Genomic DNA, 111,148 nt, shown 5'->3' with positions numbered 1-111,148 from the left:
GACCGCGAGCGTGACGATCGTGGCGGCGGCTTCCGCGGCGAGCGTGAAGGCGGCTTCCGCGGTGACCGCGAGGGTGGTTTCCGTGGTGGCGATCGTGAAGGCGGTGGCTTCCGTGGCGACCGCGGCCCGCGCCGTCCACGCGAAGAAGCTGAAACCACCACGACGGATGGGGAGTAAGAACAATGGCTGAAGCTGGTGCACGCCGCCCGTTTTTCCGTCGTCGCAAGAGCTGCCCGTTCACGGGCGCCAATGCTCCCAAGATCGACTACAAGGACTCCAAGCTCTTGATGCGTTACGTCTCCGAGCGCGGCAAGATCGTGCCGAGCCGCATCACCGCGGTGTCTGCGAAGAAGCAGCGTGAGCTCGCCCGCGCCATCAAGCGCGCGCGGTTCCTGGGCCTGTTGCCCTACGTCATTCGCTGATACGACCAATTCGACCGGCGGCGCCAAGCCGCCGGTCGCGACTTTTCTGAACTCATAAGGCTTCCGGATCGTCCGGTCGCCGATGGTTGGGGCGAGATGCCTCTAACCGCTCGTTTGAGCGACAAGAATTTTCCTCAATAAAATCAACGCACATGTTGCCACCGGTTCACGCTCCGTACCGGGTTTTTCGGACCGTTTCTGCTACGAAACTGCTACAGCTGGCCTCCGGCTCTGCCAGCACTGCCCATCCCCTCCGACGCCTGACCGTGAAGAGAAGCCTCGGCCCTACAGCGCTCCCGCTGCGCCTCCTGCAACTCATTCCGGCACAGCGTCGGGTCGCCACCAACTAAAAGGGGCTCCGCCATGGAGCCCCTTTGCGCATTTGACAAGCTCAGGCGACTGCCAGCCTCAGGCGATGCCGGTTGCCTCGCGAAGCGATTTCAAAGCGAGCCCATCGATAAACACCTTGCAATCATCCCAGGCGCCAGCGCGTCCACCGTCGGGCCAGTCATCATCATTCCAGCAAACCAGGCGCGCCGATTTGTCGCCGGTGAGGTTGCGCAACGCTCGCGTGATGCCCTTGCCATAGCTGGAAGAGAACTCGGTCCAGCCTCCGGCGGCGGCATCGCTTATGCCGAAGATCCGGCGCATCTCACCCCAACTAATCTCACCGCCGTTGACAGCGATCTGCTTCAGAAACTGAACGCTCTTTGCGTCGATCCTGGAGAGAAGATCCTGAGTCTGAACCACGGTGATGGGCGTGCTACGGGGAACACCCTCGACGGCGCGTGCGCCACCAAGGAGCTTTGCAAGAACGGCTTCGTTAAGCTGCATATTGACGAACGAGAGCCCGTCGATCTTAATTTCAATCTGCATGGCGACTCCAAGCGCTTTGTGGAACTGGCGGGCGGTGTCTTTGAGCAAAAAGGGTCACCGCCGTCAGGACTGCCAACTGAAGCAGGTAAAGCCATAAGATGCACACTTAACAGTTTTAAGCAAGAAAAACGACCGATGTAGCTGACCTGACCTGACTGAGGTGCCATAATACCATAGGCAACCAGGTGCGAGCCATTCTTGACGCATTGGATCGCCGAGCCCGGATGGTGATTTGGTCGGGGAATGCCCAGATGGAAGCCGGGTGGTTCGGTCGCGTGGGGCTTGGGCACTCCTATTTCCCGACTCGCCTTAACCGATCATAATAACTGCGGGGCTGTGGGAAACTTCGAATGAAACGGATGGGGAGGATCGGTCACTGTCTGTCGGTGACTTTTGGTGCGTTACTTGGGACCTTTGCATTCCTGACTTTAGGCGTGATCGTCTCAGCGAAGCCAGTTCGAGAAGCCATACTCTCCGCTCATGGCGTCCTGGTTTCCTCGAAACCGCTGGAGCTTACCGCCGAGCAGAGCGCGATGATTGCCGATCTGCTCCAGAAAGGCGCGCTGATTTCCTCGAATGATTTGCTTACAAATGTCAGCGCGTTCTACTCGACGATGATTCAGGTCCTCATTGCAACGTTCTTTGTCTTCGGCGCCCTAAGCTATTTTGCAGTTCAAGCAAATGCCCGGCGACAGATCGAGGACGTCTCCGACTCCCTAATAACGAAGACCGTGACCACGCATTTCAACTCCGTGCCGTTCGACAAACACATCGGCTCAAAGATTGACCTTTCGGTTCAACTTGAAATGGAATCGATTGAGGATCGATTGGTGGACCTGGAGCAGGCATCGGTCCGAATACGCGAACTGGAAAATCGAGTGCAGGAGCTAATTGAAAAACGGGCTCCTGCAGAGAAAGAAGAGTGATGGCGATACTTAGACGCAACATTGTTGCACCACGACCTCCTGCCGAATACTCGGCCGACATCGCAGCCCGGGATGCACATCGTATTGCCCAAAGTCGCGGCTTGAGAGGAATTCCATTCGATGTCGAGGGGCTCGCAACATCGGTCGGCATACAAGTCGAGTACTTGCCGCTCGCGGATGACATTTCAGGGTTTCTACGGCGCAGGAATGGCGAATGGCTGATCGGTGTTAACTCACTGCATCACCGAAACCGCCAGCGATTCACGTTGGCACATGAGTTGGGTCACTATTTTCTACACCGGGATATCGGAAACTTCGAAGATCGAGCTTTGTTTCGGAGGGAACTGCAATACGATCGCCGTGAAAGCGAGGCGAATGCTTTTGCGTCGAAATTGCTTATGCCGGAAACCGAATTTCGGACGGTGGTCTTAGCTCAGCGCGCAAGTTTGGAAACACTTGCGCGGCACTTTGGAGTGTCTCCAGCAGCCGCAAAGTTCAGAGCAGAAGCGCTCGGCGAAGAGCGAATTGTTGGATGAGCTTGGATCCAATCTATATCCCAAATCTGAAGACCTCTGACTCAGAGCTGAGAGCATTGCGATACCTGAGCCAGGAGGTTCGGGATCGGATTTTACCTGCGTTTGAAATCACCCGCTCAAGGGTGACCAAGAAAGCTCCGCATGGCTCCGTTCATCGGCGAGCTGAACAATTAGTTGAAGCCTCTGGATTGTCTCGTTTCGTCCTTGACGTGACAACCGAGGCGGACCTGATGAATGAGGAAATGGAGGCGTTCTTCGACGAAACGAATGGTTACGCAAAATGGCGCAGCTTCGTAGCTTCGGCATTTTCCAGCAATGTGGTGCCGTGTCTTTTATATGTCGAGGGCGGCGATGAGGCCGAATTCAAGCGTCAGGTAGCAAAGTTCGCTGATGCTCACACCCAAATTGCCTTGAGGACCTCAGCCACCGATCGCGACGATGCCGCTCGCCTCTATCGATGGGCACTCGAAATAGTCGACAGGGATCGGATCATCATTATCGGCAGCCTCTATTTCCTGGAACAAGGTCTGCTTCCCGTATACGCGGATCGCTGTCGACAGTACCTAACAACCGTCATCGGAAACCAACCGTCCCATCTTGTGGCCTTCCCAGGCTCCTCCTTTCCCAAGGCGGTTGGCTCCGGAGAATATGGCGAAGACGATGGTGGTGAGTTCGAGGCGTTGGAGATTCCACTATTCCAGCAGCTGAAGTCCACCTATCGGAATATGCCACTCGTTTACTCGGACTATGCGGCTGTGCATCCAATCCGGTACCCCACCCGTGGCGGCACCTGGGTGCCGCGGATCGACGTCTTCGATGGCCAACGGTTTGCCTTTAGCCGATTGAGATCTGATGACGGCGGATATGCAGCGGCAGCGAGGAACATCGTTGGTTCGTATGGGAAGGCTTTACCCGACTGCTGGGGCAGCGAACAGATCAGAATGGCCGCGACGGGCGTGCTGCCGGGACGAAGCCCCTCCTATTGGATATCCGCCCGGATCAACATGTGGATCACGCAACGCGCATTCGACCTCAGCCTGGAGTAGCGCCCGCGCTCGGACTGACCGCTATCGAGATGAACGGAAGGCTCAGCCGACGCGCGCTTATTGAATTGCCGCCGCGCCCGCGAAAGCAGCTCGGTCATATCAAACTGGAATGGAATGCCCCCGCTCCTCATCGAGCGCAGGATACACTGATTCCGCGATCGCCATCCGCGGCGGCCTGCTTGCCCGCTGTCAGACCGTTTGCATGCCGCCAGCCCTGACGAAGCCGTCCACAACTACAACGCGCTTCTCCATCTTGTCGAGCGTCGATTATCACTATAGGCAGTGATGAACCACAGGGCTACGCGAGTCTATTGATGCACCCAGGAACGGCCGTCCGGCAGGATTGCATTGAAAAGCATGGATTGAGCGTAACCGATGCCGCTCGAATCCTGGGAGTCGATCGACAGACCCTCAGCAACTTGCTGAACTCCCGATCCGGCATCTCACCCGAGATGGCCGTCCGGTTAGAAAAGGCGTTTGGCACACCAGCCCGCGAATGGCTGATCCGGCAGCTTGATTACGAGCTGACCGAGGTGATGCGTCGGGCCAACAAGATCAAGGTCCAGCCTTTTCGCGCGTCGATGCATCGTGTCAACGAAGCGTCGCGGGGGGAAGTATGAACGCCGTCGAGATTGAGGAGGCAATATCCGCCCTCGCTGAGCAGCCGTTCGACGCAAAGGAGTTCCCTTTCGCGTTCCTTCAAGCCTTCGGCAACAAGGACACCACTCTCAAGCGCCTGCGGAAGGGCGAATCGAACAAATCCGACCTCGGAGGTGTCCTTCAGACCAACAACATTCACGTCGCTGTTGCTACGTCCGGCGAAGTCACCAAAACTCTCGCCGCGCTGAAGGCAAGCCCGGCGACAGCTAAGGCTAAGGCCAAGTTCATTTTGGCCACGGACGGAGACTCTTTCGAGGCGGAGGACCTGAACAGCGGCGAAACGCTTGCCTGCGCCTACCCCGACTTTCCCGACCATTTTGGTTTCTTCCTACCACTGGCCGGTATCACGACCGTCGAACAGGTTCGTGAAAGCTCCTTCGATATTCGCGCGACCAGTCGCCTGAATCGGCTTTACATTGAACTCCTGAAGGATAATCCCGATTGGGGAACGGCGGCGCGCGGCCACGACATGAACCACTTCATGGCGCGGCTGATCTTTTGCTTCTTTGCCGAAGACACAGACATTTTCCGCAAGGTCGATCTGTTCACCGACACGGTTGAGCAGATGAGCAAGAAGGATTCGTCTAACACCCATGAGGTGATCGGAACAATCTTCCGCGCCATGAATACCAAGGCCGAGGATCGCGCCGGCGCGAAGCTGTCCCGCTGGGCGGATGCCTTTCCCTATGTGAACGGCGGCCTCTTTTCGGGCAGCACGGACGTGCCGCGCTTCAGCAAGATCGCGCGTTCCTACCTAATCCACATCGGCAGGCTCGACTGGAAAAAGATCAATCCCGATATTTTCGGATCAATGATTCAGGCTGTAGCCGACGAGGAAGAGCGTGGCGCGCTGGGCATGCACTACACCAGCGTGCCCAACATCCTGAAAGTGCTGAATCCGTTGTTCCTTGATGACTTGGGGGGGCGGCTTGAGGAAGCAGGTGATAGTCCCCGCATGCTGCTGAACCTGCGCAAGAGAATATCGAAGATCAGGGTGTTCGATCCGGCCTGCGGCTCAGGCAACTTCCTAGTTATTGCCTACAAGGCGATGCGCGCCATAGAGGCCGAGATCAACCAGCGGCGCGGAGAGCCGGATTACCGTACCGAAATCCCGCTTACCAATTTTCGGGGCATCGAACTGCGCGATTTCCCCGCCGAGATCGCGCGTCTGGCTCTCATCATTGCGGAGTTCCAATGCGATGTGCTCTATCGCGGCCAGAAGGAAGCCTTGGCGGAGTTCCTCCCCCTCGACGCTCAGAACTGGATTACATGTGGCAATGCCTTGCGCCTCGATTGGCTCAGCGTCTGCCCTCCGACAGGTACCGGCGTAAAATTTCAGGCTGATGACCTGTTTCATTCACCACTCGATCAGGCGCAAGTCGATTTCGAAAATGAAGGCGGCGAGACCTACATCTGTGGTAACCCGCAGTTTAAGGGAGCCCGAAAGCAAACTAGAGCGCAGAAGGAGGATATGTCCTTTGTTTTCGGCGGAGGCAACGACTTCAAAGATTGTGACTACGTGACGGCTTGGTATCTGAAGGCGGCTCAATTCACCAAACGATGCCCTGCAATCTTCGCTTTTGTTTCCACCAGCTCCATCAGCGAAGGGGAGCAGGTCGCTCACCTCTGGTCTCGGCTATACGGTGATGGTTGTCACATCATTTTTGCCCACCAAGGATTCAAGTGGAGAAACAACGCATCCAACAATGCTGTTGTGCAATGTGTAATCATAGGCGTCGGAAGGTCCAAACCTTCACGTTGCGTTTTGTACGAAGGCGACACAAAGAGAGAGGTTGAATCCATTTCGCCGTACCTCATTGCCGGCGCAGAAATATATGTGCAGGCAAGAGATGGGGTCCTTTCGTCAGAACTGGATTCTATGGTTTCCGGTAGCATGGCTCGCGATGGCGGCCATCTAATCTTGACGTATGATGAAGCAAAAGACCTAATCGCTCAGCATCCCGCGGCAGCCCCGCTATTGCGAGGTCTGGTGGGCTCTCGGGAGTTGGTACACTACAGAAATAGAACGTGTCTTTGGATCGATGATGCGCTCTTGCCGATTGCGACGACGATCCCCGCGGTTGTTAGTAGGATCGAGAGCGTGCGATCCTTCAGAAAAGCCTCTTCCGCCAAGACCACCAATGGATATGCCGCGATCCCTCACAAATTTGCGCAGCGCGCGCACAAGAATGCTTTATCAATTGCAGTAGCGAAGACATCATCAGAAAACCGGGAGTATGTTCCGGCTGATGTCTTTGACGATAGCACAATCATCTCAGATCTAGCGTTCGCAACATACGCACCCTCGATGTGGGAACTTGCAGTCATCCTATCCAAGATGCACCTTGTGTGGATTGCCACTGTATGCGGTAAATTAGAAAGTAGGCTCCGGTACTCATCCACTCTTGGATGGAATACTTTCCCAATTCCTAAGCTCACCGAAAAGAATAAGGCCGATCTGACCAACTGCGCCGAAGGCATTCTCCTTGCGCGTGAGGCACTGTTCCCGTCAACCATCGCAGAGCTTTACGAAGCTGGAAGCATGCCCGCCGATCTTCGCGAAGCGCATGAACGCAATGACGAAGTGCTGGAACGTATTTATGTTGGGCGCCGCTTCCGCAACGATACCGAGAGATTGGAAAAGCTGTTTGAGCTGTACACGAAGATAATCGGCAGCCAAGGGATAACGAAAAGCAAGGTGGGAGCGAACGTGTGAGCGGGCAAGGTCACCTCCCTCCACCTACGAAAATGCTGCGTGCGATCTGCTCGCGCATCTCTGAATTTTCTGCCTCTAATATTCAGTCTGGCCCTCCGGGTTCTGGACCCATGACTGCTCAGAACGTATATTGAACGCGGACCAGGCGGGGGACAGGAATGGATGGGTTCGAATGGGACCCCGAGAAGAACGCTTCAAACCTCCAAAAGCATGGTTTGTCGTTCAAGGAGGCCGCTTTGATCTTTAGCGGACCCGTTCTGACAGGGCCGGCGGAAAATGCCGAGGAGTACAGGGAGAAGAGCTTCGGTCTACTGAAAGGATCGGTCGTCGTCTGCGTCGTCCATACAGATCGAAACGGAAAGATTCGCATCATTAGCGCCCGCAAGGCAACGCCGAACGAAAGAAAGCACTTCGATGGGTATCTCAAAAAAGCGCTTGGCTGAACTAGCGGCAATGCCGGACGGCGAAATCAACACGTCCGACATTCCGGAAGCGGACGAAGCTTTTTTCAAATCGGCTAAGCTAAAGCTGCCACGAAGCTCGCATCGGGCGCATGTGCCATCGGTCTCTGTGTCCTATGCCCGTACTGGCAGATCGACCAAGGCCAACGCGCTCGGCATGCGGCCGATGCAGGAGCGCGCTTACGAGCGTCGCGGTGAGCAATATCTGCTCATTAAGTCACCTCCTGCCTCAGGCAAGAGCCGCGCTCTCATGTTCATTGCGCTGGATAAGCTCGCCAATCAAGGAATCAAGCAAGCGATCATCGTTGTGCCAGAAAAATCCATCGGTGCGAGTTTCCACGATGAGCCGTTGACCGCGCATGGCTTCTTTGCCGACTGGACGGTGGTGCCGAAGTGGAATCTCTGTGACGCGCCAGGCTCGGATAACGGCGGCAAGGTCAACTCTCTTGGCACGTTCCTGGACAGCAGCGACAAGGTGCTCGTCTGCACCCATGCGACGTTCCGCTTCGCAGTGGATAAATTCGGGGTCGAGAAGTTCGATAATCGGCTTATCGCTGTGGACGAATTTCATCACGTATCGGCAAACCCCGATAACAAGCTCGGCCTGCATCTTGGGCAGTTCATTGCTCGCGATAAGGTGCATATCGTTGCGATGACGGGTTCGTATTTTCGTGGCGATGCGGAAGCGGTGCTATCACCGCACGACGAGGCGAAGTTTGATGCCGTTACCTATACCTACTATGAACAACTCAACGGCTACGAATATCTCAAGCAGCTCGATATTGGATACTTCTTCTATTCCGGCTCTTACACTGACGACATTCTGAAAGTCCTCGACCCGACAGAAAAAACGATCATCCACATTCCGAGCGTTAATTCTCGCGAGAGCACCAAGGATAAAATCAAAGAAGTTGAAAACATCATTGAAGAGCTGGGTGAGTGGCAGGGAGCCGATCCCACGACCGGATTTCAGTTGGTTAAGACAGCCTCAGGCAGCATTCTGAAGATTGCCGATTTGGTCGATGACGATGTGAGCAAGCGCGACCGCGTGTCTGCCGCACTAAAGGACCCTACGCAGAAGAACAACCGCGGCCATGTGGATATCATCATTGCTCTTGGCATGGCAAAGGAAGGCTTCGACTGGATTTGGTGCGAACATGCGCTCACCATTGGCTATCGCGCCAGCCTGACTGAGATCGTGCAGATCATCGGACGCGCGACCCGCGACGCGCCGGGCAAGACCCGCGCTCGCTTTACTAACCTGATAGCCGAGCCGGACGCAGCTGCGGAGATTGTCACGGAGGCGGTCAACGATACACTCAAGGCCATTGCCGCCAGCCTGTTGATGGAGCAAGTGCTTGCGCCGCGTTTCGAATTCAAACCGAAGAATCCCGGTAACACAGCGACTCCCGGTTTCGACTATGGCGAGGGCGGGTACGATCCGAACAAGACCAATGTCGGCTTCAACGAGCAAACTGGCCAATTCCAGATCGAAATTAAGGGTCTCGTCGAACCCAAGAGCAAGGAAGGTGAGCGTATCTGCCGCGAGGATTTGAACGAAGTCATCGCCGCTTTCGTGCAAGATAAATCCGCCATCGAACGCGGCTTGTTCGATGAGGAACTTGTGCCCGAAGAACTTACCGTCATTCGCATGGGCAAGATCATCAAAGACAGGTACCCCGAACTGGATGAAGCGGATCAGGAGGCAGTGCGTCAGCACGCGGTCGCCGCCCTGAACCTGACGCAACAGGCCAAGCAAATCGTCCTCGGCGGCGCGAGCGGCGACAATCAGTCGAGGGCCAACACGGCTTTGATTGACGGCGTACGGAAGTTTGCGATGGACGTCCGCGAATTAGACATCGACCTAATTGACCGGATCAATCCGTTCGGTGAGGCCTATGCCATTCTCGCCAAGACCATGAGCGAGGAAAGCTTGAAGCAGGTCGCGGCGGCCATTTCCGCTAAGCGCGTCAGCTTTACGGTTGAGGAAGCTCGCGAGCTTGCGAAACGAGCTCTAAAGTTCAAACAGGAAAGGGGGCGCCTGCCTTCGGTCACCTCGTCCGATGCATGGGAAAAGCGCATGGCCGAGGGGGTGGCTTTCTTAGCCCGCATGAAAGCGGAGGCTGTCCGTGGCGAATAAATTCACCGACGAGGACGACGTGCTCCTCGAGGAGCTTGGTGTCGAGGTCCACGCAAAGAAGGAAACGGGCCGGACGGCCCGCGAAGAGCGCGTGGTCGTCGGGTTCGAGGAAATCCAACGTTTCGTCGATCAGCACGGCCATGCGCCGCAGCACGGGGAAGGCCGCGATATCTTTGAGCGGCTATACGCTGTGCGTCTGGATCGCCTCCGTGGACTCGCCGATTGTCGCGTGCTGCTTGAGCCGCTCGATCATCAAGGACTTCTAGCAAGCGCAGCTCCCTCTCCTGTCGGCCTCTCCGAGCAACTCGATGATGATGAACTGCTGGCGCGGCTCGGGGTAGAGCCCGCCGATATCACGGAACTCCGACACGTCCGGTCAGCAGCTGAGAAGCGCGCCGCTGAGGAGATTGCCAACCGCCAGCGTTGCGAGGACTTCGAGCGTTTCGAACCCCTGTTCGACCAAGTGCAAAACGACCTTCGAACCGGCCTGCGCACCACAAGGCCATTTGTGAAGGATGCGGGCTTCCTTAAGGCGGAGATCAAGACGGGCCAGTTCTTCATTCTTGGAGGCCAGACCGCCTATGTCGCCGAGGTCGGGGAACCATTCAGAGCGCCGAATGGCGAAATGGACGCGCGGCTGAGAGTCATCTATTCCAACGGAACTGAGAGTGACCTGCTGCTTCGGTCGCTACAGCGCGCCCTTTACAAGGATGAGGCCGGTCGACGGATCAGTGATCCAACAGCAGGCCCTCTGTTCGCCGATCAGAACGAGGAAGGCGACGAAGCAAGCGGCACCGTTTATGTCCTGCGGAGCAAATCCGATCATCCGACTGTCACGGCTCATCGTGATGTCCTGCACAAAATTGGCGTGACCGGCGGCGATGTTGCACGGCGGATCGCCAACACTCGCCTCGACCCGACATTTCTCATGGCGGACGTTGAAGTCGTCGCGACCTATGAGTTGTACAACATCAATCGAACCCGGCTCGAAAACATCATCCACCGAGTCTTTGGCCCGGCGCGCCTTGATATCGAAATTAAGGATCGCTTCGGTCAGCCGATCGTCCCTCGCGAATGGTTCCTGGTACCCCTTTTCGTAGTAGACGAGGCGATCGAGAGGATCCGGGACGGAACGATCACTTCCTACGTTTATGATCCAAACACCGCATCCCTCGCACGCGGGGCGGAATAAGCCCTATCTTGCACCGACCAGAGTTTGCTTCCGCCGCATGTTTGTTGTCGAAGTAGTCGTCCTTGGTACAGAATCCAGCTGGAGATGAGCGTGGCCTTCAAACCTGATCTTTTCAGGAAAGAACTTCGAGAATTGATCGACGGGCATCTCGGCCTATCGGCCACGTTCAAAGACTACCTTGACATAGTCCTGGAGCTGGAGAGCGAACAGGACCGGCTCGGAGCTGAGGGGGATAAGGTTGGCGGGTTCACCATCGCGCCCGAGGAGACGGCGTAGGCTGCGCCCCAAAATGGGAGCGAGCGCCGATGCCGCGGCGCGCCTGCCGGACATGCTTCTCGGCCGGCCGCTGTTCAGAGTCGACGTCGCTGATTAGCTGGTCCGCAACGGCCCCGCGCTGAATTGGCCGCGCTCCTCCAAAGGGAAGTACGGGGCTGCTCAGCACGAAGCCGAACGCAGTGGGCGCGGCATGTGGTCGGGCAGTTATGTTGTGCCTTGGGTCCATCGACCGTGCATCACTCAAGGCGGAACGCTCGCTGGCTGCTCTGCCGATCCAAACGCGCATCACTGACTCAGCATCGTCACGCCGGGCCTCTCGGCAGGATGGTCTTGGTTCAAAATTTGACGCCTGCGCGGGTACGTGGTAGGCCTGATCAATCATCGCTGTAATTTTTGATCGGAAGCCCCGCCGTAGGTGGGGCTTTTGTCGTCGACCTATCCGACGCCTCGGCAATCCCGCCGGGGCGTTTTTGTTTTGGAGGAGCTATGACTAACCGCCTTTTCTACGATCCAGATACCGCACGGCCACATGTCGGCTTCAGGTTATCAGCGCACCAACTGGCTGCGCTCGATGAAGCACGCCTGTACCTACGTCAGGGCAGGTCGGAGTTCGTGAGGCAGGCCATCGAGGAGCGCCTGCAGCGGCTTCAGACCGCTGCGAAGTAACCACCAATGAGGAAGCCCACGGCGTTCGCTGCGCCATGGGCTTCAATCTCATCCATCCTTGTTCAACCTGCTGAGATCGAACGAAAATACTATGCCTGAAAATCGCGAAAAACACAACGGCAAAACCAAATTCTACATCTCGCCAACCGATCGTTTAGACCTGCTGTCCGCTCTGACGAAGGCACAAGCGAAAGAGCAAGCCAAGGGTAAGAAGCATAAGAAGCTCTTGGAGCAAGTCGACTTGTTCGTCATGGTGGCCTTGATCGGTCATCGCAACAATAAAACTGGCCAGTGCGACCCCTCGCACGCGACGATCGCCCGTGAGATCGGTGTCTCGGTTTCGAGCGTGCAACGATCGTTCAAGCGCCTCGTTAAGGCTGGCTTCATAGCCACTACGGCCAGATACTCCAATGGCAGCAAGGCAAGCAGCCAAGTTGATATCGACTTCCAGAAGGGTGAGTTATGGATCACCAGGCGCGGTGACGATAAGTCACCGGTGACCGATGGTCCGATCACTGATGACCGAGGGGTCCAGTCACAGATGACCGGTGGTCCAGTCATAGATGACCATGAGGTCCGGTCAGCCGTGACCGATAAACCCGGTGCAGTGAACCCAGAGAAAGAACCCAGTGAATTGAACCCCGCCGCTTCGCGTCGGGAAGGGTCGGCTGATCTGGATTCATCTCAGGACCGCGATCGACCGAAAGCCGGTAACGGCAACGTGCCGGATGGTTGGCCCACGGACTGGCACGATCAGTTCTGGAACGCCTCGCCCGAACGTAAGAACGTCAAGGCGACGGAGGAAGCGCTGATCGCCATCGCTAAGACCGGAGTGAAGTTTGAGTCGATCCTGATCGCAGCGCGGCGACGGTGTAAGACGGAGAATGTTGGATACTATCGTGACCCAGTGAAATGGTTGGCCGACGAACCGTGGCTGGACAACGACAAGGCAAGGGAGCGGGACCGTCGCGCAAGGGAGCAGGACACCCGTCGCGCCGCGATCTAAGCAACAGCCTGGGGACGGCAGCCAGCACTGCGCCGCGCTGTCGGTCACCCTCCCGCCATCCCCACCACCCTCCCCGCCATGCCGGACGCCAGTGCGCGTCACCGGCCAAAAGCATTTGACCATGACCATGACGACGACCATCCGCCGCAAGCCGGCAAAGACCACCATCATGCGCCGCCGCTCCGACATCGACGACAGGACAGCCGACCGGGCCAAGCTCGCTGCGTTCGCCTCAACCATCGGCGCAGCCCGTACCAGCCTGAAGCGGGACACCTGTGGCGACTGGACCATCAACGGATTGGCCGGCCATATCTCGACCGACGGCGCCGCGTTCTACGCCTACGTTGACTGCACCAGCGCCAGAGCCTGGACCAATGCCAAATCCCGGCTCTCGTTCATGACCGTCACCCAGGACGGAGATACGGAAGGCGTCCTGAGACTCGACCAGCCGCTGACACCGACACAGGCCGAGACCTTGCGCGTGGTCCTCAGGATCAGGAAGACACGCCCAATGTCTGACCGGACGCTCGAAGCGCTGACCGTCGCTCGCCAGCGGAGCGAAAGAAGTCCCTACTATGAGGCCGGTTAATCGGCCTTCCATGCGCTATTGGACAGGAGAGCTACCCTATCAGCCCGGACAGCACAAAACGCATCAGCGGGCCTCTGAGGGTCCTCCAAACGCATCCACGGTTCCAGGCCAAGAGCCGGACGACAGGCCCACCAAGGATCATAACGACCGCGCATGGAAACATCTGCAATATCAATGATATATGGGTATAGTGAGTTTTTGCGGTATCTGGGGACCTCAAGAGGAGGAGGATGGCCCGCTCGACCTTACCCGAAGCATAAAAGAAGAATAACAATTTCAATGATTTACGAGTACCGCATTTTTCATGCCAGAAACCCTAGACAAAACCACCCTATGCGTATATACGCATATATAACGTAGCGCTCAATACGACTAGATATTAGCGCTTCATATCGGACGTAGAACCCCGGCCCCCTCAGAGGGGCCGTTCGCGTCTCTGCACCACATCAACGTCTCTCGTCCCGTCGCGCCACACCGGCACGGCGGGATTTTGCATTTAGGAAACCACGAAAAATGAAAACGAAGTTCTGCCCGGAGGCGGCGGAGTTGATTGGGTCGCCCATGCGACCGGTGGCGTTCACGCTCCCGGTCGTGCTGGTCGCCGCGATCGACAAGGCCGCTGCCATTGATGACGCGAGCGCCCCCAATCGCTCCAGCCTCGTCCGCCGCGCCCTGGTTCAATTCTTGCGCCGGCAAGAGGCAGCGTGATGACCGTCTTGGAAATCAGGGGCGAGACAAACGCAGCCGTCGTCATCAAGGGACTTCTTCAACAGCATGGCTTGCCTGACCTCAGCCCCGAGGGAATTGACGTTCTCGCCGCACGGTTCGCAACCGGCCTTGTCGTGAGTAACGGTGTGGTCACGTATGATGATCCGACGGAGATAGATCGCAACAGACCCCTGCTCGATGAACTGCGCGCACTCGCCAGAGATCCGGAGAACGCACGGTTCTTTGCCAATCCCGTCAAGGCTGACAAGCTCGACACACTCACCGAACGCTGGAGCGCAGAGATCGCCGCAAGCCGGAAGCGGCCCCGCATCGATCCCACTCGATACACGGGCGTCACTCGCCAACATCTGGAGGAACGTCAGCGCGCCTCCCAAGAGAATTGAGGAAAAAATGAGCTACAAACTTCTGGCCAGAAAGGCCATCGCCGAGTCCAAGGGGCAGCGCTACGCCGTGGACGACAGTGTCAGGGCCGCCCGTGGCGTCGCCGGACAACTTTTCGATCTTCGGCGCCGCAAGGCCGATGCCGATCAGCGAGTCGATGCCGCCCTCGATCGACTGCAACGAGTCGATGTTGGAGCGCTGCAAGCCGAACTGGCGGATGCACTGGTCGAACAAGAGGCCATCGCCAAGCAGATCGCCGCATTGGACGACAGGAAAGCAGCATGACACGACGTCCGAGGAACGGGAGGTTTATCGACCGCGAGCTATGGCCTCGGTTGGTCGTGGCGCAGGATGAAGTTGCCGCTGCTCAACGGACGTATGCAGACGTTCTCGCGCTTGTTCCGGAGGCGGAAGCTGCTCTGGCATACGCCAAGGCACGGCTCGCGGAGATCGAAGCAGAGATCAGCGTAACGCTGGCAGCCTGACAGGCCTGCCACTACATTGGACGGGCGAGTAGCAGCCTCTCACTTCCGGAGGCTCGCCCGTTCACGGAGGCGCGGTAGATGATCGATGCTCGAATGGCCCTGCTCGCGGCGCTCGTGGCTCTCTCTGCCGTGCCTCCCGCCATCGCTGGCCCTTACTGCCAGCCGACCGGCGGTCGCGATCAGATCACCAAAACGGGAAGCGTTTGCCCGGTCGGATATCTGGCGTCGAGGCAGTGCTGCACCGCGCTCCACCCGGACTCGCCACGGGCATTTGCACGTCTGCCCGGTCGATCGTGTCCGACCGGGTCATTCACCAGCGCTGGCGACTACTGCGTGTCGCTCCGGTGATCAGGCTGAAACCTGGATCACGTCATGCTGTTTCTTCCAGCATCCCGGCAGCCCGTAAGGCCCTCGCAATGGTCGGCCTAGTGGTCCCAAGCGTGTCCACGATCTCGCTGTAGGACATCCCACGGCGACGCAGATCAACAATCCTCCGATGCACGTCAGCATCAGCCCGGCGCCCCCCGTATCCGGGCCGATCGGTCTCACCGGCAGCATCCTTGGCCTTTCTCTTAGCAATACCCTGTTCGGCCCGCTCGCGACGTACCTCGTAGTCTTCCCGCGCCTTCGCTGCCGCCAGTTCAATCATCAGATCCCGGAGCGCTGCCTTAACAGCATCGTGCGACCAGTCCGAGCGCTGAGCCTGCGTTGCCTGCAGCACGTCATGAGTCATGGGCACGAACTTGGCACAGATCAGGATGCCAGCGCTCGCAAGGCGATGCTTAAGTGTCTTCCAGTCGTCCTGGGACAAACGGGTAAGTCGGTCGATACCCTCGACTAGCAGGACATCGCCGGCCCGCGACTCGTCAATGAGCCGGTCTAGCTCGCTCCGTTCAAGAGTAGCCCCTGAGATGTTCTCAACGTAGAACGTCGTTACGCGGGCGCCGTGCTCAGTGGCGAACTTTGTGAGGCTGTCCTTTGCGCGCTCTGCGTCTTGATCGACAGTGGAGGCTCGGAGGTATCCGCGAATAGCCATGGTGTCTGCCCCTTGGTAACGTTTAAGCATCAACACCGTAACCAGTAACGAATAGGCAGTCAATAGAATAATTACGTTACCGAATGGACTGCGGTTCGAAGGAAACGTTACCCTATGCCCATAATTGACCAGCCCTGGCGCGGTCGGGAGCCAGCCGCGTGCTGGTCTTGCCGGCCCCCATGCGCCGCCCCGCGCCATGGCGAGCCCGCCGCGATGCCAAGGCCATGGTGCACGGTGCCCGGTCGCAGGCCCCAGCGCTCAGCCGTCCCCGCCAGCGCGTCCTCGTCGTTTGCGTGGTGGGCTGCCTGTCATCACCACCTGGGGCCGGTGACCACTTCACCTTTAGGCACGTCCCCAGGCGGACTGCCATCCGCCACGACCGGCATCCGTCGCTGATCGTTCGTCACCTGGATCATCCTGCCCGCGGTCCACACACCACGGCAGACCTTGCGTCGCTCCACACCTGAGCATGGTCGTCATCACCATCAGCGTCCTCGCCCTCGCACGGGCCAGTGAGGTTTCCCAGCAGTCGATCGACGGGGAGCCAGTGCGAGGGCCTGGATTTTTTGGGCGCATGGCCCCCGCTGTGACAGACCCCAGGATACTTCGGATTATCAAAAGGACCGACTTACCCACCCCGGCCGTGGATGTACCCCACGCCTTGCGGGAGGTTCATCCGCGTGACCCCACCGGCCCGATTATTTTGACGGGCATGTTCGAAACCGTTTTCGCAGCGCGCTGCCCAAAAGAGGCCTTTCCGCGCTGCTCCACCGAAACCGCAACCACAAGAGACACCAATGTCCGATGAGACCATGAAACTAACCGTAGAGATGTCGGCTCGCGACCAACTCTCTCCTGTCCTCAAAGGACTCGTCAAAAATCTTGACGCGACCGCAGCCGCTGTGAAGCGTTTCAATTCTTCATTCTCCAACATCGGCCGCTCAGCCTTTCAGTCGTTCGATGGCCTGACCCGCGCATCCAAGTCTGCCGCTGATTCAATGCGAGGCTTCAGCAACACCGCAGATCGTGCAGCAGCGTCCTACAAGAACGCATGGGCGCAGGCCGACAAGGGCCGAGAGCAGTCGGCGCGCCGCATGTATGGTTCGCTGATGAGCCAGGAGCGCCAGTACCAGGCGTTACTCGCCAAGCGAGGCTCAGCAGGTGCATCCCCCGCACGCAGCAACGGTCTTAGCACGGGCAAGATCGCGGGCGGCACCTTCCTCGGCATCGGTGCTGCATCGGCAGCGCGCCAACTCGGCCATGACGTTGTCGCCGCACAGCGGAGCATCGGCCGTGGTATCGCGTCGGCGCTACGTGAAAGGCTCAAGATCAGCAAGGCGGAGACGGGGGCTGAGGTGTTCGGAGACCTGTCCAGCGAGGAAATCCGCAAGCTCCGGAAGAACTCCCTCGACCGCCTTGGCATCAAGTTCGGGGCCGGCATCGAGGGAACGTTGAACGTCGCGACCGAGCTGAGTAAGGCCGGCATCGGTAAGGATGTCCTGGGTGACGCGACGGAGTTGGTGCTCCGAGCCAAGGCGGCGCTCGATATCAGTTCTAAGGATACAGCAGAGCTTTTCGGTGGTCTCGCGAGCTTCATAGAGTTCAATAAGGACAGATACGCCTCGATCTCAAACTCGATCGCCATCGCCAACAAAGACACGAAGGCGAGCGGCACCGAGATCATCGAGGGTATGAAAAGAGGTTTGTCCGCACTCGCGACGACCGGAGGCAAGCTGACTCCTGAGCAACTGGCCGGCCTAGTTGGCACCGCCATAGACGTCGGTATCGCGCCCGGCAAGAGCGGCAACTTCATCAGCCATCTGATCGGTGGTGTCGGCTCCGCTGACTCCGTGCACGGGCAAAAAGCGAAAGACATGCAGGACGCCGCGCAGCGACTCGGTTTCGGTAGTCGTGGCGACATGGCGCGGGCCATGCGGAACGGCCCGATGGACACGATCTATAAAATCCTCGACGGCCTCGCCAAGCTACCAGAGGCCATGCGCATCCGCGTGGCGAAAGACCTCGGAGGCGAGCAATGGTTCGACGAGCTACTTCAGATTGTACTCGCCAAGGACAAGCTGAAGCAGGTCGAGCGAGATATCGAGACCGACAAGGGATTCCTCGACAAGGCCGCGCTCAAGTCGATCAGGTCAATGTCCGGTGCTGCTGCCAGCGTCATGGCCGCAGCGAAACTGGCTCAAGAGAAGATCGGCGGCGGTTTCGACAAGGCATTCACGCAGATCGCAGATGCGATCTTGCGACACGCCGACAGCTTCGACTTCAGCTCGATCACTGCCCACGTCGAAGCGCTCGTAGACGGAATGCGCCAAGGCTTCGGCTTGAGGGATTGGGGACGTGCCGTCGACTGGCTGGCAGATCAATTCAGCCCGGGCACGATCGAGACATGGAAGGCCTGGGGCCGTGGCTTCGCTGCTGGTATCAAGGCCTGGGGCGAAAGCCTCATGTCTGTTTTCAGTGTCGTCAAGCGCATGACCGGCAGCGACAATCCCGAGAGCGCAGGCAGGCTGGCAGCAACTCTGACCGCGCTCGCGACATCGTTGGTCGTCGTCAATCCGATCATGCTGACACTCGTCGGGACCATGGCATTACTCGCCAGCCCGTTCACTCGTTTTGTCGCTGCGGTCTATGCAGTGAAGCAGGCGCTCGACCTTGTCGCGGACAAGATTTTCTCGCTCTTCCGGTCGCTGCTGGAGAATCTTGGTCTCAATGGTGGCTTCAATAACGAGGCGGACGAGAAGATCGCGAACCGTAGCTGGTGGGAGAAGCTGGGAGACATCTTCACACCGACCGATGAGATCCGGAAGCGCTACGCGCCTCTCACTGGCGGTGGAGCATCTGGTAGTTGGGATGGATCAGACACTGCGAGAAAAGTCACCGGATCAATCCGGAGTAAAGTCGCAGGTCTCAGCGGTGGCAGCCTCGACCGAGCGTCATTCGAGCGTAAGTTCGCCGGGACGGCCTTGGCTGGTTCTTACGATAAGATCGTAGCATCCGCCAATGCGAATGGCGTCCCGCCCGCTTTGCTCGCAGGTGTGATCGCACACGAAACCGGCAACGGTCGGGACGTCAGATATAACAACGTCGCAGGTTTGATGGATCCGGAGACCGGGTCGCGAACGAAGCTCGCGTATTCGAACATCGATGCCGGCATTGAAGCTGCGGGGCGCACTGTCGGCAAGCGGTATCGTGAAGCTGGCGGCGACCTCGACAAAATGGGAAGCGTCTACGCGCCCCCAGGTGCCGCTAACGATCCTCGCGGCCTTAACGGCAGCTGGGCCGGGGGGGTCCGCAAGCAGGCGAATGCACTGTCCGGTGGAGTCGGCAGTGCTGGTGCCGGTGACGCTGTCAGCGCTGGCGAGAAGTACTTGGGCATGAACGAGTACAGCGACACCAAGGTACTGGCGTCCTATCTCGGTGCTGATGTCAGGGGCCGGTCAAACGCTTGGTGCGCTCGCTTCGTAAACAAGACGCTGGCGGATGCCGGCGGCAAGGGTACTGGCAGCGCGGTGGCGAACAGCTTCCAGAAGTGGGGCTCCGCGATCAGCCCGCCGGACGTCAAGCGCAATGACGTTCTGCTTCAGACGCACGGCCTTGGTTACAATCAGCCCGGTGGCCACGTAGGCCTCGCGACCGGCGAGACCCGCATGCAGAACGGCCGGCTGCAAATCAAGATGCTGGCCGGTAACGATGGTGACGCGGTTCGGGAGCACTGGATCGATGCCGACAAGAATCTGATGGTTCGTCGCGGTAATCCCATCGGTCAGGTCCCGTCGCCGGCTGAAGCGATCAAGAGTGTTCCCGCGGCGCCTCAAGCGGGCATGCCGATGCGGGGCGACTTCGGTGGTGCTGGCCGCGGCTCTGTCGCGATCCACATCAACGGAAACAGCCACGACCCGGAAGCCCTCGCAACGCTGGTGCAGCGCCGGGTTGACGAGTCGATGAACTGGCGCGCCCATGACTCGGAAAGCGAGTACACCTAACGACAACGGCTCGGCCCCACGGGGCCGGGCAACTTTTTTCGCCGTTTGCGTCAATACAAATTCCAATGCAAATGCCGATCGATCATGGTCGAGTAGCGATCGACGTTCGGTTGCGTTGAAAGGAAAAGCATCACCGTGAAGAGCCATCCAGTAGAGACCGCGATCGAATTCATCTTACCCGCCCTCTTTCGAGTTAATGGAGACCATCGAGAGCTTGCGAGATCGGCGGCTAGGGATCTCATGCGTCTCACTGATGTGAAGGCATTCCACGCGGCTCCCGCTACCGTGGCGACTCCGAGCCCGACCAACCTTTAGGCCTAGCCGCCGTCAACCCGACCGAACTGCCAGAGTCCACTTAGCAACGCCCTCGGTGACGCCTGGGGAAAAGCGGGACTCTGGCTCGCGTCTCATGGCGCGGCGTGGACTCATGAGCTGCGACACCCGCATAGTTCGGTACCCCGCCCCCATGTTGGCTAACGCAATGACCATAAACTCTGATGTCGGTATCATCACCGCGACTACCCCCCTCCGGCTGGACGTAGCCGCGCGACTCGCTTTTCCTGATGGATCGATGTCAGTCTCGGCGTTGAGGAGACTCGTTGTCTCAGGCAAGGTCACCCATGAGTTTTTTGCCGGAAAATACTTCGTCACGTTGAACGCAATTGAGGAGTTTCGCGCATCATGCCGCGTCGTAGCAAAGGCCCCCGACTTGAACTCCAAACCGGAGAAGGTCGTACCCCAAAGTGGATCATCCGGGACGGGGCAAAAAACATCAGCACTCGATGCGATGAATGCGACCGCGAGCAGGCTGAGGCAAGACTTGCGGAATACATCCTCGCCAAGCACGACCCGGCCAGGGCGATCAGGTCAGGTAGTCCAAATGAGGTCAAGATAGCCGACATCTTGGCCGTCGAAATGACTCGGATCGCGGCCAAGCCGAACCTGGACAACCACCGAAAGAAGGAACTGATTGCGGTCTGCCAGAACATGGGAAACTGGTTCGGCGATCGTGTAGTCGGCGACCTGAACGGCGAATTACAGGAGCGCTACGCGGCAGAGCGGACGCGCCACGTTATCAAGATGGTCGAAGGTGTGCGAACCAACGTCGATACAGGCGAGCACGCTCCCGTTGCGGCCTATCGAGACCTGAAGTTTCTTGCCGCTGCGATCAACCGGTACTTCAAGCACAAGGTCGGCGGCGTGGTCACCCAGTTCAGCCCTGTGCTGCCGGAGGCTCCCGAGTCCCGCATCCGGTGGCTGACGCGATCGGAGGCAGCCAAGCTGTTATGGGCCGCGTGGCGGGCGAGGAAAGAAGCCAAGCTCCCGGGGAGCAAAGGCCGCCACACCTCACGCCACATCGCGAGGTATATCCTGGTCGCGCTCTACACGGGCTCCCGCAACGGCGATATCTGCGGCGCCGCCACCATCCCGACCATCGGGCGCGGCTACATCGACCTTGATAAGGGCATCTTCAAGCGCAAGCCGGACGACAAGAAAGAGACCTCCAAGAGGCAGCCGACGGTCCCCATCCCTCCCCGGCTGTTGGCGCATATGCGGCGCTGGCACAGGCTCGGCTATTCGCAGCGCGCCGTTATCGAGTTCAACGGCAAGCCGGTCCGCTCAGTCCGGGAGGGCTGGTCAACGGTGGTCGAGCTGGCGGGCCTCGCGACCGAGAACAAGCAAGAGAAGGTCATCCGCCACACCATGCGCCACACGGCGATCACATGGTATCTCGACCAGGGCGTCGATATCGAGAAGGTCAGCCTCTACTGCGGCGTCTCCGTGGCGACCATCCGCAAGACCTATCGCCACGTCATGCCGGGCACTTTCGATGATCTGCTCGATGCCGCCAATCGAATTGGGCGTTGAGGAGGCCGTGGCCAGGAGGCACGTAATTGATCGCGGCTCATCCATAGGCGCAAAATCCCTAACGCTATGACTGGGTGTGCGAACACCCCTGGCCGGCCTCGCGAGGGCTGCACCTGGCGCAGGTTCGTCGCACCCCTGCCCGGCCGGGGCCGCCCGCCTTCCTGATTGGATATAGTCTCCCGAGATGCGGCCTACTTCACGCCGACTTCCGCCGAGCCCCCGATGCCGGCTTCTTCGCAGCCGCCTCCTTCGCCGGTTTCTTGCCCGCGAACGGCAGCACCATTTCCTTCTGACTGGCGGACGCCTTCTTCGACTTCTTCGTGAGCTTCTTTTTGGGCCGCGGCTTCAGCCGCTGCGCCGCCCACACTCTTGCGCAAGGCATCCATCAGATCGACGACGTTCTCGCCCCTAGGCCGCTCCTTGGGCCGGATGACCTTGCCGGCCCGCTTCTGATTGATGAGCTCGACCAGGGCGCTCTCGTAGTGATCCTCGAACTTCTCCGGATCGAAGCGACCCGCCTTCTGGTTCACGATGTGCTTGGCGAGATCCAGCATGTCCTTCGTGACCTTCCTCGATCTCGTCGAAATACTCCTGCTCGCTCCTGACCTCGTTGGATAGCGCGGCAGCGTGCCGATTAGCCCCTTGTCGCGGGCCTCGAGCGCGATGATGTGCTCGCGGTTGGTCAGCACCATCCGCCGGATCGCGACCTTGTCCATCTCGCGGATGGTCTCGCGCATCACCGCAAACGCGTCGTGGCCGACCCCGTCGGGCCGCAGGTGGTAGGGGCGGATCAGGTAGCGGGTCGATGTCAGACCTGTCCACGAACTCGTCGATCTCGATGGTCCGCGTGGACTCCCAGCGCGATCTCTGCCAGCTCCTCCTTCGAGACCTCGATGTACTGGCCCTTCTCGAGTTCGTAACCCTTGACGATGTCCTCATTCGGCACCTCCTCGCCGGTGTCGGCGTCGACCTTCAGGTACTTGATGCGGTGGCCCGTCGTCCGGTTGAGCTGGAAGCTGTTCTTCTCGGATTCCGATGTCGCCGGATACAGGGCCACCGGGCAGGTGACGAGCGACAGACACAGGAAACCTTTCCAGTCCGCGCGAGGGGCCATCGTACGCAGAACTCCGGTTGGGTGCGGTCACGGATTGAAGACGAACGGACGTGCCGGGTTCCGACAGAGCCTGCAGTCATCCCCCAGATAGTTTTCCCGAAGGGACTCGACTCCCGTTCTTGATATGTTCTAATTGCCAAATGACCCATGCCGCTGGCTGGCGCTTCCCCACGATGAAGCAGATGCAAAAATTGAGACCACCCCCCGCCACGGACCCGAAAGGCGCACCAGCGCCGCCCCTCGGACCGGCAGACGACCTCCCGTCGGAATACTGGGGGGCCCTCTTGGATGACCCGCGAGCCGAGGCCAAGCCTGGGCCCTCCGGAGCGGCGCTGCCCCTGAGCCAAATTGCCCGGCATCTTCTGAGGGTAGGATGTCGCCGCTGTTGCAGAACCGTCGAGATCCAGAAGGTCGACGCCGTTCGCCTCTACGGGCGGGACGCTCTTTGGAAGACGGTCGGCCAGCGACTGCTGGACAACACCTGCACGCAGCGGACGGGACGCCACGAGGAGGACGGCTGCTGGCCCACGTTTGAGTAGTCGCTGGCGCGGCCGAGACTGGATGCTGCAATGGCACCGAAGCACCACCCGACGCCGCTGAGCGGCGGCGACCGGAAGGCGCTCGCCAAGGAGGTCGGCCGCGCGCGAGCCATGACCACGATTCTCGCTGCGCAGTCCGCCGAGGCCCGGACCAAGGGGGAGGCACTGATCCGGACGGCGGACAAGCTGCTTTGCGAAAGCTGGAACGAGCGGATGTGGGCGAATGGAGAGCCCGTCGATCCCTCGCCGACGGTCGATCAGGCGATCAATGGTGGTTATCCATGGCTAGAAATCGAATGCTCGCGCTGCAAGACCAAGCGGGACGTCGACCTAGCCGCGCTGCGCCATCCGCCGACCACCTTCGTCCACGACCTGGTGAGCCGCCTCCGCTGCAGCAAATGCGCCAAGGCCGGTCGCCGACCGCCGGCGACGCTGCTACAGCTGTCGCAACGAGCCCGCCATCCGGATCCGGAAGCCCCCCTGAATGTGTAACCTCTACTCGATCACCACTAACCAGGCCGCCATCAGCAAGCTGTTCCGCGTCGTCAACCGGTACGTCGGCAACCTCCCGCCGATGCCAGGCGTCTTTCCGGACTACAAGGCGCCGATCGTCCGGAACGGCGCCGACGGCCGGGAGCTCGCTACTGCACGCTGGGGCATGCCATCGTCGTCGAAGGCGATCATGGACGCGACGAAGAAGCGCGCCGAGAAGCTGCAAGCCAAAGACATGATCGTCGATTTCAAGGAATTGCTCCGGATGGAGCCCGACGGCGGCACGACCAACATCCGGAACGTGAAGTCGAAGCATTGGACCCGTTGGCTGGGCGTTGAGAACCGCTGCGTGGTCCCATTCAACAGCTTCAGCGAGTTCAACAAGGCCGAGGGCGGCGACATCTGGTTCGCAATCGACGAGACGCGGCCGCTCGCCTGCTTCGCCGGCATCTGGACCAACTGGACCTCCGTCCGAAAGGTCAAGGAAGGCGAGACTACCAACGACCTCTACGCATTCCTGACGACGGAGGCCAATGCCGAAGTGTTCGCCATCCACCCGAAGGCGATGCCCGTTATCCTGACGACACCCGCCGAGGTCGAGACCTGGTTGACAGCGCCCGCCGATGAAGCCCTGAAGCTGCAGCGCCCGCTTCCGGACGGGACGCTCCGGATCGTCGCCCGGGGTGCAAAGGAAGATCAGGTCGGCTAGACGAGGCCTCATGACCGACATCCGCGAGACCCTCAGGTCCCAACCGCTACGGCGCCGGTGAGTGCCTATTTTCTAGCGCCCTTCCCGCGCCGCGATCCTGCCTCCATCGGTGACCCGGTCGCTGGGGTGCAGCACAACCCGGGTGCCCGCAGCGAGCCCGAAGAGAACCTCGGCCACCCGGTTGTTTCGGTGGCCGATGGTGACCGCGACGGCTTTGACGCGGCCGTTCTCGTCGACAAAAACGGCCCACTGGTCGCCTTTCCGGAATAAAGCGCTCACCGGCACGGTCAGGGCGTCCGGAGCGCTCCATGTAGTGACGTGGACGACGACCCGGTAGTCGTGCCCAAGCGAGGCCCACACCTCTGGCGGGTCCGCGAAGTCGATCGTCACCCGGACCCGCTGCTCCTCGATGCCGAGGGCCGAAACCTTCAGGAATCCAGCCGGGTCCACCCGGACCACCCGTCCCTTAATCGGTTGCCCGCCCCAGCCATCGATCCGGACGGCGGCGCCAACCTTGATCTGGATGGCGTCGGTCGAAAGCAGGTCGGCTATGACCTCCAGATCGAGCGGGTTGCCGATGTCGACGAGGCGCGTCCCAGGTAGGACCGTCGCCTCGCTGTCCTGAATGATTGCCAGCACCCGTCCGCTCGCCGGCGCGAGCACCCGGATGCAGCAGGTCGGCTCCGCAGAAGGCGCGGCGTTGGCCGGGTCCATCAATCGGGCGGCCAGGCTGGTCCGCACCGCGCGGCGCATCTCGACCTGGGCCTTCGCGCTCGCCAGCGAGGCTTCGCTCGTCGCCACCTCGAATTTCGCCTTGTCGAAAGCCTGTGCCGAGGTGGACTGCGTCCGCAGCAGCGTCTCCGCTCTCTGGAATTCGGTGCGCGAGAACTCAAGCGCGGCCTCGATCCGCTGCACCTCGGCTTCCTGCTGCTGGATGGCGGCGTCCGCGGCAAGGACCTCCGCCTGAAGCTGGTCGCGCGATCGCACGTCGATGAACCCCGGCAGCGTCGGCTGCATCAGGGCGACGACGGTCTGGTTCGCGACGACCTCGTCGCCAACGTGAAGCGATGGCCCCTGCTCGCCCAACGGATGCGAGATCCTCAGGACCTTTCCGGCGATTGGCGCCGAGACCGTGTAGATGTGGCGCACGTGGGTCTTGCCGTCGTCGTCCGCCGTGACTTCGATGGGCCCCTTCGCGACCGTCGCGAGGTCCACCAGAACAGGCCGCGGCCAAGCGAACCAGACCAGCCCTCCCGCAATGGCGGCCAGTGCCGCAGCGCTCATGATACGTTTGGTCCAGTTAGCCTGCATGGCTAGTCTCGCGTCTTAAGGACCGCGACGAGGTCCAGGTTGTCGATGCGATGGCGGATGACCGCCGCGGAGGCGATGGCGGCCAGCACCACCACGGATGTGGCGACGACGTAGGTCGAGTGCTCGACGACGAGGCGGACGCGCATCAGTTCGCCGGCGAGGTTCGTCTTCATCACCCACGCCAGCCCGTAGCCCATCAGCCAGCCTGGCGGTTGCGCGACCAGCGTCAGGATCGCCAGCTCGAGCAGCAGGATCCGGAGGACTTCGCCGCGCGTGAAGCCGAGCACGCGCAAGCTGGCCAGCTCGCGGGCGCGTTCGGAGAGCGAGATCCGGGCGTTGTTGTAGACGACGCCGAACGCGATCACGGCGGCGAGCCCGGTGTAGATGCTCGCCATCGTAGTGACGAGGAGCGCCACGGTCTTGCGGAAATTCGCCAGCGATACGCGCTGCAGCGCCACGCCGCCGACCGTCGGCATGGACTTCACCGCCGCGTAGAAGTCCTCCTTGCGGTTCTCGTCGAGGCTGAGGTTCACGCTGTTCACGACGGGGGCCTCGCGCATCAGCTTGCGGAGCGCCTCGATGTCCATCATGCCCCTGATGCCGAAATAGTCCTCGACGGTCGCCACGATCGGCATGCTGACCGTGCGACGGGCGCCCTCAAGCAGATCGACCTCGACCGTATTTCCGGCCCTCACCCCGAGGATATGACCGAGCATGGCCGAGATGGCGAGACCGGTCTCCGGAAGCGCGACCGGCCGGAGGTCGGCGTCGATGATGCGCCGCAGATCGGCACCGGCGGGCCGGCCGCTGATCGTGATCCTGCGTTCGACGTTGCCATGGCGGATCCGGACGGGCACCTCGCGGAGCGACTCGGCCGTCAGAACGCCCGGCAGCCGGTTCACCTGTTCCACGACGTTCTCGATCCGCTTCTCGGCGAAACCGATGGTCACGTCCTGCCGGTCCGCGAGGAAGTAGGTCAGGTCGATCAGTTGCTCCATGGTGTCGCGCGTGAACAGCGAGACGACCAAGATGGCGGTCGCCAGCGCCATCCCAAGCGTGGTGAACGCCGCCCGGACCGGGTGTCGGGCGATGTTGCGGATCATCATCAGCGCGGGCCGCGAGACGATCTGATCGAGTTGGACGCTTGCCGGGAGCAGCCGCCGGTACACAGGAGGGGCCGGTGGCTGCATCGCGACGGCTGGCGGTAGCTTTACGACCTCGCGAAGCGCCCGCAGCGCGCCGATTGCGGCGGCGGCCGCGCTGAGCGCGCCGGCGGTGACGTACAGATCCGGCGCCTTCGCGAACACCAGGAAGGGAAAGTGGAAGAAATCCCCGAACAGCGCGGTGACGCGATATCCGAGCCACGTGCCGACGACGCCGCCCAGAATGACTCCGATGACGACGATCAGCGCCACGAACTTGAAGTAGTGCAGCACGATGCTGCTGTCGGCGTAGCCCAGCGCCTTTAGGAGGCCGACCTGCTCGCGCTCGAGCGCGACCAGCCTGGTCAGGGTGAGATTGACCAGGAACGCAGCGACCAAGAGGAAGATCGGCGGGAGGGTGCGGCTCATGTTGTTGAGCATGTCGAGCTCATGATCGAGCCAGGCGTGCGAGGTCTGGTCCTTCCGGCCATGAGCCGCCTGCCCGCCATAGGGGTCCAGCAAGGCATCGAGCCGCGAGATCACCTCGCGTTCCGAAGCGCCGGGCTGCAGCTTGACCGACACGGCCGAGAAGGCCCCGTCGAGATCGTAGACGCCGGCGAGCGCCTTCTCCGACATCCAGACGATCGCGTAGCGGCGGTCGTCCGGCATCAGGTCGCCGGGCCCGACGGTGTAGACGAACTCCGGAGACAGGGCGGTGCCGACGATGACGACCTCGCGCTTCTTGCCATTCAGGATGGCCGAGAACCGCGCCCCTTCCGAGAAACCGTGAGCCCGAGCGAACGGCTCGTTGACGACGACCTCCTCTGTCCGGCCCGGCTCCGGAAGCCGTCCGGAACGCACGTAGAGCCGATTGAGATGCGGCTCGCCGCTATCGGGCAGCGAGACGAACCAGGCGCTGGCGGGCTCGGAAAAGGCGGGAATGTCGAGCAACGCCGGTTTGGCGATGCGGGCGTCGACCGCTGCGACGCCCGGTATCTCGCCGATCCTGTCGGCGAGCGCCTCGGGCGCCCGCTTGGCCTCGGCGAACACATCGCCGAAGCCGTAGCGTTCGTAGTACGCGATCCGGGTCTCCTCCAAGGAGCGATGCGAGCCGACCGCGAGCACTAGCGTCGCGACGCCGCCTCCGACGACCAGCGCGACGGCAAGGACCTGCGCCCAGAGCCGCCTGACGTCCCGGAACAGCTTGATGTCGAGCGTGCTCATGCCTCACCAGACGAGTTCGGCGGCTTCCCGCCGAGTCTCGTTCTTCCGGACGCCGGCGATCCGGCCGTCTGCGAAGAACAGCACCCTGTCGGCGACTTCCTGGATGCTGGCGTTGTGGGTGATGATGACGGTTGTCGTGCCGAGTTGCCGGTTGACGCCGAGCAGCGCCTCAATGACGCGAATGCCGGTTTTCGAATCCAGCGCGCCCGTCGGCTCGTCGCAGAGCAGCACCGCCGGACGTTTCGCGATTGCGCGGGCGATGGCGACCCGCTGTTGCTCGCCGCCGGATAGCTGGGCGGGGAAGTGATGCATCCGTTCGTCCAGGCCGACCAGTGCGAGTGCGTCGGCAGGCCGCATCGGGTTCTTGGCGACCTCGGTGACCAGCGCGACGTTTTCGTACGCCGTGAGGCTTGGCACCAGATTGTAGAACTGGAAGACGAAGCCGACGTGGTCGCGGCGATACTTCGTCAACTCGCGGTCCTCGAGATCCGTCAGGTCCAGATCGCGGAAGAACAGCCTGCCGCTGGTCGGCCGGTCCAGACCGCCCATGATGTTGAGCAACGTCGTCTTGCCGCTGCCGGAGGGTCCGAGCAGCACGACCACTTCCTTCTCGGCGATTTCGAGGTCCACCTCGTTGAGGGCATGCACCTTCACCTCGCCCGAGACGTAGGTCTTCGTCAGGCCCTTCGCGGTGAACACGGTGTCGCTCATGGCTGCCCTTTCGGGAAGGGATTGTCGGCCGGATCCGCCGCTCCGGTATTGACGTAGGTCAGAGTCCTGAGCGCGCCTCCGGAGCAACGGCGGATTCACGGACGAACGTCGCGATGCTCGCCGCCCAGACGAGCGCCATGGCGAGCAGCAGCCACTTGAAATCGGAATGGATCATGAAGTTGACCGCGGCCATCAGGCCGATCGAGAGCCCGCCGGCGATTCCGGCGCCGGCCGCGGCGACCGACCGATGGTCCCGGAACGATGTCCACGCCAGCGCGAGCGCGAGCACTCCGGTGGCGGCCACGTAGCCGCCCATGACCCGAAATACGTGCGTGAGCCACGATGTCAGCCGAGGCCCGATCGACTGCAATTCGGCCGGCGTCAGCCTCATGTACCTGATGTCCTCCGGCAGCAATGGTGGCCGGAGGACTAGGAAGTAGATGCCCACACCTACCAGCAGGATGCCGGATATGACCAGGAGAACCGAGGATGGACGCCAGCGTGTGTCGGTCATCGTCGCCGCCCCGGATCAGCCGTGACGATACGTGCTGCCGGTCGAGCCCTGCCCGAAAACTCTGCTCAGGCGCGGCAGGAAGCCCGGCACTTCAGTGGCGTACTTCGCGTAGGCCTCGCCGAACTCCGACCTGGCGTCCCGCTCCTCGTCCTTCGCAAGCTTCACGTACATGATCGTCAGCACCGGAAACATCGCCAGCGTGAGGATCGTCGGCCACTGTAGCAGGAAGCCGAACATCACCATGATGAAGCCGACGTACTGCGGATGGCGCACGTAGCTGTAAGGGCCTGTGGTCGCCAGGCTTCGGGTCTGTTGCGCGTCGTACAGAACGCGCCAGGCGGCGGAGATCAGGATGAACCCGGCGCCGATGAAGATGAAGCTGAGGATGTGGAATGGTCCGGCGTGTGGATTGGCCGTCCAACCGAACATCATCTCGAGCAGGTGACCGGCATCATGCGAGAACCAGTCGACGTTCGGGTAGTGCGACTGCAGCCAGCCGGACAGGAAGTAGATGGTGAGCGGGAAGCCGTACATCTCGACGAACAGCGCCACCAGGAACGCGCTGAAGGCGCTGAAGGAGCGCCAATCGCGGGAGGTCTGCGGCTTGAAGAAGCTGTAGGCGAACAGGATGAACACCGCCGAGTTGACGATGACGAGGCTCCAGAGGCCGTAGGCGGGCGCGGTATCGTGCATCACACGCTCCTCGAGTCGTTCGGACGAGCGCCGCCGTGATGGTGGCCGTGTCCTCCGTGCATGAAGAAGTGCATCAGCGGGCAAGCGAGAAGCGGCAGCCAGATCAGCAACCCGAGCACGTGGGCCCTGTGCTCGGTGAACAGCAGCGCGCCGGCGATGGCCAGGAATCCGATCAGGACGAGGCCGGCCTTGGCCTTGGTGGACATGCCCTCCGGAGGGCGCTCTTGATACCCTGGATGATCCTGTACCGACATCGGCAAGCTCCTGTGCTTTGGGGAGCTTAGGCGCGCCGTTGCCATCATTGTTGAGCCAGATCAACCGGAACTCTCTGGTCAGGAACTTTCGCGTACGCGCTCCATTGCTCCCCGATGAACCAACCGGAGCGCCGGCGATGTCCTATGCCCGTTTCGCCGCGATGATCGCGGTTTCGACCATCGTGATGTACGGACTGATGTACCTGAACACGTGGGCCCTCGATCACGTGTTCTTCAGCCAGACTCGCGCCTGGATGGCCCTACTAATGGGTGCCGTGATGGCCGTCATCATGCTCGGCTTCATGTGGAGCATGTACAAGGACTCGAGGACGAACGTGGCGATCGTGCTGGCGGCAGCCGTCGCTTTCGCCGGGTCGCTGTGGCTGGTGCGGAGCCAGGAAACGGGGGCGACGTCTCCTACATGGAGGCCATGATTCCGCACCACTCGATCGCCGTCATGACGAGCGAACGGGCCCACATCAAGGATCCGAGGGTGCGCAAGCTCGCTGACGGGATCATCGAGGCCCAGGTCCGGGAGATCGGCGAGATGAAGCAACTGATCGCCGATCTCGAATGCAAGCCGGCACCCGGCGACGCCAAGGACCTGCCTGCCCGGCCGGCGAAATAAGGAGTGCCGCGCTACCTGGTCAGCCTAGCTGACCGAGGCTATTTGGGCGGCTTGCTGCCCGGCATTCCCATGCCCGTCGTAGCGCCGCCGCGCATCGCCGACATCATCGGCATCATGCCCATCTGAGGCGCCAGCACCTCGTCAGCAGCCTTCTTCTGCTCGTCGGAAAAGCTGCCGACGAGGTTGGCGAGCGCCGACTTCATCGCACGGGTGCCTTCGAGGCGTGCCGCCAGCCATTTTTCCTGGAGCGTCAGCTTTTGGACGAGGTCCGGCGATCCGGTGCTCTGTTGCGCCATCATCATCGAATCGCGCATCTCTCCCAGCGTCTTGGCATTGATCCGCAGCGCGTCGGCGAACGCGTTCCAGGCAGACGCCTGAGAGTCCGTGATCTTGAGCTCGGTCCGGAGGAACGCGATCCGCCCCTCCACGCGATCGATCGTCTCCATCCCATCGCCAGACTGGCGCATCATGCCCATCATCCGCATCATGTCGGGCATCTGCATGTTGCCGCCCATCATGCCTTGCGAGGGGCTGGCACCGCGGGGCATCTCGGTGGGAGCGGCCGGCTTTCCCGCGGGGGCTTCCTTCTGATCCGGATGATGGCCCTCATGTTCGGACGGCGACTGTGCCCAGGCAGAATACCCGAGCGTCGTGACGAGAAGTGCGGCGAATGTGAGTGCGCGCATGACAAGCTCCCAGGCGCTGTGATTGCTCGGAGTAGAATGACTCGCTCTTGCGGCAGGCGGCTTGATGCGCGTCAATACGTCCGGAGGGCCGCGACTCGGCGCTTCCATCGATGAAGGTTGATCCAGATCAACTACGTAGCGGGGCAGAGCTTCGAAACTGGCGACCGCCTAAATCGAAGGTTTAAGGACTCGCCGGGTCTTGCAACAGGTCAATATGGCTGACACCCATTCGACTTCCATCGCTCACCTCCCCTGGTGGTTCGCCGCGGGTCCTGGGGAGACCGACGTACTGCTGATCGGGATGGCAGCATTCCTTGTGGCGTTCGTCTTCATGTTCGGCGTTCTGATGTTGCGGCTGCATCATTTGCCGGAGCACATCGCTCAGAAGGGACAAAAGATCCAATATCAGATCGTCGCGACGTTGGGTCTCCTTGCGATGTTCACGCACTACAACTTGCTCTGGATCGCCGGCCTGCTGCTGGCCATGATCGATCTTCCCGATTTCACGGGTCTGCTCGACGGAATAGCTGGTTCGGTCAAACGCATCGCCTGGCGCAGAACATCGGGCAGCCAAACCCGAACTTCTTTGCTCGATGGCGTTGAGCGAGTTTGAGGTGCGTCAAGGACGATGCTGGCCAGTTCTGATGGAATGTTTCCGTCCTCAACCGGGAGAACGGACATGATCACCAAGACACTGCTCGCCGCCGTTACGGCCGCCCTAATCGCGCTCCCTGCCATGGCGCAAACTGCGGATAAAGAAAAGAACGGCCACCACTACAGTGGCGGTCCGAAGACCGAGGTCCCCCACCATATGGGTCCCAAGGAGACGGTCGGCTCCTCCAAGACGACGACCTCAGGGGGTCACCACTACACGGGCGGTCCGTCGACATCGAATCCGCATCACATGGGCGACAAGGACAAGTGACCTTTTCCGGCGCGGCTGTGCCGGTCCGTCAGTCGGGCCGCTGCGGCCGTTGCCGGCGCAAGGCCCTTGCTGGGCCGCGCTGGTCTTGAACTAGCTGCCGTGCTTCGAGAGCCAGCTCTGTAGCTCCTTGATCTCGGTCTCCTGCTCGCTCGTTCCCTTTTCCGCCATCTTCCGGATCGTCGGATCCTTGGTCTCCTTCAGGACGACCTTGTTCATATCGATGGCACCCTGGTGGTGAGCGATCATCATCTTCACCCAGGCCTTGGTCGGGTCCGGATCCATTCCCTTCTGCATGTCCGCGTTCATCTTCTCCATGGACGGCTTGTAGGGATCCGTGGCCGCGTCCTGCGCGAAAGCCTGAAGCGGAACCGTGGCGAGAGCCGCAACGACGAACGCGCGGGCGAGCAGTTTTGTCGACATGTCGATGTCCTCGTCTGATCGGTTTCACACGGTCCCAACCGCACAGTGTCCCGGCAGTTCCTGTCCAGACGGGCGGCTACGTGATCGCCTGCTTTCCGACGAAACGCATGAACTGCCGTTGACCCTCGGGGCCGAACAGGACGACCGCGTAGGGCTGCGGCCTTCCTCCCTCCATGCCCGGCGATCCGACCGGCATTCCCGGCACTGCGATGCCCCGTGCGTTCGGCCTGTCGAGCAGGAGGCGGCGGACGGCTTCGGCCGGGACGTGTCCTTCGACGACGTAGCCGCCGATTTCTGCCGTGTGGCAGGCCGCAAGCTGCGTCGGCACTCCAAGGCGGGCCCGGATCGCGTCCAGGTCCGACGCCTCCTCCACGCGCACATCGAACCCGGACTCCCGCAGGTGCTGCACCCAGCCGGTGCAGCAGCCGCAGTTCGGATCCTTGTGCACGGTTATCGCGCGGTCTTCCGCCAAAGCCGAGGCAGCAGGTCCCGTCAGCGCCGCTGCGGCGAGTAGCCCGATGAGAGAGCGGCGTGTCATCTGAAAGTGCGTCATAGCCAGCCTCCTTTCACTTGACCGTCACGTGGCCGGTCATGCCGTATTCGCGATGATTGGGGATCAGGCAGGAGTATTCGAAGGTCCCCGGCTTCGTGAACTTCCACACGATCTCGGCGGTCTTCTTAGGCGCCACGCGCACGCCGTTCGGCTCGTCGTGCTCCATGTGCGGATGCTTCTTCATGACGGCGGCGTGCGCCAGGTTCTCCTTCGTCGTCGCCAGAAGGAATTCGTGGTCCTCGGTCCCCACGTTCCGCAGCACGAAGCGGATCTGCTCGCCGCGCTTCACCTCGATCTTGAAGGGATTGTAGTCCATCTCGCTCATCTCGATTTCGATGGTGCGCGACGGCTTCGCCGGATCGCCGGGCTCGCCCGCCGAGTAGGATTCGTGCTGTCCGTGTCCGTGGTCGTGACCGAGAGCGGGAAGTGCGCTCACCGAGGCCGCAGCGAGGGCGACGGTGGCAACCAAGATAGCTTTCTTCAAGTCGTGTCTCCTAACGATGGTGGTGACGGTGCTGTTGTGCCGGCGCGTCGGACGAGTACCCACGCAGTTCGGCGTATTTCGCCAACTGCGCCTGGTCGAGGATCGCCGCGGTGAGCAGGTGGTACTTGAGATGAGCCTGGCGGAGTTCGCCCTGCGTCTTTGAAATCGCCGCCGTCGCCGCCCCCAGACTATCCGCAGTGATCGTCCTGCCGGCAAACTGCCTGTCCAGATCGGTCTCCTGCTCGATCAATCGGTTGCCGATCGGGGTGGTCTCCGATTTCATCGCGGAGAACATGTTCTGGACCTTGCCGCGCTGATCGGGACTCAATTCCAGCCGGTTCGCAAGCTCCAACACGTGCGAGGGCCCAGGGTAGCCGTTGAGTTCAGCCGCTAGTGCGAGCCCCATTCCTCGCCCAGCCTTCAGGTCGGCGATCTGCTGGTCGGAAAGCGCCTTGATCTGCCGCGATTGCATTCCGGCGTAGGGCGTCTGAGCCCATACGATAGCCGGGGCCAGCAGGGCTAGAACTAAAACGACGACCTTCATGGCGACCTCCATCCTCTTCTATTCGGCCGCCTGGGCGGCAACGCGCGTTCCACTTTGGGTTTCGCTTGCTCGTTCTTCGGCCTCCGACCGTTCGCCGGGCGGTAATCCCCGCTCCTTCGCCAGTCCGAAGATCGCCGGGATCACGATGAGTGTGAGCAGCGTCGACGAAGTCATGCCGCCGATCATCGGAACCGCGATGCGCTGCATGATCTCCGATCCGGTCCCGGTGCTCCACATGATGGGCAGCAGGCCCGCCATGATCGCGACCACGGTCATCATCTTCGGGCGGACGCGCTCCACCGCGCCCACCATGATAGCGTCGTGGAGATCGCCGCGCGTGAAGACCCGCCCCTCCGTGCTGCATCTGGTCTTCATCTCGGCCAGCGCATGATCGAGGTAGATCAGCATCACGACGCCGGTCTCGGCGGCGACGCCGGCGAGCGCGATGAAGCCGACGGCGACGGCGACCGACAGATTGAAGCCGAGCCACCACATCATCCAGATGCCGCCTACCAGTGCGAACGGCAGCGACAGCATCACGATCAGGGTCTCGGTCATGGCCCGGAAGTTCAGGAACAGCAGCAGGAAGATGATGGTGAGGGTCACGGGGACCACGATCTTCAGGCGCGCTGCGGCCCGCTGCAGGTATTCGTACTGGCCGCTCCAGACCACGTAGTAGCCGGCGGGAAACTGGATGCTTTGGTTGACCGCCGCTTGCGCGTCCGCGACGTAGCTGCCGATGTCGCGATCCCGGATGTCGACGTAGATATACGTCGCGAGCTGACCGTTCTCGGTCCGGATCGAGGTCGGCCCGCGCGCAGGCTCGACCTTGGCGACCTCGCCAAGCGGCACGGCGCCGCCGGCCGGCATCGGCACCAGCATGTCGCTGGCGATGGCCTTCGGATTGTCCCGGAGATCGCGCGGGTAGCGCATGTTGACCGTGAAGCGCTGCCGTCCTTCCACGGTGGTGGTGACCGTCTGGCCGCCGAGAGCGGCCGCGATGGTGTCCTGCACGTCTTGGACCAGAATCCCGTAACGGGCGAGCGCCTCACGGTCGGGGACGATCTCGAGATAGTACCCGCCGATGCCCCGCTCGGCATAGGCCGACGAGGTCCCCGGCACCGCTTTGATGACGCGCTCGATCTGCTTGGCCAACCGGTCGATCTCGACGAGATCGGTGCCCATGACCTTGACGCCGATGGGCGTACGGATGCCCGTCGACAGCATGTCGATGCGGGCCTTGATCGGCATGGTCCAGGCGTTGGAGACGCCCGGGAACTGCAGCGCCTTGTCCATCTCGGCGATGAGACTGTCGACCGTCACGCCGGGGCGCCACTGCTCCTTCGGCTTCAGGTTGACGATGGTCTCGAACATCTCGGTCGGGGCCGGGTCGGTAGCGGTCGCCGCCCGTCCAGCCTTGCCGTAGACCGAGGCGACTTCCGGGAAGGACTTGATGATCCGGTCCTGCATTTGCATCAGTTCGGCCGCCTTCGTCACGGAGATGCCGGGCAGCGTCGTCGGCATGTAGAGCAGCGTGCCCTCGTTCAGGGTGGGCATGAACTCGGTGCCGAGCTGCCTCGCCGGCCAGATCGTGACGGCGAGCACGGCCACGGCCGCCAGGATCACCAACGTCTTCGCCCGCAGCACGCCCTTGATCACCGGGCGGTAGATCCAGATCAGGAACCGGTTGATGAAGTTCCTGTTCTCCGGAACGATCGTGCCGCGGACGAAGATGACCATCAGGGCCGGGACCAGGGTGACCGACAGCAGAGCCGCAGCGGCCATCGAGAACGTCTTGGTGAACGCCAGCGGGCTGAACAGCCGCCCCTCCTGCGATTCCAGCGTGAAGATCGGCATGAACGACACGGTGATGATCAGCAGGCTGAAGAACAGTGCCGGCCCGACCTCGGAGGCCGCATCGATCAGAACTTGCACGCGCGACTGATCGGGCTTCGCCCGTTCGAGGTGCTTGTGGGCGTTCTCGATCATGACGATGGCGGCGTCCACCATGGCGCCGATCGCGATCGCGATGCCCCCGAGGCTCATGATGTTCGAACCCAACCCCAGCAGCTTCATAGCGCCGAACGCCATCAGCACGCCGACCGGGAGCATCAGGATCGCGACGAGCGCGCTGCGGACGTGCAGCAGGAATACGATGCAGACGAGAGCGACGACGATGCTTTCCTCGAACAGGGTATGCTTGAGGGTGTCGATGGCCGCGTAGATGAGGTTGGAGCGGTCGTAGACCGGCACGATATCGACCGATTTCGGCAGGCTGCTCGCGATCTCCTTGAAGCGCCTCTTGACGTTCTCGATGACGTCGAGGGCGTTGACCCCGAAGCGCTGCAGCACGATGCCGCTGGCGACCTCGCCCTCGCCGTTCAGCTCGGCGATACCCCTGCGCTCGTCCGGACCGAGCTCGACGCTGGCAACGTCCCGCAGCAGCACCGGGGTGCCGTTGCTCGTCTTCAGTACGATGTTGCCGAGATCGTTGATGCTCTTGATGTAGCCCTTGCCGCGGATGACGTACTCGAATTCCGCGAGCTCGACGGTGCGCCCGCCGACGTCGGCGTTGCTGGCGCGGATGGCTTCCCGGATCTTCTGCATGCTGATGCCGCGGTCGCGCATCCGCTGCGGATCGAGCACCACGTTGTACTGCTTGACGAAGCCGCCGATGCTGGCGACCTCGGCGACGCCTTCGGCCTTGGCCAGCGCGAACTTCAGATTCCAGTCCTGGATCGTGCGGGTGTCCGCCAGGTTCAATTCTTTGGACACGACCGCGTACTGGTAGACCCAACCGACCCCCGTCGCATCGGGACCGATGGTCGGGGTCACGCCCGCTGGCAGCCTTGACGCGGCGCTGTTCAGAAATTCCATGACGCGCGAGCGCGCCCAATAGATGTCGGTGCCGTCCTCGAAGATCACGTAGACGAACGACACGCCGAAGAACGAGAAGCCGCGCACCACCTTCGATTTTGGCACCGTCAGCATCGCGGTCGTCAGCGGATAGGTGACCTGATCCTCGATCACCTGCGGCGCCTGGCCGGGATACTCGGTGTAGACGATGACCTGCGTGTCCGAGAGGTCCGGGATCGCGTCCAGCGGAAGGTGGATCAGCGCGTAGAGGCCGGCGGCAGCAGCGAAGCCGGTGCCGAACAGCACCAGAAGCAGGTTGCGGGCCGACCAGGCGATGATGCGGGCGATCATTTGTGCTCTCCCATCGCGTGGGCAGGTGCGTCGGAGGCTTGGGGCGCGGTCTCGGCAAAGCCCTTCAGCGCCGCCTTCAGATTGCTTTCCGCGTCGATCAGGAAGTTGGCCGAGGTGACCACCGCCTCGCCGTCGGCCAGGCCATCCCGCACCTCGATGTAGCCGCCGCCGCGCTGGCCCAGCTTCACTTCGCGCGGTTCGAAGCGACCCTGGCCCTTGTCGACGAGGACGGCCTGGCGGCTGCCGGTGTCAAGCACTGAGCTATCCGGCACCGCCAGCACGGGCGCCGAGTCGTCGGTGCCGATGTCGGCATCGACGTACATGTCCGGAAGAAGGGCGAAGTCCGGATTGGCGAGCTCGATCCGGACGCGGGCGGTCCTAGTTTCCCGGTTCACCTGGGGATAGACAACCGCGATCTTCCCGGAGAAGGTTCGGCCCGGGAAACTGCGCGCGCGGATCGTGACGGGTTGACCCACCGCGATGCCGCCCAGGTCCCTTTCGGCCACATCGACCAGGGCCCAGACCAGCGAGATGTCGGCGACCCGGAACAGCACGTCGCCGGGATTGGCGCGCATGCCCTCGATCGCGTTGCGCTCGAGCACGATGCCGTCGCGCGGCGCGGACCACTGCACGGTCACGGGGGCGACGTGGGACTTCTCCATCTCGGCAATGACCTGTTCGGGCACGTCGAGATTGATCAGTCGCTGCCGTGAGCCCCGGCCGTAGGCCTCGATCCCGCCCGTGGTTCTGGAGGTGATCGTCGAGAGATACTCCGCGGCGGCGGACGCCACTGCCGAACTGTAGATCTGCATCAGCGGTTGGCCGGCCTTGACGCGCGTGCCGGTGGTGACGTCGGCGACCTTCTGCACGAAACTCTCGGCGCGCATGACGATCACTGACACGCGGCGCTCGTTGAGTTGGATCGTCCCCGGCGCCTTCACGGAGACCCGGATCGGGCGCCGCTCGACGGGTTCGGATTTCACGCCGGTCCGCTGGATCTTGCCCGGCGACAGCTTCACGGTGCCGTCATCGACCTCGTCGCCTTCGTAGACGGGGACGTAGTTCATGCCCATCGGGTCCTTTTTCGGCACCGGCGAGGTGTCGGGCAGGCCCATGGGATTGCGGTAGTACAGGATCTTGCGCGACGCATCCGCCTGCTGCTTCGGCTTCGCCAGGGCGGCTGCGGCCTGATCGTCGTCATAGACCGGCAGGTAGTCCCGCCCGCGGTCGTCCTTCTTCGGACCGGCCGACCAGCGCGGCACCCCTTCCGGATCGCGATAGTAAAGCGGAGTTCGGGCCGAGGCCGGTGCCGCCGCGATCGCCTCGGCGTGCACGGACGAGTGTTCGCCGGCCCAGTACCAGTGGCCGCCCACGGCAAGGCCGGCCGTCAGTGCGAGTGCCGTCAGAAGACGCTGCGTGTTCATGGCGTGATCCCGCGCGCCCGGGGCGCGCATCCATGTGAATGGGAAAGAGGAGTGCGGGCGCCGTCTGGCGGCGCCCGCAGGCTCACTTCGTCGCCTTGACGATCACCTTGCCGGTGACGGTCTCGGCCTCGCCCTGCACCTTGGCGGAGAGCGTCACCTGGTAGCGGCCGGCCATCGGCAGGTCCGTCTTGAAGGCGTAGACGCCGGGCTCTTTCGAGGGCAGCGGCGCGACCGCGGATTCCATCTCGGCCATGCCGTCGGGAGCCATGTCGACGCGGGTCTTGAAGATCACCGCGTCCGCCACCGGCTTGCCGGTCTGCTTGTTGGTCAAGCGGACGGCGAGCGTGACGTCGTCGCCCTTCTTCATCTCCGGATTGACGGGCTCGAAGGCGTAGTCGCCGGCGCCCGCCATGGCGGCCGAAGCGGCAAGCGAAAGGGTGGCGGCGACAGCCGCGGTCGTGAAATTGGAAAGCATTGTCCTGTCCTCATGATCTGATCTTTCGCCGTGGCGCATGGAGCGCGCACGTCAGTCGTCTGCGCGAGCAAGCGTGCGCGCGCGCCGGGTTTTGCGAGATCAGCTTCGAGGAGGTCGGAAGGGCGGACTACCGGTGCGGTAGGAGAGGACCTGGTCGGCGGGGATGAGGATCTTGCTCGTTGCGACGGATAACAGCCGCAGCGCGAGGGGGTGGACGTCGCTGAGTGCGAGAGCTCCGCCGATGCAGCAGAGCCCCATCCCGCACTTGTAGCCATCCTTGTGCGAGGTCGATCCCTTCATGTCGTCCGGACAGCAATCGTCCATCGACATGTCGCCGTGATCGGCCATGTGCATGACGATCTGCATGTCGTCCGACGGCATCGCGTGACCGACGGCGGCCGACGCACCAAGCGGCAGCATCGCCAGCGAGGCGGCGATAGCAAATGCCAGGATGGTACGGACGAACCGCATAGTGATTGATTTACCTCTCGGGCCGCAGCGCGGCTTGAGTAACATATTCCGGGGCTCGGCGCAGTCTTTGATCCGGCTCAAGCATCCGTGGCTACGCTATGGTTACCTATCCACCCGACCCACGACGTCCATCAGTTCCGCGATCTTCCGACGCTGGTCGACCTTGTCGCCGCTATGGATCGCGTGTTCCACGCAATGGGCCACGTGATCCTTAAGGATTTCTTCTTCCACCCGCCGAAGCGCGGAACGGACCGCCGAGATCTGCGTGACGATATCGATGCAGTACCGGTCCTCGTCGACCATCTTCGCGAGCCCGCGAACCTGGCCTTCGATGCGGTTCAGGCGTTTCTGACAGGAAGCCTTGATATCGTTTCTCATGCTCCTAATATACCCCCCCAGGGTACTTTCCGCAAGATGGAGTCTCAAATGGACGCGCAGCACAGCCAGAAATCCGGAGAGGCGCGCGGAAGCTGCTGCGGGCATTCGCATCCGGCGGCCCATGACCATGCGGCACACGCTCACCATCACGATAATGCTGCAGGGACTGCAGTGGATCCGGTCTGCGGGATGAAGGTCGACCAGGCGACCGCTCGCCAGAAGGTCGAGCACGGCGACCAGACCTACTATTTCTGCTCGGAGCGCTGCCGCACCAAATTCGAGGCTGACCCCGCCAAGTACGTCCATGGAAAGGCGCAGCAGGCGCCGCCCGCCAAACTGCCGGAAGGCACCATCTACACCTGTCCGATGCATCCGCAGATCCGCCAGGTCGGGCCGGGCAATTGCCCCATCTGCGGCATGGCGCTCGAACCGGAAGTCGCGAGCGCGGACACTGGTCCGAACCCCGAGCTGGTCGATATGTCCCGCCGGTTCTGGGTGGGTCTCGCGCTTTCCGTTCCGGTCGTGATCCTCGAAATGGGCGGTCACCTCATCGGCGGCCACGGTTGGATCGACCAGACGCTTTCGAACTGGATCCAGTTGGTCCTCGCGACGCCCGTCGTGATCTGGGCGGGATGGCCGTTCTTCGTCCGCGGCTGGCAATCGGTCCTGACGCGCAATCTGAACATGTTCACCCTGATCGCGATGGGCACCGGGGTCGCCTGGGTCTACAGCATCGTCGCCACCGTCGCGCCTGGCATCTTTCCGGCCACGTTCCGAGGTCACGACGGCGCCGTCGCCGTCTACTTCGAGGCGGCCGCGGTGATCACCGTTCTGGTCCTCCTCGGACAGGTGCTTGAGCTCCGGGCCCGAGAAGCGACCTCCGGCGCGATCAAGGCACTCCTCGACCTCGCGCCGAAGACGGCGCGCCGCATCCGGGCCGACGGCACCGACGAAGAAGTCGAGATCTCTGCCCTGGAGGTCGGCGACCGGCTTCGTGTTCGCCCCGGCGAGAAGGTGCCGGTCGACGGCGAGATCGTCGAGGGGCGGTCCTCGCTCGACGAGTCGATGGTGACCGGCGAATCCATGCCCGTCAGCAAGGACGTCGGCGGCAAGGTCATCGCGGGCACGCTCAATCGCTCCGGCGGCTTCATCATGCGCGCCGAGAAGGTCGGCAGCGACACCATGCTGTCCCAGATCGTGCATATGGTCGCGCAGGCGCAGCGCTCCCGCGCGCCGATCCAGCGCCTGGCCGATCAGGTGGCCGGCTGGTTCGTGCCCGCCGTAATCGTGATCGCAATTGCTGCGTTCGCCGCGTGGGCGGTCTACGGTCCGGAGCCGCGTCTGGCCTTCGGCCTCGTCGCCGCCGTCAGCGTCCTCATCATCGCGTGTCCCTGCGCCTTGGGACTCGCCACCCCGATGTCGATCATGGTCGGTGTCGGGCGCGGCGCCCAGGCCGGCGTGCTCATCAAGAATGCCGAAGCGCTCGAGCGCATGGAGCGCATCGACACGCTGGTCGTCGACAAGACGGGCACGCTAACCGAAGGAAAGCCCAAGGTCGTAGCCGTCAAGCCCGCAGAGGAGTACACGGAAGCCGAGGTGCTGCGGCTCGCCGCCAGCGTCGAACGCGCCAGCGAACATCCGCTTGCAGATGCGATCGTCAACGAGGCCAAGGATCGGGGCATCCAGACGACCGATGTGCAGGACTTCGACTCGCCGGTGGGCAAGGGCGCGCTCGGAATCGTCGAGGGCAAGAGAGTCCTGCTCGGCAACGCCGCCTTCATGCGTTCGCAGGGAGTGGAAACTTCTGCAATGGAGGCAGAGGCGGAGCGGCAGCGCGGCGAAGGCGCCACCGTCATCAACATGGCCGTGAATGGCAAGCTCGCGGGCATCATCGCCATCGCCGATCCCGTGAAGGGCTCCACGCCCGAGGCGCTGCGGGACCTCGCGGCGGACGGCGTCAAGGTGATCATGCTCACCGGAGACAACCGGACCACGGCTCAGGCGGTCGCGCGTAGGCTGGGCATCGCCGACGTGGAAGCGGAAGTGCTGCCGGATCAAAAGAGCGCGGTGGTCGCCAAGTTGCAGAAGGAAGGCCGGAACGTCGCGATGGCGGGCGATGGCGTGAACGATGCGCCGGCGCTGGCGGCGGCCGAGGTCGGCATCGCGATGGGGACCGGCACGGACGTTGCGATGGAGAGCGCCGGCGTCACCCTGCTCAAGGGCGACCTCACTGGCATCGTTCGGGCGCGGCGGCTGTCGCGGGCGACCATGAGTAATATTCGACAGAACCTGTTTTTCGCGTTCGCCTACAACGCGGCTGGAATTCCGATCGCGGCCGGCGTGCTCTATCCGACCTTCGGCCTTCTGTTGTCGCCGATCGTGGCGGCCGCGGCGATGGCCCTCTCTTCGGTGAGCGTGGTCGGCAACGCGCTGCGGCTGCGGAGTGCGCGGGTTTGATCGCAGAGAGACCTGCATCTCGGAACCGTCAGGAAAACTTAAGACATGGGAACTCTTAAAGGTCCGCGACGCCACCTCGGATTGGGCGTTGAACTTCAAGTCGGGATTGGCTAGAAGGCCGGCAATTGGTTTGCGGCTCCCTCGGGGGCCGCATTCGTTTTGGAGTTGGGCGAGCTGAGGTTTCCGCTACGGTTTCTGCTACAGAGCTTGAGCCGAATGCAATAACCTTCTGATAACACTAGCGATTTCGCTGGTCTCGCTCTAACCGCTCGAAGGGAGCGGGACAGCTGATGATGGCCTTTGTGCTGATAGCCTTGATCGCCGGCGCTGCGTCGGCCCTGATGTTCGCCTCGATCATTTCGGGCGCGCTGATCTCGCTCGTCCTGTTCTATCTCGCACCGCTGCCGCTGATGGTCGCCGCGATCGGCTGGGGACCGCTTTGCGCAAGCCTCGGCGGCATCGCTGCTGCGATCGGCCTCGGTGCCCTGTTCGGCCTGCCCTATTGCATCGCATTCGCCCTCACCGTCGCGCTGCCGGCGTGGTGGCTCGGCCATCTCGTGCTGCTCAGCCGTCCTGTGGGAAAGGTTGCCGTGGGACATGTCGCGCCTGACGCCACCGCGCCCGCCGAGCCCGAGCTCGAATGGTATCCGGTCGGCCGCATCCTGCTTTGGCTCGCGGGCTTCGCCACGCTGACCACGCTCGCCGCCCTGCTCACGCTCGGGACCGACGCCGAGACCATCATCGGTACGCTCAGACGCGGCCTGATGCGCCTGCTCCGGGCCACCGACCCGCAAAGCTCCGGCGAAGCCGGACAGTTCGTCGACGCGCTGGTGCGGATCGCACCAGCCGGGGCCACCATCATCGCGATGATGACGCTGACCCTCAACCTCTGGCTCAGCGCCAAGGTCACGGCGACGTCGGGCCGGTTGCGACGCCCGTGGCCGGATATGAGGACGGCCGAGCTGCCGCCGATGACGCTGGTGGCGCTGTGCATCGCACTCGCCTTCTGCTTCACCGGCGGGCTGCTCGCGATCGTCGCCCAGATCACCGCGGCCGCGCTCATGATGGGCTATGCGGTAACCGGCTTTGCCGTGCTGCATACGCTCACGCTGGCACTGAAGAGCCGCACCTTCTGGCTCGGCTCGGCCTATGCCGCCGTGGTCGTGTTCGGATGGCCCGTGATCGCGATGGTGATCCTCGGCCTTGCGGATGCCGTGTTCGGCTTCCGCGAACGCTTCCTGCGCAGCCGGCAACCGCCGCCGCTGCCGACCCCTTGAGTTCAACCCGAAACCGAAACCTTACAGAGCACTTCAAAAGGAGAACGAATATGGAAGTCATTTTGCTGGAACGCGTCAACAAGCTCGGCCAGATGGGCGAAGTCGTGAAGGTTCGCGACGGCTATGCCCGCAATTTCCTGCTCAAGCGCGGCAAGGCGTTGCGCGCCACCGCCGACAACCGTGCCAAGTATGACGGCATGAAGGCCGAGCTCGAGGCCCGCAACCTCGCCTCGAAGGGCGAAGCTGCCAAGGTCGCCGAGAAGATCGAAGGCAAGAACATCATCGTGATCCGTCAGGCCTCGGAAGCCGGCCAGCTGTTCGGCTCGGTCAACGTGCGTGACATCGTCATCGCGTTCGAGGCCGATGGCGTTTCGCTCGCCCGCCCGCAGATCCAGCTCGACGCGCCGATCAAGACCATCGGCAAGCACGCGATCACCGTCGCCGTCCACCCCGAGGTCGAGGTCGAGATCACAGTGACGGTCGCGCGCAGCCAGGACGAGGCCGAACGCATCAACCGCGGCGAGGACATCTCGACCCGCAACGAGGACCGCGACGCAGCCGCCGAGGCGATCGCCGCCGCCGGCGAGTTCTTCGATCCGGAAGCCGAGCACGACGACGTCGCGCCGGCGCCGGCCGCGGAAGAGAAGTAAGCGGCTCAACTCGTCATTCCGGGATGGTCCGAAGGACCAGACCCGGAATCTCGAGATTCCGGGTCTGGCGCTTGCGCCCCATCCCGGAATGACGGGCACGATTAAGGCCCGGTCGCCTCAGGCGGCCGGGCTTTCGTTTTGGCGGCGACGTCCTCGCTCAACATCGCGATCGAGGCCAGCGCCGTTGCCGTGTGCTTCTCGACACCGCCGCTGACACAGAACACGTCGGCCGCAACCACCGACACCTGGCGGCCCGGCTTGATCACCCGGGCACGGCAGATCAGCTTCTCGCCGACCGCGGGCGACAGCAGGTTGAGCTTGTATTCCGCCGTCAGCGCCGGCTGGCCGCGCGAGGTCGCGGCTGCGATCGTCGTGGCGTTGTCGACCAGGAAGGCGGTGACGCCGCCGTGGAAGAAGCCGTGCTGCTGCAGCAGCTCCGGCCGGCGGTCCACGGCGATCGTGCAGGTGCCGCGCGACAATTCCGAGAGCTCGGCGCCGACCAGGTTCATAAAACCCTGCCGGCCGACATTGGCATGGATGTGCTCGGCGATCGGTCCAAATTCAGGATCTGCGTCGTTGCGCATGCAGCCTCTCCTTATTGTTTGTTGATGCGATCGGGCGGGACCAGCGCGCGGACTGCGCAGGCGATCAGCGTATCGGCCTCGACGCGCGGATCGGCGCGGTCGCGTCCCGACAGGAACGCACGGCAGAAGATCTGCGCGGGACCGATGAGCTGGCTGACGAACATCACCGGCGTCATCGGCAAGAGTTCGCCATTTGCAACCAGCGGCGCGCGCCAGCGCTCGATGCCATCGGCGAGCCGCGCATTCTGAGCGCGTTGGGCGTCGCGAACCTCCTCGCCCCACTCGCTCCGCGAAATCTCGAACAGGTAGCGCGCCTCGCGCCGGCTGGTCACAACCCAGTCGAGATGGGCCCGGATCAGCCGATCGATGCCCTGCTTCGCATCGGGCGCGGGATCGAGCGCCGCCAGCACCGCGGCGTGATAGTGCCGCAAGACCTCAAGAAACAGCGCACCGGCAAGCTCCTTCTTCGAGCCGAAGGCGTGAAAGAAGCTGCCATTGGAGGCGCGCGCCCGGGTGCGGATCGCGGCCACGGTCGCGGCTTCGAAGCCGACGCGGTCGAACACGATCAGCCCGGCTGCCAACAGGTCGTCCCGCACGCTCGCCGTCATCGAGACTTCCTCCTAGAGCAATACTCTAGAGCAATACTCTAGGCGTGGTCAACAATGCGGAGGCCGCGATGAAGGCGGCCTCCGCATGTCGATCAAAAAATAGCTGGCTTAGCGCGAGATAGGCGGCGTTGGCGGACCGGACTGCTCGGCCGGCGCAGCAGGTGGGGCTGCAGCGGTCGCGGGCGGTGCGGGCTGCGGCTTGGCCGCCGGTTCGGAGCTGGCCGCAGGCGCGGCCGGCTTGGGAGCAGCCTCTTCCGCCGGCTTGGGTGCGGCTGGCTCGGCAGGCTTTGCAGCCGGCGTTACCGCCGGGACCGGATCGGGCCGCAGCGCCGGAGCGTCACTGCCGCGGGGCTCGACCCTGGCGCTATCGGGCCTCGTCTCAACGGGCTTCTCGGATGCCTTGCCGCTGTCGGGCTTGGCCTCGTCGCGACCGGGCTCGACCTTCGCCGCGTCGGGCTTGGACTCAGGCTTGGATTCGGACTTGGATTCAGGCTTGGGCTCGCTCTTCTTCTCGTCAGTGGCTGGCGCGGCGGCATCGATCTTCGGCGCCTCCTCGGTGCCGGGCTTGGCGCGGCGCTTGCTCTTGCGTCCCTCGGGCGCAGCTTGTCCCTCGGGCTTCGTGCCCTCCTCGGCCGGCCGCGCAGCGCGCTTCTGGCGCGCACCCTCGGCTGCGGGAGCAACAGCCTCGCCGTCCGGCCTGGCCGCGTCCTGGGCGCGCGGGCGGCGGCCCTGATGCTCGGGATTGGTGCTCGCGTCCTTCTCCCTGGCACCGTCCTTCTTGCCGTCCTTGGCCTGGTAGCGGGTGTCGGTGGCACCGTTGGAGACGAGATAGGAGGCGAGGATGCCCGCCATGTCCGAGCTCGTGGTGTAGTGCTGGCGCAGGAAGCCCGGCAGCGAGCCCGGCGCGACGGACTTCAGAAGTCCGCGCGGGCTCTTGTGGCACGCATTGCAGGTCTGCGCGAACAGCTGGGACGGGGTTTTGCCGGCCTCGAGATTGGTCACCTGCGCAAAAACGGCATCGGCCGCGCCGAAGCCGATCAGAAGCAATACCGTCGCGAGGCTGAGCGCTCGGCTCGACATTCCCATCATCTCCATTGAATTCCGAGAGGTGCAGCCGGCGTCCGGCGCGGCGCGGTCACCTTTTATCCGATTGAGCCACGAATGGAAGCAGGCACCACGCGCAAGGATGTGATTAAGCGGTTTGCGAATATCGGCTGTGAACTCAGCGCATTAGCGTAGCCGATCCTGCCTCCCCAAATTTGGATGCAAGCGCATAGGAACCGCCGCGTCACCTGGGCGTCAGAAGTGAAGGCCGGGTTAGTCGCATCCCTTCGGGTTCGCTCGAGAGGAAGGTGTCGATGGACCTCTTGTTGCGTAGATTTCTGTCTCAATTCATCCGCCGCGGCACGATGACGGTGACCGGCTCGCGCGGATCGAAGTTCACCGTCGGCGACGCCACTGGCGAGCCGGTCGCGGTGCGCTTCGTCACCGCGGAGGCGGAGCGGAAGATCCTCGTTAATCCCGAGCTCGGGCTTGGCGAGGCCTATATGGACGGCGAGTTCGTCGTCGAGCGCGGCACCATAGCTGATGCCCTCGCGATCCTGCTCGATCAACCCGACCTATTGCCGCAGTGGGCAAAACCCTGGTGGCGCCTGCGCTATCTGACGCGGCATCTGAAGCAATTCAATCCGCGCTCGCGCTCCCGCCACAACGTCGCGCATCATTATGATCTCGATGCCCGGCTCTATTCGCTCTTCCTGGACGCTGACAAGCAATATAGCTGCGCCTATTTCGAGACGCAGGACGCGACGCTCGACGACGCGCAGCTCGCCAAGAAACGGCACATCGCCGCAAAGCTGCTGGTCAGGCCCGGCCAGCGCGTCCTCGACATCGGCTCGGGCTGGGGCGGGCTCGGGCTCTATCTCGCCGAGATCGCCGGCGCCGACGTCACCGGCGTGACGCTGTCGAGCGAGCAGTTGCAGCTCGCCAACGCGCGCGCGGCCGAAAAGCGCCTGACCGGCTCGGCCAGATTCCTGCTCCAGGACTATCGCGACGTCGAAGGCCCGTTCGACCGCATCGTCTCGGTCGGCATGCTCGAGCATGTCGGCGCCCGCTTCTACGACACCTACTTCCAACGCTGCGCCGAGCTGTTGAGCGAAAACGGCATCATGCTGCTACACGCGATCGGCCGTTCGCAGGGCCCGGACTCGACCAATCCCTGGATCGCCAAATACATCTTCCCCGGCGGCTACATCCCGGCGCTGTCGGAGGTGCTGCCGGCGATCGAGCGCGCCGGCCTCCTGGTCTGCGATATCGAGATCCTGCGCCTGCATTACGCGGAAACGCTGAAGGCCTGGCGGGAACGTTTCATGGCGCGGCGCGAGGAGGCCGTGCAGCTCTACGACGAGCGCTTCGCACTGATGTGGGAATTCTATCTGGCGGCCTGCGAGATGACGTTCCGCAAGCAGGCCATGATGAACTTCCAGATCCAGCTCACCCGGCGCCAGGGCGTGGTGCCGATGACCCGCGACTACATGCCGCGTGAAGAAGCCCGGCTGCGAGCTCGCGAACGCACGAGCAAGCCCAGGCTGAAATTGGCTGGTGAATAGATCCTAGTCTGGTGAATAGATCCTAGTGACGCAGGGTCGAAATTTGGGAGGAGCGGAAACTGGCCGTTAACGCCAGTTGCGCCCTCAGCGCGACCAGGATTTCCGGGGCGACCGGCTGGCGACGTATTTCCGGCCGTTCCGCGTGCTCCATGGCCGCAATCAGCCCTGAGAGCCAAAGCCGGCTACCTGCCTCGCTCCGCCAAATCTGGTGCTGCCGTTCTGGCCGCATCGCCTGCCTCGTTCCCTGTTGACGGATCGCGGGAGACAATTCCCTCCCCGCCTGCCTGTTCCCGTCTTACCCCCGAAAGATTCCGGGGAGATGTGATCCAATTCACATAAGTCTGGTCGGGCCTGGCCTAGACCGTCGCCATGAGCAAAGAGACCCAAACCTCATTCGACGTGCAGGACGACCTCCGCACCGATTACGCCCTGATCGTTACCGGCGTCGGGGCGGCTCTGGTTGCGCTGGTCTACCTCCTGCTGGTCTGAAGGCGAGCCCAAGGCCGCCAGCGTGCGTCATTTCGCGCGCCTCCGGATTCGTCTGCGCGCCCATCCATCAGGTTCATGCCATAAGGTTCATGGTTTCAGGATTTTTCCATGGTGCGGGCGCGGCCGCTTTCCAGGCCGGGACGAGTTCCGCAAAAATCCGTCAAGCGCGACGCGTGCTGCGAGCGCTAATCATCCACCATTTTAACTGAGCGGTTGATAGCGGTCAGCTTTCGCTTCCGCTTTGCACCGAGGCGGCGCTTTATCCCGGCCCCGCATCCGCCCAAGAAAATTGCTAAGCACGTCCGACCATGGCCCTGACTGATTCGAACGTCCTCAAACTCGCACACGAGCCCGGAACTCCCGCCTATCGGAGCGCGCCGCATAATATCGAAGCGGAACAGAGCCTGCTGGGCGCAATCCTGGTCAACAACGATGCGTTCTACCGTGTCTCCGACTTCCTCGAGCCGAAGCATTATTTCGAGCCGCTGCACCAGACCATCTACGAGACTGCCGGCAGCCTGATCCGGATGGGCAAGATCGCCACGCCCGTGACGCTGAAGACGTTCCTGCCCGCCGACACCGATGTCGGCGGTATGACCATCGGGCAGTATCTGGCGCGCCTCGCGGCCGAAGCGACCACCATCATCAATGCCCAGGACTACGGCCGCACCATCTATGACCTTGCGCTGCGACGCGACCTCATCGGCATCGGCGAGGACATGGTCAATGTCGCCTATGACGCCCCGGTCGATTTCGCGCCGCGAGCGCAGATCGAGGACGCCGAGCGCCGTCTCTACGAACTCGCCGAATCCGGCCGCTATGACGGCGGATTCCAGAAATTCTCGCAGGCGCTGGCGGTCGCTGTCGATCTCGCTGCAAAGGCGTTCCAGCGCGACGGCAAGCTGTCCGGCATCTCGACGGGCATGCGCGACCTCGACACCAAGATGGGCGGCCTGCAGCACTCCGACCTCATCATCGTCGCGGGCCGTCCCGGCATGGGCAAGACCTCGCTGGCGACCAACATCGCCTACAATGTCGCGCAAGCCTATGTGCCGGAACTCCAGGCCGACGGCACCACGAAGGCCGCCAATGGCGGCGTGATCGGCTTCTTCTCCTGTGAAATGTCGGCCGACCAGCTCGCGACCCGTATCGTGGCCGAGCGCACCGGCGTTCCCTCCTCCCACATCCGCCGCGGCGGCATCTCGGAAGCCGATTTCGAAAAGATCCGGGAGGTCTCGATCGAGCTGCAATCGCTGCCGTTCTATGTCGACGCGACCGGCGGCCTGTCGATCGCGCAGCTGATGGCGCGCGCGCGCCGGCTGAAACGGCAGAAGGGCCTCGACCTGCTTGTGATCGACTACATTCAGCTGCTGTCGGGCTCGGGCAAGCGGAGCGATAATCGCGTGCAGGAAATCACGGAGATCACGACCAGCCTGAAGGCGCTGGCGAAGGAACTCAACGTTCCCGTCATCGCGCTGTCGCAGCTTTCACGACAGGTCGAATCCCGCGACGACAAGCGGCCGCAGCTCTCGGACCTTCGTGAATCCGGCTCGATCGAGCAGGACGCCGACGTCGTGCTGTTCGTGTATCGTGAGGAATATTACCTCGCCATGAAGGAGCCGCGCCCGGGCACGCCTGAACACGAGAAGTGGCAGCTTGACATGAGTCTTGCGCACGGAAAGGCCGAGGTCATCATCGGCAAGCAGCGTCACGGCCCCACAGGCACCGTCGACCTGGCCTTCGAAGCCTCGGTCACGCGGTTTGGCGACCTCGCCCCTGACAGTCAGCTTCCGGTTCGCAGCGGCAACGACTACTGAGTTCCTTGAACAGGACCTGCCTCTTGCGTAAAACGGCGTCATGACAATGGCGTCCGACCCGAAAACCATCTCACAATCCGGCCTTCTCTCCGCGGAGGCCAACCAGGCTGCCGCGCTCGCTGCCTATGGCGGCGTGCTGACCGTCGATCTCGACGCCATCATTGCCAATTGGCGCAAGCTCGAGAAGACCGCGGTACCGGCCGAATGCTCGGCGGTGATCAAGGCCGACGCCTATGGCTGCGGCGCCGCCGAGGTCGCGCGCGCGCTGAGCAAGGCCGGCTGCAAGACCTTTTTCGTCGCCACCATCGAGGAAGCGCGCAAGGTGCGCGCAGCCGTGCCGGAACCCACGATCTACGTGCTCGGCGGCTATTTCCAGAACACCGGCGAGCACTACGCCAAGATCAATTGCCGTCCGGTCATCGGCGATCTCAACGAGCTCGCCGAATGGGACGTGTTCTGTCGCCGCACCGGCTGGACCGGGGGCACGGCGGTTCACATCGACACCGGCATGAACCGGCTTGGCCTGACGCTATCGGAAGCGCAGGCCATCATCCCCCGCATCAATGCCGGCGATCACGGCATCACGCTGGTGATGAGCCATCTGGTCTCGGCCGAGCAGCTCAACAGCCCGGTGAACGCCAAGCAGCTGGCAGCCTTCCGCGGCATCGCCAGCGAATTCTCCGGCGTGCCCGCGGCGCTCGCCAATTCCTCCGGCATCTTCCTCGGCGCGCCCTTCCAGTTCGATATGGTGCGGCCGGGCGCTGCGCTCTATGGCGTCAACCCGACGCCGGAGGCCGACAATCCGATGCAGCCGGTGGTCGACCTCAAGGCGCGCATCGTGCAGATCCGCACCATCGAACGCGGCGAGACCGTCGGCTATGGCGGCACCTGGACCGCGCGGCGGCCGACGAAACTGGCGATCATCGCTGTCGGTTATGCCGACGGCTATTTCCGCGCCGCCAGCTCCAATGACGGCACCCGCGGCGCCGAGGTTATCGTCGCCGGCAAGCGCTGCCCGGTCGCCGGCCGCGTCTCCATGGATCTGATCGCGATCGACATCACCGATCTGCCGCCGAACGCAGCGCGGCGCGGCCACATGGTGACGCTGCTCGGCGAGGGCATCACCGTTGACGAGCTCGCGCATCATTTCGGCACCATCGGTTATGAGGTGCTGACCAGCCTCGGCCACCGCTACGCCCGCCTCTACAAGGGCGGCAATGTGGAGGAGCCGCTGGTGAAGCCGGCTCCGGCGAGCACGGCAGAGCAACCGCCCTCCCCGCCGCCGATCGAGCAGCCCGCGGCCCCGCCGCCGCTACCGGGCTGAACTTTCGTGCCCCGGACGCGGCGCAGTGCGCTGCACTTTGCGGCGTAATGCTGCTGGGCCGGGGCCCATCTCTCAATAGCGCACCGTGTCGCCTTCTAGGTCCCGGCTCGCGCTGCGCGCGTCCGGGACACGGAAGGGATCGCTTACTTCTTCTTCCTGTTGTCCAGCGCCGCCTTGCAGGTCGCGCTGAGCTGGTCGTGCTTGTCGGTGAGGCAGGCGACGACGCGCCCTCCACCCGGCGCGATGCCGGCGCAGAATTTGTCATAGTCTGCCTTGCACGCGCCGCGCGGGTCGGAAGATTGTGCCGACGCGGCCCCGGAGAACGCGAGGGCGACGATGATGGCGGCAAAGTTCAACTTGGACATTGTATCTCCGGGTACGGAAGGCAGGAGCCGGTAGCTCTACATGAAGATCGCGACATTCAACATCAACAACGTCAACCGCCGCCTGCCCAATCTGTTGGCATGGCTGCGCGCCGCAAAGCCCGATGTCGTCGCGCTTCAGGAATTGAAGGCAAGTGATGGCGAATTTCCGGCGGCCGCGATCGAAAAGGCCGGCTATGGCGCGGTGTGGCGCGGACAGAAGGCCTGGAATGGTGTCGCGATCCTCGCCCGCAATGCAGAGCCCATTCTGACCCGCGACCGCCTGCCGGGAAAACCGAGCGATCTCGAAGCCCGCTACATCGAAGCCGCCGTGCGCGGGATCATCGTCACGAGCATCTACCTGCCGAACGGCAATCCGCAGCCGGGACCGAAATTCGACTACAAGCTGGACTGGTTCGCGCGCCTCAGGCGCCACGCCAAGAGCTTCATCAAGCAGGATCTGCCGGTCGTGCTCGCCGGCGACTACAACGTCGCGCCTACAGAGATCGACATCTATCCGACGCGCTCATGGGACAAGGATGCGCTGATCCAGCCAAAGAGCCGCGCAGCTTTTGCTTCGCTGGTCGAGCAAGGCTGGTGCGATGCGATCCGCGAGCTGCATCCGGACCAGCGCATCTACACGTTCTGGGACTACAAGCGGAACCGCTGGCCGCGCGATGCCGGGCTGCGGCTCGATCATCTCCTGCTCAGCCCTGCTCTCGCCCCGCGCCTGGCCAAGTCCGGCGTCGACAAGAAGATCCGTGGCGAGGATGGCGCCAGCGATCACGCGCCGGCATGGGTGGTGTTGAAGTAACCTCAATGGTGGGCAAAGCGACTTGTCCGCCGTAGCTCGACGAGCGAAGGCGGAAGCGTGCCCACGCAATCCCGGCTTACGGAGACAGATGGTGGGCACGGCGCAAGTGCGCCTTTGCCCACCCTACGAGATCACGCGAGTTCAGCGCCCGTAATAGTCCACACCGTCTCCCACGCCGCCTTTTGCAGAAGCTGCGCCGTCCCCGCATCCAGCCCCATGGTGTAGGAACTGTCGACAAGAGCACGAACGTGCTGCGGACATCGGCGCGCATGCATGCTCACCACAAGTTCTTGCCGTCGATCATGTTGACTGGCACCGCCTCCAGATCGAAATCGTCGAACAGGCGCGCGTTCACCGCGACCTTGGGATTGTCGAAATCCGGCTTGCCGGTCGACCAGTCCGGCGACTCCGAATAGGTGCCGCAGCCGCAGCTTGCACAGAAATGATGTTTGACGGTGCGGCTACCCCAAAGATAGGTCGCGACATTGTCCGGCGGTGACAGCAGACGAAACTGCGCCGGCGTGTAATAGGCCCACAGCGCGCCGCGCTTGGCACAGAGCGAGCAGGTGCAGCGCGTCACGCTCGAAGGCACCTCCGTCACCTCGAACACCGTCTCACCGCAATGACAACTTGCCTCGATCGGCATGACCCGCTCCCCGTTGTGTCAGAGCTGGGGCATAGCCAGCTCCTGCTGCCAACATGCTGTCAGCAGCAGGACGCCTCAACCAAAATATGAAAAACAACCCCATACACAGTAGCCGACCGCTGTCGGATCAATGAGTTACTGATTCCGCAATTCGACCTGCCTGCCGTCGGGCAAAACACCGGCACGATGCCTCCGTCGGGGATTCAGGTGGCGCCTTCGTCGGGAATATTGAGAACAACGCCACAGGCCTTGCAATGCACGGCGTCGGCATCGTGCCTCTGGAGCCCGCAAGCCGGGCACGGAAATCGCACCTTGTGGGGACTGAGGAGAGCGCGTGCGAGATTGAAGAACAGCGTCACGCCGAAGATCATGATCACGACGGTGATGAGACGACCGAGCGTGCCCGGCAGGGTAATGTCGCCAAAGCCGGTCGTTGTCAGCGCCGTGACGGTGAAATACAGGGCATCGGCATAGTTCCGGATCTCATCGTTGCGAAACTTCTGAGTCTCGTAAACGATCCCGGTCATGACGAAGATGAAAACGGCCAGGTTCGTGACGGCGAAGATGACGTCTTCGTTGCGACGGAAGAACGGAGAATCGATGCGCAATCTCACCAGCATCTGGTAGTCGCGAAGCAGGCCCAACGTTCGCAGGATCCGGAAAAAGCCGCCCGCCTCGCCGGCAAGCGGTGCCAGGAACGACACGATCGCAACCATGTCAGCCCAAGTCGCGAGTTGACTGAATTTTCGAAACGGATGCCGATCGACCAGAAGCCGCGCCGAGAAGTCGGCAAGTAACGTGACGCCGAACAGGACGTCGAGCGTTTCAACGATCTCACTGGGAGGCAGGAACGAGGTTGCAATGATGAACAGCACCGTCACGATGTCGAAGGCGAGCAGCGCGTAGCGGAAGCGCACGCCGCTCGGCGTTGCGCCCTCGTAGAGGCGACGGACATTGCTTCTGAGAGAAGTGAGGGTCACGGCATCATGATCGCGGTTTGCACGAATGATGGCAACCCGGAGAGCGCGCCGCAACGTGACCAATGACCATTTCTTCAAGATGCGTTTTCCGAAACTCCGACCGCAATGGGTGTCAGTATCGCTGCGAGGATCGTCCGCTGAGTTGAAGCCGACGCGATCGACATTGTTGCGGATGTCGGATCGGTAACTCGTCGTTGTCGAGAATGAACGTCTTCGTCGAATAGGTGCTGCCAAGGTCGATGTGGAGATAGTCGAGCTTCGCCGTCCAGTTTGCCGCGAGCGCCGCCTCGATGCCGCCCTGACGACCCGATCACGGACTGGGCGATGTCGACATCGACGGCCAAAAGCGGCTCCGCTGGTGGACCAAGGCCGGAACCGAGGCCGGCTTGAGAGCTGAACCTCTTGACCTCGGCCCATTGGTCAGCATACTGGTCTGACCAAGATCAGACCAGTGGGACGGAAATGGAGCTGAAGCGGGCCACCGAAGGCGAAAAAGGGTTCGAGAAGGTGTTCGCCTTCCTGCGCGAACGCCTGCTTGCGGGCTCGCTCAAGCCCGGCGACCGCCTCATCTCGGAACGCGAGCTGGCAACTCTCCTGGGCGTCAGCCGGCCGATCGTGCGCGAGGCGCTACGCGCCCTCACCGTGCTCGGCATCGTCGAGATCCGCGACCGCATCGGCACCGTGGTGACCCGGCCGGACGTGTCGGTGCTGAACGACTTCTTCACCTTCGCGCTGGCCCAGCAGGCCGACATGCTCGACGACGTCATGCAGGCGCGCGTCGCGATCGAATGCCAGGCGATCCGCCTCGCCTGCGAGCGCGCCAACATTGCCGATTTCGAACGCCTGCAGCGCGCGCTCGTGAAGATCGGCGAGACGATCGACGAGGCCGATGCCGGCGGCATGGCCGATTTCGACTTCCACCGCGCCATCGTCGTCGCCTCGCATTCGGAGACGTTGACGGTCCTGCATGGTTCGTTGGCCGGCCTGTTGACGCATTCGCATCGCAGCCGCCGTGAGCTGGTGCAGGCCTTCCCGTCGATGAAGACCTATCTGATCGACGATCACCGCCGCATCTTCGAGGCCGTTATCGCGCGCGACCCGGAGCGGGCGGACGCGACCCTGCGCAAGCATTTTGCCATCGGCGACGAGTACCGGCGGCGCGCCATCGTCGGCGACATCGACAAGACCAGCGCCTCGGGATGATCGCGGCAGCGCGATCAACCAAGAAGCCAATCAACCAAGAAACGGACTGATCACATGGGACGGAACGACAAGGGCAATGTCGGCTTCATCGGCATCGGCACGATGGGCCGAGAGATGGTGCGCAACTTGCTGAGGGCCGGCCACGCAGTTCGCGTGTTCGATCTCAATGAGGCGGCACTTGCCGACAGCGCCAGGGAAGGCGCGACTCGCGCCGACAGCCCTGCCGATGCCGCGCAAGGCGCCGACATCGTCATCACCATGCTGCCCGACACGCCCCATGTCGAGGCGACCATCTACGGCGAGCACGGCCTGCTGAAGTCGCCGCCATCAGGCAAGCTCATCGTCGACATGAGCACGATTTCGCCGGTCGCGGTCCGCAAGATCCACGCCGACCTGCAAAAGGGCGGCGTCAGCTTCGTCGACGCGCCGGTCTCGGGCGGGCCGGTGGGCGCCAAGAATGCCGCGCTCTCGATCATGGCCGGCGGCGACGCCGACGCGTTCGCCAAGGCCGAGCCGTTCTTTCGTGCGATGGGCACCACCATCACGCATGTCGGCGCGTCCGGCGCCGGCCAGACCGTCAAGCTCTGCAACCAGCTGATCTGCGGCATCAACATCCAGGCGATCTGCGAGGCGCTGGCGCTTGGCCGCGCTTCGGGCCTCGATCTCAATCTGCTGCGCCGGGTGCTGCTCGGTGGCTCCGCCGCCTCCTGGATGCTCGACAAGCTCGGCCCCCAGATGATCGCCGGCGACGTCTCCGCCGGCTTCCGGATCGATCTCCAGCTCAAGGACCTTCGTCTGGTCCAGGAGCATGCGCAGGCGCTCAGCGTGCCGCTCCCCGGCACCGCGCTCGTGACCAGCCAGTATGTCGATGCGCGCGCGCATGGCGAAGGAAGCAACGGCAACCAGGCGCTGTTCCGCGTCTACGACCGCATGACCAACCAGACAACCGGCTGAACGGGCGCCGATGAGCCTTCAACTCGACTTTCCCGCAGTGCTGGAGCGTTGGACGAGCTTTCTCGCCGGCGCCGTCCTCACGTTGGAGCTTGCCGCCTTCGCGACGGTGCTCGGCGCCCTCCTCGGCACGCTCGCGGCGGTCGGGCGCGGAACGCACAACGCGCTGATATCAGGCCCCTGCAAGGTCTATGTCGAGACCATCCGCAACACGCCGCTCTTGGTGCAGATCTTCCTGGTCTATTTCGGCCTTGCCAGTCTGGGGCTGAAATTCTCCGCTTTCGCGGTGGCCGTGGCCGCGCTGACGATCAATGTCGGCGCCTACACCGCCGAGATCATGCGCGCCGGCTTCGAGGCGATCCCGCGCGGACAGATCGAGGCGGCCGAGGGCCTGGCGCTGTCGCGCCTCCAGATCTACTGGCACATCATCCTGTTGCCGGCGATCGAGAAGGTCTATCCGGCGCTGACCAGCCAGTTCGTGCTGCTGATGCTGGCCTCTTCGGTCTGCTCGCAAATCTCGGCCGAGGAGCTCACCGCCGTCGCCAACTACATCCAGTCGGATACCTATCGCGCGTTCGAGACCTACATCATCGTCGCAGTTCTCTACGTCATCCTGTCGCTGGTGATGCGCGCCGGCTTCTGGGGTCTCGGCCTCGTGCTGTTTCCGCGCCGTCGCCGGCTCGGCACGCCATTGTGAGATGATCATGGGCGGACATCTCAACATCAATCATCTGATGTTCCTCGGCCAGGGCGCGCTGTGGACCATTGGCCTGTCGGTGATCGCGCTGATCGGCGGCGGCATCGTCGGGTTCGTGATCGCGCTCGCGCGGATCTCGCCGCTGAAATCGGTGCGGATCGCCAGCGCCGTCTATGTCCAGCTCATCCAGGGCACGCCGCTGCTCGTCATCCTGTTCCTGGGCTATTTCGGTCTCGCCGCGATCGGCCTCAAGGTGTCGCCGCTCGCTGCGGCCGGCGCCTCGCTGACGCTGTACGTCGCCGCCTATCTCGGCGAGATCTGGCGCGGCTGCATTCAGTCGGTGCCGAAGCCGCAATGGGAGGCCGCCGAAGGCCTGGCGCTGAGCCGGACCCAGCGCATGATGAAAGTTATCCTGCCACAAGCCATTCGCATCGCGACGCCGCCCACCGTCGGCTTCATGGTGCAGATCGTCAAGAACACCTCGCTCGCCTCCGTCGTTGGCTTCGTCGAGCTGATGCGCTCCGGCCAGATCGTCAACAACTCGCTGTTCGAGCCGTTCGCCATCTACGCCATCATCGCCGTCATCTATTTCGCCATGTGCTATCCGCTGTCGCTGTTCAGCCAGAGGCTGGAACGGCGGATGGGGCGTGGCAGATCCAACCTCGCGCCAGCCTGACATGCAACAGAACCCCTCCTCCGATTCAATCGTGTCGCTCCGCGACGTGCAAAAGAGCTTTGGCTCGCTCCGGGTCCTCGATGGCGTCAGCTTCGCAGTCGAGCGCGGCGAAGTGCTGGCGCTGATCGGCCGCTCAGGCTCCGGCAAAAGCACAGCGCTGCGCTGCATCGACCGTTTCGAGAAGGTCGACGGCGGCGAGATCGTCGTTTGCGGGCATCGGGTCGACCGTCCCGACGTCGATCTGCGCGCGCTACGCCAGGACGTCGGCATCGTGTTCCAGAGCTATAACCTGTTTCCACACCTGACAATCGAGCAGAACATCACGCTGGCGCCCTGCGCGGTGAAGGGCCTGGCGCACTCGCAGGCCAAGGACCTCGCGCGAAAAGTGCTGGCGCAAGTCGGGCTCGAGGAGAAACTGCACGCCTATCCGGAGCAATTGTCGGGCGGCCAGCAGCAGCGCGCCGCGATCGCGCGCTCGCTCGCCATGCAGCCGAAGGTGATGCTGTTTGACGAGGTCACCTCTGCGCTCGACCCCGAGCTCACCGCCGAAGTGCTGAAGGTGATCGAGCAGCTGGCGGCGGACGGCATGACCATGGTGATGGTCACGCACGAGATGGGCTTTGCCAAAGGGATCGCCGACCGGATCGTGTTCATGCACCGCGGCAAGGTTCACGAAACCGGCCCCGCCTCGATCCTGACATCGCCGACGACGCCGGAACTCACGCAATTCGTGGGCACCGGAAATCTAAAATCATAACAGGGAGAGGAGAACTAGGGATGACCAACAAGACACTGCTTGGGACCGCCGCCGCGCTGCTCGGCCTCGTCATTTTGTCCACCACGCCGGCATCGGCCGACCTGCTCGACGACGTGATGAAGGCCAAGAAGATTCGCATTTCAACCGACCTTGCGATTCCGCCCTCGGGCATGATGGATTCCAGCATGAAGCCGACCGGCTCCGACGTCGAGGTGGCCCAGCTGCTCGCCAAGGACTGGGGCCTCGAGCTCGAATTCATCCAGACCACCGGCGCGACCCGCATCCCGAACGTCCTGACCGGCAAGGCCGACATCATCATCTCGACCCTGTCGGTGACGCCCGAGCGCGCCAAGGTCATCGACTTCACCAAGCGTTATGCGACGCTGCAATCCGACGTCGGCTGCCTCAAGTCGATGAACGTCAAGGACTGGCCCGACCTGAAAGGCAAGACCATCGGCGTTTCGCGCGGGACCACGCAGGATACCACCCTGTCCAACATGAAGGACAAGGAGCTGACGATCGCCCGCTATGACGACGACGCCACGGAAGTCACGGCGGCCGTCTCCGGTCAGGTCGATTGCGTCGGCACATCGGCCACGATCATCAACCAGATCGGCGTCAAGAATCCCGCCCGCATCTTCGAGTCGAAGATTCCGCTCGCAACCTTCGACCTCGCCATCGGCCTGAAGAAGGGCGAGCAGCGCCTGATGGACAAGCTCAACGGCTGGATCACCGAGAACGTCAAGAACGGCAAGCTCAACGCGATCTACAAGAAATTCCACGGGGTCGAGCTGCCGCCCGACATGCGTAGCTGAACGAAGAGAAGCCGTGACAGCCGCTTTCCGGCTGTCACGGTCAATGCAAAATCAAGAAGGACACCACATGCGTCTCGTCATCGGATCCGACCACGCCGGCTGGCCGCTCAAGCAGACCGTCATCGACCACATCCGCAAGCTCGGCCACGACATCGTCGATGTCGGCTCCCATGACGACAAGCCGGTGGACTTCCCCGACATCGCGCGGGCCGTGGCGCAGAAGGTGACGTCGGGCGAAGCCGCGCGGGGCATCATGGTCTGCGGCACCGGGGTCGGAGCCTCGATCGCGGCCAACAAGATGAAGGGCATCCGCGCCGCGGTCTGCCACGACGTTCATTCCGCCCATCAGAGCGTCGAGCACGACGACGTCAACGTCATGTGCATCGGCGCGCAGATCGTCGGCGCCTGGCTCGCCGTGGATCTCGTCTCGTCCTACCTCTCCGCGGAATTCTCGACCGACGAGGATTTCCGCCGCCGGGTCGAGAAACTGCGCGTCATGGACGAGCAAGGCTGAAGGCCTCTCCGCCATGATCCTGGTGTTCGGATCGCTCAACATCGACCTCGTCGCGAAGGTCCCGATCATTCCCGGCCCCGGCCGGACGGTGCTGGCGCCGTCCTACCAGACGCATTTCGGCGGCAAGGGCGCCAACCAGGCTGTCGCCGCCGCGCGGATCGCGCGACCGGGTCAAGTCCGGATGGCAGGCCGCGTCGGCCGGGACGGGTTTGGCGACAGCGCGATCGAGAACCTCCGGACAAACGGTGTCGACGCCGATCTCATCGCCAGGGCCGACGAGCCGACCGGCTGCGCCTTCATCACGGTCGATCAGGCCGGCGAGAATGCGATCACGGTGGCGAGCGGCGCCAACATGGCCGCGAGTGCCGGAGATCTTGGTGCCGCACTCTTCACGCCCGACACGGTGCTGGTGCTTCAGATGGAAGTGCCCTTCGCGCAGGCGCTCGAGGCTGCGCGCAGGACGACATTGGCCGCCGGCACCGTCGTCTGGAATCTCGCGCCCGTCCCGGAGAGGATGACCCGCGAGATGGTGACAAAGCTTCTTGCCGTGACCGACCATCTCCTCGTCAACGAGCACGAGGCGCAGGACGCGGCCGCAGCCATCGGCATCGTCGCATCCGACTACGAAACCGCAGCCGCCGAGCTCGCCAGGGCCGGCGACCTCACCTGCATCGTGACCGCCGGTGCGCAAGGCGCGCTGGCCGTGACGGCCGACGGCACCCGCCTGCGTGCGCCCGCCCCGCGCATCACGCCGGTGGACACGACCGGCGCTGGCGACACCTTTGTCGGCGCGTTTGCGGCCATGCTGAGCGAAGGCGTGTCGCTGCAGATTGCGCTCGATGTGAGCTGCGAAGCCGCCGCATTGAAATGCCTCAAAGCCGGCGCCCAGACCGGCATGCCGATGCGCAGCGCAATAGGTTCCCTCGCCTAGCACGAATCGCCCATATCGCTGCCCGCGGCTAAACTCTCCCGATTCGTGGAGAGCGTTTTGGCCTTCCTCTTCGTCCTCACCGTCGGCCTCGTCGCCGGCACCATCTCAGGCATCGTCGGCACCGGCTCGTCGATCATGCTGATGCCGGTGCTGGTCTACGCCTATGGGCCGAAGGAGGCGGTGCCGATCATGGCGGTGGCGTCCGTGATGGCGAACTTTTCGCGGATCCTGGCCTGGTGGCGCGAGGTCGACTGGCGGGCCTGTGCGGCCTACTCGGTCACGGGCATTCCGGCGGCCGTGCTCGGCGCACGGACGCTGCTGGCGCTGCCTTCGCATGCGGTGGATCTCGCCATCGGCATGTTCCTGATCGCGATGGTGCCGGTGCGGCACTGGCTGGCGCGGCACGACCTCAAGGCCAATCTTTGGCATCTCGCCGTCGGCGGCGCCGTGATCGGCTATCTCACCGGCATCGTGGTCTCGACCGGCCCGCTCAGCGTGCCGCTGTTCCTGTTCTACGGACTCAGCAAGGGCGCTTTCCTCGCCACCGAGGCGGCCTCCTCGCTCGGCCTCTACTTCGCGAAATCCGTGACCTTCGAGCGCTTCGGCGCCTTGACCGGCGATGTCTTCATGAAGGGGCTGATCGCGGGCGCCTCGCTGATGTCGGGCGCCTTCATCGCAAAACGCTTCGTGCTGCACCTGAAGCCGGACGTGTTCCGCCTGCTGATGGACGCGATCATGGTCGCGGCCGGGCTCTCCATGCTATGGAACGCGACGCAATCTCCCTGAGCACGATTGACGCCCCATGGCCAAGAACACCCTTTCCTTCGTCTGCCAGAACTGCGGCGCGGCCTATAACCGCTGGCAGGGCAAGTGCGAATCCTGCGGCGAGTGGAATACGCTCGCGGAAGAAGACACCAGCGGCAGCGTGCCGGTGTCGATCCGCTCCAAGCGCAAGGGACGAACGTTTGCGCTGGAGAGCCTCTCGGGGAAAACCCAGGATGCGCCTCGCCTGTCCTCCGGGATGACCGAGCTCGACCGCGTCACCGGCGGCGGCTTCGTCCGCGGCTCGGTGCTGCTGGTCGGCGGCGACCCCGGCATCGGCAAGTCGACATTGCTGACGCAGGCCACCAGCATGATGGCACGCGCCGGCCACCGCATCGTCTACATCTCCGGCGAAGAGGCGGTCGCGCAGGTGCGGCTGCGCGCCGAACGGCTGGGGCTGTCGGATGCGCCGGTGCAGCTCGCCGCCGAGACCTCGGTCGAGGACATCGTCTCGACGCTGTCGGAGGGCGCGGTGCCGCGGCTGATCGTGATCGATTCGATCCAGACCATGTGGACCGACACGGTGGAATCCGCGCCCGGCACCGTCACGCAGGTGCGCGCCTCGGCACAGGCGCTGATCCGCTTTGCGAAGAAAACCGGTGCGGCCATCATCCTGGTCGGCCATGTCACCAAGGACGGCCAGATCGCCGGCCCCCGCGTGGTCGAGCACATGGTCGACGCCGTGCTGTCGTTCGAGGGCGAAGGCTCGCAGCAATTCCGCATCCTGCGCGCCGTGAAGAACCGTTTCGGCCCGACCGACGAGATCGGCGTGTTCGAGATGACGGGCCTTGGCCTGCGCGAGGTCACCAATCCCTCCGAGCTGTTCCTGTCCGAGCGCGATCTCGGCACGCCCGGCACCGCAGTGTTCGCGGGAATCGAGGGCACGCGGCCCGTCCTGGTCGAATTGCAGGCGCTGGTGGCGCCGACCTCGCTCGGCACGCCGCGGCGCGCGGTGGTAGGCTGGGATCAGAGTCGGCTCTCGATGGTGCTGGCGGTGCTGGAGGCCCATTGCGGGGTCAAGCTGTCGGGCCACGACGTCTATCTGAACGTGGCGGGAGGCCTGCGCATCCACGAGCCCGCGGCCGACATGGCCGCCGCGGCCGCGCTGGTGTCCTCCCTGGTTAATGCGCAGTTACCCACCGATGCGGTCTATTTCGGCGAGATTTCACTTTCTGGCGTGATCCGGCCGGTGGCGCAGACCCCGGCCCGGCTCAAGGAGGCGGTCAAGCTGGGCTTCAAGCGCGCCGTGCTGCCCGAATCGGCCCGAGGCGGGGATGCCGGCGGTGACGCCGGACTGGCCCTGAATGCGGTCAACAGCCTGACGACATTGGTCGCAGAGATTGCCGCCAAGGGCTCCCGCCGGGGCGAATCGAACGCGCCGGCAGAGAAAAATGCCACACCGGCAAGATTCCGCCGTGGAGAGGGTTAGGTGGAGGTGACGTCGGAGGCCCCCGCCGCTATACAGCCGTCACAAAAGCAGCATGGGATTGCGTGGTTGCGGCCTTGCCGGGAACGCCGTCTGCCCCTCTTTTAGGGCAGCGGCCAAACACCGATTCGCTAGAGCACCTTCGACGTACGAGCGGACCAGACCAGCCGATGCCAGTAACACTCCTCGACCTGATCCTGCTCGGTGTGATGCTGATCTCGGGCCTGCTTGCCATGGTCCGCGGCTTCATGCGCGAAATCCTGTCGATCGCGGCCTGGGGCGCCGCGGCGATCGTGACGCTGTACTCGTTCTCGAAGCTGCTGCCGACCGCCAAGACCTATTTCAACAACGACACCGTCGCGAGCGTGGTCGTGGTCGCCGGCGTGTTCGTGGGCACCCTGGTCGTGGTTTCCGTGATCACGGTCCGGATCTCCGACATGATCCTGGATTCCAGGATCGGTGCGCTGGACCGCACCCTCGGCTTCCTGTTTGGCCTGGCTCGCGGGCTTTTGATCGTCGTGGTCGCCTTCCTGTTCTTCACCTGGCTGGTTCCGGACAAGCAACGCCCGGACTGGGTGACGGGGGCCAAATCCCGCGTCGTGCTCCAGGGAACCGGGGATTGGCTGATGGCCCTCTTGCCTGACGACCCCGAGAACACCATCTTGAAGAGATTCAAGAAAAACAAACCAGATGATGATCAAGCTGAATCCGAGCAGCAGCCTTCGGGCAGTGGTGACGGATACAGTAAACCTGCTCGTGACAGTTTGAAGAAACTGATCGAGAAACCTGCGGCGCGTTGATTGCCCTTAAAGAGAGGCGCGGACGAGATGCGACACCCTGACCAGGACGCCCAACTTGATCTCGATCCAAACGCCGGTCCGGGCCCGGCCGCGCTAGAGGTTCAGGACGACCTGGAAGGAGATACGCTGCGCGAGGAATGCGGCGTCTTCGGCATCTATGGCCACCCGGACGCCGCCGCCATCACCGCGCTCGGCCTTCACGCCCTTCAGCATCGCGGCCAGGAGGCCGCCGGCATCGTCTCCTACGACGGCAGCCGCTTCCACAGTGAACGCCGCCTCGGGCTCGTCGGCGACACCTTCTCCCGCCGCGAGGTGATCGACCGCCTCCCCGGCAATATGGCCGTCGGCCATGTCCGCTATTCCACCACCGGCGCCACCATCCTGCGCAACGTGCAGCCGCTGTTCGCCGAGCTCAATGCCGGCGGTCTCGCGGTCGCCCATAACGGCAACCTCACCAACGGCCTGACGCTGCGCCGCGAGCTCGTGAAGCACGGCGCGATGATGCAGTCGACCACCGACACCGAGGTGATCCTGCATCTGGTCGCGCGCTCCAGGCGCGCCCGCTTCATCGAGCGCTATATCGACGCGCTGCGCGAGATCGAGGGCGCCTATGCGCTGGTCTCGCTGACCAACAAGAAGCTGGTCGGCGCGCGCGATCCGCGCGGCATCCGTCCCCTGGTGCTCGGCGAGCTCGACGGCTGCCCGATCCTGACCTCGGAGACCTGCGCGCTCGACATCATCGGCGCGCGCTTCATCCGCGACATCGAGCCGGGTGAAGTCATCGTGTTCGACGAGAACGGCCAGGACATCCACAAGCCGTTCCCGCCGATGGCGCCGCGTCCCTGCATCTTCGAATACATCTATTTCGCCCGCCCGGATTCCATCGTCCACGGCCGTTCGGTCTACGAGGTGCGCAAGGCCTTCGGTGCGCAGCTCGCGCGCGAGAGCCACGTGCCGATCGACGTCGTCGTGCCGGTGCCGGATTCCGGCGTCCCCGCCGCGGTCGGCTACAGCCAATATTCCGGTGTGCCGTTCGAGCTCGGCATCATCCGCAACCATTATGTCGGCCGCACCTTCATCCAGCCGACGCAGGCGATCCGCGAATCCGGCGTGCGCATGAAGCATTCGGCCAACCGTGCCGCGATCGAAGGCAAGCGCATCATCCTGATCGACGACTCGCTGGTGCGCGGCACCACCTCGAAGAAGATCGTGCGCATGATGCGCGATGCCGGCGCCAAGGAAGTGCACTTCCGTCTCGCCTCACCGCCGATCCTCTATCCCGATTATTACGGCATCGACCTGCCCGATCGCGGCGGTCTTCTCGCGGCGACGCATTCGCTGGAGGAGATGCGCGAGATCATCGGTGCCGACTCGCTCGCCTTCCTGTCGATCGACGGCATGTACCGCGCCATGGGCGAACCCGGCCGCGATCCTGCCAATCCAAAATTCTCGGATCACTGCTTTACCGGGGCCTATCCGACCCACCTCACCGACCAGACCCAGACCGAGCAGCAGCCCCGGCAGCTGTCTCTGCTGGCGGAGGCGAGCTGACGGCGCGAGTATGGTCGTCGTCGCCAACCTCAGGCACTTGTCGTGCAGCGACACGCCGTCGCTGGAGACATTTCGGCCTGAAGGGCCATTCGGCATCTACATCCTCGCAATGGTTGGCCCTGCTGGCGAGCCAGGCGAGGAGTCCTTTGGATTCACTTTGTGCACACCGGAATGGTTCGCGGAGAACATGAAAGACACTCATGTCCCGGGACGACACTTCCTATTCGTCAAGGAATACGACTACCCCGCGCTAGAGCGGTACGTGCGGGGCTATTGCCAGAAATGCATGGGTAACAGCTGGAAAGAGACTGCCGAAAAAGTTGGCCTCTTCGGCTCCTGGGAGTTCGAGAACTACACGCCCTGACCGGGTATGTGCTCGGATTCCGTTTCAACCGGGCTTGTCCCGGCCATCCACCGCTGTAAAACCCTGCCATGACAAAACCCCTCGCTGACCGTATCGCTCTCGTCACCGGCGCCTCGCGCGGCATCGGCTATGCCACCGCCATCGCACTCGCCAAGGCCGGCGCGCATATTGTGGCGGTGGCGCGCACGCAAGGCGGGCTGGAAGAGCTCGACGACGAGATCCGGAAACTCGGCGGCAGCGCCACCTTGGTGCCGCTCAATCTCACCGATTCCGACGGCATCGCGCGACTGGGCGCCGGCCTGCACGAACGCTACGGCAAGCTCGACATCCTCGTCGGCAATGCCGGCGTGCTCGGCCCCTCCTCGCCGATCGGTCATATCGAGCTGAAGACCTTCACCGACGTGATGGCCGTCAACGTCTCCGCGAACTTCCAGCTGATCCGCTGCATGGAGCCGCTGCTCAAGCAATCCGATGCCGGCCGCGCCGTGTTCATCACCTCGGGCGCCGCCAACAAGGCGACCGCCTATGTCAGCCCCTACGCGGCGTCCAAGGCCGCGCTGGAGACGCTGGCTCGCGCCTGGGCGCAGGAGACCGCGAACACGAAGCTGCGCGTCAATCTGTTCAACCCGGGACCGGTCCGCACCCGCATGCGCGCGACGCTGATGCCGGGCGAAGACCCGGCGACGCTCGACACGCCCGAGCAGGTCGCCGAATTCATCGTGCCGATGTGCGCGCCTGACTGGACCGAGACCGGCAAGTTCTATGACTACAAGACCCGCAGCCTGATGAGCTTCCGCTCCCCGGCCTGATTGACTTGACTGCCTCCCCGCGATTGACTGCCCGCGCGTAAGCGGCAGCAAGCCGCACGCCAACAAAAGGGAGGTTGCCATGGCGCCATGGCACGATCGCGCAGGCTCTGCGTCTGCGCTCGCACGTCACGCTCTCTCCATTCTGATCGCAGCCGTCGCCTTTGCTCTTCCGGTTGCGTCGAATGCTGGCGACGTCCCGACTTTTGCGGTCGATCCCTCCTGGCCAAAGCAGCTGCCGAACAACTGGATCCTCGGCCAGGTCGGCGGCATCACCGTCGACTGGCAGGGCCATATCTGGGTGATCCATCGCCCGCGCTCGCTTACCGACGACGAGAAAGGCGCAAGCCTCAATCCGCCGCGCTCGAAATGCTGCGTGTCGGCGCCGCCCGTGCTCGAGTTCGACGTCGACGGCAATCTGCTGCGCTCATGGGGCGGTCCCGGGCAGGGCTATGAATGGGTTGGCCGCGAGCACGGCATCGAGGTCGACGAGCGCGGCTTCGTCTGGGTCGGCGGCAATGCCGACAACGACAACGCCATCGTGAAGTTCACGCTCGACGGCAAATTCGTCGCCCAGATCGGCAAGTTCGCCCCGAGCCTGGGCAGCAACGATACGACGCAGCTCGGCAAACCCGCCGAGACCGCGCTCGACAAGGAGGCCAACGAAATCTACGTCGCCGACGGCTATGGCAACCGCCGCGTCATCGTGTTCGATGCGACGACGCTGGCCTACAAGCGGCACTGGGGGGCCTACGGCAACAAGCCCGATGACAACAAGCAGGCGCCCTACGATCCCAAGGCGCCGGCATCGCAGCAATTCGGCAACCCCGTCCACTGCGTGAAGCTCGCCAATGACGGCCTCGTCTATGTCTGCGATCGCATCAACAACCGTATCCAGGTGTTCAAGAAGGACGGCAGCTTCGTGAAAGAGTTCTTCTTCGAGAAGAACACGCTCGGCAACGGCGCGGTGTGGGACATCGCGATCTGGCCCGATCCGAAGCAAACCTATCTGCTCAGCGCCGACGGCGAGAACAACGAGATCCGGGTCATCAAGCGCGAGGACGGCAGCGTGGTCGGCAGCTTCGGGCATAACGGCCGCAACGCCGGTCAATTCCACTGGGTGCACGCCATGGCGATCGACGCCGGGGGTAACGTCTATACCGCCGAGGTCGATACCGGAAAGCGCATCCAGAAATTCAAGCTGACATCGGACGCGCTCAAATAGCGTCTCAACGCATTTTTCCCAAAAAGTTAACCGACGGATGACGCTACGACGCAGCGTCATCCGGCTTTAGGCGCATTGCCGCCGGCCCTGGGACAGGCTAGAGCCAATCAGCCGGAACAAGGCTCCGCAAGAGAGCAGTCCGCATATTTGACAATGGAGGAAACCTTTTATGACGACGACGTTCGCGCGCCGCTCCGCCGCCCTTCTGGCCTGTGCCGCCTTCGGTTTTGCAACATCCGCCTACGCGCAGGACAAGACCGTCAAGATCGGCGTGCTCAACGACATGTCGAGCCTCTATGCCGACATCGGCGGCCCCAACTCCGTGGTTGCGATCAAGATGGCGGTCGAGGATTCCGGCTTGCTCAAGAAGGGCTGGAAGATCGAGGTGCTGAGCGGCGATCACCAGAACAAGCCCGACGTCGGCGTCAACATCGCCCGGCAGTGGATCGACAACGACAAGGTCGATGCGATCGCGGACACGCCGAGCTCCGGCGTCGCGCTGGCGGTCAGCAACCTCGTCAAGGAAAAGAATGCAGTGCTGCTCAATTCGGGCGCTGCCACCGCGGATCTCACCGGCAAGGCCTGCACGCCCAACACGGTCTCCTACACCTATGACACCTACATGCTCGCCAACGGCACCGGCAAGGCGCTGACCAAGGCCGGCGGCGACAGCTGGTTCTTCCTCACCGCCGACTACGCGTTCGGTCACGCGCTGGAGCGCGACACCAGCGCCGTCGTCACCGCCAATGGCGGCAAGCTGCTCGGCGGCGTCAAGCACCCGCTCAACACCGCGGACTTCTCCTCCTTCCTGCTCCAGGCGCAATCGTCGAAGGCCAAGATCATCGGCCTCGCCAACGCCGGCGGCGACACCACCAACGCCATCAAGCAGGCGGCCGAGTTCGGCATCGTCCAGGGCGGCCAGAAGCTCGCGGCGCTGCTGCTGTTCATCAACGACGTGCACTCGCTGGGGCTCAAGACCGCGCAGGGCCTGACCTTCACCGAATCGTTCTACTGGGACCTGAACGACAAGACCCGCGAATGGTCCAAGCGCTTCTCGGCGCTGGCCAGCAAGAACGCGATGCCGTCGATGACCCAGGCCGGCAACTACGCGATGGTGCTGCACTATCTCAAGGCGATGGACGCGCTCGGCGGCAATCCGCATGACGGCGCCAAGGTCGTCGCCAAGATGAAGGAGCTGCCGACCGACGATCCGCTGTTCGGCAACGGCCCGCTGCGCCAGGACGGCCGCCGCCTCATCCCGGCCTACCTGTTCGAGGTGAAGAAGCCCGAGGAGTCGAAGGGGCCGTGGGACTATTACAAGCAGATCGCCACGATCTCCGCCGAAGACGCAGCAAAGCCGCTCAAGGACAGCGATTGTCCGCTGGTGAAAAAGTAAGAGTGTAGCGGCATCCCGGGGCGATGCGAAGCATCGAACCCGGGATCTCGCGCGGCATTCTCCGCTGCCGTAGGGTGGGCAAAGCGAAGCGTGCCCACGACTTCTTGCTATCACGAACAGATGGTGGGCACGGCGCTGCGCGCCTTTGCCCACCCTACGATCCCGTCTTCGCCCCACCCAGCGTCCGCACCGCGATCGCCACGCAGACCACCATGAGCGCTGCCGCGAGCAGGAACGGTGCGCCGGGCAGGTGCAGCGGCGCGCCGGCGCTGATGAAATAGGAAAAGGTCAGCGTGAACAGGAACGGGCCGACGAGCTGCGACACGCTCTGCACGCTCGCGGTTGCGCCCTGGAGCTGGCCCTGCTGCTCGGCCGCGACCAGCCGCGTCATCAATGCTTGCGAGGCGGCACCCGAGATGCCCCACAGCGCCAGAATGGGAATCCCGATCCAGGACAGCGGCCCGGTCGGCGCAGCGCCCAGGACGACGAAGCCGAGCGCGCCACAACACAGGCCCAGCAACAGCGCGTTCCGCTCGCCGAGCACGCGCACGATCGGGCCGATCGCAAGCCCCTGCACCACCATGGCGCAGATGCCGACCATCGCCAGCGTCAGTCCCACGGTCTTGGAATCCCAGCCGTAGCGATAGGTCGCATAGAGCACGAAGGTCGAGGGCAACACGACATGCGCGACCTGCGCGATGAAATTGACGACGGACAACGCAGCGAGCACCGCATTGGAGCGCAACAGGCGGAGCGCGCCGAGCGGACTGGCACTTCGCCAGCGGAACGGCGCGCGCTTGTCAGGCGCAAGCGATTCCGGCAGGACGAACAGACCGTAGAGGGCATTGGCGAAGCTGAGGGCCGCCGACGCCCAGAACGGCAGGCGCGGATCGATGTCGCCGAGCAGACCGCCGAGCGCTGGCCCCAGGATGAAGCCGGCGCCGAACGCCGCGCCAATCCGGCCGAAGACCGCCGCGCGTCGCTCCGGCGGCGTGATGTCGGCGATATAGGCAAAGGCCGTCGAGATGCTGGCCGAAGTGATCCCCGAGATGACGCGGCCGACGAACAACCACACCAGGGACGGCGCCAGCGCCATCAGCACGTAGTCGGCCGCGAGCCCGAAATTCGACAGCAATACCACCGGCCGCCGCCCGAAACGATCCGACAGCGCGCCGAGCAACGGCGAGAACACGAACTGCATCAGCGCCCAGGCGGTGCCGAACAGGCCGAAGATGCGGGCGGCGTGGGCGGTATCGTTGTCGACGAAGCTCTCGATCAGCTTCGGCAGGATCGGCATGATGACGCCGAGCGCGAGCATGTCCAGGAGGATGGTGACGAAGATGAAGGCGACCGCGCCGCGCTGGACCGGCACAGCGCCTTGCGCCGCCGCCTCGCTGGCGCCGTCACTCACGACGGCCGCTTGCGCTTGTGCGCGAAGGGATTGGCCTTCTCGCGCAAGGTGATGCGCACCGGCGTGCCCGGCAGCTCGAAGGTCTCGCGCATGGAATTGATGAGGTAGCGCAAATAGGACTGCGGCACCGCGTCAGCGCGCGAGCAGAACAGCACGAAGCTCGGCGGGCGCGCCTTGGTCTGCGTGATGTAATTGAGCTTGAGCCGTCGGCCGGACACGGCCGGCGGCGGATTGGCCTGAACCGCCTGCTCGAACCAGCGGTTCAATGCCGACGTCGACACGCGCCGGTTCCAAAGCGCGTAGGCGTCCTGGATCGCCTGCATCAGCCGATCGATGCCCTCGCCCATCAGGCCCGAGACCGCGACGATCGGCACGCCCTTGATCTGCGGCAGCCAATGGTCGGCATCGCGACGCAGACCCGAGATCGCACCGCCCCCCTTGCTCTCCATCAGGTCCCATTTGTTGACGGCGAGCACCACCGCGCGGCCCTCGCGCTCGATCAGATCGGCGATGCGCAAATCCTGCTCCTCGAAGCGGTTCTGCGAATCCATCATCATCACGACGACTTCGGCAAAACGGACCGCGCGCAGGGCGTCGGCGACCGAGAGCTTTTCCAGCTTCTCCTCGATGCGGGAGCGCCGGCGGAGACCTGCAGTGTCGAACACGCGAAACTCGCGGCCCTTCCAGTTGATCTCGACCGCGATGGAATCGCGCGTGGTGCCGGCCTCCGGGCTCGTCAGCAGGCGTTCCTCGCCGAGCAGATGGTTGATCAGCGTCGACTTGCCGGCATTGGGCCGGCCGACGATGGCGACCCGGATCGGGCGCGTCGCGGCCTCTTCCTCGGTGAGCGGCTCGTCGTCCTCGGTCTCGTCGTCGTCGACGGGCTCCGGCATCAACTTGGCGAGCTCATCGTAGAGCTCGCCCATGCCCTCGCCATGCTCGGCCGAGATCTGGATGGGATCGCCAAGGCCGAGCGCAAAGGATTCCATCGCGCCGGCATCGCCATGCTTGCCCTCGCTCTTGTTGGCGACCAGCAGCACGGGCTTGTTGGCCTTGCGGGCGAAATCGGCGAAGGCGCGGTCGGTGGGCGTGAGGCCGACGCGGGCATCGATGACGAAGAACAGCGCGTCGGCCTGCGCGATCGCGGTCTCGGTCTGCTCCTGCATGCGCGCGGTCAGCGAGCCCTTGGCGCCCTCGTCGAGGCCTGCGGTATCGATGATGGTGAATTCGAGATCGCCGAGCCTCGCCTCACCCTCGCGGCGGTCGCGGGTGACGCCCGGCAGGTCGTCGACGAGCGCAAGCTTCTGTCCGACCAGGCGGTTGAACAGCGTCGATTTGCCGACATTGGGCCGGCCGATGATGGCGATCGTGAAGGACATCGGTCATTCGTGCGCTGCCGGGGCTGCGCCTGTCAATCAAAGGAAAAAATTAGCGCGAGAAGCTGCCGCTCGGCAGCGGCGCCGGGAAGCCGCCCTGCGTCTGCTGCTGCGTGGTCTGGGTCGGTTGCGCCTGCTGGACCGGCTGATCCGGCGGCGGCGCAGTGGTGCGCTTGCGGACGATCTTGTGCTTGGGCGGCGGAGCGGCCGTGGCCGGCGCCGCCTCCGGCTGAGCCTCGCCGTCGACTTCGCCGGCGGGCGCTTCAGTCGGTGCTGCCGCTGCGGCGGTCGGCTGCCTCGTGTGCTTCGCCTTGGCACCCTTCGCCGGCTTGGCCGGCTCGGGCGGCGGCTCGGCGGGCAGAGCCGCGACGGCAGGCGCGTTCGGATCGGGCTGCTGCTGCGCGCCCTTGTACAGGTCCTTCGGAACGCCCTGCTCGAGGCCCGGCACACCCTCCGGGAAGACCGGCTTGCGGTCGCCCGGCAGCTTCTTCTTGGTGTCGAGGAAGTCGAGCATATCGCTTGGATCGAAGCTGGAGCAGCCGCCCAGGACGCCCGTGAAGGCGATCAGGACGGCGGCTGCGATCAAGCGTGGCGTGCGGCGCATATCGTGTCTCGTCTAGGTCAGGGAGCCGTCGTCAGCTCTTCTTGCTCAGCTCTTTTTGCTCAGCTCTTGGCGACGGGCGGCAGCAGGGCCTGGAGCGCCTCGGCGCGCGAGCGCAGGCCGGGCGGCGTTTCGCCGTCTTCACCAATCGCGTCGAGCCATTTGCGGGCCGCCGTCATGTCGTTGTTGCGCCAGGCCGACAGCGCCAGCATCTCGCGGGCGGTGTGGCGGAAGGTCGATTTGGGGGCGGCGGAAGGCTCCAGCCGCTGCTGCATGTCGGCATAGCTGGCGCTGTCGAGCACCAGGCCGGCGGCGCGGATCTTGGCCAGATCCTGCCACTCACCACCGACGCTGCGGTCGGCAGCGATGTCGTCATACATCTTGGCAGCAGCCTTGGCGTCACGGGGCGCCGCCTCGGCTGCGGCGCGCAGCCGCGCCAGGGTGCGATAACCCGAGGGCGCCTTGGCGGCGAGCTCGGTGAAGGCGGCCTCGGCCTCGGCATGCTTGTCCTGGTCGGACAGCTCCGCCGCCTTCTCGAAGGCGGCGCCGGCCTCGGCGGCCTTCTTGGCTTCCAGATATTGATAACCGCGCCAGCCGCCGACGCCGGCAACGACCAGCACCATCAGGGCGATGAAGTAGATCGAATATCTATCCCACAGCTTCTTGAGCTGTTCGCGACGTACTTCCTCGTCGACTTCGTCAAATAATTCAGACACTTATGCTAATCCCATGCCCGTCCGGGTGCGCGCGCCGAAGCGTTCGCGTCAGGAATCCCGTCCCCCACGTGGCGGCGAGGTACCCTAACGATATGGCGGTGGCAAGGCAAAGCGAGCCCGATCAAGGCGTTAACCACCCGGGAGAGCCCGGATGGCCCTGCCCGGCTCAAGCGCCCAGGAGCTCCCGGAGCTGCCGCTTCAGCACCTTGCCGTTGGCGTTGCGCGGCAGCGGCTCAGGTGTGATCGCCAGGGTCTCGGGAACCTTGTAGTCGGACAGACGCTCCGCGCACCAGGCGCGCAGGGCCTCGCCGGCGACCGGCGCGCGCGTCACCACCACGGCGTGGACGCGCTCGCCCAGCACCGGGCACGCCTTGGCGATGATCGCGCTCTCGATCACGGCGGGATGGCCGGCCAGCACGGATTCCACCTCGGCCGAATAGATCTTCAGGCCGCCGCGATTGATCATGTCCTTCTGGCGGTCGAACACGCGGACGAACCCTTCCGCATCGACCGAGCCGAGATCGCCGGAGTGCCAGAACCCGCTGGTGAAGCTCTCGGCGGTGGCTTTGGGATTATTCCAATAGCCCTTGATGACGGAGGCGCTCTGGATCCAGAGCTCGCCGATCTCCCCGTGCGGCAGCTCGCGCCCGCTCGGATCCATCGCGACGATGCGCGCGCCGGGACAGGGCAGGCCGACGCTGTCGATATGGCTCTCGGTCAGCTCGCCCGGCATGATCGTCGAGGGCGACGTCGTCTCGGTCGCGCCGTAGCAGTTCATCAGCTTCAGGCCGGGAATTGTCGCCTTGAGCTTCTCGATGGTCGCGACCGGCATCGGCGCCCCGCCAAAGCCGCCGATGCGCCAGCTCGACAGATCGTAGCTGTCGAAATCCGGCTGCAGCAGGCAGAGATTGTACATCGCCGGCACCATCACCGTGTAGGTGACGCGCTCGCGCGTGGCGAGCTTGAGGTAATCGGCGGCCTTGAACTCGGGCATGATGATCAGCGCCCCGCCGCAGCGGATCATCGTCGTGATGTTGGCGACGACACCGGTGACATGACCGAGCGGCACCGCCGCGATCGAGCGATCCGTTTGCGTCAATTGCAGGCAGGACACGAACACCATCGAGGAATGGACGATGTTGCAATGGGCCAGCATCGCGCCCTTCGGCCTGCCTGTCGTGCCCGAGGTGTAGAGGATCATCGCGGTGTCCTCTTCGCTCACCTCGATCGGCGCAGGCGCCGACGGGTTGTCGGCGAGCGCAGCGAAACGTGAGCGAGCCGGATCGTCATCGACGGCGATGCGGTGGATCACATCGGGCACCTCCTCCGCATCGGGCAGCCGCTCTGCGAGGCCTGCTTCGTGGATCAGGATCTTGGCGCCGCAATCGGCGAGGACATAGGCGATCTCCGGCTTCTGCTGGCGCGTGCTGAGCAGCACCGTCACCAGCCCCTCATGCGCGGCGGCAAACAGCAGCAGCGGGAATTCGATGCGGTTACCGAGCAGGATCGCGACGCGGTCGCCCCGTTGCAGGCCAAGCTTGCGGAAGCCCGCGGCGATCCGCGCAGCCTGCTCCACGGCCTGCCGCCAGCTCAGCCGGACATTGCCTGCGATCAGTGCCTCGCCTTCGGCATTGCGATCGCGCGCCTCCGCGATCATCGCCCACACGCTCGCCGGCCGATCCGAAAATGCCGGCACCACCCGGTCGCCGAAGCGCGCCTCGAACCGCATCGGCGGGATCTGAGATTGCGACCAGTCCATCGAAGGGCCCTCGGTTTGTTGCTCTTATCAGCTTCCGCGCATGGACATCGGGGTTTCGTCTTGTGCTGACCGGCTAGACCCCGATCACGGGAACACCGATCACGACCGGATGGAACGCGAAGGCCAGCGCGAGATAGGCGACGACGCCGACGACGACCGCAATCAGATCATTGCTGACGCCGCCCACCGGGATCGGGGGGCCGCCGGCGTCGGTGCGATGCTTGAGCGAAATGCGGTCATACACCGCCCAGCCCAGGAACGAGCCGAACAGAATGATGGAGCCGAGATCGCCGTTGGCCAAAAGATGCGCCGCCGCCCACAGCTTGATGCCGGCCAGCATCGGATGCTTTAGCGTCGCGTAGATGCGGCCGCGCAGATAAGAGGCGACCACCAGGATGACCGCGGGCAGCATCAGCGCGAGCGTGATGTGCTTCATCGCCTTCGGCGGATACCAGACGTCGATCCAGCCGGAGCTGCGGTAATGCGCAAAGCCCCAGATGATCAACGCGAGACCCGCGAGCGAGACCACGGTATAGAGGATCTTGTAGGTCCCCTCGCCCAGCCTTGCGATTGCCTGCGCACGCGCCTCACGTTTGGTGGTGAAAACATGGGTGGCGAAGAACAGCACCAGCCCCAGGATCATGACCAGCAGACCCACGACATCCTCCCCGCAATGCAGCCCCCGCCTCTGAGGTATCATCGATTGGCGGCTGCTCGCAACTCGTGCGCTACTGGCCGATCTGCCGATTGTCGACATATCGGATCGCGATCGGCCGCCCGGCCAGGGCACCGGCGAGTCCGCCAGTGAATTTCAGCGGCAGGCAGGCGTTCAGCGAGGCGTTGATCGCCTTCAGATAGGTCGCGCGGGTGTCGGCCGGAACGCCGGTGGTTGCGAATGTCAGGCGCGGCGGACCGATCAGGCCGCCCGCCTTGTTGAAACTGAAACGCACCGACATCTGCATGCCCGCGCGCGCACCGTCTGATGGCGGCGACCAGCAGGTGCGTAGCTCGGCGAAGAGATCGCCGATCGTGTCGAGATCGTGATCCGGCTTCCGATACTTGGCGCGATCGGCTTCGGAGGGCACGCTCTCGATCGTCAGCTGAAGATTTTGCCCATAGGGATAGTCGATCTCGGGAATGCAGGGGCCGGGCTCGAGGGGACTGCAATAGGACGGCGTGCAGGGCCGATAGTCGAGCACGCTGCACGGCTCGTGCGCAAACGGGATTGGATTGATCTGGCGTCGCTGCGCGTCGGCGGCGATCGTCGAGATCGTCAGCAGGAGAAAAACAAGGAAGCCGCGCCACATGGAGTGAGCTCGCAATGCCACCAGAAAAGGTGGCATTGTCCATGAATGCGTCAAGTCCGCGCGCGTTCACATGCTCGCGCGCGAGCGGCAGGCCCACCCTACCCCTTCTTCTTGACGTCCTTCACGTTGGTGAATTCGATGCCCTCGGCGCGTTCCTTGGTGTAGCCGAGATAGAATTCGTTCCGCGCCAGATACACGGGATCGCCGTCGACGTCGTCGGCGATGCTGGAGGTGTTGGCGGCGATGAAGGTGTCGAGCTTCTTGCGGTCCTCCGAGGAGACCCAGCGCGCGAGCTGGAATTCGCTGACCTCGAACTCGACCGGCAGTGAATATTCCGCCTCCAGCCGTGCCTTCAGCACGTCGAGCTGGAGCGCGCCGACGACACCCACCAGCGCCGGCGCTCCGTCGCGCGGGCGGAACACCTGCACCACGCCCTCTTCCGACATCTGCTGCAGCGCTTCCTTCAGCTTCTTGGCCTTCATCGCGTCGGTGAGACGGACGCGGCGGACGATTTCCGGCGCGAAACTCGGCACGCCGACGAAGTTGAAATCCTCGCCCTCGGTCAGCGTGTCGCCGATGCGCAGCGTGCCGTGATTGGGAATGCCGACGACGTCGCCGGCGAAGGCTTCATCCGCGACCGAACGGTCCTGGGCGAAGAAGAATTGCGGGCTCGACAGCGGCATGCTCTTGCCGGTGCGCACCAGCTTGGCCTTCATGCCGCGGCTGAGCTTGCCCGAGCAGAGGCGCGCGAAGGCGATGCGGTCGCGGTGGTTCGGATCCATATTGGCCTGGATCTTGAACACGAAGGCGCTCATGCGCGGATCGGTGGCCTCGACCTTGCGCTGGTCGCTGTCCTGCGCGCGCGGCTCGGGCGCGAACTTGCCGAGGCCTTCCAGCAGGTCGCCGACGCCGAAATTGCGCAGCGCGCTGCCGAAATAGACCGGCGTCAGATGGCCCTCGCGGAACGCGTCGAGCTCGAACGGTTTTGACGCTTCGGTGACGAGCTCGAGCTCGTCCTTGACCGCGGAGACATCGAGATTGGCATTGAGCTTGGCGAGCTCGGCGATCTCGATCTGCTGCGCCGCGCCGGTCTTGGCACCGCCGCCTTCGAGCAGGCGCACGCCGCCATTGGCGACGTCGTAAGTGCCGAGGAAGTCGCGGCCGCGGCCGACCGGCCAGGTCATCGGCGTGGTGTCGAGCGCCAGCGTCTTCTCGATCTCGTCGAGCAGCTCGAACACGTCGCGGCTCTCGCGATCCATCTTGTTGATGAAGGTGATGATCGGGATATCCCGAAGACGACACACCTCGAACAGCTTTCGAGTGCGCGCCTCGATGCCCTTGGCGGCGTCGATCACCATCACGGCGGAATCGACCGCGGTCAGCGTGCGATAGGTGTCTTCCGAAAAGTCCTCGTGGCCCGGCGTGTCCAGCAGGTTGAAGACAAGGCCCTCGAACTCGAAGGTCATCACCGAGGTCACGACAGAGATACCGCGCTCGCGCTCGATCTTCATCCAGTCCGAGCGCGTGTTGCGCCGCTCGCCCTTGGCCTTGACTTGGCCGGCCAGGTTGATGGCGCCGCCGAACAGCAGCAGCTTTTCGGTCAGCGTGGTCTTGCCGGCGTCGGGATGGGAGATGATCGCAAACGTGCGCCGCCGCGCCACTTCGGCGGCAAGCGGGGAACGGGCCGGCGATTCGGCTGTGGTGGTGGCGATGTCGGACATGGCGGGAGCGTGTGGCAGGGAAAACGGGCCTGATCAAGCCTCATTTGGTGATTGCGGAGCCTTCCGGCCAGCCCCATATCGGCCTTGGCCATACTGGCCTTGGGGGGAGGACGGCCTCCTCGCCCATCAGCCGCGGGGACGACCCTGCCTTGAAGGGAGGGTCGTCATGGCCTGGAGCATCCTGTTCGTCGCGGGTCTTCTCGAGATCACCTGGGCGATCGGCCTGAAATATACCGAGGGTTTTAGCAGACTTGTTCCGTCCGTCGTCACGCTCGCGGCCATGGCTGGCAGCGTCATCCTGCTCGGCCTCGCCCTCAAATCGCTGCCCGTCGGAACCGCCTATGCGGTGTGGACCGGCATCGGCGCGGTCGGCACCGCGACCCTCGGCATTGTCCTGTTCGGGGAGCCGGCCACCGCCCTTCGTCTTGCCAGCATCGCCCTGATCGTTGCCGGGATCGTCGGGCTGAAGCTGGTTACTTGACGAAGATCTTGACCGCCCACCAGGTCAGCGCCGCTACGATGGCCGAGGCCGGGATAGTGATCACCCAGGCGTAGACGATCGAGCTGGCAACGTTCCAGCGCACCGCCGAGACGCGGCGGGCGGCGCCGACGCCGACGATGGCGCCGGTGATCGTGTGCGTGGTGGAGACGGGAACCCCAAGATAGGTCGCCATGAACAAAGTCGCGGCCCCGCCAGTCTCGGCGCAAAAGCCCTGCATGGGAGTCAATTTGGTGATGCGCAGGCCCATGGTGCGGACGATGCGCCAGCCGCCCATCAGCGTGCCCAGCGCCATCGCCGCCTGGCATGACAGCACCACCCAGAACGGCACCGAGAAGTCGCTGCCGAGATGGCCCTGCGAATAGAGCAACACCGCGATGATGCCCATGGTCTTCTGCGCGTCGTTGCCGCCATGGCCGAGCGAATAGAGCGAGGCGGAGGCGAATTGCAGGATGCGGAAGGCGCGATCGACCGCGAATGGCGTCGAGCGCACCGAGGCCCAGGACACGATCGCCACCAGCATCATCGCCAGCAGGAAGCCGATCAGCGGCGACAGCACGATCGCCAGCACCGTCTTGCTCAATCCGCTCCACACCGCAGCGGAGATCCCGGCTTTGGCCATGCCGCCGCCGACGAGCCCGCCGATCAGCGCATGCGACGACGAGGACGGGATGCCGAGCGCCCAGGTCACGAGGTTCCAGACGATGGCGCCGACCAGGGCTGCGAAGATCACCTGGGCGTCGACGATCGAGGGATCGATGATGCCGGTGCCGATGGTCTGGGCGACGTGCAGGCCGAACACCATGAAGGCGACGAAATTGAAGAACGCGGCCCAGAACACCGCGAATTGCGGCCGCAGCACGCGGGTCGAGACGATGGTCGCGATCGAATTGGCGGCGTCGTGCAGGCCATTTAGGAAATCGAACAGCAGCGCGACGGCGATCAAGCCGACCAGGACGGGAAGACCCAACGCGGCATCCACAGCGGCCTGCCCTAAACTTGCTCGATGACGATGCTGTTGATCTCGTTCGCGACGTCGTCGAAGCGATCCGCGACCTTCTCGAGGTGGTCGTAGATCTCGACGCCGACGATGAAGTCCATCGCATTGCCGTCGCGATGCTTGAGGAACAGCTCCTTCAGACCGATGTCGTGGAGATCGTCGACGCGGCCCTCGAGCTTTCCGAGTTCCTCCGTGATCGCGGTCAGCATGGCGACGTTCGGACCGATCGACTGCATGAGCGGCAGCGCGCGGCCGACCAGATTGGCGCACTCGATCAGAAGCCCGCCGATCTCGCGCATGGGCGGCTCGAAGGTGCGGACCTCGAACAACATCACCGCCTTGGCCGTCTGCTGCATCTGGTCGATGGCGTCGTCCATCGACGTGATCAGGTTCTTGATGTCGCCGCGGTCGAACGGGGTGATGAAGGTGCGGCGCACCGCCGTCAGCACCTCTCGGGTGATGTTGTCGGCATCATTCTCGAACTGGTTGACGCGCTGGCAATAGACCGGCGTCTCCTCGCCCCCGTTGAGCATGCCCTGGAGCGCGATGGAGCCCTGGATCACCGTCTGGGCATGCCGGTCGAACAGGTCAAAGAACCGTTCTTCCTTGGGCAGGAAAGCACGAAACCATCGCATCATGGGGGGAGGCTACCGGTTGGAAATGGCCCGGCCCTATCAGGCCGTCATGAAACTGTCATAGACCATTTTCGATCCGCGCGCGTGTCATCTCACGCCCGCGGAGCCGGATCATCCACCGCTTTCAAGCGGCCGGCAAACCGATTTAAAATCAACCAGTTAGAGCGATCTCCGGAAGTAATGCGCGATTTCGCCGATGACGCCGCGGCGGAAGGTGAGCACGCAGACCACGAAGATCGAGCCCTGGATCACCGTCACCCATTGGCCGAAACCGGCGAGATATTGCTGCATGGCGATGATCGCGAAGGCACCGACCACGGGGCCGAAGATGGTTCCGAGGCCGCCAACCAGCGTCATCAGCACGACCTCGCCCGACATCGACCAATGGACGTCGGTGAGCGAGGCGTTCTGCGCCACAAAGACCTTCAGTGCACCGGCAAAACCGGCCAGCGTTCCCGACAGCACGAAGGCCAGGAACTTGTACTGGTCGGTGCGGTAGCCGAGCGAAATCGCGCGCTGCTCGTTCTCCCGGATCGACTTCAGCACCTCGCCGAACGGCGAGTTGATGATGCGGTAGATCAACAGGAAGCCGGCAAGAAACCCGACCAGCACGACGTAATAGAGCACCGTCGGCTTGGAGAGATCGAAGACGCCGAACATGCGTCCCTGCGGGATGCCCTGGATGCCGTCCTCACCGTGGGTGAACGGGGCCTGGAGGTAGATGAAGTACAGGAGTTGTGACAGAGCCAGGGTGATCATCGAGAAATAGATGCCCTGGCGGCGGATCGAGATGTAGCCGGTGATGATCGAGAGCACGAAAGCCGCGGCGATGCCGACGAGGATGCCGAGCTCAGGCGGCAACGCCCACACTTTCAGCGCATGCGCGCAGCAATAGCCGGCGGTCCCCAGGAACATGGCGTGGCCGAACGACAGCAGGCCGCCATAGCCGACCAGCAGATTGAAGGCGCAGGCGAGCAGCGCAAAGCACAGCGCCTGCATCACGAAGAACGGGTAGACGCCCGTGAATGGTACCGACGCCAGCAGCAGCGCCATCACTACGAAAGCGATCATCTCGTCGCGCATCGCGCGAGGGGTCACCGGCAGCGTGTCGTCCGTCAGGGTTGTCATATCAGGCCGCCCTTCCCGTCAATCCCGTTGGCTTCACCAAGAGCACCAGCACCATCAGCACGAACACGACGGTGTTGGAGGCCTCGGGATAGAAATACTTGGTCAGACCCTCGATCACGCCGAGCGCGAAGCCGGTGATGATGGAGCCCATGATCGAACCCATGCCGCCGATCACGACCACCGCGAACACCACGATAATCAGGTCGGCGCCCATCAGCGGTCGCACCTGGTTGATCGGCGCCGACAGCACGCCCGCGAGCGCGGCAAGGCCGACGCCGAGACCATAGGTCAGCGTGATCATGCGCGGCACGTTGATGCCGAAGGCACGCACCAGCGTCGGATTTTCGGTGGCGGCGCGCAGGTAAGCGCCGAGCTGGGTCTTCTCGATCAGGAACCATGTCGCCAGACATACGACCAGCGAGAACACGACCACCCAGCCGCGATAGATCGGCAAGAACATGAAGCCCAGATTCATGCCGCCCTTGAGCTGGTCCGGAATGGCGTAAGGCAGACCGGAGGAGCCGAAATAATTCTGGAACACGCCCTGCACGATCAGCGCGATGCCGAAGGTCAGGAGCAGGCCGTAGAGATGGTCGAGCCCGGTCAGCCATTGCAGCATGGTCCTTTCCAGGATCATGCCGAAGATGCCGACGATCACGGGTGCGATCAGCAGTGCCCACCAGTAGTTGATGCCACCGAGGCTCAACAGGAAATAGGCAACGAAGGCGCCCATCATGTAGAGCGCGCCATGGGCGAAATTGATGATGTTCAGCATGCCGAAAATCACGGCAAGCCCGAGACTGAGCAGCGCGTAGAACGAGCCGTTGATCAATCCCACCAGTAGCTGAGCGTATAGAGCCTGCATCGATCCCGCACCCGGTCCCTTCTCGTCGTTCCCCAAGAGCAAGCCGGCGCAGTTGCGCCGGCTCGCATCATCACACTTACTTCTTCACGAGCGGACAGACGCTCTCGGACAGCGGCCGGAACGCCTGATCCGCGGCCGTCGTGCCGATCAGCTTGTAATAGTCCCAGGGCCCTTTGGATTCCTCGGGCTTCTTGACCTCGAACAGATAGGCGGGATGCAGCTTGCGACCGTCCTCGCGGATCGTTCCCTTGCCGAACAGCGGATCGTCCGTCGGCATCTCCTTCATCTTGGCGACCACCTTGGCCCCGTCATGCGGATTGCCGCCCATCGCCTCCAGCGCCTTGAAATAGTGCAGCAGACCCGAGTAGACGCCGGCCTGCACCATCGAGGGCATCGCCTTGTTCTTCATGCGCTCGGAGAAGCGCTTGGAGAACGCGCGCGTACCGTCGTTCATGTCCCAATAGAAGGTCTCGGTGAAGTTCAGGCCCTGCGCCACCTTCAGACCGAGCGAGTGCACGTCGGTGATGAAGAGCAGCAGGCCCGCAAGCTTCTGGCCGCCCGAGACGATGCCGAACTCCGCCGCCTGCTTGATGGTGTTGGTGGTGTCGCCGCCGGCATTCGCCATGCCGATGATCTTGGCTTTGGAGGCCTGCGCCTGAAGCAGGAACGACGAGAAGTCGGCAGTATTCAGAGGATGCTTGACATTGCCGATCACCTTGCCGCCCGACTTCACCACGACCGCGGCGGTGTCGCGCTCGAGGGCATGGCCAAAGGCGTAGTCCGCGGTGAGAAAATACCATGTGTCGCCGCCCGCCTTCACCAGCGCCTGCCCGGTACTGTTGGCCAGCATATAGGTATCATAGACCCAGTGGATCGTGTTCGGTGAGCATTGCGCGTTGGTGAGATCCGACGTCGCCGCACCCGTGTCGATCAGGATCGAATTCTTCTCCTTGACGACATTGTTGACCGCGAGCGCGACGCCGGAGTTCAGGACATCCATGAAGATGTCGACCTTCTCGACGTCGATCCATTGCCGAGCAATCGTGGAGCCGATGTCGGGCTTGTTCTGATGGTCGGCGGAGATCAGGTCGAGCTTCCAGCCCTTGGCAGCGAGCCCGGAATCCTCGATCGCCATCTGTGCGGCGACGGTCGAGCCAGAGCCACCGAGATCGGCATAGAGTCCCGAATTGTCGGTCAGCACGCCGATCTTGATGTTCTTGTCCTGCGCGACTGCGCCACCTGCCGCGCCGAGCGCCAGGGCCGTCCCGAGCAACATTGCCGAAATGCTGTGCTTCATAATCCGCCTCCCAATATTCCTTTGATAGTTACTCTTGCACGTCCGCCTGCTCGGCTACACACCAAGATAGGTGTGGAGCTTGTCCATGTTGGCGGCAAGATCCGCATTGGAAAATCCGTCAATGATCTTGCCGTGCTCGACCACGTAGTAACGGTCGGCGACGGTGGATGCGAAGCGGAAGTTCTGCTCGACCAGGAGGATGGTGAAGCCCTCCTTCTTGAGCCGCGCAATGGTGTGGCCGATCTGCTGGATGATGACCGGCGCAAGGCCCTCGGTCGGCTCGTCCAGCATCAGGAAGCTCGCACCGGTGCGCAGGATGCGCGCGATCGCGAGCATCTGCTGCTCGCCACCGGACAGCTTGGTGCCCTGGCTGTTGAGCCGCTCCTTCAGGTTCGGAAACAGCTCGAAGATCTGATCGAGCGGCAGCCCGCCTTCGCGGACCACCGGCGGCAGCATCAAATTCTCCCGCACGTCGAGACTGGAGAATATGCCCCGCTCTTCCGGGCAGAATGCGATGCCCATGCGCGCGATCTTGTCGGAGGTCGCGCGGATGATCTCCTGGTTGTTGAACTTCACCGAGCCGGTACGCTTGCCGATGATGCCCATGATCGACTTCAGCGTGGTCGTCTTGCCGGCGCCGTTACGCCCGAGCAGGGTGACGACCTCGCCCGCGTTCACGTCGAAGTTGATCCCGTGCAGGATGTGAGACTCGCCGTACCAGGCTTCCAGGTTGCGGATTTGAAGGATGTTTCCGCCGGTCGCAGCCTTGGCCGGAGCCTCGGCGATCGCAGTGTCAGGCATGACCGGCTCCCAGATAGGCTTCCTTGACGCGCTCGTCCTTGGTGAGCTCCGAGTAATGGCCCTGCGCGAGCACCTGGCCGCGCGTCAGCACGGTGATGATGTCGGACAGGTTGGCCACGACGCTTAAATTATGCTCCACCATCAGGATGGTGTATTTCGCCGAGATGCGCTTGATCAGCGCCGCGATCTTGTCGATGTCCTCGTGGCCCATGCCCGCCATCGGCTCGTCCAGCAGCATCATCTCCGGGTCGAGCGCGAGCGTGGTTGCGATCTCCAGTGCACGCTTGCGTCCATAGGGCATCTCGACCGCGGGTGTGTTGGCAAACTCGTTCAGGCCGACATCGTTCAACAATTCGCGCGCGCGGTCGTTGAAGCGGTTGAGCACCGACTTGGAGCGCCAGAAATCGAACGAAGAGCCGTGCTGGCGCTGAAGCGCGACACGGACGTTTTCCAGCGCCGTGAGATGCGGAAACACCGCCGAAATCTGGAACGAGCGAACCAGCCCCATGCGGGCCACGTCGGCCGGTGCCATCGCGGTAATGTCCTGCCCCTTGTAGAGGATTTTTCCGGCAGACGGTTTCAGGAACTTGGTCAGAAGATTGAAGCAGGTCGTCTTGCCGGCCCCATTCGGACCGATCAACGCATGAATGCTCCCACGGCGAACCTTGAGCGCAACGTCGCGGACGGCGAAGAAGCCCGCGAACTCCTTGGTTAAGCCTTCCGTTTCGAGAATAAACTCATCGGCCAAACAGATTTCCCCCTGCCCGCGCGAGCCGCGTGGCTATCCTTGTTGCTTCGGCTTTCCGGGGGCCTTGGAGCCTATCCTTGGAGCCCATCCGGAACGCCGCCTCCGGGCGCGGAATATGCCGGAGGTGACGGGGGTTAGGCAAGGCGGAAAGCTGAGCAGATCAGGTCTCCGGCTGGGATACAAATGCTCCCTTAGTCGGAGATGTTTTGATGTCGTGCCTGCCCGGCCTCCCGGTTCGCAAGGCACCGGTCATCAAGCCGTCGTTAACGGTCTTTCGTCCGGCACGCCAGCCTTCATAGAAAATTTTCCCGCACACGGCATCATGTGCAGGTTTTGACGTTCCGGGATTATCGTTTTGGATTTCGCCAGCGCCGCTCCGTCCGTCGTCAAGTCAATCAGGCAGCGTGATCTCCTGAACACGTGGCTGCGACTTTACGCGAGCCAGCAGATCGCGCCGGCGGTTTGGGAATATCAGCCTGCGCGGCTGGAGGAAGAGCTGTCCGATCTCATCTATTATACGGTGGACGCTTCGACGTCGGCGCCACGCCTCACCATCCAGAGCGAAGGCACGCGTATCTCCCGTGCTTATGGGCATACCGGCAAGGGTGTTCTGCTCGACGATTATCTCGGGCCGCGGCTCGCCCCCTTGGTGATGCCAGTTTACTATGAATGCGTGGCATGCGGGCTTCCCGTCTACAGCGTTGCCGATGTCGACGACATCTACGGACGCATCGTCGCGTATGAACGGCTGCTGCTGCCTTTCCAGACCGGCGGCCAAGTCTGCCACGTCATCGCCTCGGTCAAGACCTTCTGCGAGGACGGCGGCTTCGAGATCAAGAATCTGATGCGCGGAAATGACGCGCTGCCGCGCCCGAAACTGCGCGCCGTGATCGATCGCGATCTCTTCCATCGCGCGCCTGGCCGCATCGCGACGGCCGACGTGGTCGAATTCGCGGACCAGCCGGCTCCCGGCGTCACCAACGAGATCATCGAGCTGAACTAATCTCTAACGCGTCTTGGCGCCGACTTCCTTGGCATAGATGTCCGGCTTGAAGCCGACCAGCAGCTTGCCGCCGATTTCCAGCACCGGCCGCTTGATCATCGATGGTTGCGCTAGCATCAGCGCCAGCGCCTTCGTCTCGCTCAAGCCTTCCTTGTCGGAATCGGGCAGCTTCTTGAAGGTCGTGCCGGCGCGATTGAGCAGCGTCTCCCAGCCGACCTTGTCGCTCCACTGCTTGAGCTTGTCCTTCTCGACGCCCGCCGCCTTGTAGTCGTGGAATTCATACGCGACGCCATGGGTATCGAGCCAGGCGCGCGCCTTCTTCATGGTGTCGCAGTTCTTGATGCCGTAGATGGTGTTGGGCAAGATGTTCCTCGCGCATGGCGTATCGTGATGTTCGCAGCGTTGTACGAAACTCCGCTTCGCGCGACAATATTGCGAACGAAGCCAACTCTCCGAACGGACACTTTATGCACGTCACTCACGATCCCGCAGCCACCGCCACGCCGACCATCGACTTCAACAGCTTCCTCGCGGTCGATATCCGTGTCGGGACCATCGTCGAGGCAAAACCGTTTCCGGAAGCGCGCAAGCCGGCCTTTCGACTGTGGGTCGACTTTGGCCCGGTGATCGGCGTGCGCAAGAGCTCGGCCCAGATCACCGAAAACCATCCGCTCGAGACTTTGGTGGGACAACAGGTCGCGGCCGTCGTCAATTTCCCGCCGCGCCAGATCGGACCCGTCATCTCGGAGGTGCTGACGCTCGGCTTCCCCGATGCCGACGGCAAGGTCGTGCTGGTGCAGCCGAGCAGGCCAGTGCCGAACGGCGGACGGCTGTTCTAGCCGCGCGCGATCGAGTGCAGCGTCGCCTCTGTCGACGCATTCGCAACGGACATCATCTCCTCCTTCCCGGCCCGAGACCGGGCCAGACTTGACCAAAATCCTCTCCTCCCATAAAAATGACTGACTGATCGTTTTTTATCACGATCGGCTTGTTCTCGGCCCAATATGGATTGATGGCAAAACGATCGATCTGTCAGTTATTTAAGGACGACCAGATGCCCAAGATCAGCGACCAGCAGCGCGAAAGCCGGCGGCAGCAAATTCTCGAAGCTGCCCTCGCCTGCTTCTCCGAAGACGGTTTTCACCAGACCGGCATGGCCGACATCGTGAAGCGGTCCGGACTGAGCCATGGCGCGGTCTATCTCTACTTCCAGAGCAAGGACGATCTGATCGAGGCGCTCGCCGACGACCGGCATCGCCGCGAAGCCGTGCTCAATTCGGTCGCGCAAGGATCCGGCGATCCGATCGAAGGGCTTCACGCGCTGATCCGCGTTTACGCGCAATGGCTGACCGACCCCGCCGGGGAAGCGCGCCGCCGTGTCGGCATCCACGGCTGGGCCGAAGCCCTGCGCAACCGCCGCGTCCGCACCAGCGTCGTCGAGGGCATCGACATGCCGCGCGCTCTGATCGTCGCGCTGGTCGAGCGCGGCCAGCATGACGGCCTCCTCAGGCGCGATCTCGGTGCGGAAGCGATCGCACGCGTGCTTCTCGCGATCTTCCAGGGATTTGTGCTGCAAAAATGCTGGGGCGACGCATTCGACGTCGAGGCCTGCATGGCGGCCGTGGCCGGGGTGATCGACGGCTTTCGCACGACCAGGCCCGACATCAAGCGGCGAAGCAGGACGTAAGCGATGTCAGGGATTCACGACCTGCTTGCTGGCGCCGGCGTCGGCCTGATCAGCGGCCTGGCATCAGGCTTCACGGGGACGAGCCCGGGGGGCGGGCTCGTGATCTTCAGCGTGCTGCTGCTCGGCGCGGAACAACACGTCGCACAAGGGACGTCACTGATCACACAGGTCCCGCCGACGGGCCTTGCCGGCGCGCGCCGCTATTGGCAGAGCGGCAATCGCAGCCCCTTGCCGTGGATTATCTGGATCGGCATCGGATTTCTCGTCGGCGGCGCCGGTGGCGGTTACGCCGCGGCGGCGGTTTCCGACCAGGTCTTGCAATGGACTTATGTCGTCTATCTCGTCGCGCTGATCGTCCTGCTGATCCCGCGTCGCGATCGCAAGGACGGCGGCCGTGAGCCCGGCGACCAGGACCAACTGCCCCGGCTACCGCTGCTGCTCATCGGCCTGCTTGCCGGATTTTCCTCCGGCTTCATGGGCATCGGCGGCGGCCTTGCAATCACCGTCGGCCTTGCTGCAGGCCTGCGCGTGCCGCAGCATCAGGCGCAGCTTGTCAGCCTCGTCTTCTCGATCCTCCCGACCAACCTTCCGGCGGCCTGGATCTACTGGAGCAAGGGCCTGCTGGTCGGCTGGCCGGCCATCACAGGCATTCTGGCCGGCCTCTGGATCGGCACCGATCTCGGCGCACGCCTGGCCAATGGCGTCAGCAAATCGGTACTGCGCCGGGTCATGATCGCCTTCGTCTCCCTGATGGCGCTCTACATGACCCACAAGGCGCTAACCTGATCTTACGGCCGCGGCGGAATGTTCAGCCCGCGCTGCACCGCCGGACGCGCGAGGCCGCGTTCGAGCCAGGCACCGACCGATTTGAACTGGGTGAATTCGACGAGATCGCCGGCACCGTAGAAGCCAATGAGATTGCGCACCCAGCCGAGCATCGAGATGTCGGCGATGGTGTAGTCGTCATCCATGAACCATTGCCGCCCCGAAAGATGCGTCTCCATCACGCCGAGCAGGCGCTTGGCCTCGGCGACGTAGCGGTCACGTGGCCGCTTGTCCTCAAAATCCTTGCCGGCGAATTTATGGAAGAAGCCAACCTGGCCGAACATCGGTCCGATGCCGCCCATCTGGAAGTGCACCCACTGGATGGTCTGGTAGCGGCGCGCGGCATCCTCGGGCAGCAGCTTGCCGGTCTTCTCGGCGAGGTATTGCAGGATCGCCCCGGACTCGAACAGCGGCAGCGGCCTGCCGCCCGGACCATTGGGATCGAGGATCGCCGGGATCTTGCCGTTCGGATTGAGCGAGAGGAATTCAGCCGTCTTCTGATCGTCCTTGCCGAAATCGACGAGATGGACCTCGTAGGGAAGTCCGATCTCCTCCAGCATGATCGAGACCTTGACGCCGTTCGGCGTCGGCAGCGAATAGAGCTGAAGCAGTTCGGGATGCTTGGCCGGCCAGCGTTTGGCGATGGGAAAGGCGGACAGATCAGACATCGGCACTCCGGCAGCGTTGGTGAGATGCCGCCTAATCTAGGCGAGCAAGCGAACGGCGCAAGGCCAGCCGATTATCTGGAAGATCAGGGGAAGGCGTGGATTAGCAATTGACGCCCTTGAAGCGACTAGAGCGGCAGCGTCGCGATCTTGACGACCGGCGTCATGGTTTCATGCTGCAGTCGATACTGGATGAACCATTGACCCGTGATCAGCAGCGCAGCCGTGAAGGCAATCGCGAGGGTCGCGGTCGCCCATTGGCAGACATCGTGCATGGTATTTGTCCCTCAACTCCTGTGGCTTAAACGCCCGCTGACATGCCGTGTTCCAACTTGGCAGGAAAATTTGCCGGTTTTTCCCGTTTTCGCAGAGGAGACGTTGCGTTGTTTCGAGGGACCATCGAGCAACTTGCGCGTTGTGACGGGATGAACATTGAGAAGCGCGCCCTGCTCGATCACGCTCAGCGCTGTCGCCGCGTCGCGGACGATCTCGCCCATCGCGAAGCCGCACGAAGGCTGCGAGCAATGGCCGATGTGTACGAAGCACGAGCAGCAAGGCTGGACGATGAGGGTGGCTCCTTGAAGCCGAGCCATTGTGGTCGTGGTCACCTTGCCGGTACAAGCGATCGGCAGAGTTGATCTGGTCAGTAGTTGATCTCCATCCGCAATCCGCGTGGATCGATCTCCTCGCCGCCGACACGCTGCGTGCTGTCGCGCGCCGCCACCGCGCAGGCACAGGCGTCGATGAGATCGTCGCGGCCGATGCCGGTGCCGTGGCGAAGCGTCAGCCATCTTTCGACCTTGGTGAAACCCCGAGCTATCAGCAACGCGACGCGCTGCTCGCGGCCTTGCGCCGACGTCTTCGGTTCAAGCGGCACTCGCCCTGCGAGATTCCAGAACACCAATTCCGGATGCGCTTCGCCGATCGTCGCCTGCCGCGCCGGAGTCATGATCTCATCGACGTCCCTGATCTTGTCCCTGATATTCCAGAGCTGCGCCGACACGCCCCTGCCGTTGCCTTCATGCGTCCAGTAGTGACGATTGGCCGCCGCCATATCGGGAAACGTCCAGAGATCGCGGCGCGCACCGAGAAACACGGCGGGGCCAATCAGCTCGCGCGCACGCAGGTCGCACGGGCGATAGCCGGCCGGATTCAATCCGATCGGCATGTCGATCATCGCGCGCGCATGCGGCAACGCAAGCAAACGTGTCAGGCCCGGCGAATAGTCGAAGCCATGATTGCCGCGCTCGTCGATCCAGGCCGCGACCCAGCCGAAACGAAATCCGTCGAGGCCGAGATAGTTTGGCACGTCATCCGTCCATCATTTTCATTTTTCCACGCGCGCGTCGCTTGACATCCGCAAGTTGCGGGCGTATGTCCCGCGCCCTCGCAGAACACTTCCGTTTGCGACAAGCACACCATGAACCGAGCGATGTCAGACCGCTACGAAAGAATTGCCCGCATGCCGAATAGCTCAAAGCTATTCGACGTCGCATGCCCGGCTCATGGGAGCGATCTTGCCTGACCGCAAGATCGACAGTCCGCTTCTCACGGACCCTCCCGAGCCTGCCGCTCCGGAGGGTTTTTTATTGCTCGCCGCGCGGTCCAACCGAACATCCCGGCAATCGCCGGAACGAGAGACCCGGATCTCGGGGCTCGCGCTAGAGAGGCGCGTGCCCAAGCGCGCGGGGCCTGCCGGAGGGAACGAGGCGATGAGCCGGACACCGATGGCAGAGCGAACCCTGATGGTTCGCAACATGCGGCGCGTCGACAGCGCCGCGATAGAATTTTTGTAGTTCGGTTTGCCGCTGTCGTCGCGGCTCAACCGACGCTGGTGGTGAAGATCTCGGATACTTCTCCACACGGCAAAGCGGGTATGCCTCCCGCCTTTGACACACGCACCGGGATGCAGCCTCGGAAAAGGTTCGCACGCGGCCCGGCACAGGATCCGTTCGCAAGAAGGGTCCTGTGTTGTCGTCACTGAAAGCCGAGATCGCCCGTTCCCCAGCGTACCCATCAACGGCCGACGCGAGAGCGTCGGCCTGGCGGTGGTGAAGATGTCTGTTACTTCGGACCGCGCAGGTTCGACTCCTGCAAGAGCAAGGGGCGGATCGCCCGCAAGGGCAGCAACAGCATCGCTCGTTCCCCGCCAAACCATCACGGTCCGTGGTGAAGATTTCTGTTACTTCGCCTATCACGCGAGAGGTCGCGGGTTCGAATCCCGCCCGGTGTACGATGCACCGGTAGCTCAGTGGCCAGAGCGCTTTCCGGCGGGCTTTCGCTCGCCGGGTTACAGAATCGCCTGTTCCCGGATCGTGTCCCTTCGTCGCCACCGCCGATGGTGAAGAGCGCTGTTACTTCGCGGTCGGAGGTTCGAGCCCTCCCGGACATCAGTCCGTAGCTCAGTTGGTAGAGCACGTTCAGCCTCGCTTGTTCCCCGGCACCCGTTTCCATTCCATCATCAACCCAAGAGGAGGCCGTCATGGTCAGGCTCAACAAGATCGTTCGCGCCTTCACGCGTCAGGGCGCCCGTGCCGTGCGCTTCACGCCCGAGATGGAGCTGAAGCGCGCGCTGATGAACTGCCTCCTGTGGGAGGACCAGTTCTACGAGGACGGCGTCGCGATCGCCGATCGCATCAGGGCCCTGGTGCCGAAGGTTGCTTCGGCGCGCGTGGCACAGCTTGCAATCGAGGCGCGCGAGGTGATGAAGCTGCGGCACGCGCCGCTGCTCGTCATCCGCGAGATGGCGCGGAGCGAGAGGCACCGCGCCCTCGTGGCCGACACACTCCACCGGGTGATCCAGCGTCCCGACGAGATGACGGAGCTGCTTGCGATCTACTGGGCGGATGCGCTCGGCCCTCAGCAGCAGCGCAAGCGTCAGCCGGTCTCGGCGCAGGTCAAGAAGGGCCTTGCCCGCGCGCTGACCAAGTTCGACGCGTACCAGCTCGCCAAGTGGGACCGCGACGGCGCGGTGCGGATCAGGGACGTGCTGTTCCTGGTGCACGCCAAGCCGAAGGACGCCGACCAGGCCAAGGTGTGGAAGCAGCTCGTCGATGGCGAGCTCGCCTCCCCCGACACCTGGGAGGTTTCGCTCTCGGCCGGCAAGAACAAGCGCGAGACCTTCGAGCGGTTGATCGCCGAGCGCAAGCTCGGCGGGCTGGCGCTCATGCGCAATCTGCGGCTGATGCAGAACGCGCAGGTCCCGCGCGAGACCATCGCAGGCGCGATCGACGCGATGCGGACGGATCGTATCCTTCCCTATCGCTTCATCACGGCGGCGCGCTATGCGCCGGACTTCGAGCCCGAGCTCGAGGCTGCGATGCTCAAGTCGGTCAAGGATCATGTGCGGCTCCCGGGCCGCACCCGGCTCCTGATCGACGTGTCGGGCTCGATGTTCGCGACGCTCTCCGCGCAGTCGGAAATGACGCGCGCGGAGGCGGCGTGTGGCCTGGCCATCCTCGCCCGCGAGATCTGCGACGAGGTCGAGATCTTCACCTTCTCCGACAGGGTGGTGAAGGTCCCTCCCCGCCGCGGCTTCGCGCTTCGAGATGCGATCATCAACTCGCAGCCGCATAGCGGAACCTGGCTCGGCAAGGCGGTGGCGGAGATCGACCGCAAGGGCGATCGCCTCATCGTCTTCACCGACGAGCAGAGCCACGACCAGGTGCCCGAGCCCAGGGCGCGCGGCACCATCGTGAACGTGGCCTCGTATCAGCACGGTGTCGGCCACGGCGCCTGGACCCGCGTCAACGGCTTCTCTGAGGCCGTGGTCGCGTGGATCGCGGCGTCGGAAACGGCGTTGAACTGATGCGCAACGACAACGGCCCCGGACGCAGGGTACTGCGCCCGGGGTTTTCAAAATCTCTGAAATGATCCGTCCGCCCGGCTATGGTGCGTGCGGAATGCAAAGCAGGACACACGACCATGCGACGATCCGATCCCTACATGGAACGCGCCCGCGAGCTCTGCCTCGCCGCCGGCATCGATCCCGACTCGCGCGTCGGCGAAGGACGCGGCCAGCCCGCCTGGTGCCTGTACAAGGACGCCGCGCGCAAGGAGCATCTTGCCCGCGAGGCCAATGCGACCGCGAACTCGATCGCCGAGTTCCGGATGCAGGACGCCCGCTTCCAGAATGCGCCGCTGAAGATTTTCGGCCCGCACGAGGAAGCGACGATCGCGCAGATGCGCAACTGCATGGCGGTCGGCAACGTCGTATCCGGCGTGATCTGCGCCGACGGCCATCTCGGCTACGCCCAGCCGGTCGGCGGGGTCATCGCCTATGAGAAGCAGATCAGCATCTCCGGCGTCGGCTTCGACATCGGCTGCGGCAACATGGCCGCCCGGCTCGACACGCGCTTCGACGACATTGCAGGCCTCGTCCCCACGATCATCCGCGACGTCGCCAAGGTGATCTCGTTCGGAGTCGGCCGCGCCAATGCCGAGCGGGCCGAGCACGACCTGTTCGACGACGCAGATGCCTGGCGCGAAAGCGACATGGAGGCCTACCGTCAGAAGGCGGTGAGTCAGCTCGGCACGGTCGGATCGGGCAACCACTATGTCGACCTCATGCGCGACGAGGAAGGCTTTGTCTGGATCGGCGTCCACTTCGGAAGCCGCGGTCTCGGGCACACCTCCGCGACGCGCTACCTCAAGGCCGCCGGGGGCAAGGACGGTATGAACGTCCCGCCCGCGGTCGTCGACGAGGATTCCGAGCTCGGCCGCCGCTACATCGCGGCGATGCAGCTCGCCGGGCGTTATGCCTATGCGGGCCGCGAGTGGGTCGTCGAGCGCGTCCGCCAGATCATCGGCGGCAGCGTGACCGAGAGCGTGCACAACCACCACAACTATGCCTGGCGTGAGACCCACGACGGCAAGGATCTGTGGGTGGTGCGCAAGGGCGCGACGCCGGCGTTTCCCGGCCAGAAGGGATTCGTCGGTGGCTCCATGGGCGACGACGCCGTCATTCTCGAAGGCGTCGACAGTCCGGAAGCCAAGGCTTCGCTCTATTCGACCGTGCACGGCGCCGGCCGCCTGTTCGGACGCAAGGAGGCGAAGCGGCGCTTCTCGCGCGCGGAAATGGACCATTGGCTCAACGAGCGCGGCGTCACCTTGATCGGTGCCGACCTCGACGAGAGCCCGATGGCCTATCGCCGCCTGCCGGACGTGCTGGCGCAACACGCCGGCACCGTGCGCGTGCTGCACACTCTGCGGCCGTTCGCCGTCGCCATGGCCGGCGAGGGCGAGTTCGATCCGTGGAAGGACTGACGCAAGCAGCGGGCGGGAGGCACCACCTCCCGCCCGCATCATTCGATTCTCCTCCTCCGGTATTCACTCATGTCTCATCTCGTCAGATACTCGCGCATCAAGGCGCGGGCGCGGTGCAGTCGCGCCTTCACGGTCTGCCGGGACGCGCCGAGCGCGGTGGAGATTTCGTCGATGGTCATTTCCTTGACGTCGCGCATCAGGGCGACATCGCGGTAGTGCGGCGGCAGCGCCTCGAACGCCGCGGCCACATCGAGCCGCAGATCGGCTTCGGGGCGAGCCAGCAGCAGCGCCTCCGCCTCGCCGTCGTCGATGGCGGCGACGACACCGGCCCGACGCGCCAGCCGCAGGCATTCGCGGCGAACGACGCTGAACAGCCAGGCCGAAAACGCCAGCAGCGAGCGGATCGTGCCGACATGGCGGAACAGGATCCACAGCGCCTCCTGCGTCGCATCCTCGGCATCCGCCGAGCTGCGACAGGTGGCGCGCGCGTAGCGGCGGATATCCGGCTGCGCCGTCTCGAGCAGCGAGGCGATCGCGTGGGGATCGCCGAGCCGAGCGGCTTCGAACAGGTTTGGCGAGATCGCAGCCGCACTCACGAGACGCCCCCTCGCCCGATCCCCGCCATCGCGCACATCGGGCAATAGCCGACGAAGCCGGTCAGCGCGAAGCCGGCGCCGCCCAGCGCGACCAGCCACGCCGTCGTACCCGCCAGAGAGACGAATGCCGCGACCATCACCGCGACGCCCAAGGCGATCCGCACTGCCTGATGCAGGCCGCCGATGTTCTTCCTGTAAAACGCCATCTCATCCTCCGAGTTAGGCCGAGGCAAAATGCCTCGACCACTAAGAGGACGCCCCGGCCGAAAAGGATTCGCGGGCGCGTGCAATTTTTTCGCGGGTCAGCCTCCGACGGCCTGATAGGCCAGGCGCTTGAACTCGAAGAAGTATGGATTCCAGAAGCCCATGTAACGCTGGGCCATCAGGACCCCCGCGGTATTGGCCTCAGGGCAGATCCACCAATGGGTGCCGGCGAGCCCGCCCCACTGGAATTCCCCGGTGGAGTTCGGCGGATCGAACGGCGTCGGCGCGAAGGTGACGGCGCCGCCCAGGCCAAAGCCCTTGCCCGGGATCGGACCGAGATTGGCGAAGCGGATGGTCTGCCCTGCCGGGAGCTGGTTCGTCATCATCTGCCGCAGCGTCTCCGGCTTCAACAGCGCATCCGAACCGGGCAGCAGCGCGCGGACCAGTGCGAGCATGTCTGGCAGGGTCGAGACCAGACCACCACCGCCCGAGAGCCGCGGGAACGGCCGCCGATAGGCTTGCGGAAACGGCAGATTGTCGGCCCGCGTGAGGCCGGGCTTCATCGGATCGAGCACATCAGCGCCATTGTAGAGCGCAACCAGCCTGCCCTGCTGCGCTTCCGGAACATGGAAGCCGGTATCGGTCATACCGAGCGGATCGAAGATGCGCGCCTTCAGGAAGGTATCGAGCGCCTGGCCGGAGACGACCTCCACGACACGGCCGAGCACGTCGGTGGCCACCGAATATTCCCAGGACGTCCCCGGGTGATAGGACAGCGGCAGGCTGGCGAGCTGGTCGATCATGTCGGCGAGCGGCGTCAGCGGATTGAGCACGCGCGCCTCATTGTAGGCTTTGAACAGCACCGTGCCGGGATCGAAGATGCCATAGCTGAGGCCGGAGGTGTGGGTCAGGAGCTGGCGGATCGTGATCGGGTTCTTCGCCGGCTCGACATCGGCAAGGCTCGAAGCGTCCGGCTTCAGCACCTTGCGACCAGCGAGCTGCGGCAGGAATTTCTCGATCGGGTCATCGAGCCCGATGCGGCCCTCCTCGACCAGCAGCATGATCGCGCAAGTGACGAAGATCTTGGTGTTGGAGAACGCGCGGAAGATATGGTCGGGACGAAGCGCGGTCTTGGCTTCGCGGTCGGCAAAGCCGACGCATTGCTGGTCGACCACCTCGCCCCCGCGCAGCACGGCCCAGGATGCGCCCGGAATGATCTCCTGATCGACGTAGCGCTGCATCGCCGTCCGTGCGGCGGAAAATTCCGTAACCTTGGCGTCCATGAGTCTCCCCCAATTGTGGTTCGGACGGATATAGCGCGCTTTCGCGGGAAATGAAGGCCGCAGCGCCTATTGCTGCTTCATGAACGCGGTGACGTGCAAGCAGCGCCGGATGCGCATGCCCTGCCGCTGGTACAGCGCGATCGCCGACACGTTGCTGGAAAACACGTGCAGGAACGGAATTTCCCCGCGCGCCTCGATCCCGCGGGCGACGGCCGCAAGCAGCGCCTGCGCATAGCCGCGGCCGCGATAGTCGGGATGCACGCACACGGCCGTCATCTCCACGAACTTACCCGGCTTCATGCGCTCGCCCGTCATCGCGACCAATTGATCCCCGGCGCGGATGCCGAGGAACGTGCCGAGCTCATGGGTCCGCCGCGCGAACGGACCGGGCTTCGTCAGCTCCGTCAGCGCCATCATCGCCGGAACGTCGTCGGCACCCAGAGTGACGATCTCGGCATCGCGGAGCGGACTGTCAGCGGGCGAGCCAATCATCTGCTCGCAGGGCCCGGCGATCACGACCTTGAAACCGGCGGGTACCTCGACCGGATCCGGCGTGAACAGCGCGGCGACCTGCGTGCCTGACAGCAGATCACCGAGCGCGGCAAAGCTCGCCGCGGACATGTCGACCATGTCGGCGAACGGCGTCATGTCGACGGGATAGCGCAGCGCCCGCGGGCCGCCCTCGGCCAGATGCTTGTGGCTCGTCGTCAGCGCGCTCCAGATCGGACGATCCAGCAGCGCCTCATCGCTGTCGGACACCGGCCTAGTCCTTGTCGAAGCTGACGATGACGGCAGCATTGGCGATGAGGATGGGATCGTTGGCCACTTCGGTTGCCGAGGGAATCTCCAGCCCGCCCTTGACGGCGGTGACGGTCACGGTGCCGTAAGGAAGCTCCTTGGCCACAGCCTCCTTGTCGACGGCTTCCGGATTGGGCACCGCGATCGTGACATCGACAAACATGTCGTTCGCGGTCTTGCCGATCATCCGGAAGAAGCCAAGGCTCGAATGCCTGATGGCATCCGCCACCGCGCGCCTGGCCGCCTTGGTGGCGTCCCTGCCGTGGACATCGACGCCCATACCCATCTCGGTGACGCAGCGAACACGAGTCATGTTCATTCCCATCAGTGCTGGAGTTCTAGAGGCCCGACCTTCCGCGATCTACGCCTCCGGCACAAGCGCCTTTTCGCGCAGGAAATATGCGTTGCGGTCCTCCTCCTGCGCGTTCACGACCGCGCGAATTCGCAACAAATCCTTGCGCGCAACCAGGCCCACCACGCGATGAGTGCTGCGTTCGACCACCGGCAGGCGCCCGAGATCGGAGGCGACCATGAGGTCGGCGACACGCCCCAGCACGTCGTCGGGATGCGCCATCACGGCCGATGAGTCCGAGACCACGTCGTCCAGCGTTGCGGCCTGATGATCGCCCTCGGTGCGCCAGCGCAGCACATCGGCGCGCGTGACCATGCCGGCCAGCCGTCCATCGGCGGTGACGACGGGATAGGATTTGTGACGGCGCTGGTCCGAGGTGAAGAACGCGACCGCTTCGTCGATGGGCATTCCGACCGGCAGCGTGTCGACATCAGTGACCATGACATCGGCGACGCGGAGCAGCTCGAACGGATCGATCGCGTATTCGCGCGTGATATGCTGGCCGCGGCGCGCGATCTTCTCGGTCAGGATCGAGCGCTTCAGCAGCAGCACAGTGACGGCATGCGCTGCGCCGGTCGCCGTCAGCAGCGGCAGCAACATGTCAATATTGCCGGTCAGCTCGATGGCGAACATTACGCCTGTCAGCGGCGAGCGCATCGTGCCGCCCATCATCGCGGCCATGCCGACCAACGCCCAGAATGACGCGCCACCGGGCAGCGCCAGCCCCTCCATCCAGCCAGCCGTGCCGCCGAGGATCAGCAGCGGCGCCAGCACGCCGCCCGATGTGCCTGAGCCGAGCGCAATCACCCAGATCGCGGATTTCACCAGCAGCAGCCGGATCGCCTCATCGCGCGCCATGTGGCCGGACAAGAGATCGGCGATGACGTCGTAGCCGACGCCAAGCGCGCGCGGATCGACGAGGCCGCCGAGGCCGACAATCAGACCGCCAAGCATCGGCCACCACATCCAGTGCACCGGCAGGCGGTCGAACAGGTCTTCGATCGCGTAGAGCAGCCGCGTCATCAGCCCGGATTGCAGGCCGGCGACGATGCCGACGCCGATCGCTGCCGCTAGCCCCCACCACGGCAGATCCGGCCGCTCGGCAAACGGAAACAGCGGCCCCGTCCCGAACAGCAACGGCCGCCACGCCGCCGAGACCACCGCCCCCGTCACCACGGGCAGGAAGCTGCGCGGTTTCCATTCAAACAGCAGCAGTTCGACCGCGAGCAGGACGGCCGCGATCGGCGTGCCGAAGATCGCGGTCATGCCGGCGGCAGCACCCGCAACCAGCAAGGTCTTGCGCTCGGCGGCGGTGAGATGAAAGCACTGGGCGAAGATCGACCCGATCGCGCCGCCGGTCATGATGATCGGTCCCTCGGCGCCGAACGGACCGCCGCTGCCGATTGACACCGCCGAGGACAGCGGCTTCAGGACCGCAACCTTCGGCTGCATCCGGCTGCCGCCGATCAGGATCGCCTCGATCGCTTCGGGGATGCCATGTCCCCGAATCTTCTCCGAGCCGTAGCGCGCCATCAGCCCGATCACGAGACCGCCGAGCGCCGGCGCCAGCGCCATCCAGATCCCGGGATGGGCATTCGCCAGCGAGACGTTCTCGGTGCTGAAATGGCCGAACCAGACCAGATTGGTGACGAGCGCGATGAGCTTCAGCAGCACCCATGCGGCGCCCGCCCCGAGGCTGCCGACCAGCAGGGCCATGCCGATCAGGATCAATACGCGGCGGTCGGCGGTGAAGTCTCCAGGTTTGCCGCGAGGACGTGGGAGGCCGCCGGTGATGTCCAGGGTCTGACGCATGGATAGCTCTTGTCGGGAGATTTTGACGGGAGGGTTCTTGGCACCTGCCAATATATCGTGTCACGATATATATCAAAGAATGGCTGGTATGATCCTCCGGGCAAATGGCGGCCGGAGCGCTACCTCTCCCGCGCCCGCAGCTCGTCCACGAGCACCCGCACGTTCTCCGAATAGTCGATCGGGATCACGACCAGATGCACGCCGCCCTCTTTGAAAGCGGTATCCAGCGTCGGGCCAAAGCTGTCGATGCTCTCGATACGATGCCCCTTCGCCCCATAGGCCTTCGCGTAGAGGACGAAATCGGGATTGCCAAAGGTCATGCCGTAATCGGCGAAATGATCGACCGCCTGTTTCCAGCGGATCATGCCGTAGGCATTGTCTTCCAGCACCAGCACGACGAGATTGAGCTTGAGGCGGACCGCAGTCTCCAATTCCTGGCTGTTCATCATGAAGCCGCCGTCGCCGGCGACCGCAAGCACGCGGCGGTCGGGATAGAGCATCGCGGCCATCATCGCCGACGGCAGGCCGGCGCCCATGGTCGCCAGCGCATTGTCGAGCAGCAGCGTGTTGGCGACGCGGGTGCGGTAGTTGCGCGCGAACCAGATCTTGTACATGCCGTTGTCGAGCGCGACGATGCCGTTCTCCGGGATGACCTGGCGGATGTCGTGCACGATCCGCTGCGGCGTCGGCGGCCAGCGCGCCTCGGTGGCGCGGTCGGCGATGTGGCCAAGAATCTGCTCACGCAACGGCAGCAGCGCCGCAGCCTGCGGCAGCTTGCCTTCGAGCCGGTCTGCGAGCAGCTCCAGGCTGGGGCCGACGTCGCCAATGACCTCCGCGTCGGGAAAATAGACCAGCTCGACGCTGGCCGATGTGTAGCTGACGTGAATGACCTTCGGCCCTGAGGGCCCCATGATGAAAGGCGGCTTCTCGACGGGGTCGTGACCGATCGCAATGATCAGGTCGGCGCCATCGATCGCATCATGAACGTAGTCGCGTTCGGACAGAGCGGCGGTCCCCATGTAGAGATTGGTGCCGCCTGGCACGGTGCCCTTGCCCATCTGCGTGGTGAAGAACGGAATGCCGGTCCGCCGCACGAAGCTGGCGATACCGTGGGTCGCGCGCGGCCGGCTGGTCGCAGCGCCCATCATGACCAGCGGATGTCTCGCTGACAGAATCATCTCGGCGGCACGGTCGAGCGCGGCGCGATGGGCGACCGGGATTTCGATCGGATGGACCGGGATCACGGGGACAGCAGGCACTTCGTCACCCGCGATGTCCTCGGGCAGTTCGAGATGCACCGGCCCTGGCCGCTCCTCCATCGCCGCGCGGAATGCATCGCGCACCACAGTCGGGATCGAGGAGGCGCTGACGATCTGCCGCGACAGCTTCGTCAATGGCTTCATGGTCGCGACCACGTCCACAATCTGGAAGCGCGCCTGACGGCTGCTCATGATCGGCTTCTGGCCGGTGATCAGGATCATCGGCATCGCGCCGAGATGTGCATAGGCCGCGCCCGTTGACAGATTGAGCGCGCCGGGGCCGAGCGTCGAGAGGCAAACGCCGGGCTTGCCGGTCAACCGCCCATGCGTGGCCGCCATGAAGGCGGCGGCCTGCTCGTGACGGGTCAGGACCAGCTCGATCTTGGAGGTGCGGAGCGATTCCACGAGATCGAGATTCTCCTCGCCGGGAACGCCGAAGATGCGGTCGACGCCTTCGTTCTCAAGCGCCGCGACAAACAGATCCGATCCCTTCACCTTGCGCTCCTGTCCGCTCATGTCGCCTCCGCTTGTGCTCGCTCCCGTGTTCCACGGCAGTTGGCACATGGTAGCGGCCTGCGGCGCCGGCACAACTCACAAAGGGCGGCACACGGCATCAACTTCGCCATCACCGTGCGAACCGAGCGAAACAATCGAACGTCTTTCCGCGCGGCCGCCAGCATGCACGTTGCAAGCCGCGCGCAACCTGCTATCGCTCCGGCAATGACACCCAAATCCTTCGAAACCCGCTGCCTGCGCCTGCCCGCCGTCACCAAGGTGGTGCAGTGGGAGGGCACCTCCGTCTTCAAGGTCGGCGGCAAGATGTTCGCGCTCGGCGGCGGCTTTGCCGCGCGCTCCGGCGGCTACATGTTCAAGGTCTCGGACATGGTCTATGCGATGCTGATCGAGCATGCCGCGGCGCGGCCGGCGCCATACCTTGCGCGCGCCAAATGGGTGCAGCTCGTCAGCAACAATTCGTTGCCGGATGCCGCGCTTGCCGGCTATCTCGCCCAGGCTCATGGGCTGATCGTGGCGAAGCTGACGCGGAAGGCCCGCAAGGAACTGGGCCTCGGCTAAGCCAGTCCGATTGACCTCGGCATGATATCTGACTAAAGTCAGACATCATGCTCGACCCTGTTTCCCGCGTTCGCCGCTTCAACCGTGCCGTCACCTCCGCCGTCGGCGCGCTCGATACCTCGTTTCTTGGGCGCGGCCGCCCGCTCGGCGCGGCGCGTGTGCTCAATGCGATCGGGCACGGGCGTTCGGACGTGGCCGATATCCGTGACTATCTCGGCCTGGATTCCGGTCTGATGAGCCGGCTGCTCCGCAGCCTGGAAGAGGACGGTCTGGTCGAGACCGCCGCGCATGAGGACGATGCCCGCCGCCGGGTCGCGACATTGACGCGTGCGGGCCGGCGCGAGTTCGCGGCTTATGAGGCGCTGTCGAACACGCAGGCCGAGGGCTTGCTCGCGCAGCATTCGCAGGCTGACGTCCTGCTGGCGGCGATGGACCTGATCGCGTCCGCATTGACGCGCGAGCGCGTTGCGCTGGAGGAGATGGATCCGCGAAGCGAGCAAGCGCGTTACTGCCTCGGCGAGTATTATGCCGAGCTCGGCCGCCGCTTCAGCCAAGGTTTCGACGTCTCGCTGTCGCGCGACCCTGACGCCAAGGACATGCGCCGCCCGCGCGGCAGCTTCGTCGTCGCGATGTCGGACACGCTGCCGATCGGCTGCGTGGGCCTGAAGGGAACCGATCACGGTTACGCCGAGATCAAGCGGCTGTGGGTGGCGCCCGCCGCGCGCGGGTTGCGGCTCGGCCGGCGCCTGATGGACGCGGCCGAGAGCGCCGCGCGCGAGCTCGGCATCACGCTGCTGCGGCTCGACACCAACAGCGCGCTGCCCGAGGCCGGCCAGCTCTACCGCGCCACGGGCTGGCGCGAGATCCCACGCTACAATGACGATCCCTACCCGGACCTGTTTTTCGAGAAGCGCATCTGATGCGGAGGGGTATCGTCACCTCGTCCGCGTCGGGCGCACCACGATCTCGTTGACGTCGACGTCATCGGGCTGCTCGATCGCGAAGCGCACCGCGCGGGCGATGGCGTCGGGCTGAAGCGCAATCGCCCGATACGTCTTCATGGCGTCCGCAGCCACGGGATCGGTGATGGTGCCCGCGAGCTCGCTTTCGACCACGCCGGGATGGATGCAGGTGATGCGGATATTGTCGTGCTCCTGGCGCAGGCCATCCGAGATCGCCCGCACAGCATATTTGGTGGCGCAGTAGACCGCAGCCCTCGGCGACACGCTCAGCGCACCGACCGAGGCGATGTTGATGATCTGGCCGAAGCCGCGCGCCACCATCTCCGGCAGCACGGCGGCGATGCCGTAGAGCACGCCCTTGATGTTGACGTCGACCATCCGGTCCCACTCCTCGACCTTGAGCGAGGCCATCAGCGACAGCGGCATCACGCCGGCATTGTTGACGATGACGTCGACACGGCCCCAGACCCCGCGCGCGGCATCCGCAAAGGCGGCAACGCTGGCGCGGTCGGTGACGTCGAGCGGATGCGCGAGCGCCGTTCCGCCCCGACCGTTCAACTCGGCCGCGAGCGCGTTCAAATGGTCGGTGCGCCGCGCGCCGAGCAGAACCTTTGCGCCGGCCGCGGCCAGCTCGCGGGCAATGCCTGCGCCGATTCCGCTGGAGGCACCGGTGATGAGAATGACTTTGTCGATTGGCATGAGGTTCTTCCCGTTGCTTTCGGAGTGATTGCGGGAAGATGGACCGGCGCCATCGCTGTGATAAGACGACGATCCCTAACCACACTGACAAGCTATGCTAACCGATGGAACCAGACCTCAACGCCCTCGCCGTCTTCGCGCTGGTCGCCGAAGAGCGGAATTTCCGCGCCGCCGCCGATCGTCTCGGCGTGACACGCTCGGCGGTGAGCCAGACGATCCGGCGGCTGGAGGAAACGCTCGGCATCGCGCTGGTCCAGCGCACGACGCGCAGCGTCAGCCTGACCGAAGCCGGCGAGCGGCTGCATGCGGAGGTCGCGCCCGCGATCGCGGACATGCGCGCCGCGCTCGACGGCACCGAGGCACTGCGCGGGCGGCCGCGCGGATTGCTGCGCCTCGCCGTCTCCTCGATCGCCGAGCATTTTCTCTCGGGACGTTTCCTTGCAGCCTTCACCGACGCCAACCCGGAGGTGCAGCTCGACATCACCGTGACGGATGCGGAATTCGACATCGTCGCCGCCGGCTATGACGCCGGCGTCCGCCTTGGCGAGGTCATCGAGCAGGACATGATTGCGGTGCCGATCGCCGGCGAGGAACGCCAGCTCGCCGTCTGCGCGCCGGACTTCCGCGACCGCTTCGGCGTGCCCGCTCATCCGTCCGAGTTGGCGTCCTTTCGCTGTATCGGCTGGCGTCCGGAGCCAAACGCTCCGCCCTATCGCTGGGAGTTTGCCGACGGCGGCAAGGAGTTCAGCGTCGCGTTCGCGCCCGAGATCACGACCAACGACATGGCGCTGATGATCAAGCTGGCGGTGGCCGGCGCCGGCATCACCTTCGGCATGGAGGCGAGCTTTCGCCCCGCGATCGCGCGCGGCGAGCTGGTGCCGATCCTGGAGGACTATTGCCCCCGCTTCGCCGGATTCTATCTCTACTACCCGAGCCGCCGCAACATCGCACCGAAGCTGCGTGCGCTGATCGAGCATCTGCGGCGGCGCGCGTGAACCGGAAGGAGCCCGCATGGAGAGAGAAGAGCTCGCCGGCATCTACCGTGCCTACATCGCCTGCCTGAACCGGCAGGATTGGCCGGCGCTCGGCCAGTTCGTGCATGACGAGGTCGCCCACAACGCGCGGCCGCTCGGGCTCTCCGGCTATCGCGCGATGCTGGAGCGGGATTTTCGGGAGATACCCGACCTGCAATTCCACATCGAGATGCTCATCATCGATCCACCCCGCATCGCGACACGACTGAAGTTCGATTGCACGCCGTTCGGGACGTTCCTTGGGCTTGCCGTCAACGGAAGGCGCGTGTCGTTTTGCGAGAACGTGTTCTACGAATTCGACAACGACAAGATCCGGCAGGTCTGGTCGGTGATCGACAAGACCGCGATCGAGGCGCAGCTCTGACCTTGCGGCGCCTCGATGTCGAACCTACGCCGCCGCCGGCGCCACCTCGCCTTGCGGCTTCGCAAACGGCCTGAAATTCATCGCCATCAGGAAGGCACCCAGGCCCATCGCCCAGGAAGCGATGTAGAGCCAGGCGTAGCTGGAGAAGGCGTCGTAGATCAGGCCGCCGGCGAGCGGGCCCGTCGCCATGCCGAGGCTGCCGGCCATCGCCGTGCCGCCGATCACCGTGCCCATCATCCGCAGCGGAAAGTTTTCGCGGATCAGCACGGCATAGAGCGGCATGGTGCCGGCATAGATGAAGCCGAACACGGCGCCGACGGCGTAGAAGGTCGCGAGCTGATGGGCGAAGACGTAGGCGAGCGCGCCGAACGACTGGAGCAGCAGCCCCGAGACCAGCACGCGCTTGGCCCCGAAGCGGTCGCCCATCAGGCCGAACGCGATGCGCCCGCCGAGACCGGCAAAACCCTCGATGCTGTAGATCGTCACCGCCGCGACCAGCGGGATGCCGCAACTCACGGCATAGCTGACGGTGTGGATGATCGGACCGGAATGGGTGGCGCAGCAGAAGAAGTTGGTCGCGAGCAGAATCAGGAATTGCGGCGAGCGCAGCGCCTCGCCCATCGACATTTCGCTCTGCGCGGCCCCCTCGCCTGTCGGTGCGACCGCCGCATTAGTGAGCGCCGGCGGGCGGCGCACCAGGAACGAGACCGGAATCATGATGGCACCGACGACGAGCGCGATGATCTGCATCGAGGTGCGCCAGTCATGGTTCGAGACGAGCCAGGCCGTGAGCGGCGCCATCGTCATCGGCGCCACGCCCATGCCGGCCGACACCAGCGACACGGCAAGGCTGCGATGGGTATCGAACCAGCCGGTCACGGTCGCCATCATCGGCGCGAAGATCGCCGCACAGGAGGCGCCGACCAGAAGGCCGAACACGAACTGGAACACGATCAGGGAGGTCGCATGGCTCGCCGCGAACAGGCTGAGCGCCAGCACCGTCGATCCCGTCAGCACCACCGGCAGCGGCCCGAACCTGTCGGACAGCGTGCCCCAGACCATGCTGGTGAAGGCCATTGCCAGAAAGCCAATCGTCATCGCGCTGGAGATGCCGGTCACCGACCAGCCGGTGTCCTTGGCGATCGGCTGCAAGAACACCGGCAGCGAGAACATGCCGCCGATCGCGACGCAGCCAAGCAGGCCGCCGGCGGCGACGATCACCCAGCGATAGTGGGATTGGGTCATCTTTGTCTCCCGAGATCATCTTGTCTGAGTGGAAGACGATTGGGAACCGCGGCCACCGACAGCATCACGGAAGTTTTTACGGGAGCCACCAACAAAAATCGCGAAAACACCCCCATGCACAGTAGCCGGCCCCTGCGGGATCAAGGACTTAACGGGCGCATGAAACGAGCTGCCGGTGGCTCTCGACGGCAAGCCGCGATTTGACTCGTCGGGCAAAACATCGGCATCCCGGCAGCAATCATGGTAGCCAGGACAGCATTGAAAGAGGACACAATGAGGATCAGTTTCGAAGCGTGGATGCTGGCGGCCGCGATCATTTGGGGCTTCGTTCAACTCGTTGCGGCCGCACAAGCTGCAAACGTGCAGTACGGCCTCAAATGGGCTGCGAGCCCGCGCGATATCGAGATGCCGCCGCTCAATCCCGTCCCCGGCCGCATCAACCGGAATTTCCGCAACTACATGGAGACATTTCCGTTCTTTGCGGCCGCGATCCTCATCGCTCTCGTTGCAGGCGTTCACAACGGGCTGACCTATTGGGGATCGATCGCCTATCTCGGCGGACGCATCGGCTACACCGTGCTTTACATCTCCGGCATCCCCCTCATCCGCTCACTGTTCTGGAACATCGCCAGCTTTGGCATGCTTGGCGTCCTGGTCGCCCCTTTCGTGGCGCGTTGAAGCGGCGGGATCCGATCGTGACCATCCGTCCCATCATCCGCTATCCCGACCGCCGGCTGGCAATGCCGGCACGCCCCGTCACCGCATTCGACGACGGCTTGCGCGAGCTGGCGGCGGACCTGCTGGAGACCATGCGTGCTGCGCCCGGCATCGGCATCACCGCGCCGCATATCGGCGTGCCCTTGCGCCTCGTCGTGCTCGAGCTCGACGCCAGGGACGGCCCCCTCACCTACGTCAATCCGGTCATTGAATGGGCTTCACCCGAGATGATCCAGCACCGCGAAGGCAGCGTCTCGATGCCGGGGGTCAACGACGAGGTACAGCGCCACGCGCGCGTGCGGATCAGCTATCACGATCTCGACGGCAACGCGCAAAGCGAGGACTCGGAGGGCTTGCGCGCCGTGTGCCACCAGCACGAGATCGATCAGCTCGACGGCCTGTTCTGGATCCAGCGGCTGTCGCGGCTGAAGCGGGAACGGCTGGTGAAGAAGTACGAGAAGATGGCCCGGAATTCGTAATGGTTGCGCTGCTCGCTCGCGCGGCGGCTGTGGCGTGTAAGCCGGTTACTGCGACCTCGGCGCACGCCTCGTCCTTCGAGACGACCGCGGAGCCTGTCATCGGGCCGCGCCTTGCGCGGACCCGGTGGCGGTCCCTCAGGATGAGGCTAATCGGCATGGGTGCCCGTTGAAACGAGCGTAACGCATTCGGTCCTCATCCTGAGGGCCCGCCAATGGCGGGCGTCTCGAAGGATGGCCAAGGGCGAAGTGGCTTCCACTCCGCGCATCGCGTGTTCACGCCCTCTTGCCACCCCGCTTGGTGATGGGCGCGTGACGACGCGCGCGCTTGCCGCGCGCGATCTCGGTTGCCAGCGCGTCGAGCTTCGGCTCCCAGAAATTCCGGAACTGGCCGATCCACGCATCCACCGCGCGCAGCCCGGCGACGTCGACCGAATAGAGGCGCCTCTGCGCCTCCGCCCGAACCGTCGCAAAGCCGCTCTCGCGCAGCACCTTGAGGTGCTGCGAGACCGCCGCCTGGGTGATGCCGAACTCGGCGCCGATCGCTTCGACGATCTCACCCGACGCCATTTCGGTTTGGCCGAGCAGCTCGAGGATGCGGCGGCGCACCGGATCGGCGAGGACCTCGAAGATTTGCATCAGCTTCCTGCGCCGGGATGAGCGATGTCGGGCGGCATCTCGCCACGATAGAACGCGATGGTGCGATCGGAGCGCTGCTTCGCCTCGTCAGGGTCGACCCCGCTTGCGACATGCGCCGCGCGCCAAAACTCGCCGCTGCTCGTCATGAAGTCCTTGCCCTCGGGCGATGCCATCCACGCCTCGGCCGTCTCATGGTCGACCGATGCGCCGGTCGCAACATATCGCTCGAGTCCCGCGAGGGCGAGATCCCAACCGATCCCCACCGCGCCAGGGCCGAACTGATTCCAATGATCCTCGATGGTCGCAATGTGCTCAAGCGTCAAACGCGCCTGACCTCGTTCGGCCGCCAGCCTGACGTCGATCCAGCTCACCGCACCTGCAAATTCCCACGTCGCTGCAAAATGCGTCGGCGGCGTGCACGCCGTGATGGTGCCGCCGGCATTGCCCTTGAGCTGGTACCGTCCGCCGAGCTCGAGGTCGCCCTCCACTGCTAGGAACCAGCGCGGAATGCGTTCCGTGCTTGTCACAGCGTCCCAGAGATCGTCCACGCTAGTGTCATAGAGCCGCGTCAGTGTCACGACACTCGCGGGCTTGCCGTCTTTCTCGAAGTTGCGCACCGAGCGCGTGACAAGCCCCAACACCCTGGCGACGTCGATCTGCATGGCATTCCTCCCGATCATTGCGGTCGAGGATGAATACCGGCCTACGCTAATATAAGTCAACTCTTATATTTGTGAAGCTGCGTCGGCGGTGCGACGCCCCTACCCGCCCGCCATCAGCGCCTTCGCCAGCGCCATGTAGGCCGGCAGCGTGACGGGGTCGTTGGCGGCGTTGCCCGCGACCGGGTGTGAGGCGTAGCGCGCGATCACCATCTCGGCTTTGGGATCGACATAGATGCCCTGGCCGTAGACGCCGCGCGCCATGTAGGCGCCGTGCGCGTTGTGCGTAACCCACCATTGATTGCGGTAGGACGCGCCCGGCAGCGTGGGATAGCCGGCCGGCCTGAACTTTTCGGGATCGCCGCCGCGCGCGATGTCCTCGACCACTTGCGAGGGCATGATCTGGCGGCCGTTGAAGCGGCCGTGATTACGCATGATCTCGCCGAAGCGGGCGAGATCGCGCAAGGTCGTGGAGAGACCGCCGCCGCCGCTTTCGGTGCCGATGCGATCGACGTGATAATACGCATCCTCCTCCGCACCCATCGGCTGCCAGATCCGCTCAGACAACAGATCCGCCAGCGTCAGGCCGCTCGCGCGCCTGATGATCCACGCGAGCACGTCGGTATTGACGGTCTTGTAGGCAAAGGCCTTGCCGTGCTCGCCCTGCTTCTTCTGCGCGACGAGAAAGTCAAAGATCGTGGTCGCGCCTTCGTAATCCGGCGGGATCGGCGCCATGCCGTTGGCGCGCCGCAGGCCCCACACATCCGAATTCTCATCGGTATAGACCTCGGTGTAGAGCAGCCCCGTGGTCATATCCATGACCTCGTGCACGCGCGCATCGCCGAACGCACTTGTCTTCAGCTCCGGCACATAGTTGGTGACCGGGGCCTGCGGATCGAGCTTGCCCTCGCTGACGAGAATGCCGGCGAGCACGCCGGTGAGCGACTTGGTCACGGACATCCCGATATGCGGCTTGTGCGGCTTCAAGGCGCCGAAATAGCGCTCATAGATCAGCTTGCCCCGATGCAACACCGCGATGCCGTCGGTGTAGGTCTCCTCCAGCATCTTGTCGAAGGTCATGGGCCGGCCGTCCATCGTGGTCGAGGCGACCGCGCCGATGTCCTGCTCCGCACGCGGCAGAGGCGACGCAGGTCCCGCCCCGCGCCAGACATTCACGGTCGGCACGAGTTGGCGGATGTTGCTC

General features: G+C 63.5%; 116 protein-coding genes and 2 pseudogenes (2 of these 118 cut by a window edge). 61 read left to right on the top strand and 57 right to left on the bottom strand.

What is annotated here, in order from left to right:
* Together rpsF and rpsR are read left to right on the top strand one after the other, a co-directional pair.
* On the top strand, positions 1–177 hold the final stretch of the coding sequence (gene rpsF, locus BM190_RS06510; protein WP_026201876.1) for a 30S ribosomal protein S6. 327 nt of this gene lie to the left of the window's left edge; the window shows 177 of its 504 coding nt (coding positions 328–504); its start codon lies beyond the left edge, outside the window; its stop codon occupies positions 175–177.
* A 5-nt stretch (positions 178–182) separates the two neighbouring features.
* Positions 183–422 carry a 30S ribosomal protein S18 gene (rpsR, locus tag BM190_RS06505; RefSeq protein ID WP_007592020.1) on the top strand — a complete coding sequence of 80 codons (240 nt, stop codon included), beginning with the start codon at positions 183–185 and terminating at the stop codon, positions 420–422.
* A gap of 408 nt (positions 423–830) precedes the next feature.
* Here rpsR and BM190_RS06500 read toward each other — a convergent pair whose 3' ends face one another.
* Entirely contained in the window at positions 831–1,346 is a 516-nt protein-coding gene (locus BM190_RS06500; protein ID WP_092252895.1) for a hypothetical protein, read from the bottom strand.
* 302 nt (positions 1,347–1,648) lie between these two features.
* Between BM190_RS06500 and BM190_RS06495 the strand changes: the two genes are divergently transcribed.
* The 15 genes from BM190_RS06495 (at position 1,649) to BM190_RS06425 (ending at position 14,907) form a co-directional block, all read left to right on the top strand.
* A complete protein-coding gene (locus BM190_RS06495) occupies positions 1,649–2,224 on the top strand; it encodes a hypothetical protein (RefSeq protein ID WP_143109021.1) in 576 nt (191 codons plus the stop codon).
* Positions 2,224–2,760: an ImmA/IrrE family metallo-endopeptidase gene (locus BM190_RS06490; RefSeq protein ID WP_092252891.1), complete on the top strand. Its 537-nt coding sequence runs from the start codon at positions 2,224–2,226 to the stop codon at positions 2,758–2,760. Before BM190_RS06495 ends, BM190_RS06490 begins: the two co-directional genes overlap by 1 nt.
* On the top strand, positions 2,757–3,806 hold the full coding sequence (locus tag BM190_RS06485; RefSeq protein ID WP_092252889.1) for a beta family protein: 1,050 nt from the start codon (positions 2,757–2,759) through the stop codon (positions 3,804–3,806). The genes BM190_RS06490 and BM190_RS06485 overlap by 4 nt, the downstream gene beginning before the upstream one ends.
* 314 nt (positions 3,807–4,120) lie before the next feature.
* Positions 4,121–4,426 carry a HigA family addiction module antitoxin gene (locus BM190_RS06480; RefSeq protein ID WP_092252887.1) on the top strand — a complete coding sequence of 102 codons (306 nt, stop codon included), beginning with the start codon at positions 4,121–4,123 and terminating at the stop codon, positions 4,424–4,426.
* The gene (locus BM190_RS06475; protein WP_092252885.1) at positions 4,423–7,182 is read left to right on the top strand and encodes a class I SAM-dependent DNA methyltransferase; all 2,760 of its coding nucleotides are present in this window, start codon (positions 4,423–4,425) and stop codon (positions 7,180–7,182) included. The genes BM190_RS06480 and BM190_RS06475 overlap by 4 nt, the downstream gene beginning before the upstream one ends.
* Positions 7,183–7,340: 158 nt before the next feature.
* Entirely contained in the window at positions 7,341–7,625 is a 285-nt protein-coding gene (locus BM190_RS06470) for a BrnT family toxin (RefSeq protein WP_092252883.1), read from the top strand.
* Positions 7,597–9,783, top strand: a complete 2,187-nt coding sequence (locus BM190_RS06465) for a DEAD/DEAH box helicase family protein (RefSeq protein ID WP_244550604.1) — start codon at positions 7,597–7,599, stop codon at positions 9,781–9,783. Before BM190_RS06470 ends, BM190_RS06465 begins: the two co-directional genes overlap by 29 nt.
* Positions 9,773–10,975, top strand: a complete 1,203-nt coding sequence (locus BM190_RS06460) for a GIY-YIG nuclease family protein (protein ID WP_092252881.1) — start codon at positions 9,773–9,775, stop codon at positions 10,973–10,975. Before BM190_RS06465 ends, BM190_RS06460 begins: the two co-directional genes overlap by 11 nt.
* A gap of 90 nt (positions 10,976–11,065) precedes the next feature.
* Entirely contained in the window at positions 11,066–11,251 is a 186-nt protein-coding gene (locus BM190_RS06455; protein ID WP_143109019.1) for a hypothetical protein, read from the top strand.
* Between the two features lie 486 nt (positions 11,252–11,737).
* Entirely contained in the window at positions 11,738–11,917 is a 180-nt protein-coding gene (locus BM190_RS41870) for a ribbon-helix-helix protein, CopG family (RefSeq protein ID WP_092252877.1), read from the top strand.
* 91 nt (positions 11,918–12,008) lie between these two features.
* Complete coding sequence (locus tag BM190_RS06445; RefSeq protein ID WP_092252875.1) at positions 12,009–12,923, top strand: helix-turn-helix domain-containing protein; 915 nt, start codon at positions 12,009–12,011, stop codon at positions 12,921–12,923.
* A 121-nt stretch (positions 12,924–13,044) separates the two neighbouring features.
* A complete protein-coding gene (locus BM190_RS06440; RefSeq protein WP_092252873.1) occupies positions 13,045–13,512 on the top strand; it encodes a hypothetical protein in 468 nt (155 codons plus the stop codon).
* A gap of 513 nt (positions 13,513–14,025) precedes the next feature.
* A complete protein-coding gene (locus BM190_RS06435) occupies positions 14,026–14,220 on the top strand; it encodes a hypothetical protein (protein WP_092252871.1) in 195 nt (64 codons plus the stop codon).
* The gene (locus BM190_RS06430) at positions 14,220–14,624 is read left to right on the top strand and encodes a hypothetical protein (protein ID WP_092252869.1); all 405 of its coding nucleotides are present in this window, start codon (positions 14,220–14,222) and stop codon (positions 14,622–14,624) included. Before BM190_RS06435 ends, BM190_RS06430 begins: the two co-directional genes overlap by 1 nt.
* A gap of 7 nt (positions 14,625–14,631) precedes the next feature.
* Entirely contained in the window at positions 14,632–14,907 is a 276-nt protein-coding gene (locus BM190_RS06425; RefSeq protein ID WP_092252867.1) for a hypothetical protein, read from the top strand.
* A 570-nt stretch (positions 14,908–15,477) separates the two neighbouring features.
* Here the strand turns inward: BM190_RS06425 and BM190_RS06415 are convergent.
* Positions 15,478–16,143, bottom strand: a complete 666-nt coding sequence (locus BM190_RS06415; RefSeq protein ID WP_092253087.1) for a recombinase family protein — start codon at positions 16,141–16,143, stop codon at positions 15,478–15,480.
* A 797-nt stretch (positions 16,144–16,940) separates the two neighbouring features.
* Here BM190_RS06415 and BM190_RS06405 point away from each other — a divergent pair.
* Entirely contained in the window at positions 16,941–20,144 is a 3,204-nt protein-coding gene (locus BM190_RS06405) for a phage tail tape measure protein (RefSeq protein WP_092252860.1), read from the top strand.
* 681 nt (positions 20,145–20,825) lie between these two features.
* The gene (locus tag BM190_RS06400; RefSeq protein ID WP_092252858.1) at positions 20,826–22,013 is read left to right on the top strand and encodes a tyrosine-type recombinase/integrase; all 1,188 of its coding nucleotides are present in this window, start codon (positions 20,826–20,828) and stop codon (positions 22,011–22,013) included.
* A 196-nt stretch (positions 22,014–22,209) separates the two neighbouring features.
* Here the strand turns inward: BM190_RS06400 and ku are convergent.
* Positions 22,210–23,127: pseudogene (ku, locus tag BM190_RS06395) on the bottom strand (non-homologous end joining protein Ku).
* A gap of 569 nt (positions 23,128–23,696) precedes the next feature.
* On the opposite strand from ku, the gene BM190_RS06385 reads away from it, so the two are divergent.
* Together BM190_RS06385 and BM190_RS06380 are read left to right on the top strand one after the other, a co-directional pair.
* Positions 23,697–24,158, top strand: a complete 462-nt coding sequence (locus BM190_RS06385; protein WP_092252854.1) for a hypothetical protein — start codon at positions 23,697–23,699, stop codon at positions 24,156–24,158.
* Positions 24,151–24,867 carry an SOS response-associated peptidase gene (locus tag BM190_RS06380; protein ID WP_092252852.1) on the top strand — a complete coding sequence of 239 codons (717 nt, stop codon included), beginning with the start codon at positions 24,151–24,153 and terminating at the stop codon, positions 24,865–24,867. The genes BM190_RS06385 and BM190_RS06380 overlap by 8 nt, the downstream gene beginning before the upstream one ends.
* Before the next feature lie 72 nt (positions 24,868–24,939).
* On the opposite strand, the gene BM190_RS06375 is transcribed toward BM190_RS06380, so the two are convergent.
* Genes BM190_RS06375 through BM190_RS06350 form a run of 6 tightly spaced genes read right to left on the bottom strand, consistent with a single transcriptional unit; the run spans position 24,940 to position 30,716 of the window.
* Positions 24,940–26,178, bottom strand: coding sequence for an efflux RND transporter periplasmic adaptor subunit (locus BM190_RS06375; RefSeq protein WP_092252850.1), 1,239 nt, complete (start codon positions 26,176–26,178; stop codon positions 24,940–24,942).
* A gap of 2 nt (positions 26,179–26,180) precedes the next feature.
* Positions 26,181–28,544, bottom strand: coding sequence for an ABC transporter permease (locus BM190_RS06370; RefSeq protein ID WP_092252848.1), 2,364 nt, complete (start codon positions 28,542–28,544; stop codon positions 26,181–26,183).
* 3 nt (positions 28,545–28,547) lie between these two features.
* On the bottom strand, positions 28,548–29,255 hold the full coding sequence (locus BM190_RS06365) for an ABC transporter ATP-binding protein (protein WP_092252846.1): 708 nt from the start codon (positions 29,253–29,255) through the stop codon (positions 28,548–28,550).
* Positions 29,256–29,313: 58 nt separating this feature from the next.
* Positions 29,314–29,769 carry a hypothetical protein gene (locus BM190_RS06360; protein ID WP_092252844.1) on the bottom strand — a complete coding sequence of 152 codons (456 nt, stop codon included), beginning with the start codon at positions 29,767–29,769 and terminating at the stop codon, positions 29,314–29,316.
* Between the two features lie 15 nt (positions 29,770–29,784).
* Positions 29,785–30,462 carry a methyltransferase family protein gene (locus BM190_RS06355; protein WP_177236933.1) on the bottom strand — a complete coding sequence of 226 codons (678 nt, stop codon included), beginning with the start codon at positions 30,460–30,462 and terminating at the stop codon, positions 29,785–29,787.
* Positions 30,462–30,716, bottom strand: coding sequence for a DUF2933 domain-containing protein (locus BM190_RS06350; RefSeq protein ID WP_177236932.1), 255 nt, complete (start codon positions 30,714–30,716; stop codon positions 30,462–30,464). The genes BM190_RS06355 and BM190_RS06350 overlap by 1 nt, the downstream gene beginning before the upstream one ends.
* Positions 30,717–30,853: 137 nt before the next feature.
* Between BM190_RS06350 and BM190_RS41865 the strand changes: the two genes are divergently transcribed.
* Both BM190_RS41865 and BM190_RS41860 read left to right on the top strand, forming a co-directional pair.
* Positions 30,854–31,150 (top strand): hypothetical protein, encoded by a 297-nt coding sequence (locus BM190_RS41865; RefSeq protein ID WP_502686982.1) that lies wholly within the window; start codon positions 30,854–30,856, stop codon positions 31,148–31,150.
* Positions 31,147–31,344 (top strand): DUF305 domain-containing protein, encoded by a 198-nt coding sequence (locus BM190_RS41860; RefSeq protein ID WP_502686981.1) that lies wholly within the window; start codon positions 31,147–31,149, stop codon positions 31,342–31,344. The genes BM190_RS41865 and BM190_RS41860 overlap by 4 nt, the downstream gene beginning before the upstream one ends.
* 38 nt (positions 31,345–31,382) lie before the next feature.
* Here BM190_RS41860 and BM190_RS06340 read toward each other — a convergent pair whose 3' ends face one another.
* Positions 31,383–32,030, bottom strand: a complete 648-nt coding sequence (locus tag BM190_RS06340; RefSeq protein WP_092252840.1) for a Spy/CpxP family protein refolding chaperone — start codon at positions 32,028–32,030, stop codon at positions 31,383–31,385.
* Positions 32,031–32,229: 199 nt separating this feature from the next.
* Between BM190_RS06340 and BM190_RS06335 the strand changes: the two genes are divergently transcribed.
* Together BM190_RS06335 and BM190_RS06330 are read left to right on the top strand one after the other, a co-directional pair.
* Positions 32,230–32,643 (top strand): hypothetical protein, encoded by a 414-nt coding sequence (locus BM190_RS06335; RefSeq protein ID WP_143109018.1) that lies wholly within the window; start codon positions 32,230–32,232, stop codon positions 32,641–32,643.
* A 66-nt stretch (positions 32,644–32,709) separates the two neighbouring features.
* A complete protein-coding gene (locus BM190_RS06330) occupies positions 32,710–32,955 on the top strand; it encodes a hypothetical protein (RefSeq protein WP_092252836.1) in 246 nt (81 codons plus the stop codon).
* A gap of 90 nt (positions 32,956–33,045) precedes the next feature.
* On the opposite strand, the gene BM190_RS06325 is transcribed toward BM190_RS06330, so the two are convergent.
* The 9 genes from BM190_RS06325 to BM190_RS06285 form a co-directional block, all read right to left on the bottom strand.
* Entirely contained in the window at positions 33,046–33,375 is a 330-nt protein-coding gene (locus BM190_RS06325; RefSeq protein WP_092252834.1) for a DUF305 domain-containing protein, read from the bottom strand.
* 76 nt (positions 33,376–33,451) lie between these two features.
* The gene (locus BM190_RS06320; protein WP_092252832.1) at positions 33,452–33,928 is read right to left on the bottom strand and encodes a DUF411 domain-containing protein; all 477 of its coding nucleotides are present in this window, start codon (positions 33,926–33,928) and stop codon (positions 33,452–33,454) included.
* Between the two features lie 13 nt (positions 33,929–33,941).
* Entirely contained in the window at positions 33,942–34,412 is a 471-nt protein-coding gene (locus BM190_RS06315; RefSeq protein WP_244550603.1) for a cupredoxin domain-containing protein, read from the bottom strand.
* A gap of 10 nt (positions 34,413–34,422) precedes the next feature.
* On the bottom strand, positions 34,423–34,956 hold the full coding sequence (locus tag BM190_RS06310; protein ID WP_092253081.1) for a hypothetical protein: 534 nt from the start codon (positions 34,954–34,956) through the stop codon (positions 34,423–34,425).
* An 18-nt stretch (positions 34,957–34,974) separates the two neighbouring features.
* Positions 34,975–38,163 (bottom strand): efflux RND transporter permease subunit, encoded by a 3,189-nt coding sequence (locus BM190_RS06305; protein WP_092252829.1) that lies wholly within the window; start codon positions 38,161–38,163, stop codon positions 34,975–34,977.
* Complete coding sequence (locus tag BM190_RS06300) at positions 38,160–39,587, bottom strand: efflux RND transporter periplasmic adaptor subunit (RefSeq protein ID WP_092253079.1); 1,428 nt, start codon at positions 39,585–39,587, stop codon at positions 38,160–38,162. Before BM190_RS06300 ends, BM190_RS06305 begins: the two co-directional genes overlap by 4 nt.
* Positions 39,588–39,669: 82 nt before the next feature.
* Positions 39,670–40,062, bottom strand: a complete 393-nt coding sequence (locus tag BM190_RS06295; protein WP_092252827.1) for a FixH family protein — start codon at positions 40,060–40,062, stop codon at positions 39,670–39,672.
* 99 nt (positions 40,063–40,161) lie between these two features.
* Positions 40,162–40,533: a hypothetical protein gene (locus BM190_RS06290; protein WP_092252825.1), complete on the bottom strand. Its 372-nt coding sequence runs from the start codon at positions 40,531–40,533 to the stop codon at positions 40,162–40,164.
* 102 nt (positions 40,534–40,635) lie between these two features.
* Positions 40,636–40,911, bottom strand: coding sequence for a metal-sensitive transcriptional regulator (locus tag BM190_RS06285; protein ID WP_092253077.1), 276 nt, complete (start codon positions 40,909–40,911; stop codon positions 40,636–40,638).
* 48 nt (positions 40,912–40,959) lie between these two features.
* Here BM190_RS06285 and BM190_RS06280 point away from each other — a divergent pair, with 48 nt between their 5' ends.
* The 3 genes from BM190_RS06280 (at position 40,960) to rplI (ending at position 45,295) form a co-directional block, all read left to right on the top strand.
* The gene (locus BM190_RS06280; protein ID WP_092252822.1) at positions 40,960–43,368 is read left to right on the top strand and encodes a heavy metal translocating P-type ATPase; all 2,409 of its coding nucleotides are present in this window, start codon (positions 40,960–40,962) and stop codon (positions 43,366–43,368) included.
* A 290-nt stretch (positions 43,369–43,658) separates the two neighbouring features.
* On the top strand, positions 43,659–44,645 hold the full coding sequence (locus tag BM190_RS06275) for a hypothetical protein (protein ID WP_092252820.1): 987 nt from the start codon (positions 43,659–43,661) through the stop codon (positions 44,643–44,645).
* Between the two features lie 50 nt (positions 44,646–44,695).
* A complete protein-coding gene (gene rplI / locus BM190_RS06270; RefSeq protein ID WP_018317577.1) occupies positions 44,696–45,295 on the top strand; it encodes a 50S ribosomal protein L9 in 600 nt (199 codons plus the stop codon).
* Between the two features lie 101 nt (positions 45,296–45,396).
* Here the strand turns inward: rplI and BM190_RS06265 are convergent, their stop codons facing one another.
* The 3 genes from BM190_RS06265 to BM190_RS06255 all read right to left on the bottom strand — a co-directional run bounded on the left by BM190_RS06265 (position 45,397) and on the right by BM190_RS06255 (position 47,567).
* Entirely contained in the window at positions 45,397–45,879 is a 483-nt protein-coding gene (locus tag BM190_RS06265) for a PaaI family thioesterase (RefSeq protein ID WP_092252818.1), read from the bottom strand.
* An 11-nt stretch (positions 45,880–45,890) separates the two neighbouring features.
* Entirely contained in the window at positions 45,891–46,487 is a 597-nt protein-coding gene (locus tag BM190_RS06260) for a TetR/AcrR family transcriptional regulator (protein WP_092252816.1), read from the bottom strand.
* A gap of 108 nt (positions 46,488–46,595) precedes the next feature.
* Complete coding sequence (locus BM190_RS06255) at positions 46,596–47,567, bottom strand: hypothetical protein (protein WP_177236931.1); 972 nt, start codon at positions 47,565–47,567, stop codon at positions 46,596–46,598.
* 278 nt (positions 47,568–47,845) lie between these two features.
* Here BM190_RS06255 and BM190_RS06250 point away from each other — a divergent pair, with 278 nt between their 5' ends.
* From BM190_RS06250 to alr, 3 genes are all read left to right on the top strand, one after another.
* On the top strand, positions 47,846–49,096 hold the full coding sequence (locus BM190_RS06250; RefSeq protein ID WP_177236930.1) for a cyclopropane fatty acid synthase: 1,251 nt from the start codon (positions 47,846–47,848) through the stop codon (positions 49,094–49,096).
* A 797-nt stretch (positions 49,097–49,893) separates the two neighbouring features.
* Entirely contained in the window at positions 49,894–51,402 is a 1,509-nt protein-coding gene (locus tag BM190_RS06240; RefSeq protein WP_092252812.1) for a replicative DNA helicase, read from the top strand.
* A 46-nt stretch (positions 51,403–51,448) separates the two neighbouring features.
* Positions 51,449–52,726, top strand: coding sequence for an alanine racemase (gene alr, locus BM190_RS06235; protein WP_177236942.1), 1,278 nt, complete (start codon positions 51,449–51,451; stop codon positions 52,724–52,726).
* Between the two features lie 143 nt (positions 52,727–52,869).
* On the opposite strand, the gene BM190_RS06230 is transcribed toward alr, so the two are convergent.
* A complete protein-coding gene (locus BM190_RS06230) occupies positions 52,870–53,091 on the bottom strand; it encodes a cysteine rich repeat-containing protein (protein WP_092252808.1) in 222 nt (73 codons plus the stop codon).
* 40 nt (positions 53,092–53,131) lie between these two features.
* Here BM190_RS06230 and BM190_RS06225 point away from each other — a divergent pair, with 40 nt between their 5' ends.
* Positions 53,132–53,902 carry an exodeoxyribonuclease III gene (locus tag BM190_RS06225; RefSeq protein ID WP_092252806.1) on the top strand — a complete coding sequence of 257 codons (771 nt, stop codon included), beginning with the start codon at positions 53,132–53,134 and terminating at the stop codon, positions 53,900–53,902.
* Positions 53,903–54,179: 277 nt separating this feature from the next.
* Here BM190_RS06225 and BM190_RS06220 read toward each other — a convergent pair whose 3' ends face one another.
* The gene (locus tag BM190_RS06220; RefSeq protein ID WP_038946492.1) at positions 54,180–54,548 is read right to left on the bottom strand and encodes a GFA family protein; all 369 of its coding nucleotides are present in this window, start codon (positions 54,546–54,548) and stop codon (positions 54,180–54,182) included.
* Between the two features lie 203 nt (positions 54,549–54,751).
* Positions 54,752–55,528 (bottom strand): potassium channel family protein, encoded by a 777-nt coding sequence (locus BM190_RS06215; RefSeq protein WP_092253073.1) that lies wholly within the window; start codon positions 55,526–55,528, stop codon positions 54,752–54,754.
* Positions 55,529–55,990: 462 nt separating this feature from the next.
* Here BM190_RS06215 and BM190_RS06210 point away from each other — a divergent pair, with 462 nt between their 5' ends.
* From BM190_RS06210 to BM190_RS06135, 16 genes and pseudogenes are all read left to right on the top strand, one after another.
* Positions 55,991–56,731, top strand: coding sequence for a FadR/GntR family transcriptional regulator (locus tag BM190_RS06210; RefSeq protein WP_092252804.1), 741 nt, complete (start codon positions 55,991–55,993; stop codon positions 56,729–56,731).
* A 39-nt stretch (positions 56,732–56,770) separates the two neighbouring features.
* Positions 56,771–57,685 (top strand): annotated as a pseudogene (locus BM190_RS06205) (NAD(P)-dependent oxidoreductase); the annotation flags it as partial.
* A gap of 10 nt (positions 57,686–57,695) precedes the next feature.
* Positions 57,696–58,379 carry an amino acid ABC transporter permease gene (locus BM190_RS06200; protein ID WP_092252800.1) on the top strand — a complete coding sequence of 228 codons (684 nt, stop codon included), beginning with the start codon at positions 57,696–57,698 and terminating at the stop codon, positions 58,377–58,379.
* Positions 58,380–58,386: 7 nt separating this feature from the next.
* Complete coding sequence (locus BM190_RS06195) at positions 58,387–59,055, top strand: amino acid ABC transporter permease (protein WP_026201880.1); 669 nt, start codon at positions 58,387–58,389, stop codon at positions 59,053–59,055.
* Position 59,056: 1 nt separating this feature from the next.
* Positions 59,057–59,812 carry an amino acid ABC transporter ATP-binding protein gene (locus BM190_RS06190; RefSeq protein ID WP_092252798.1) on the top strand — a complete coding sequence of 252 codons (756 nt, stop codon included), beginning with the start codon at positions 59,057–59,059 and terminating at the stop codon, positions 59,810–59,812.
* 20 nt (positions 59,813–59,832) lie between these two features.
* Entirely contained in the window at positions 59,833–60,627 is a 795-nt protein-coding gene (locus BM190_RS06185; protein WP_092252796.1) for a transporter substrate-binding domain-containing protein, read from the top strand.
* Positions 60,628–60,694: 67 nt separating this feature from the next.
* Complete coding sequence (rpiB, locus tag BM190_RS06180) at positions 60,695–61,141, top strand: ribose 5-phosphate isomerase B (RefSeq protein WP_018317596.1); 447 nt, start codon at positions 60,695–60,697, stop codon at positions 61,139–61,141.
* Between the two features lie 13 nt (positions 61,142–61,154).
* Positions 61,155–62,072: a ribokinase gene (locus tag BM190_RS06175; protein WP_092252794.1), complete on the top strand. Its 918-nt coding sequence runs from the start codon at positions 61,155–61,157 to the stop codon at positions 62,070–62,072.
* A gap of 57 nt (positions 62,073–62,129) precedes the next feature.
* Positions 62,130–62,858, top strand: coding sequence for a sulfite exporter TauE/SafE family protein (locus BM190_RS06170; protein WP_092252792.1), 729 nt, complete (start codon positions 62,130–62,132; stop codon positions 62,856–62,858).
* A gap of 16 nt (positions 62,859–62,874) precedes the next feature.
* A complete protein-coding gene (gene radA, locus BM190_RS06165; RefSeq protein ID WP_092252790.1) occupies positions 62,875–64,323 on the top strand; it encodes a DNA repair protein RadA in 1,449 nt (482 codons plus the stop codon).
* Between the two features lie 167 nt (positions 64,324–64,490).
* Positions 64,491–65,120 carry a CvpA family protein gene (locus tag BM190_RS06160; RefSeq protein WP_018317599.1) on the top strand — a complete coding sequence of 210 codons (630 nt, stop codon included), beginning with the start codon at positions 64,491–64,493 and terminating at the stop codon, positions 65,118–65,120.
* 27 nt (positions 65,121–65,147) lie between these two features.
* Positions 65,148–66,671 (top strand): amidophosphoribosyltransferase, encoded by a 1,524-nt coding sequence (gene purF, locus BM190_RS06155; RefSeq protein ID WP_018317600.1) that lies wholly within the window; start codon positions 65,148–65,150, stop codon positions 66,669–66,671.
* A 10-nt stretch (positions 66,672–66,681) separates the two neighbouring features.
* Positions 66,682–67,035 (top strand): immunity 8 family protein, encoded by a 354-nt coding sequence (locus BM190_RS06150; protein ID WP_092252788.1) that lies wholly within the window; start codon positions 66,682–66,684, stop codon positions 67,033–67,035.
* A 68-nt stretch (positions 67,036–67,103) separates the two neighbouring features.
* The gene (locus BM190_RS06145; protein ID WP_092252786.1) at positions 67,104–67,844 is read left to right on the top strand and encodes an SDR family NAD(P)-dependent oxidoreductase; all 741 of its coding nucleotides are present in this window, start codon (positions 67,104–67,106) and stop codon (positions 67,842–67,844) included.
* A 79-nt stretch (positions 67,845–67,923) separates the two neighbouring features.
* The gene (locus BM190_RS06140) at positions 67,924–69,066 is read left to right on the top strand and encodes an NHL repeat-containing protein (protein ID WP_092252784.1); all 1,143 of its coding nucleotides are present in this window, start codon (positions 67,924–67,926) and stop codon (positions 69,064–69,066) included.
* A 169-nt stretch (positions 69,067–69,235) separates the two neighbouring features.
* Positions 69,236–70,462: an ABC transporter substrate-binding protein gene (locus BM190_RS06135; protein WP_018317603.1), complete on the top strand. Its 1,227-nt coding sequence runs from the start codon at positions 69,236–69,238 to the stop codon at positions 70,460–70,462.
* A 154-nt stretch (positions 70,463–70,616) separates the two neighbouring features.
* Here BM190_RS06135 and BM190_RS06130 read toward each other — a convergent pair whose 3' ends face one another.
* The 8 genes from BM190_RS06130 to BM190_RS06095 form a co-directional block, all read right to left on the bottom strand.
* Positions 70,617–71,873 (bottom strand): TCR/Tet family MFS transporter, encoded by a 1,257-nt coding sequence (locus tag BM190_RS06130; RefSeq protein ID WP_092252782.1) that lies wholly within the window; start codon positions 71,871–71,873, stop codon positions 70,617–70,619.
* Positions 71,870–73,252 (bottom strand): ribosome biogenesis GTPase Der, encoded by a 1,383-nt coding sequence (der, locus tag BM190_RS06125; protein ID WP_018317605.1) that lies wholly within the window; start codon positions 73,250–73,252, stop codon positions 71,870–71,872. The genes BM190_RS06130 and der overlap by 4 nt, the downstream gene beginning before the upstream one ends.
* 49 nt (positions 73,253–73,301) lie before the next feature.
* The gene (locus BM190_RS06120) at positions 73,302–73,853 is read right to left on the bottom strand and encodes a hypothetical protein (protein WP_092252780.1); all 552 of its coding nucleotides are present in this window, start codon (positions 73,851–73,853) and stop codon (positions 73,302–73,304) included.
* Between the two features lie 59 nt (positions 73,854–73,912).
* Complete coding sequence (locus BM190_RS06115; protein WP_092252778.1) at positions 73,913–74,566, bottom strand: tetratricopeptide repeat protein; 654 nt, start codon at positions 74,564–74,566, stop codon at positions 73,913–73,915.
* Between the two features lie 166 nt (positions 74,567–74,732).
* Positions 74,733–76,325: a class I adenylate-forming enzyme family protein gene (locus BM190_RS06110; RefSeq protein WP_092252776.1), complete on the bottom strand. Its 1,593-nt coding sequence runs from the start codon at positions 76,323–76,325 to the stop codon at positions 74,733–74,735.
* Positions 76,326–76,398: 73 nt separating this feature from the next.
* Positions 76,399–76,983, bottom strand: a complete 585-nt coding sequence (locus tag BM190_RS06105; RefSeq protein ID WP_092252774.1) for an NnrU family protein — start codon at positions 76,981–76,983, stop codon at positions 76,399–76,401.
* Positions 76,984–77,053: 70 nt separating this feature from the next.
* A complete protein-coding gene (locus BM190_RS06100; protein ID WP_177236929.1) occupies positions 77,054–77,632 on the bottom strand; it encodes a UCP034077 family protein in 579 nt (192 codons plus the stop codon).
* Between the two features lie 98 nt (positions 77,633–77,730).
* Entirely contained in the window at positions 77,731–79,353 is a 1,623-nt protein-coding gene (locus BM190_RS06095) for a peptide chain release factor 3 (RefSeq protein WP_018317611.1), read from the bottom strand.
* A 166-nt stretch (positions 79,354–79,519) separates the two neighbouring features.
* Here BM190_RS06095 and sugE point away from each other — a divergent pair, with 166 nt between their 5' ends.
* Complete coding sequence (gene sugE / locus BM190_RS06090; RefSeq protein ID WP_018317612.1) at positions 79,520–79,834, top strand: quaternary ammonium compound efflux SMR transporter SugE; 315 nt, start codon at positions 79,520–79,522, stop codon at positions 79,832–79,834.
* Here sugE and BM190_RS06085 read toward each other — a convergent pair.
* The 7 genes from BM190_RS06085 to BM190_RS06055 all read right to left on the bottom strand — a co-directional run bounded on the left by BM190_RS06085 (position 79,827) and on the right by BM190_RS06055 (position 86,326).
* Complete coding sequence (locus BM190_RS06085) at positions 79,827–80,834, bottom strand: inorganic phosphate transporter (RefSeq protein ID WP_092252770.1); 1,008 nt, start codon at positions 80,832–80,834, stop codon at positions 79,827–79,829. The two genes, sugE and BM190_RS06085, sit on opposite strands and share 8 nt — an antisense overlap.
* Before the next feature lie 11 nt (positions 80,835–80,845).
* Complete coding sequence (locus tag BM190_RS06080) at positions 80,846–81,490, bottom strand: DUF47 domain-containing protein (RefSeq protein WP_018317614.1); 645 nt, start codon at positions 81,488–81,490, stop codon at positions 80,846–80,848.
* Positions 81,491–81,646: 156 nt separating this feature from the next.
* The gene (locus BM190_RS06075) at positions 81,647–82,615 is read right to left on the bottom strand and encodes a branched-chain amino acid ABC transporter permease (RefSeq protein WP_092252768.1); all 969 of its coding nucleotides are present in this window, start codon (positions 82,613–82,615) and stop codon (positions 81,647–81,649) included.
* Position 82,616: 1 nt separating this feature from the next.
* Positions 82,617–83,480 carry a branched-chain amino acid ABC transporter permease gene (locus BM190_RS06070; protein WP_018317616.1) on the bottom strand — a complete coding sequence of 288 codons (864 nt, stop codon included), beginning with the start codon at positions 83,478–83,480 and terminating at the stop codon, positions 82,617–82,619.
* A gap of 76 nt (positions 83,481–83,556) precedes the next feature.
* On the bottom strand, positions 83,557–84,777 hold the full coding sequence (locus BM190_RS06065) for an ABC transporter substrate-binding protein (RefSeq protein ID WP_092252766.1): 1,221 nt from the start codon (positions 84,775–84,777) through the stop codon (positions 83,557–83,559).
* Between the two features lie 54 nt (positions 84,778–84,831).
* Positions 84,832–85,578 carry an ABC transporter ATP-binding protein gene (locus BM190_RS06060; RefSeq protein ID WP_018317618.1) on the bottom strand — a complete coding sequence of 249 codons (747 nt, stop codon included), beginning with the start codon at positions 85,576–85,578 and terminating at the stop codon, positions 84,832–84,834.
* Complete coding sequence (locus BM190_RS06055) at positions 85,571–86,326, bottom strand: ABC transporter ATP-binding protein (RefSeq protein WP_018317619.1); 756 nt, start codon at positions 86,324–86,326, stop codon at positions 85,571–85,573. Before BM190_RS06055 ends, BM190_RS06060 begins: the two co-directional genes overlap by 8 nt.
* A gap of 355 nt (positions 86,327–86,681) precedes the next feature.
* Between BM190_RS06055 and BM190_RS06050 the strand changes: the two genes are divergently transcribed.
* Positions 86,682–87,329 (top strand): PAS domain-containing protein, encoded by a 648-nt coding sequence (locus BM190_RS06050; protein ID WP_092252764.1) that lies wholly within the window; start codon positions 86,682–86,684, stop codon positions 87,327–87,329.
* Between the two features lie 3 nt (positions 87,330–87,332).
* Here the strand turns inward: BM190_RS06050 and BM190_RS06045 are convergent, their stop codons facing one another.
* Positions 87,333–87,692 (bottom strand): ArsC family reductase, encoded by a 360-nt coding sequence (locus tag BM190_RS06045; protein ID WP_018317620.1) that lies wholly within the window; start codon positions 87,690–87,692, stop codon positions 87,333–87,335.
* A 104-nt stretch (positions 87,693–87,796) separates the two neighbouring features.
* On the opposite strand from BM190_RS06045, the gene BM190_RS06040 reads away from it, so the two are divergent.
* The 3 genes from BM190_RS06040 to BM190_RS06030 all read left to right on the top strand — a co-directional run bounded on the left by BM190_RS06040 (position 87,797) and on the right by BM190_RS06030 (position 89,802).
* Complete coding sequence (locus tag BM190_RS06040; protein WP_092252762.1) at positions 87,797–88,168, top strand: tRNA-binding protein; 372 nt, start codon at positions 87,797–87,799, stop codon at positions 88,166–88,168.
* A 215-nt stretch (positions 88,169–88,383) separates the two neighbouring features.
* Entirely contained in the window at positions 88,384–89,016 is a 633-nt protein-coding gene (locus BM190_RS06035) for a TetR/AcrR family transcriptional regulator (protein ID WP_092252760.1), read from the top strand.
* A 3-nt stretch (positions 89,017–89,019) separates the two neighbouring features.
* Positions 89,020–89,802 (top strand): sulfite exporter TauE/SafE family protein, encoded by a 783-nt coding sequence (locus tag BM190_RS06030; protein WP_092252758.1) that lies wholly within the window; start codon positions 89,020–89,022, stop codon positions 89,800–89,802.
* 2 nt (positions 89,803–89,804) lie between these two features.
* Here BM190_RS06030 and BM190_RS06025 read toward each other — a convergent pair whose 3' ends face one another.
* From BM190_RS06025 to BM190_RS06020, 4 genes are all read right to left on the bottom strand, one after another.
* On the bottom strand, positions 89,805–90,509 hold the full coding sequence (locus tag BM190_RS06025) for a glutathione S-transferase family protein (protein WP_092252756.1): 705 nt from the start codon (positions 90,507–90,509) through the stop codon (positions 89,805–89,807).
* Between the two features lie 125 nt (positions 90,510–90,634).
* Positions 90,635–90,781 (bottom strand): hypothetical protein, encoded by a 147-nt coding sequence (locus BM190_RS40295; RefSeq protein WP_018317626.1) that lies wholly within the window; start codon positions 90,779–90,781, stop codon positions 90,635–90,637.
* A 12-nt stretch (positions 90,782–90,793) separates the two neighbouring features.
* On the bottom strand, positions 90,794–91,003 hold the full coding sequence (locus BM190_RS39445; RefSeq protein ID WP_143109017.1) for a hypothetical protein: 210 nt from the start codon (positions 91,001–91,003) through the stop codon (positions 90,794–90,796).
* Positions 91,004–91,149: 146 nt separating this feature from the next.
* The gene (locus BM190_RS06020; RefSeq protein ID WP_092252754.1) at positions 91,150–91,815 is read right to left on the bottom strand and encodes a DUF429 domain-containing protein; all 666 of its coding nucleotides are present in this window, start codon (positions 91,813–91,815) and stop codon (positions 91,150–91,152) included.
* Positions 91,816–92,988: 1,173 nt separating this feature from the next.
* On the opposite strand from BM190_RS06020, the gene BM190_RS06010 reads away from it, so the two are divergent.
* Positions 92,989–94,314, top strand: a complete 1,326-nt coding sequence (locus BM190_RS06010; RefSeq protein WP_092252750.1) for a TROVE domain-containing protein — start codon at positions 92,989–92,991, stop codon at positions 94,312–94,314.
* 116 nt (positions 94,315–94,430) lie between these two features.
* A complete protein-coding gene (locus BM190_RS06005) occupies positions 94,431–95,771 on the top strand; it encodes an RtcB family protein (RefSeq protein ID WP_092253071.1) in 1,341 nt (446 codons plus the stop codon).
* Positions 95,772–95,845: 74 nt separating this feature from the next.
* Here the strand turns inward: BM190_RS06005 and BM190_RS06000 are convergent, their stop codons facing one another.
* The 7 genes from BM190_RS06000 to BM190_RS05970 all read right to left on the bottom strand — a co-directional run bounded on the left by BM190_RS06000 (position 95,846) and on the right by BM190_RS05970 (position 102,591).
* Positions 95,846–96,367, bottom strand: coding sequence for an RNA polymerase sigma factor (locus BM190_RS06000; protein ID WP_092252748.1), 522 nt, complete (start codon positions 96,365–96,367; stop codon positions 95,846–95,848).
* On the bottom strand, positions 96,364–96,573 hold the full coding sequence (locus BM190_RS05995; RefSeq protein ID WP_092252746.1) for a YgaP family membrane protein: 210 nt from the start codon (positions 96,571–96,573) through the stop codon (positions 96,364–96,366). Before BM190_RS05995 ends, BM190_RS06000 begins: the two co-directional genes overlap by 4 nt.
* A gap of 96 nt (positions 96,574–96,669) precedes the next feature.
* Entirely contained in the window at positions 96,670–97,854 is a 1,185-nt protein-coding gene (locus BM190_RS05990) for a serine hydrolase domain-containing protein (protein WP_092252744.1), read from the bottom strand.
* Between the two features lie 66 nt (positions 97,855–97,920).
* A complete protein-coding gene (locus BM190_RS05985) occupies positions 97,921–98,613 on the bottom strand; it encodes a GNAT family N-acetyltransferase (RefSeq protein ID WP_018317633.1) in 693 nt (230 codons plus the stop codon).
* Positions 98,614–98,617: 4 nt separating this feature from the next.
* Positions 98,618–98,965: a Lin0512 family protein gene (locus BM190_RS05980; protein ID WP_092253069.1), complete on the bottom strand. Its 348-nt coding sequence runs from the start codon at positions 98,963–98,965 to the stop codon at positions 98,618–98,620.
* Between the two features lie 48 nt (positions 98,966–99,013).
* The gene (locus BM190_RS05975; protein ID WP_092252742.1) at positions 99,014–100,816 is read right to left on the bottom strand and encodes a chloride channel protein; all 1,803 of its coding nucleotides are present in this window, start codon (positions 100,814–100,816) and stop codon (positions 99,014–99,016) included.
* 119 nt (positions 100,817–100,935) lie between these two features.
* Positions 100,936–102,591, bottom strand: coding sequence for an acetolactate synthase large subunit (locus tag BM190_RS05970; protein ID WP_092252740.1), 1,656 nt, complete (start codon positions 102,589–102,591; stop codon positions 100,936–100,938).
* Between the two features lie 204 nt (positions 102,592–102,795).
* On the opposite strand from BM190_RS05970, the gene BM190_RS05965 reads away from it, so the two are divergent.
* Both BM190_RS05965 and BM190_RS05960 read left to right on the top strand, forming a co-directional pair.
* A complete protein-coding gene (locus BM190_RS05965) occupies positions 102,796–103,149 on the top strand; it encodes an MmcQ/YjbR family DNA-binding protein (protein WP_092252738.1) in 354 nt (117 codons plus the stop codon).
* 47 nt (positions 103,150–103,196) lie between these two features.
* Positions 103,197–104,069: a bifunctional helix-turn-helix transcriptional regulator/GNAT family N-acetyltransferase gene (locus BM190_RS05960; protein ID WP_092252736.1), complete on the top strand. Its 873-nt coding sequence runs from the start codon at positions 103,197–103,199 to the stop codon at positions 104,067–104,069.
* A 15-nt stretch (positions 104,070–104,084) separates the two neighbouring features.
* On the opposite strand, the gene BM190_RS05955 is transcribed toward BM190_RS05960, so the two are convergent.
* Positions 104,085–104,810: an SDR family oxidoreductase gene (locus BM190_RS05955; RefSeq protein ID WP_092252734.1), complete on the bottom strand. Its 726-nt coding sequence runs from the start codon at positions 104,808–104,810 to the stop codon at positions 104,085–104,087.
* Between the two features lie 104 nt (positions 104,811–104,914).
* Between BM190_RS05955 and BM190_RS05950 the strand changes: the two genes are divergently transcribed.
* Both BM190_RS05950 and BM190_RS05945 read left to right on the top strand, forming a co-directional pair.
* Positions 104,915–105,805, top strand: a complete 891-nt coding sequence (locus tag BM190_RS05950) for a LysR family transcriptional regulator (RefSeq protein WP_092252731.1) — start codon at positions 104,915–104,917, stop codon at positions 105,803–105,805.
* A 16-nt stretch (positions 105,806–105,821) separates the two neighbouring features.
* The gene (locus tag BM190_RS05945) at positions 105,822–106,208 is read left to right on the top strand and encodes an ester cyclase (RefSeq protein WP_092252729.1); all 387 of its coding nucleotides are present in this window, start codon (positions 105,822–105,824) and stop codon (positions 106,206–106,208) included.
* Positions 106,209–106,232: 24 nt separating this feature from the next.
* Here the strand turns inward: BM190_RS05945 and BM190_RS05940 are convergent, their stop codons facing one another.
* A complete protein-coding gene (locus BM190_RS05940; protein WP_092252727.1) occupies positions 106,233–107,453 on the bottom strand; it encodes an MFS transporter in 1,221 nt (406 codons plus the stop codon).
* A gap of 273 nt (positions 107,454–107,726) precedes the next feature.
* Here BM190_RS05940 and BM190_RS05935 point away from each other — a divergent pair, with 273 nt between their 5' ends.
* Positions 107,727–108,131 carry an MAPEG family protein gene (locus BM190_RS05935; RefSeq protein WP_092252725.1) on the top strand — a complete coding sequence of 135 codons (405 nt, stop codon included), beginning with the start codon at positions 107,727–107,729 and terminating at the stop codon, positions 108,129–108,131.
* Positions 108,132–108,148: 17 nt separating this feature from the next.
* Positions 108,149–108,649: a peptide deformylase gene (locus tag BM190_RS05930; protein WP_092253067.1), complete on the top strand. Its 501-nt coding sequence runs from the start codon at positions 108,149–108,151 to the stop codon at positions 108,647–108,649.
* Between the two features lie 273 nt (positions 108,650–108,922).
* Here BM190_RS05930 and BM190_RS05925 read toward each other — a convergent pair whose 3' ends face one another.
* From BM190_RS05925 to BM190_RS05915, 3 genes are all read right to left on the bottom strand, one after another.
* Entirely contained in the window at positions 108,923–109,285 is a 363-nt protein-coding gene (locus BM190_RS05925) for an ArsR/SmtB family transcription factor (protein WP_092252723.1), read from the bottom strand.
* Complete coding sequence (locus BM190_RS05920) at positions 109,285–109,947, bottom strand: SRPBCC family protein (protein ID WP_092252721.1); 663 nt, start codon at positions 109,945–109,947, stop codon at positions 109,285–109,287. The genes BM190_RS05925 and BM190_RS05920 overlap by 1 nt, the downstream gene beginning before the upstream one ends.
* 99 nt (positions 109,948–110,046) lie before the next feature.
* On the bottom strand, positions 110,047–111,148 hold the 3' portion of the coding sequence (locus tag BM190_RS05915) for a serine hydrolase domain-containing protein (protein WP_092252719.1). The gene runs 158 nt beyond the window's last position; only the last 1,102 of its 1,260 coding nucleotides appear in the window; its start codon lies off the right edge, out of view — the gene reads right to left on this strand; the stop codon is at positions 110,047–110,049.

Origin of the sequence: Bradyrhizobium sp. Rc3b (assembly GCF_900114915.1) — a bacterium.
Taxonomy (GTDB): domain Bacteria; phylum Pseudomonadota; class Alphaproteobacteria; order Rhizobiales; family Xanthobacteraceae; genus Bradyrhizobium.
Note: the sequence above shows the minus strand (reverse complement) of the source record. Positions and strands in the feature narration are given on the sequence as shown.

Excerpts from the sequence above, each read along its gene's own strand:
- rpsR (WP_007592020.1), top strand. The coding sequence starts at position 183 with ATGGCTGAAGCTGGTGCACGCCGCCCGTTTTTCCGTCGTCGCAAGAGC.
- BM190_RS06495 (WP_143109021.1), top strand. The coding sequence starts at position 1,649 with ATGAAACGGATGGGGAGGATCGGTCACTGTCTGTCGGTGACTTTTGGT.
- BM190_RS06490 (WP_092252891.1), top strand. The coding sequence starts at position 2,224 with ATGGCGATACTTAGACGCAACATTGTTGCACCACGACCTCCTGCCGAA.
- BM190_RS06485 (WP_092252889.1), top strand. The coding sequence starts at position 2,757 with ATGAGCTTGGATCCAATCTATATCCCAAATCTGAAGACCTCTGACTCA.
- BM190_RS06480 (WP_092252887.1), top strand. The coding sequence starts at position 4,121 with ATGCACCCAGGAACGGCCGTCCGGCAGGATTGCATTGAAAAGCATGGA.
- BM190_RS06475 (WP_092252885.1), top strand. The coding sequence starts at position 4,423 with ATGAACGCCGTCGAGATTGAGGAGGCAATATCCGCCCTCGCTGAGCAG.
- BM190_RS06470 (WP_092252883.1), top strand. The coding sequence starts at position 7,341 with ATGGATGGGTTCGAATGGGACCCCGAGAAGAACGCTTCAAACCTCCAA.
- BM190_RS06465 (WP_244550604.1), top strand. The coding sequence starts at position 7,597 with ATGGGTATCTCAAAAAAGCGCTTGGCTGAACTAGCGGCAATGCCGGAC.
- BM190_RS41870 (WP_092252877.1), top strand. The coding sequence starts at position 11,738 with ATGACTAACCGCCTTTTCTACGATCCAGATACCGCACGGCCACATGTC.
- BM190_RS06445 (WP_092252875.1), top strand. The coding sequence starts at position 12,009 with ATGCCTGAAAATCGCGAAAAACACAACGGCAAAACCAAATTCTACATC.
- BM190_RS06440 (WP_092252873.1), top strand. The coding sequence starts at position 13,045 with ATGACCATGACGACGACCATCCGCCGCAAGCCGGCAAAGACCACCATC.
- BM190_RS06435 (WP_092252871.1), top strand. The coding sequence starts at position 14,026 with ATGAAAACGAAGTTCTGCCCGGAGGCGGCGGAGTTGATTGGGTCGCCC.
- BM190_RS06430 (WP_092252869.1), top strand. The coding sequence starts at position 14,220 with ATGACCGTCTTGGAAATCAGGGGCGAGACAAACGCAGCCGTCGTCATC.
- BM190_RS06425 (WP_092252867.1), top strand. The coding sequence starts at position 14,632 with ATGAGCTACAAACTTCTGGCCAGAAAGGCCATCGCCGAGTCCAAGGGG.
- BM190_RS06415 (WP_092253087.1), bottom strand. The coding sequence starts at position 16,143 with ATGGCTATTCGCGGATACCTCCGAGCCTCCACTGTCGATCAAGACGCA.
- BM190_RS06405 (WP_092252860.1), top strand. The coding sequence starts at position 16,941 with ATGTCCGATGAGACCATGAAACTAACCGTAGAGATGTCGGCTCGCGAC.
- BM190_RS06400 (WP_092252858.1), top strand. The coding sequence starts at position 20,826 with ATGCCGCGTCGTAGCAAAGGCCCCCGACTTGAACTCCAAACCGGAGAA.
- BM190_RS06385 (WP_092252854.1), top strand. The coding sequence starts at position 23,697 with ATGGCACCGAAGCACCACCCGACGCCGCTGAGCGGCGGCGACCGGAAG.
- BM190_RS06380 (WP_092252852.1), top strand. The coding sequence starts at position 24,151 with ATGTGTAACCTCTACTCGATCACCACTAACCAGGCCGCCATCAGCAAG.
- BM190_RS06375 (WP_092252850.1), bottom strand. The coding sequence starts at position 26,178 with ATGCAGGCTAACTGGACCAAACGTATCATGAGCGCTGCGGCACTGGCC.
- BM190_RS06370 (WP_092252848.1), bottom strand. The coding sequence starts at position 28,544 with ATGAGCACGCTCGACATCAAGCTGTTCCGGGACGTCAGGCGGCTCTGG.
- BM190_RS06365 (WP_092252846.1), bottom strand. The coding sequence starts at position 29,255 with ATGAGCGACACCGTGTTCACCGCGAAGGGCCTGACGAAGACCTACGTC.
- BM190_RS06360 (WP_092252844.1), bottom strand. The coding sequence starts at position 29,769 with ATGACCGACACACGCTGGCGTCCATCCTCGGTTCTCCTGGTCATATCC.
- BM190_RS06355 (WP_177236933.1), bottom strand. The coding sequence starts at position 30,462 with ATGCACGATACCGCGCCCGCCTACGGCCTCTGGAGCCTCGTCATCGTC.
- BM190_RS06350 (WP_177236932.1), bottom strand. The coding sequence starts at position 30,716 with ATGTCGGTACAGGATCATCCAGGGTATCAAGAGCGCCCTCCGGAGGGC.
- BM190_RS41865 (WP_502686982.1), top strand. The coding sequence starts at position 30,854 with ATGTCCTATGCCCGTTTCGCCGCGATGATCGCGGTTTCGACCATCGTG.
- BM190_RS41860 (WP_502686981.1), top strand. The coding sequence starts at position 31,147 with ATGATTCCGCACCACTCGATCGCCGTCATGACGAGCGAACGGGCCCAC.
- BM190_RS06340 (WP_092252840.1), bottom strand. The coding sequence starts at position 32,030 with ATGCGCGCACTCACATTCGCCGCACTTCTCGTCACGACGCTCGGGTAT.
- BM190_RS06330 (WP_092252836.1), top strand. The coding sequence starts at position 32,710 with ATGATCACCAAGACACTGCTCGCCGCCGTTACGGCCGCCCTAATCGCG.
- BM190_RS06325 (WP_092252834.1), bottom strand. The coding sequence starts at position 33,375 with ATGTCGACAAAACTGCTCGCCCGCGCGTTCGTCGTTGCGGCTCTCGCC.
- BM190_RS06320 (WP_092252832.1), bottom strand. The coding sequence starts at position 33,928 with ATGACGCACTTTCAGATGACACGCCGCTCTCTCATCGGGCTACTCGCC.
- BM190_RS06310 (WP_092253081.1), bottom strand. The coding sequence starts at position 34,956 with ATGAAGGTCGTCGTTTTAGTTCTAGCCCTGCTGGCCCCGGCTATCGTA.
- BM190_RS06305 (WP_092252829.1), bottom strand. The coding sequence starts at position 38,163 with ATGATCGCCCGCATCATCGCCTGGTCGGCCCGCAACCTGCTTCTGGTG.
- BM190_RS06300 (WP_092253079.1), bottom strand. The coding sequence starts at position 39,587 with ATGAACACGCAGCGTCTTCTGACGGCACTCGCACTGACGGCCGGCCTT.
- BM190_RS06295 (WP_092252827.1), bottom strand. The coding sequence starts at position 40,062 with ATGCTTTCCAATTTCACGACCGCGGCTGTCGCCGCCACCCTTTCGCTT.
- BM190_RS06290 (WP_092252825.1), bottom strand. The coding sequence starts at position 40,533 with ATGCGGTTCGTCCGTACCATCCTGGCATTTGCTATCGCCGCCTCGCTG.
- BM190_RS06285 (WP_092253077.1), bottom strand. The coding sequence starts at position 40,911 with ATGAGAAACGATATCAAGGCTTCCTGTCAGAAACGCCTGAACCGCATC.
- BM190_RS06280 (WP_092252822.1), top strand. The coding sequence starts at position 40,960 with ATGGACGCGCAGCACAGCCAGAAATCCGGAGAGGCGCGCGGAAGCTGC.
- BM190_RS06275 (WP_092252820.1), top strand. The coding sequence starts at position 43,659 with ATGATGGCCTTTGTGCTGATAGCCTTGATCGCCGGCGCTGCGTCGGCC.
- rplI (WP_018317577.1), top strand. The coding sequence starts at position 44,696 with ATGGAAGTCATTTTGCTGGAACGCGTCAACAAGCTCGGCCAGATGGGC.
- BM190_RS06265 (WP_092252818.1), bottom strand. The coding sequence starts at position 45,879 with ATGCGCAACGACGCAGATCCTGAATTTGGACCGATCGCCGAGCACATC.
- BM190_RS06260 (WP_092252816.1), bottom strand. The coding sequence starts at position 46,487 with ATGACGGCGAGCGTGCGGGACGACCTGTTGGCAGCCGGGCTGATCGTG.
- BM190_RS06255 (WP_177236931.1), bottom strand. The coding sequence starts at position 47,567 with ATGTCGAGCCGAGCGCTCAGCCTCGCGACGGTATTGCTTCTGATCGGC.
- BM190_RS06250 (WP_177236930.1), top strand. The coding sequence starts at position 47,846 with ATGGACCTCTTGTTGCGTAGATTTCTGTCTCAATTCATCCGCCGCGGC.
- BM190_RS06240 (WP_092252812.1), top strand. The coding sequence starts at position 49,894 with ATGGCCCTGACTGATTCGAACGTCCTCAAACTCGCACACGAGCCCGGA.
- alr (WP_177236942.1), top strand. The coding sequence starts at position 51,449 with ATGGCGTCCGACCCGAAAACCATCTCACAATCCGGCCTTCTCTCCGCG.
- BM190_RS06230 (WP_092252808.1), bottom strand. The coding sequence starts at position 53,091 with ATGTCCAAGTTGAACTTTGCCGCCATCATCGTCGCCCTCGCGTTCTCC.
- BM190_RS06225 (WP_092252806.1), top strand. The coding sequence starts at position 53,132 with ATGAAGATCGCGACATTCAACATCAACAACGTCAACCGCCGCCTGCCC.
- BM190_RS06220 (WP_038946492.1), bottom strand. The coding sequence starts at position 54,548 with ATGCCGATCGAGGCAAGTTGTCATTGCGGTGAGACGGTGTTCGAGGTG.
- BM190_RS06210 (WP_092252804.1), top strand. The coding sequence starts at position 55,991 with ATGGAGCTGAAGCGGGCCACCGAAGGCGAAAAAGGGTTCGAGAAGGTG.
- BM190_RS06200 (WP_092252800.1), top strand. The coding sequence starts at position 57,696 with ATGAGCCTTCAACTCGACTTTCCCGCAGTGCTGGAGCGTTGGACGAGC.
- BM190_RS06195 (WP_026201880.1), top strand. The coding sequence starts at position 58,387 with ATGGGCGGACATCTCAACATCAATCATCTGATGTTCCTCGGCCAGGGC.
- BM190_RS06190 (WP_092252798.1), top strand. The coding sequence starts at position 59,057 with ATGCAACAGAACCCCTCCTCCGATTCAATCGTGTCGCTCCGCGACGTG.
- BM190_RS06185 (WP_092252796.1), top strand. The coding sequence starts at position 59,833 with ATGACCAACAAGACACTGCTTGGGACCGCCGCCGCGCTGCTCGGCCTC.
- rpiB (WP_018317596.1), top strand. The coding sequence starts at position 60,695 with ATGCGTCTCGTCATCGGATCCGACCACGCCGGCTGGCCGCTCAAGCAG.
- BM190_RS06175 (WP_092252794.1), top strand. The coding sequence starts at position 61,155 with ATGATCCTGGTGTTCGGATCGCTCAACATCGACCTCGTCGCGAAGGTC.
- radA (WP_092252790.1), top strand. The coding sequence starts at position 62,875 with ATGGCCAAGAACACCCTTTCCTTCGTCTGCCAGAACTGCGGCGCGGCC.
- BM190_RS06160 (WP_018317599.1), top strand. The coding sequence starts at position 64,491 with ATGCCAGTAACACTCCTCGACCTGATCCTGCTCGGTGTGATGCTGATC.
- purF (WP_018317600.1), top strand. The coding sequence starts at position 65,148 with ATGCGACACCCTGACCAGGACGCCCAACTTGATCTCGATCCAAACGCC.
- BM190_RS06150 (WP_092252788.1), top strand. The coding sequence starts at position 66,682 with ATGGTCGTCGTCGCCAACCTCAGGCACTTGTCGTGCAGCGACACGCCG.
- BM190_RS06145 (WP_092252786.1), top strand. The coding sequence starts at position 67,104 with ATGACAAAACCCCTCGCTGACCGTATCGCTCTCGTCACCGGCGCCTCG.
- BM190_RS06140 (WP_092252784.1), top strand. The coding sequence starts at position 67,924 with ATGGCGCCATGGCACGATCGCGCAGGCTCTGCGTCTGCGCTCGCACGT.
- BM190_RS06135 (WP_018317603.1), top strand. The coding sequence starts at position 69,236 with ATGACGACGACGTTCGCGCGCCGCTCCGCCGCCCTTCTGGCCTGTGCC.
- der (WP_018317605.1), bottom strand. The coding sequence starts at position 73,252 with ATGTCCTTCACGATCGCCATCATCGGCCGGCCCAATGTCGGCAAATCG.
- BM190_RS06120 (WP_092252780.1), bottom strand. The coding sequence starts at position 73,853 with ATGCGCCGCACGCCACGCTTGATCGCAGCCGCCGTCCTGATCGCCTTC.
- BM190_RS06110 (WP_092252776.1), bottom strand. The coding sequence starts at position 76,325 with ATGGACTGGTCGCAATCTCAGATCCCGCCGATGCGGTTCGAGGCGCGC.
- BM190_RS06100 (WP_177236929.1), bottom strand. The coding sequence starts at position 77,632 with ATGTGGCGCGGCTTCCTTGTTTTTCTCCTGCTGACGATCTCGACGATC.
- BM190_RS06095 (WP_018317611.1), bottom strand. The coding sequence starts at position 79,353 with ATGTCCGACATCGCCACCACCACAGCCGAATCGCCGGCCCGTTCCCCG.
- sugE (WP_018317612.1), top strand. The coding sequence starts at position 79,520 with ATGGCCTGGAGCATCCTGTTCGTCGCGGGTCTTCTCGAGATCACCTGG.
- BM190_RS06080 (WP_018317614.1), bottom strand. The coding sequence starts at position 81,490 with ATGATGCGATGGTTTCGTGCTTTCCTGCCCAAGGAAGAACGGTTCTTT.
- BM190_RS06075 (WP_092252768.1), bottom strand. The coding sequence starts at position 82,615 with ATGACAACCCTGACGGACGACACGCTGCCGGTGACCCCTCGCGCGATG.
- BM190_RS06070 (WP_018317616.1), bottom strand. The coding sequence starts at position 83,480 with ATGCAGGCTCTATACGCTCAGCTACTGGTGGGATTGATCAACGGCTCG.
- BM190_RS06065 (WP_092252766.1), bottom strand. The coding sequence starts at position 84,777 with ATGAAGCACAGCATTTCGGCAATGTTGCTCGGGACGGCCCTGGCGCTC.
- BM190_RS06060 (WP_018317618.1), bottom strand. The coding sequence starts at position 85,578 with ATGCCTGACACTGCGATCGCCGAGGCTCCGGCCAAGGCTGCGACCGGC.
- BM190_RS06040 (WP_092252762.1), top strand. The coding sequence starts at position 87,797 with ATGCACGTCACTCACGATCCCGCAGCCACCGCCACGCCGACCATCGAC.
- BM190_RS06035 (WP_092252760.1), top strand. The coding sequence starts at position 88,384 with ATGCCCAAGATCAGCGACCAGCAGCGCGAAAGCCGGCGGCAGCAAATT.
- BM190_RS06030 (WP_092252758.1), top strand. The coding sequence starts at position 89,020 with ATGTCAGGGATTCACGACCTGCTTGCTGGCGCCGGCGTCGGCCTGATC.
- BM190_RS06025 (WP_092252756.1), bottom strand. The coding sequence starts at position 90,509 with ATGTCTGATCTGTCCGCCTTTCCCATCGCCAAACGCTGGCCGGCCAAG.
- BM190_RS40295 (WP_018317626.1), bottom strand. The coding sequence starts at position 90,781 with ATGCACGATGTCTGCCAATGGGCGACCGCGACCCTCGCGATTGCCTTC.
- BM190_RS39445 (WP_143109017.1), bottom strand. The coding sequence starts at position 91,003 with ATGGGCGAGATCGTCCGCGACGCGGCGACAGCGCTGAGCGTGATCGAG.
- BM190_RS06010 (WP_092252750.1), top strand. The coding sequence starts at position 92,989 with ATGGTCAGGCTCAACAAGATCGTTCGCGCCTTCACGCGTCAGGGCGCC.
- BM190_RS06005 (WP_092253071.1), top strand. The coding sequence starts at position 94,431 with ATGCGACGATCCGATCCCTACATGGAACGCGCCCGCGAGCTCTGCCTC.
- BM190_RS05995 (WP_092252746.1), bottom strand. The coding sequence starts at position 96,573 with ATGGCGTTTTACAGGAAGAACATCGGCGGCCTGCATCAGGCAGTGCGG.
- BM190_RS05990 (WP_092252744.1), bottom strand. The coding sequence starts at position 97,854 with ATGGACGCCAAGGTTACGGAATTTTCCGCCGCACGGACGGCGATGCAG.
- BM190_RS05980 (WP_092253069.1), bottom strand. The coding sequence starts at position 98,965 with ATGACTCGTGTTCGCTGCGTCACCGAGATGGGTATGGGCGTCGATGTC.
- BM190_RS05975 (WP_092252742.1), bottom strand. The coding sequence starts at position 100,816 with ATGCGTCAGACCCTGGACATCACCGGCGGCCTCCCACGTCCTCGCGGC.
- BM190_RS05970 (WP_092252740.1), bottom strand. The coding sequence starts at position 102,591 with ATGAGCGGACAGGAGCGCAAGGTGAAGGGATCGGATCTGTTTGTCGCG.
- BM190_RS05965 (WP_092252738.1), top strand. The coding sequence starts at position 102,796 with ATGACACCCAAATCCTTCGAAACCCGCTGCCTGCGCCTGCCCGCCGTC.
- BM190_RS05960 (WP_092252736.1), top strand. The coding sequence starts at position 103,197 with ATGCTCGACCCTGTTTCCCGCGTTCGCCGCTTCAACCGTGCCGTCACC.
- BM190_RS05955 (WP_092252734.1), bottom strand. The coding sequence starts at position 104,810 with ATGCCAATCGACAAAGTCATTCTCATCACCGGTGCCTCCAGCGGAATC.
- BM190_RS05950 (WP_092252731.1), top strand. The coding sequence starts at position 104,915 with ATGGAACCAGACCTCAACGCCCTCGCCGTCTTCGCGCTGGTCGCCGAA.
- BM190_RS05945 (WP_092252729.1), top strand. The coding sequence starts at position 105,822 with ATGGAGAGAGAAGAGCTCGCCGGCATCTACCGTGCCTACATCGCCTGC.
- BM190_RS05940 (WP_092252727.1), bottom strand. The coding sequence starts at position 107,453 with ATGACCCAATCCCACTATCGCTGGGTGATCGTCGCCGCCGGCGGCCTG.
- BM190_RS05935 (WP_092252725.1), top strand. The coding sequence starts at position 107,727 with ATGAGGATCAGTTTCGAAGCGTGGATGCTGGCGGCCGCGATCATTTGG.
- BM190_RS05925 (WP_092252723.1), bottom strand. The coding sequence starts at position 109,285 with ATGCAAATCTTCGAGGTCCTCGCCGATCCGGTGCGCCGCCGCATCCTC.
- BM190_RS05920 (WP_092252721.1), bottom strand. The coding sequence starts at position 109,947 with ATGCAGATCGACGTCGCCAGGGTGTTGGGGCTTGTCACGCGCTCGGTG.